Raw genomic sequence first — 115343 nt, 5'->3', positions numbered from 1 at the left:
CTGGTGGGCGTGATCTGGTCGCCCAACAAGACGGTCGATCTGGATGCCGGCGCCAAGTTCGGGCTCAACAAGGCCGAGGTGACGCGGCAGTTCGGCGTCGGGGTGACCTTGCATTATTGATCGTTGATCGCGCAGGGCTGCAGCCCAGCCCGCGTGCCCTTGCTGTGCGCTGCAACATGCAATACGCTGGAAAGCACGATCAAATCTGCTATCTTTGTCCTTGGCGCAAGGCCACGACTAAGGAGACGACATATGGATCTGGTGGAAAAATTCGATGCCAAGGGCAAGACCGGCGCACCTTACCACGTAGAGGTGTATCAGACTCAGCAGGACGAAGCCGATGCCGCAGCACTGGCGTTCAGCCGTAGCTACAAGCTGGCCGATGGTCGCGCGCTGGACCCGCTGACCAATGAGAAATTCAGGATCGTCCAGACCGGAGAGAAGATCTACCGGGTCTGATCCCGGGCCACCATCCCGATAGCAAGCCGATGAAGAGATGATTACCCACCCTGCAGGCAGTGACGCTGCAGGGTGTTTTCATTTGATGTAGGCGCTAGCTGGAGGGCAGGGAACCGGTCAGATGCCGCAATTCATCGAGCAAGCGGATCGCCGGCGCCGGCAATATCCCTTGACGCCTGCGGAATGCGGTCAACGTGCGCGGGGCATTCAGGCCCTCTACCGCAAGGGCATTGATCACTCCCGCTTTGCTTTCGGTATCGAACATCGGACCGGACATCCACCCCACGAATCCACAACGCGCAACCAGGCCCTTGAGCACCGTGACCGAACGCGATTCGACAGCGATCTCGGGCATGGGCAAGCCGGCCTGGGCGAATGTTTCCTTCACGTGCAAATACGGTCCCGTACCCCGGGGCGTCAGGGCCCAGCGCTGCGTCAGGGTATCGGCCAGGCTGATCTTGCCGCGTTCGCGCAACGGATGGTCGCGTCCGGCCACCACGTAGCTCAGGTCGCTCCAGCGGCAGTCGGAGATGGCAGCCACGCCATCGCTTTCGGCGCCGGAGGTACCGAGAGCCAGATCGATCTCATGCGTGAGCAAGCCCTCGACCAGACGGTCCCATACCCCCTCCATGATCTCCACCCGCAGGTTGGGCCACTTGTCCAGCACGCCACGCACCGCCAGTGGCAGCACCAGACTGGCAATGCTGCCCACCGCACCCACCTTGATGACACCCTTTGCCAGGCCGCGGATGGCGTCCAGTTCCTCGCGGGCCTGCCGGGCTTCACGCTGCAACGACATCGCGTGCGGCAATAGCGCCTTGCCCAGCGGTGTCAGGTGCATACCCTTGGTGTGACGCTCGAAGAGCGCTCCGCCGACGGACTCTTCCAGACGTTTGATCGCGCGACTCAAGGCCGGCTGGGTCAGGTCAAGGACGGCTGCAGCGCGCCCCAGGCTCCCAGCAGTGACGATGGCATTGAACATTTCCAGCTGCTGCAGGTTGAAACTCAATGATGTCTCCGGTTGATGGTGCGGATAGGGTGGATAGGGTAAGTTTGGGCGGCAAAAATGGCTCAACGATATGCGGATTACACATTACCAAATGTTATGACTTTTATCCAATTTGGCAATTTTCAAACACGTCACGAGCTTACATACTGCCTCCCATCATCCACCCGGCCCAGCCATGAGGCCTTACACAGGATCTGTATGCAGGAGACACCCTTGCCCGCCATCACCGTGCGTGATGTCGTATTCGACCTCATGCGTAGCCTCGACATGAGCGCCGTCTTCGCCAATCCCGGCTCCACCGAATTGCCGATGTTCCGCGACTTTCCCGCCGACTTCCGCTACGTTTTGGGCTTGCAGGAAGCCGTGGTGGTCGGCATGGCCGACGGCTACGCCCAGGCCAGCGGCAAGGCCGCCATGGTCAACCTGCATTCGGCGGCCGGGGTGGGCAATGCCATGGGCAATATCTTCACCGCCTTTCGTAACCGTACCCCGCTGATCATCACCGCCGGCCAGCAGGCACGCTCCATCCTGCCTTTGGACCCGTTCCTGGCGGCCTCGCAGGCAACCGAGCTGGCCAAGCCCTACGTCAAGTGGAGCATCGAACCGGCGCGCGCGGCCGACGTTCCCCGTGCGCTGGCGCGGGCCTATCACATCGCCATGCAGGAGCCGCGGGGCCCGGTCTTCGTCTCCATTCCCGTGGATGACTGGGAGCAACCGGCCGAGCTGCTTGCCGCTACAGAAGTCACCACCCGCAGCCGGCCCGAAGCGGGTGCCATCGCATCGCTGGCCGCCGCGCTGGCCAGTAGTCGGCGCCCGGCCATGGTGGTCGGTGCGGAACTGGACCGCGCCGGGGCCTGGGATGAGGCCATCCGTCTGGCCGAGTCCTGTCACGCACGGGTGTTCGTCGCACCGATGTCCTCGCGCTGCAGCTTCCCCGAAGACCATCGTCTGTTTGCCGGTTTCCTGCCGGCCATGCGCGAGAAGATCGTGCAGCTGCTGGCGGGCCACGATCTGGTCTTCGTGGCGGGGGCACCGGCTTTCACCTATCACGTCGAAGGCAGCGGCCCGCACCTGCCGCCTGGGGCGACGCTGTACCAGCTCATCGATGATCCGATGACCGCCTCCTGGACCCCGCAGGGCAGCGCCATCGTCGGCAATATCCGTCTGGGCCTGCAAGACCTGTTGGCGCAGATGGCGCAGCACCCGCCCGCGACCCGCCTGCAGCCGGCCCGGCGTGAACCGCGCACGCGCGCCGCTCCGGAGACGCCGATGTCCGCCGCCTTTGCGATGCAGACCCTGGCCGACGTGCGCGCGGCAGAGGACATCGTGGTCGAGGAAGCCCCCGGTTCGCGCCCGACCATGCAAGCCTACTTGCCCTTCACCCGCCCCGGCAGCTTCTACACCATGGCCAGCGGTGGCCTGGGCTATGGGATGCCGGCGGCAGTGGGTGTGGCGCTGGCACGGCCGCACCAGCGCGTGATCGGGCTCATCGGCGATGGCTCGGCGATGTACTCGCCGCAAGCCATCTACAGCGCGGTACAACTGGGCCTACCCATTACCTTCGTGATCATCAACAATGGCCGCTACGCCGCACTGCAGGACTTCGCACCGGCCTTCGGCTTCGGCGCCGACGATGTGGTCCAGGGCACCGAACTGCCTGGACTGGATTTCGTCGCGTTGGCCCAGTCCATGGGATGCCAGGGCGTGCGCGTGAGCGATCCTGCCGAACTGGCCGGCGCGCTGCAAGCGGCCTTGTCTGCCAACGCACCGCGCCTGGTGGAAGTGTTGGTGCGATGAGCTTTCTGCCTTGCTGCGCCCGCGCGGCGCTGAACCCGACATCGTGAACTGAACCCCGAGATTAAAGATAACAGGAGGAGACCATGCAGGAAGTCAACATGCTCATCAACGGCCAGCGCTGTTTCGCCGCAGACGCTGCCTACTTCGAACGGCGCAATCCGCTCGACCACAGCGTGGCCTCGCGCGCGCCAGCGGCCACCGTGGCCGACGCCCGCGCGGCGGTGCAGGCAGCGGCCGACGCCTTTCCCGCCTGGGCAGCCATGGGCCCGGGCGAGCGCCGCAGCTTGCTCACCCGCGCGGCCGATGCATTGCAGGCCCGCGCCGAGGCGTTTGCAGACGCCATGGCCGCCGAAACCGGGGCCTCGCACCACTGGGCTGCCTTCAACGTGCATCTGGCCGCCGACGGCTTGCGTGAAGCCGCGGCCATGACGACCCAGATCGCCGGTGAGATCATCCCCTCGGAGGTCCCCGGCAACCTTGCCATGGGTCTGCGCCAGGCCGCTGGCGTGGTGCTGGGCATCGCTCCCTGGAACGCGCCGGTGATCCTGGGCGTACGCGCGATCGCCTTGCCGCTGGCCTGCGGCAACACCGTCGTCTTCAAGGGCTCCGAAATCTGTCCGGCCACGCATGGCCTCATCATCGAAGCCATCCAGGATGCCGGCCTGCCTCCGGGCGTGGTCAACTTCATTACCAACGCACCGCAAGACGCCGGTCAAATTGTGGACGCCATCATCGCCAACCCGGCGGTGCGACGGGTCAATTTCACCGGTTCGACCCGCGTGGGCCGCATCATCGCCGCACAATGCGCCAGGCACCTCAAGCCCGCCGTGCTGGAACTGGGCGGCAAGGCGCCTTTCATCGTCCTGCACGATGCCGACATCGAGGCAGCCGTACAGGCAGCAGCCTTTGGTGCCTTCGCCAATTCGGGGCAGATCTGCATGTCCACCGAGCGCATCATCGTCGACGAGCGCGTCGCCGATGACTTCGTCGCGCGTCTGGTCGCCAAGGCGCGCAGCCTGCCGCTGGGCGATCCGCGCCAGGGACCGGTGGTATTGGGTTCGGTGGTGGACCTGGCCACCGTACAGCGCTGCAACGCCCTCATTGAGGATGCCTTGGCCAAGGGCGCGACGCTGGTCTGCGGCGGCAAGGCCGAGAGCACGCTGATGCCGGCGACGCTGCTGGACCACGTAACGGCGCAGATGAATATCTACCATGAAGAGTCCTTCGGACCGGTCAAGCCCATCGTGCGGGTCAAGGATGATGAGGCCGCCATCGCCTGTGCCAACGACAACGAATATGGCTTGTCGGCAGCGCTGTTCAGCCGCGATGTCGCCCGCGCCCTGAGCCTGGCGCGCCGTATCGAGTCGGGCATCTGCCACATCAATGGCGCCACCGTCCACGACGAGGCACAGATGCCCTTCGGCGGCGTCAAGTCCAGTGGCTTCGGCCATTTCGGCGGCAAGGCCGGCATCGCCGAATTCACCGACCTGCGCTGGGTCACGGTGCAAACCACGCCACGTCATTACCCGTTCTGAGCCGGACGACATCAGGCTCGCACAGATCCGGCCTGACCGAACACCACAACAATAATCGCAACAGCGGGCCGATCCGCATCGGACCCGCGCGATATCAACGAGGAGACCGCCATGACTATGACATCCTGGCATTTGCCGCACGACCGCGCGCCCGCGCGCATCGCTTCACCCACCCCCGCGATTACCGTTGGCACTGCCCGGGAGCGCGCATGAGCACCCACACCGTAGAACAAGCCAAGACCGTCGATATCGGACGCGTGCTGGATGAGGGCGCATTTACCGGTTTCCAGAAGCTGGTGGTGTGCCTGGCGGCGCTGTCGATCGTCATGGACGGCTTCGATGGGCAACTGATCGGTTTCGCCATCCCCAGCCTGATCAAGGAATGGGGGATCACGCGCAACGCCTTCGCCCCGGCGGTCGCGGCCGGCCTGGTGGGCATGGGCATCGGCAGCGCCTTCGCCGGCCTGTTCGCGGATCGTTTCGGGCGCCGCCTGGCCATCATCGGCAGTGTCTTCGTCTTCGGCCTGGCCACCAGCCTCATCTCACTCTCACCGGACATCACCACCATTGCCATCCTGCGCTTCTTCGCTGGCCTGGGCATCGGCGGGGCCTTGCCGACCTCGACCACCATGACGGCTGAATTCAGCCCGGCCCGCAGACGCACGCTGGCGGTCACGGCCACCATCGTCTGCGTTCCGCTGGGCGGCATGCTGGCGGGCTTGTTCGCCAACCTGGTGTTGCCGCACTACGGCTGGCGCGGGCTGTTCCTGCTGGGCGGTCTGCTGCCGGTCGCGTTTTCGGTGTTGCTGTGGTTCGTCATCCCGGAGTCGCCGCGTTACCTGGCGCGCCAGCCGCATCGCTGGGATGAGCTGCGACACCTGCTTAAGCGCATGTCACGTACAGTGGCAGCCGATATCCGCTTCAGCGATGCGCGTGAACAGACCACGCACCCGCGCGCCGGATTCGGCGCGTTGTTTGCCCCCGGGCAGGCACGCGACACCATGGCGCTGTGGATCGCCTTCTTCATGAACCTGCTGGCTGTCTACAGTGCATTCAGCTGGCTTCCCACGATGCTGGCCGGAGAGGGGCTGAGTCCCTCGGTGGCCGGCAGCGGCCTGACGGCCTACAACGTCGGTGGCGTCCTCGGGGCATTGCTGTGCGCGCTGATCATCGGCCGCTTCGGCTCACGGGTGCCGATGTTGCTGTGCTGCCTGGCCGCCGCGGCGACCGCATTGCTGCTGCGCAGCCTGGACGTGGCCAACCAGACCACGCTGCTGGTGGTGGGAATAGGCTTGCACGGGCTCTTCGTCAATGCCGTCCAATGCACGATGTATGCCCTGTGCGCCTATATCTATCCGACCCAGGTGCGCGCCACCGGCACTGCCGCAGCATTGGCCTTCGGTCGGCTGGGCGCCATCCTGAGCGCCTTTGCCGGGGCCATCGTGATCACCCAGGGCGGTGCCTCTGGTTATCTGGCGATGTTGGCAGGGGCGATGCTGTTCGTCTTTGTCGCGTTGCTGTCGGTACGCAAGCATATTCCCCGCGCTACGGTAGCCCCTGCGCATCTGAAGAAGGAACATTGAGCATGAACATTGCCATCGTCGGTGCTGGCGCCATGGGAGGGCTGTTTGGTGCGCGTCTGGCACTGAGCGGACAGCAGGTCAGTTTCATCGAAGTCACCCCCGCTACGATCGCTGCGATCAGCAGTAACGGCCTGTCCCTGAGCGATGACAAGGGCGTGCATACGGTGAGGGTGCCGGTCGGGACGGCCGACACCTTCTCCGAGCCGTTTGATCTGATCGTCTTTTTTACCAAGGGCTTCCATACCCGCGGCGCTGCCCATGCCCTGGGGCATCTGGTGGGGCCGGAAACCTGGGCGCTATCGGTGCAAAATGGCCTGGGGAATGCGGAAATCATTGCCGAAGTGATTCCGCGCGAACGCATCATCGTCGGCATGACCAACCTGCCCGCCGACCTCAGGTCTGCCGGGGTGGTGCACAGCCATGGTGATGGTCAGGTCAGGATCTGGACGCTGTCGGGGCAGCACTGCCCGGAGGTGAGCCAGATCGCCGAGATATTCAGCCTCGCCGGCCTCCATTGCAGCGCCGACCCGCAGGTGCAACAAGCCATCTGGGAAAAGATCGCCTTCAATGCAGCGTTGAATTCGGTCTGTGCCGTCAGCGGCTGCAATGTGGGTACGGTCGGATCGAGCGATGAAGGCCGCAGCCTGGCATTGCGCATCGCGGCCGAAACGGTGGCCGTGGCCCATGCACTGCAGATTCCGGTCAGTCTGCCTCAGGTAGAGCAGGCGATAGATCATGCGTTCAGGATGCACACAAACCACAAGCCATCGATGCTGCAGGATATCGAAGCCGGACGGCAGACCGAAATCGACTTCATCAATGGCGCCGTGATCGAGCAAGGCATCAAGCAGGGGGTGCCGACTCCGACCGTGACGGCGCTGTATCAGTTGGTCAAAATGATGGAGACCAATGCCAGGTTGAAGAAAAGTGGTGGTCCCATCTGAGAGGTCTTGCTCCAAGGTCGGTAAGAAAGCCGATGACGGCAGAAACCGTCAATGTCGCGGACTACCGCGCCTTGGCAAGGTGGCCAAGAGTTTGAAGCCTCAGATGCAGGTATAGCCACCATCGGCCTGGATGACGGCGCCAGTGATGAGGCTGGCCGCCTCCGAGGCCAGAAACGCCACCACTGCCGCGACTTCGTCCGGGCGCCCCATGCGCTGCTGGGGTGTGAGATCCATCCAGCGCGCGATCAAGGCCTTTTCCTTTTCCAGCTCCTGCAGCAGCGGTGTGGCGATATAGGTTGGCGCCACCGCATTGACCCTGATCCCGCGCGTGGCCCATTCCACCGCCAGCGAGCGCGTCAGGTGGTGGACCGCCGCCTTGGAGGCGTTGTAGTGGCATTGCGGTTGCGGCACGTTGACGATCATCCCCGACATGGAGCCGATGTTGATGATGCTGCCCCTGCCACGTTCCAGCATGCGCCGGCCAAAGGCCCGGCAGGTCTTGAAGACGCCGCCCAGGTTGACCGCCAGTACGCGGTCCCATTCGTCATCTTCCATTTCCTCGGCCGGTGTGTTGCTGACCACGCCGGCATTGCAGACCAGGATGTCCAGCGGTGGAATCCTGGCGGCCAGGGCGTTCAAGGCCTTGCTGTCGGTCACATCCAGCGCGAACGCCTGGCCTGGCCGCGCCAGTCCGGTGGCGATGGCGGCGGCACGATCCCCGTCAAGATCGGTGCAGACCACCGTGGCCCCTTGCTCGGCCAGGGCAGTGGCGCAGGCCGCGCCGATGCCTTGCCCGGCGCCGGTGACCAGGGCTAGCTGGCCGGTGAGGTCCTGGGGTGAGCGTGTCTTCATAGTTGCGTCTCCTTGAAATCACAAAATGATAGTAATGCTACATAAATCGGGCCTACCTTTTGACGCGCGGAATCTTTTTGGACGTTTATCGTTAAAAATATAGAAAAAATTCAACACCTCTAAGTTGTTCTCGGCGCATTTATCTAGTTATACTAGATTTTCTGTCGTTCGAGGAGGTGCATCATGCAGGACGTGTTGGCCCGGCTGTCGGGCAAGCTGTTTATCGCAGGCCAGTTCGTCGAGGGGCAGGGCGCGCGGCTGCAGGTGCGCAATCCCGCCCGCAACACGCCCATCGGCGACATTGCCGTGGCTACTTCGCCCGAGATCGATTCTGCCGTCGCGGCAGCCGAGCTTGCCTGGCGCCCCTGGTCGCGCCAGCCGGCACGGGCCCGCGCCGATGCCTTGCACAGGCTGGGCAGCCTGATCCTCGATGACGCGTCCGCCATGGCCCAGGTGATGACGGTAGAACAAGGCAAGCCACTCAGCGAGGCCCTGGGCGAGATCAAAAAGCTGGCCGAAGCCTGCCATTTCTATGCCGAAGAAGCCCTGCGGGTGCACGGCGAGATCATTCCCAATGACCAGCCCGGTTACCAGAGCCTGGTGATGCGCGAAGCCATTGGCGTGGTGGCAGCCATCACCCCCTGGAACTATCCGGCCGAACTGGTCGGCTGGAAGCTATGCGCCGGCGTGGCCGCAGGCTGCGCGGTGATCGTCAAACCCTCCGAATTCACTCCCTTCACGGCACTGTATATCGCCGAGAAAGCCCTGCAGGCGGGCATTCCGGCCGGTATCGTAACCGTGCTGACCGGCGATGGCGCCAGCGTCGGGTTAGCGCTGGTGCAACACCCGTCTGTCTCCAAGATCGCCTTTACCGGGTCAAGCCAGACCGGCTTGCGCATCCAGCAATCCTGTCCTTCGATCAAGCGCCTGTCGCTGGAGCTGGGTGGCAATTGCCCCATGCTGGTGACCCGCCACGCCGATCTGGCACAAGCGGTACGGGGCGCCGTGCGGCGTTCCTTCCGCAACATGGGGCAGATCTGCATCGCCATCAATCGCATCTATGTCGAGCGCGCCGTCTATGCTGACTTCCTGGAACAGTTCGCCACGGCCACACGCGCGCTGGTCATCGGCGATGGGCTGTTGCATCCGCAGGCGGACGTGGGATCGATGGCGCAGCTTGCGCCCCTGCAGAAGACCCGGGTGCATCTGCAGGATGCGCTGGAGCAGGGCGCCAGGCTGGTGGCCGGCGGCACCGCCCCGGATGGCGAGCAGTTCGCGCAGGGCTTCTTCTTCCAGCCCACCATCGTGGCCGACTGTACCCACGCCATGCTGGTCATGCGCGAAGAGACCTTCGGCCCACTGGTCGGCTTGGCGCCCTTCGATACGCTGGATGAGGCCATCGCGCTGGCCAACGACACGCCCTACGGCCTGGCCGCCTACGCCTATACCCAGAACCTGCAGGAAATCCATCGCTGCGCGGCCGAACTGGACGTCGGCAATGTGGCCATCAACCATGTTGACGCCGGCATCATGAATGCGCCCTACGGTGGGCGCAAGCAGAGCGGGGTCGGCGTGGAGCACGGGCGCGAGGGCTTGCTGGAGTATTTCCAGTTCAAGCACGTGCGTCTGCATCACGGCGTGGGAGTCTGATCATGACGGCCTGCCTGTTGGGCATAGACCTCGGCACCTCCGCCTGCAAGGCCTTGCTGCTCTCGACCGATGCACGCATCCTCGCCAGCGCCAGCGTTGGCTATCCGGTGTCGCAACCGCGCGAGCGCTGGGTCGAGCAGGAGCCGGCCCACTGGATAGCAGCGGCGCGCCAGGCCGTGGCCCAGGTGCTGCAGGCAGCGGGATCGGTCGAGCTGCTGTGCATTGGCCTGTCGGGCCAGATGCATGGCCTGACCGCGCTGGATCAACACTACCGGCCGCTGCGTCCGGCCATCCTCTGGAACGACCAGCGCAACCAGGCCGAGGCTGACCAGATCACGCAGGCGGCCGGTGGCTTGCCGTCCTTGCTGGCCCACACCGGCAACCGCATGCTGGTCGGCTATACCGGCGGCAAGCTGCTATGGATGCAGCAGCACGAGCCGCAATGGTATGAACAGCTGCGGGTCGCCCTCAATCCCAAGGATTATCTGCGTTACGTGCTCACCGGCGAGATCGCCACCGAGGTCTCCGACGCATCCGGCACGGGCCTGTTCGACGTACGGCGCAGGCAGTGGGCGACCGAGCTGATCGCCTTGGCCGGGCTGGACTCCGCCCATTTGCCTGCCTGTTTCGAATCGCAGGTCGTCAGCGGCCATGTGCACGCACAGGCAGCCGCCATGTTTGGCATCGCAGCGGGGATTCCGGTGATCGGGGGCGGCGGCGACAGCGTGATCCAGTCACTGGGTGCCGGCGTGGTGGCACCCGGCACACTGCAGACCACCATCGGTACCGCCGGCATCGTCGCCGCCGCGCTGGATCAACCCCTGTCCTCGCCGGATGGACGGATACAGGTCTTCTGCAACGTCGCTGACCAGCGCTGGCATGCCATGGGCGTGTCACTCAATGCGGGCGGGGCGCTGGCCTGGTTCCGCAATGTGCTGTGTGCCGGCGCGGGCGAGCCACCATCCTTCGAGGCCATCGCCGCGGCCGCCGGGCGTAGCGTTCCCGGGGCACATGGCTTGCTGTTCCTGCCTTACCTCAACGGCGAGCGCTGCCCCCATCCCGATCCGTCGGCCCGTGCCGCCTTCATCGGCCTCCATGCCCGCCATGATCACGCCGACCTGGCGCGCAGCGTGCTGGAGGGCGTGGTGCATTCCCTGTGCGACATGCAGGACCTGATGCGCGCCATGGGCGTGTCCTCTGCGCAAGTCAGTACCTCCGGCGGCGGGGCGCGCTCGGCAGTATGGCGGCAGATCCAGGCCGACATGCTGGGTTGCGACGTCCTCACGCGCCAGGGCGCGGCCGAAGGAGCCGCCCTGGGTGCAGCGCTGCTGGCCGGCGTCAGCATGCAGGTATGGCCGGACATCGACCACGCCGCGAGCCTGCTGCCGGAACTGACGCGCGAGCGCCCCGACGCCACCCGGCACGAGCGCTATGGGCAGGCCCGCGCGATCTATCAGCAACTCTATCCGCTGCTCACCGGCAGCTTCGCCCGCCTGGGCGCATTGGCAGAGCTCGGGGAGGCGCCATGAACCAGCACGCACACGCCAGCTACGAAGCCCTCATCTTCGACCTCGACGGCACGCTCATCGACAGTGCGCCCGACATCGCCGCCGCCGTCAATGCCTACCTGGCCGAACAAGGTCATGCCGCGCTGGAGGTGGCGCAGGTCGAACGCTTCATCGGCAACGGTCCGCGCCGCCTGATCGAGGACATCCTCGTTGAACAGGGTGTCGCGCTTGGCATGGCCGAACTGGATGCCGCCGTGGCGTGCTACATCGCTCACTACCGCCGCAATCCGGCCAGTCATACGCGCTTCTTTCCCCATGTGCGCGAAGACCTGGCCAAGCTGCGGGCGGCCGGCATCCGTCTGGGTATCTGCACCAACAAGCCGCATGCGCTGACGCTGCAGATCCTCGATCTGCTGGAGCTGTCGCCGTTGGTGGAAGTGGCGTTGGGCGCCGATGCGGTGCCGGCCTGCAAGCCCGATCCCGGTCATCTGCTGGCGGTGGCCGAACAGATGGCGCTGGCCGAGGGCGCCTGGGCCTACGTCGGCGATACTACGGTCGACCAGGCCACGGCCGCTGCGGCCGGCGTGCCGTTCTTCGTGGTGCCCTGGGGGGGCGGCAGCGATGTCAGGGTTGGTCAGGCGCAAAGGCTGCATCGTCTGGAGGACCTGCTGTCTTATAGAATCGCCCCCTGGGTAAAACCGACAATAAAAGCCGACAATAAAGGACAGTCATGAGCAATAGCCTGCTACAGCAGATACTGCGCGAGCAAGAGGAAATGAAGACCGCCGAATTGCGCATCGCGCGTTTCGTCAGCCAGGCGCCGGGCGAGGTGATCCACATGACCATGGCCGCGCTGGCCGAGCGTTGTGCCGTCAGCGACCCGACCATCGTGCGCTTCTGCCGCCGCTTCGGCTTCAACGGCTATCAGGACTTCAAGTTGGGACTGGCGCAAAGCCTGGTGCCGACGGCGCCGTTCGTCTACGAGCAGATCACCAAGCACGATGATATCGGCAACATCGTGCGCAAGACCTGCCGCAATTCCCTGTCCGCCATCCAGCGCGCGCTGGACGATCTGGTCCCGCGCCAGATCGAAGAGGCAGCGGCCTTGCTGCAGTCGGCCAACTGGATCGGCATCTATGCCAGCGGCATTTCCGAGATCACCGCGCTGGACGCCGAACACAAGTTCCAGCGCCTGGGCCTGCGTTGCTCGGCGGTGATGGAAGAAAAGAAACAATGGATGCACGCCGAGCGCTCGCGCCCCAACGAAGTGGCGCTGATCTTCTCGCAATCGGGGCATACCAAGCGCATGGTGGAACTGGCCATGGCGGCCCGTACCGGCGGCGCCCGGGTGGTGTCGGTGACCGCAGCCAACAGCCCGCTGGCCGCAGTCACGGATGCCCTCATTGCCGTCTTGCCCTATGACCAGACCGAATTCATGACGCCGCTGGCTTCGCGTCTGAATCACCACCTGGTGGTCAACATGCTGGTGACCGCCATTGCCGTGGCCAGCAACAGCGAATTCCCCGACCAGTTGCCGGCGCTCGATTCCTGGATGACGGACAAGATCTAGCGCCTTGCCCGCCCGCATCCGGGCCCGTTTTTTTCAAGAGGAGACATCCATGCAATTGAACCAGAACGAAGCAAAGAAACTGGCCGGCCGCCGCGCCATCGAGGAATTCGTACGCAATGGCATGCGCCTGGGACTGGGCTCGGGAACCACGTCGCACTTCTTCGTGCGGGAACTGGCCAAGCACATCGCCGATGGCCTCGACGTCACCTGTACCGCCACCTCGCGCTCCACCATCGACGTCGCCCGCGAGGTCGGCATCCCCATCATGGACCCCAATGAAATCGGCCAGCTCGACCTGACCATCGACGGTCCGGATGAAATCGACCGCGACTTCCAGATGATCAAGGGCGGCGGCGCCTGCCTGCTATGGGAAAAGATCATCGCCCATGCCTCCACCCAGATGATCACCATCTGCGACGAGAGCAAGATCGTCGACCGGCTGGGCGCTTTCCCGCTGCCGGTGGAGGTGGTGCAATTCGCCTGGAAGCAGACCGAACGCATGATCGCCAGGCTGTTGCAAGGGCAGGGCGTCGAGGCCCGTATCGTCCGTCGTACCCGGGACGAGCGGCCGGTGGTGACCGATAGCGGCAATTTCATTCTGGACTGCCATTGTCAGAGCATCGCCAATGCCCCGCTGCTGGAGACCGAACTCAACCGCATCCCCGGCGTGGTCGAGAACGGCCTGTTCACGCGTGAAGCCGCCGGCATGGTGGTGGGCTGCTTCGATGGCACTTCCCATGTTCGCTTGCGTGCAGAAATCTAGTAAAACTCCATCCATCTGGCACAAGCATTCTTTTGCCTTGCTTTACGTTTTTTCTTGTTGTGTTTTTCCCCGAGGATGGCCCCTGATGTAAGTAGTAGCATATTCACCGATAGTCGGCATGGCCTCGCTTGCATCGTTTTTATAGCAAAACTATATAAATCATTTGGAGGTAGACATGAAGCACAATCACCCATCCACCCGTCGCCAGATCGTCCTGGGCAGCCTGGCACTGGGCGCCATGGCCACCACGCGCTGGGCGTCGGCGCAGCAGAAACTGCTGATCCCGTTCAGCAACAAGAGCCTGGACTATTACTTCTTCGTGATCGAGGAGGCGGCCGTGAAGCGCGCCGTCGAAGCCAACCAGGGCAGCTTCCAGGCCACCAACGCCAGCTTCGACAACACCCGCCAGCTGGAGCAATGGCAATCGCTGATGCTCTCGCGGCCGGCGGCGCTGGTGTCGGACCCGATCGACAGCCAGGCCATCGTCAGCGCGCTGCGCCGCTACAACCAGCAGAAGATCCCGGTGGCCATCATCGATACCCCGGCCGAGAGCGGCAACGTCGCCGTCACCGTCAGCTTCGACAACCGCCTGGGCGGCGTCATGGCCGCCAGGGAAATCATCAACCGCCTGATCAAGAAGCACGGCAGCCCCAAGGGCAAGGTGCTCAACTGCTACGGCGCGCTGGCCAGCGTGGCCTGGCGCCAGCGCAAGGAGGGCATGGATGCCGAGTTCGCCAAGTATCCCGGCATCACCTACATTGCCCGACCCACCGAAGGCAAGCTGGACCAGATGCTGTCCGTCACGCTGGCCACGCTGTCCGAACATCCCGACCTGGACGCCGTGCACGCGCCCAGCGATTCGCCGGCACGCGGCATCGCCACCGCCCTGCAGCAGAAGAACCGCTGGAAGAAGGTCGATGAAAAGGACCACGTCATCTTCGTCACCATCGATGGCGAGCCGGTGGCGCTGCGCTGGATCCAGGATGGCTACATGGACGCCTGCGTCTCGCAGGACCCGATCGCCTATGGCGAGGTGGCGGTGGAAATGCTGGTCAAGTATTCCATCCCCGGCAAGGAAGTCCCCATCGGGCCGTACGAGAACAAGAAATACTTCTGGGAGAAGGGCCAGATCGTCAAGGGCCAGACCGGTCCCACGCTGATCATTCCGCCCTTCGTGATCGACCGCAGCAATGCCGCCGACCAGCGGCACTGGGGTTACGTGGCCGAGAAGGTCTGGGGCATCGCCTATACCTGATGGCCTGCCGGCCGATGAGCCAATAGCGGCCAATAGCGGATCACCACTCGCCAAGGAGGCGCCATGACGACCCAAGCAGCTCCCCGTGCATCGGTACAGGCCCAAGCGGACCTGGCCCTGCGCGTGGAAAACATCAGCAAGCGCTATGGCGCCTTCCATGCACTGCGTTCCATCAACCTGGGCATCCGCCGTGGCAGCATCCACGGCCTGCTCGGCGAAAACGGTGCCGGCAAGAGCACGCTGGTGGGCATCATTTCCGGCCAGCGCGCTCCCAGCGAAGGCCGCATTTTCCTGAACGGCGAGGAAATCCAGGGCGCCGACGTCAAGCGCATGGAAGCCGCCGGCGTCTTCCTGGTACCACAGGAACCGATGATCATCGAGCACATGTCGGTGATGGAAAACCTGATGCTTGGCCTCTGGCCGGCCTCACGCGGCTTCATCGCCTGGCGCCGCATGCGCGAGAACGCCACGCGCATGCTGGCCGGCACCGGTATCGAGGCCGACCGGCTGGCCGGTAGCCTGGATGCCGTCGCCCGTCGCAAGCTCAATATCCTGCGGGCCATGTTCTCCGGCGGCAGCGTCATCATCCTCGATGAGCCAACAGCCTCGCTGACGGTGCCGGACCGGCTGCAGCTGTTCGATTTCATGCGACAGCTGCGCGCATCTGGCGTGACCTTTCTCTTCATTTCCCACTTCAACGATGAAATCCTCGACATCTGCGATGCCGTCACCGTGCTGCGCGATGGCGAACTGGTGGCCAATTGCGAGGAGGTGGGCAGCCTGAATTCCTCCCGGCTCTCCGAGTTCGTCCTCGGGCGCGAGCTGGACCTGTTCCAGCGCGATCGCACTCTATCCCCCAAGGGCGAAGAGGGCATCCGCCTGAGCGGCGTGCGGGGAGACCGGCTGGACGTGGCGCGGCTGGACATCCGCACCGGCGAAATCGTCGGTTTCACCGGCTTGCCGGGGGAGGGCGCCAAGGAGCTGGCGCGTAGCCTGTTCGGCCTGGCACCGCTGCAGGCCGGGCAGATCGCCTTTGCACGCGAGGCGACGGCCCGCGTGCCGCAGACGCCTGATCAGGCCTTCGCCATGGGCATCGCCTATCTTTCCGACGACCGCCGTCGCGACGGTGTGGTGGGGCATCTGTCGATCCGTGAAAACATCGCGCTGTCCTCACTGCGTCAGCGCATCCGGCGCGGCCTGGTGGATCGTGGACAGGAGCAGCAGGTCTGTTCCTCCTACTTCACCCGCATGGGCATCAAGGCCGGCAGCGCTGACGAGGCCGTCAATACCCTCAGCGGCGGCAACCAGCAAAAGGTCTGCCTGGGGCGTGTGCTGGCGACCATGCCGCGCCTGCTGATCCTGGACGAGCCGACCCGTGGCATCGACGTGGGTGTCAAGCAGGATGTCCTGCGCATCCTCGATCAGCTGAGCCGGGCCGGCGTGAGCGTGATCATCGTCTCCACCGATGTCGATGAACTGGCCCGGGCAGCGGACCGCGTCTGCATCTTCCAGCGTGGGCGTATCGCCCACGTGGTCGAGGGCGACGACATCAGTACTGACAGGCTGCGTCAGCTTTCGCAATGAGCGCCGCCTGGAACAGACCATGACAAAAGGAGACACCCGCATGACAAGCGCAACAGAAATCGGCGCCACGCCCGGCGCCCCGCAGTCCGCCAGCGGACAACCTGGCCCACAAGGCAGGCCACAGGGCAGTTCATCACACCGGCCACGCCAGGTACTGGGCTGGGTACTGCGCAATGTGGTCTGGATCTGGCTGGTGGCCCTGGTGCTGGGCTTCGGCCTGTTCAGCCAGTTCTTCCTCAGCGTGATGAACCTGCAGAACATCCTGGTCCAGGCCACCGTGCTGGGCCTGCTGGCGCTGGCAGTGGCCCTGCCATTGCTGGTGGGCGAGATCGACCTGTCGCTGCCGGCCAACCTGGGCTTTTCCTCGGCCATCGGCGCCTGGCTGTATGCCAGCGTCGGCGGGCCATGGTGGATCACCATGCTGGCCGGCGTGGCGGTGGCCACCCTGATCGGCTGGTTCAACGGCCTGTGCATCACCCGACTGCGCATGGTCTCGCTGATCCAGACGCTGTCCATGATGATCGTGCTGCAGGGCGCCTTGCTGGCGCTGACCCAGGGCAAGACCATCACCAACCTCGACGATGGCTATATCTGGATCGGCTCGGCCACCCTGGGCGGCTGGCCGATCATGCCGGTGATCTTCGTGCTGGCTTTGCTGGCGATGTCGGTGCTGCTGCGCCGGACCGTGCTGGGCCGTTCCATCTACGCCGTGGGCGGCAATGCGCTGGCCTCGCATGCGGCCGGCATCCGGGTGCACCGGATCAAGATCATCTGCTACGCACTGGCCGGTTTCCTGGCGGGTGTTGCCGGTTATCTGCTGGCTTCCTGGCAGATCGCCATCACCTCCAACCAGGGCGCGAGCTATCTGCTGTATGCGATCGCCGCCCCCATCATCGGCGGTGTGAGCGTATTCGGCGGGCGTGGCAGCGTACTGGGCATCCTCGGTGGCGTGCTGTTGCTGACGGTGATCCAGGTCGGCCTGGCCATCACCAACGTGCCCTCGTTCTATGTCGGCATGATTGGCGGGGTGATGATCTTTATCGCCGTTGCCATCGACGCCATCCGCGTGCGCTTCTTCGTCCAGTGAACCCGACGATGGAAGCCTTGATCCGCAGTCTGCAGGACATCGTGGGCCCGCCCCACGTGCTGACCAGCGCCGCCGCCAAGCGTCGCTATTGCCGGGGCTATCGCTATGGCCAGGGTGACGCGGCCGCCGTGGTGCGCCCCGGCAGCCTGCGCCAGATGTGGCAGGTGCTGCAGGCCTGTCACGCGGCCGATACCATCGTCATCTGCCAGGCCGCCAACACCGGCCTGACGGGCGGCTCCAGCCCGGCCGAAGCGGGCTATGACCGGCCCGTGATCGTACTCAACACCTTGCGCCTGCGTCGGCTGGAACTGCTGGCACAGGGACAGCAGGTGCTGACCCAGCCCGGCGTCACGCTGGACCAGCTGGAACGCACCCTGAAACCGCTCGGGCGCGAGCCGCATTCGGTGATCGGATCCAGCTGCATGGGCGCCTCCGTCACCGGCGGCATCTGCAACAACTCCGGTGGCTCGCTGATACGCCGTGGTCCGGCCTACACCCAGTTGGCGCTGTATGCGCAGGTGGATGGCGACGGCCAACTGCGTCTGGTCAATCATCTGGGGCTGGAATTGGGAGAGACACCGGAAGAAATCCTCGACCGCCTGGACAGCGGCCAGTTGCCCAATACCAATGCAGGTGGCGCTAGTGCTGCTGCCGACTGCGACTGCGGTGGTCGCCATGCGTCCGATCATGAGTATGCCCAGCATGTGCGCGATGTCGACGCCGCCACGCCAGCCCGCTACAACGCCGACCCGCGCCGCCTCTATGAAGCCTCAGGCTCGGCCGGTCACGTGGTGGTATTCGCCCTGCGGCTGGACACCTTTGCGGCCGATGCTTCGTCCACCGTGTTCTACATCGGCAGCAACGACGCCGCCGAGCTGGAAGACATCCGGCGCGGACTGTTGCAACAGTCGCCGCATCTGCCGATTGCCGGCGAATACATGCACCGATCCGCCTTCGAGGCCAGCGAGCGCTACGGCAAGGACCTGTTCCTCTTCATCCATCACTTCGGCACGGAACGTCTGATGCAGGCCTTCGCCATGAAGAGCCGGGCCGACGCCTGGCTGGAGCGGCTGGGCCTGCGCCCCGGCTGCAGTGATCGCCTGCTGCAGCGGCTCTCCAGATGGTTGCCGCGACATTTGCCGGTGCGGCTGACGCAATATCGGGATCGTTATCAGCACCATCTGCTGCTGAAGATGAGCGAAGACGGCACAGACTTTGCGCGAGGCTTCCTGCAGGCACGCATGCCATCGGCGACGGGGGATTTCTTAGAATGTGATGCTGCCGAGGGCAGCGCGGCCTTCCTCAACCGCTTCGTGGTGGGCGCCGCCATCGTGCGCTATCGCGCCGTCCATGCGCAGGAAGTGGAAGACATCGTGGCGCTGGATATCGCGCTGCCGCGCAATACCCGCGACTGGTTCGAGCAATTGCCGCACGAGATCGCCGAGAAGATCCGCTTCACCATGTATTGCGGGCACTTCTTTTGCCACGTGATGCACCAGGAATACCTGGTCCGGAAGGGGGAAGACTGCGAGCAGGTCAAATCAGCCATCCTGGCCCTACTCGACGCCAAGGGCGCCAAGTACCCGGCCGAACATAACGTCGGCCATCAATACCGGGCCGAACCCGCACTGGAAGATTTCTATCGCAGGCTCGACCCGACCAACAGCTTCAACCCCGGTATCGGCAAGACCTCGCGGCTGAAGCACTGGCGCTAGACGAGCGGTTGCCGGGTCAGAAAGCGTCGCCCGGCACCCGCACCCAACCTTCCATCAGCACCCGGGCACTGCGGCTCATGATGGCCTTGGTGACGACCCACTGACCGTCTTCCAGCCTGGCCTCGGCGCCCACGCGCAAGGTGCCGGAGGGGTGGCCGAAGCGCACGCTGGTGCGTTCGCCACCACCGGCGGCCAGGTTGACCAGGGTGCCGGGGATGGCTGCGGCCGTGCCGATAGCCACCGCTGCGGTCCCCATCATGGCGTGGTGCAGCTTGCCCATGGACATGGCGCGCACCAGTACGTCGGTATCCTGCACGCCGACCGTCTTGCCGCTGGACGAGACATATTCCTTCGGCTTGGCCAGGAAGGCCACCTTGGGCGTGTGCTGGCGGGTGGCGGCTTCTTCTACCTTGGTGATCAAGCCCATGCGGATGGCGCCATGCGCGCGGATGGTCTCGAAACGGGCCAGCGCGGCCGGGTCGCTGTTGATGGCGTCCTGCAGCTCGGTGCCGGTGTAGCCGATCTCTTCCGCATTGAGGAAGATGGTCGGAATGCCGGCATTGATCATGGTGGCCTGGAAGCTGCCCACGCCGGGCACGTCCAGCGTGTCGACCACGTTCCCGGTGGGGAACATGGCACCGCCGGCGCCTTCTTCCTCGGCCGCCGGGTCCATGAATTCAAGTTGCACTTCGGCGGCCGGGAAGGTCACGCCGTCCAGTTCGAAGTCACCGGTTTCCTGCACCTGGCCGCCCCGGATCGGGACATGCGCCACGATGGTCTTGCCGATATTGGCTTGCCAGATGGTGATGACGGCTACGCCATCCTGCGGCAGCTTGGACGGATCGACCAGACCGGCGGCAATGGCAAACGGCCCGACGGCCGCCGACAGGTTGCCGCAATTGCCGCTCCAGTCCACGAAGTCCTTGTCGATGGAAACCTGGCCGAACAGATAGTCGACGTCATGGCCGGGACGGCTGCTGCGCGAGATGATGACCGTCTTGCTGGTGCTGGAGGTGGCGCCGCCCATGCCGTCGATCTGCTTGCCATAGGGATCGGGGCTGCCGATGACGCGCTGGAGCAGCTTGTCACGGGCGCGACCCGGTACGCGGGCGGCTTCGGGCAGGTCGTCCAGCTTGAAGAAGACGCCCTTGCTGGTGCCGCCACGCAGGTAGGTGGCGGGGATACGGATCTGGGGGACTTGGCTCATGCCTGTTCCTTTGCTTTCTGGCCGGCACTGGCGGAGGCTTCCAGGAAGTCCTGGGCGAAGCGTTGCAGCACGCCGCCGGCTTCATAGATCGAGACTTCTTCGGCGGTATCGAGACGGCAGGTCACCGGCACCTCGACGCGTTCGCCGTTCTTGCGATGGATGACCAGGGTCAGGTCCGCGCGCGGGCGGCGCTGGCCGATGACGTCATAGGTTTCGGTACCGTCGATGGCATAGGTGTTGCGATTCTCTCCAGCCTTGAACTCCAGCGGCAGCACGCCCATGCCGATCAGGTTGGTGCGGTGGATGCGTTCGAAGCCCTCGGCCACAATGGCTTCCACACCGGCCAGGCGCACGCCCTTGGCGGCCCAGTCGCGCGAAGAACCCTGGCCATAGTCGGCGCCGGCGATGATGATCAGCGGCTGCTTGCGTTCCATGTAGGCTTCGATGGTTTCCCACATGCGCATGACTTTGCCTTCCGGCTCCAGGCGCGCCAGCGAACCTTGCTGCACGCTGCCATCGGCTTTCTTCACCATCTCGTTGAATAGCTTGGGATTGGCGAAGGTGGCGCGCTGCGCGGTCAGGTGGTCGCCGCGGTGGGTGGCGTAGGAATTGAAGTCTTCTTCCGGCAGGCCCATCTTGGCGAGGTATTCGCCGGCGGCGCTGTCGAGCAGGATGGCGTTGGAGGGCGAGAGGTGGTCGGTGGTGATGTTGTCACCCAGTACGGCCAGGGGACGCATGCCCGAGAGCGTGCGCTCGCCGGCCAGCGCGCCTTCCCAGTAGGGCGGACGGCGGATGTAGGTGCTCTGCGCGCGCCAGTTGTACAGCGGGCTGACCGATTGGCTGCGATCCACGCGGGCCGAGAACATCGGGGTATAGACATTGCGGAACTGCTGCGGCTTGACGGCGCTGGCGACCACGGCGTCGATCTCCTCGTCGCTGGGCCAGATGTCCTTGAGGCGGATCTCGCGGCCGTCGGCGGCCTTGCCCAGCACGTCCTGCTCGATGTCGAAGCGGATGGTGCCGGCAATCGCATAGGCCACCACCAGCGGCGGCGAGGCCAGGAAGGCCTGTTTGGCATAAGGGTGGATGCGGCCGTCGAAGTTGCGGTTGCCGGACAGCACGGCAGTGCTATAGAGGTCGCGATCGATGATTTCCTGCTGGATCTTGGGGTCGAGCGCGCCGGACATGCCATTGCAGGTGGTGCAGGCGAAGGCCACGATGCCAAAGCCCAGTTTCTCCAGGTCGGCAGTCAGGCCGGCTTCGTCCAGGTACAGTTCGACCGCCTTGGAGCCAGGCGCCAGCGAGCTCTTGACCCAGGGCTTGCGTTCCAGCCCCAGTCGATTGGCGTTACGCGCCAGCAGCGCGGCCGCGATCACGTTGCGCGGGTTGCTGGTGTTGGTGCAGCTGGTGATGGCGGCGATGATGACGGCGCCGTCGGGCATCTTGCCCGGTTCGTTCTCGACCTTGCCGGCGATGCCTTGAGCTGCCAGCTCGGAGACCGGCAGTCGCTTGTGTGGGTTGCTGGGGCCGGCCAGGGTGCGCACCACGGTGGAAAGGTCGAAGCGCAGCACGCGCTCGTACTCGGCCTTGACCAGGGTGTCGGACCACAGGCCGGCTTCCTTGGCATAGGTTTCCACCAGCTTGACCTGCTCGTCTTCACGGCCGGTCAGCTTGAGATAGTCGATGGTCTGCTGGTCGATGGAGAACATGGCGGCGGTGGCGCCATATTCCGGGGCCATGTTGGAGATGGTGGCGCGGTCGCCGAGGGTCAGGCTGGCAGCGCCGTCGCCATAGAATTCCAGATAGGCGCCCACCACCTTCTGCTTGCGCAGGAACTCGGTCAGCGAGAGCACGATGTCGGTGGCGGTAATGCCGGGCTGGCGACGACCCGTCAGCTCCACACCGATGATGTCGGGCAGGCGCATCCAGGAGGCGCGGCCCAGCATGACGTTCTCGGCTTCCAGTCCACCCACGCCGATGGCGATGACGCCCAGCGCATCCACGTGCGGGGTATGGCTGTCGGTGCCGACCAGGGTGTCGGGGAAGGCCACGCCATCCTTGGCATGGATCACCGGCGACATCTTCTCCAGATTGATCTGGTGCATGATCCCGTTGCCAGGCGGGATCACGTCCACATTCTCGAAGGCCAGCTTGGTCCAGTCGATGAAGTGGAAACGGTCTTCATTGCGGCGATCCTCGATGGCACGGTTCTTCTCGAAGGCCTGCGGGTCGTCGCCGCCACATTCCACCGCCAGCGAATGGTCCACGATCAGTTGTACCGGCACCACGGGGTTGACCTTGGCCGGATCGCCACCCATGTCGGCAATCGCATCGCGCAGGCCGGCCAGGTCCACCAGCGCGGTCTGGCCAAGGATGTCATGGCACACCACGCGCGCCGGGAACCAGGGAAAGTCCAGTTCGCGCTTGCGCTCGATGAGCTGACGCAGCGAATCGGAGAGGGTGGCGGGGTCGCAGCGGCGCACCAGGTTCTCGGCCAGCACGCGGGAAGTGTAGGGCAGTCCCTCCCAGGCGCCGGCGCGGATGGCTTCCACCGCAGCGCGGGCGTCGAAGTAATCCAGGCGAGTGCCGGGCAGTGGCTTGCGGTATTGGGTATTCATGGCAGTTGGCTCGTGTCTCGTTGATGGAATTGGAATGATTGTGGGTTGGGCTGTTTCGTGGCGATGACTGCGCTCAGGCCTGATCGCGCCTGCTGTTCGCGCTGCTGCTCGCCCTTTGCGCGATCTGTTGTTCGATGTTGCGACGGGAGGCGCCGATGTGGCGCCGCATGAGCAGGTCGGCCAGTTCGCCGTCGCCGTCGGCCAGGGCATCGAGAATGCGGTGGTGTTCGGCAAAGGCCTGGCGCGGGCGGTTGGGGGTGGCGGAATACTGGATGCGGTACATGCGGGCCAGCTGGTACAGCTCGCCGCAGAGGATGCGGGTCAGGATCTGGTTGCCGCTGGCCTGGATGATCTTGTAATGGAAGTCGTAGTCGCCTTCCTGCTGGTAATAGCCGCGTCCGGCCTGGAAGGCTTCATCCTTCTCGTGGGTTTCCAGCACCCGGCGCAGTTCGTCCAATTCGGCGCGGCTCATGCGTTGGGCGGCCAGGCGGCAGGCCATGCCTTCCAGGGATTCGCGGATCTGGAACAGTTCCACCAGCCCCTCCAGCGTCAGCGAGACCACCCGGGCCCCCACATGCGGTACCCGGACCAGCAGGTTCTGGCCCTCCAGCCGGTGGATGGCTTCGCGTAATGGTCCACGGCTGATGCCATAGGTGCGGGCCAGTTCGGGTTCGGAAATCTTGCTGCCGGGCGCGATTTCGCCCTGCACGATGGCGCTCTGGATCTTGCGGAAAACGTGTTCGGACAGTGTTTCTCCTTCACGTTCGGCACTGGGCAACGCAATCAGCTCGCTCATCTCATTTTTACCGTGTCGACAATCTTTGGGAATTGATGCGTTTAATCATAGCACTTTGATTAAAAAAGGGAAGAAGTGTCGACACCATAACAATTTAAGCACTAGGCAGTTAAAAAATAGCATGAGGAAATTTTCGTTACAGGTGAGAAAATTCACCCGCCGCTTGGGAATACGTGAAAAGTCCTTTCAAATTTTTTCAAATTTTTTCCCTATATGCGGGAATCGTTCACCTAGAGTGAGAATTTAACCTTATATTTCCGTCATGGACTCTCCACAAACCTCTACCATTGTTGACCGCGTACTCCACGTCCTCGCCGGCGTGGCTCGTGCCGGCAAGCCCGTGAGCGCCAAGCAGATTGCTGCGATGGTGCAACAGCCGGTCAGTACCGTCTATCGCCACCTGGCCTCGCTGAAGAAGTGGGGGTTGCTGCAGGAGCATATGAACTCGGGCACCTTCGAGCCTGGTCCGACCGGCGTGCAACTGGCCTGGGGCTTCGACCAGAATTCCAACCTGATCAGCCAGAGCCGGGAAGAGATCATCTCCCTGGTCCAGCGCAGCGGTGAGAGCGTGGGCCTGCTGGTGCCGATCAATGGTCAGATGGTGTGCATCGCCATGGAAGAAAGCGACCAGCCGCTGCGCTGTTCCTTCACCAAGGGCCGGGCGCATCCGCTGCTCAAGGGCGCTTCGGCCAAGAGCCTGCTGGCCTTCATGCCGCGCAAGCTGCAACAGAAACTGGTGGCCGACCAGCTCGTGGACAAGCCGGAAGAGGTCGCCGTGCTGGAAGCCCAGCTCGATGAAATCCGTCGCCGCGGCTACTGCATCAGCGAGAGTGAAGTCGACCTGGGCGTGTGGGGCGTCTCCGTTCCCATCATGACCTCCAATGGTCGCCTGGAAGGCACCATCACCCTGATGGCACCGGCGCTGCGCGTGGGCAACCGCGAGCAGGAACTGGTGCGCATGACGGTGGAAGCGGCACAGCGCATCTGTAATCGTTTTTGAGCCTGTCCGGTCACGCCGTCCTCGGGCCGTGACCGGCGGGATGCCCTAGGATTTTGCAGTCCATCGCGCCGGAATGCTCCGGCGTCCAGTCCATGTTGTCGTTTCTATTGAGGAACTCATGATGAAGATTTCCAAGCTTCTTTGCGCCTTCACCGCCAGCATCGCCATGCTGACTGCCGTCATGCCGGCCGCCCATGCCGCCGACAACGTGATCCGTGTGGGTACCGACGCCACGTTCCCGCCGATGGAATTCGTCAAGGATGGCAAGCGCACCGGCTTCGACATCGAACTCATCGAAGCCCTGGCCAAGACCATGGGCAAGAAGGTCCAGTGGGTCGATATCGATTTCAAGGGCCTCATTCCCGGCCTGATCTCCAACCGTTTCGACATCGCCGCATCGGCCATCTACATGACCGACGAGCGCCGCAAGGTGGTCAACTTCAGCGATCCCTACTACCGTGGCGGCCTGGCCGTGCTGGTGCGTCGTGACGACACCAGCATCAAGGTGCCGGACGACCTGAACAAGGGCAAGCGCGTCTCGGTCCAGGTGGGCACCAAGTCGGTCAGCTACCTGAAGGACAACTACCCGGGCGTGGAGCGCGTGGAAGTGGAAAAGAACCAGGCCATGTTCGACCTGCTGGCCACCGGTCGCGTCAATGCGGTGGTGACCGGCCGTCCCGCGGCGGTGGAATATGCCCGTACCCAGCCGCTGGTACGTGTGCTGGACAAGGGCCTGACCACCGAACTCTATGGTTACGCCATGCGCAAGGGCGATACCGAGCTGGCCGAGCAACTCAACAAGGCCCTGCAGACCCTGCGCGTCAATGGCACCTATACCGCATTGACCGACAAGTGGTTCGGCAAGAGCGAGTAAGCTACGCTTCAAGCACCGGCTTCGGCCGGGCCAGCGGCCGGCGTGAGCCGGTGAGGCCGACGGCCGCTGCCTTACGTGCATACTTTCCTGCATTTTTTCACGCAGTTTCACGCATCTTCCTTCCTTGAGACCGCACAAGGCCCGGCCCGTTGACGATCCGACCGGGAACGGGACCTCTTTTGCCGGAGCATTTCATGAATCTGGATTTTTCAGGCGTCTGGGACAGTTGGCCGGCGCTCCTCCACGGCACCCTGATCACGGTGGAAATCACCGCCGCCTCGCTGGTGCTGGGCTGCGTGCTGGGCCTGCTGGTGGGCCTGGGTCGTCTCAACCCGCAGCGACGCTTCATCTATGGCATCTGTACCGTCTACCTGACCCTGGTCCGGGGCACACCGCTGCTGGTACAGCTGTTCCTCTGGTTCTTCGGGCTGCCGCACCTGGGCCTGCTGCTGCCGGCCTATGTCTGCGGCATTCTCGGGCTGGGCATCTATAGCGGGGCCTATGTCTCCGAGATCGTGCGCGGTTCCATCCAGTCCATCGAGCGCGGCCAGATGGAAGCGGCTCGCTCGCTGGGCCTGCCTTACCGCATGGCCATGCGCCGGGTGATCCTGCCGCAGGCCTTCGTGCGCATGATCCCGCCACTGGGCAATGAATTCATCGCGCTGATCAAGAACTCGGCCCTGGTGTCGCTGCTGACCATCGCCGACCTGATGCACGAGGGCGAGAAGATCATCAGCGTCACCTACCGGTCGCTGGAAACCTATCTGGCCATCGCCGTCATCTATCTGGTTCTCACCAGCGCCACCACCCTGGTGTTGCGCCGGATCGAGAAAGTATTGCGTTCGGAAGGGAGGGTCTGATGTCGCAGCCCATCGTCGAAATCAAGGGATTGCAGAAATCCTTTGGCAGTCATGTCGTCCTCAAGAACATCGACTTTTCGGTTCAACCCAGCCAGGTGGTGGTCATCATCGGTCCCAGTGGCAGTGGCAAGAGTACCTTCCTGCGCTGCCTGAACGGCCTGGAGACCGCCGAAGGCGGCACCGTGGTGGTCAGCGGCCATCCGGTGGTGGAGGGCGGTCGGATGATGCCCGAAACCAAGCTCGACGCCTTGCGCGCCGAAGTGGGCATGGTGTTCCAGTCCTTCAACCTGTTCCCCCACCTGAGCGTGCTGGACAACATCACCCTGGCCCCCACCTGCCTGCGTGGCGTACCGCGCAAGGAGGCACAGGAGCAGGGCCTGCGGCTGTTGAAGAAGGTCGGCCTGGAACACAAGGCCAAGGACTTCCCCGGCACGCTGTCCGGTGGCCAGAAGCAGCGCGTGGCGATCGCCCGTGCGCTGGCCATGGACCCCAAGGTCATGCTGTTCGACGAACCGACCTCGGCGCTCGACCCGGAGCTGGTCGGCGAAGTGCTGCAGGTGATGAAGGACCTGGCGGCCGAAGGCATGACCATGCTCATCGTCACCCATGAAATGGGCTTTGCCCGCGAAGTGGCCGATGTGGTGGTGGTGATGGACCACGGCAGCATCGTCGAATCCGGCCCGCCCTCGGCCATCTTCACTGCGCCGCGCGAAGCCCGCACCCGCAGCTTCCTGCAGACCATGCTGGCACGCGAGGTCGCCCATGGCGCTTGACCTGAGCCAGGCACAGGCCCCGACCCCGGCCCCGGCACGCACGGAAAAACACGCCAGCGCCATCCAGTTCGTCGGCGAACTGGGCCGCATTGACGCCGTCCCCTGGAAGAACGAGGGCGGGCAGACGCGTGAGCTCTGCGTGGAGCCACCGCAGTCGGATTTCGCCGGTTTCCTGTGGCGGGTCAGCGTGGCCGACGTGGGTGCCGATGGCGCGTTCTCGACCTTCAACGGCATCGACCGCACCATCGTCTTGCTCGAAGGTGGCGGCTTTGGCATGTATACCGACGGTGAGCGCGTCCACGACCTGGCAGAATGCTTCGTACCGCATGAGTTCCCAGGTGAACAGGCCATCAGCGTCCAGTTGCATGGCGCGCCGACGCTGGACTTCAACCTGATGGTCCGGCGCGAACGCGCAAGCGGCCAGGTGCTGGTCTTGCGCGAGCAGAATTCCCGTTGCCTGCCGGCTGATACGGCATTGCTGTATGTGGCGCGTGGCGCGGCCTGCCTGTCGGACGAAAGCGGTCTGCAGCAAGCCCTGCGTTGCGGTGAATTCGCCCGCCTGCGTGATGGCCGCGGTGCGCGCCTGCCTGACCTGCTGTGCACGCCCGGCAGTGTGGTGCTGGCAGTCTGCATCCGCCCCAACCCTGAAGGAACGCAGAGCTAGTACCTCAAGTGCCGGCATGGTCATCTTCCACCCGCTGCAAGCGGTATGGCCTTGCCCGGCATCCATTTTCAAGAAACGCCCATAATAAAGGTGAGCACATGGCATCGCCTCGCGAACAAGACCCTCAACCCCTCATCCCCGCTGCCGGCGGCACGATATTCTGCCCGCTGGCCCTGCTGCCGGAAGGCTGGCGCCGCGATGTCATGCTGCGCTGGGACGAGACCGGTGCGCTCATCGAAGCGCGCCCCGACCAGGCCCCCGGGCAAGCTGCTGTCGCCAGCGGCCCGGTGATCGCCGGCATGCCCAATCTGCACTCGCATGCCTTCCAGCGCGCCATGGCCGGGCTGACCGAAGTCATGGGCAGCCCCTCCGACTCCTTCTGGAGCTGGCGCAAGCTGATGTACCGCTTCGCCCAGCGCCTGCAACCGGAACATCTGGAAGCCATCGCCCGCCATCTCTACATCGAGATGCTCAAGGCAGGCTATACCTCGGTCTGCGAATTCCATTACCTGCACCACGCCCCCGGCGGCGCGGCCTATGCCGATCCGGCCGAACTGGGGCTGCGGGTGATGCAGGCCGCTGGCGACGTCGGCATCGGCATGACCTTGCTGCCGGTGCTGTACCAGTATGGTGGCTTCGGCAGCCAGCCGACCTCGGCCGAGCAGGCGCGCTTCATCGGCACGGCACAGAGCCTGCTGGCCCTGCGCGAGCGTCTGCTGCACGCCTTGCCGGAAAATCCCATGCGCCGCTATGGCGTGGCACCGCATTCGCTGCGGGCAGTATCGCCGGCAGGACTGGAGGAACTGGTCAGCGGCTTGCGGCACCAGTCCGGCGGACAGGATGCCCCGGTGCATATTCATATCGCCGAACAGGAACGTGAAGTCCAGGACTGCCTGGCCTGGTGCGGCCAGCGACCGGTGCAGTTGCTGCACTCGCTGCAGGCCATCGACGCACGCTGGTGCCTGGTGCATGCCACCCACATGGATGCTGCCGAATACCAGGCCGTCGCCGCCAGTGGTGCTGTCGTGGGGCTATGCCCGACGACCGAAGCCAATCTGGGCGACGGTATCATCGATGCGGCCCGCCTGCTGGAGTCCGATACGCGCTGGGGTATCGGCTCGGACAGCAATATCGCCATCAACCTGCGCTCCGAACTGCGCCTGCTGGAGTATGGGCAGCGCCTGCACCATCGCCGCCGCAACGTGCTGGCTTCCGAAGCCGAGCCCATCGTCGGCGAGCGCCTGTATGCCCGTGCCGTGGCGGGTGGTGCCGCTGCCAGCGGACGCCCTGTGGCAGGGCTGGCCGTGGGCCAGCGTGCCGATTTCATCGTCCTCGACGGCGAGGACATCAACCTGGCCGACCGCAGCCCGGAGCAATTGCTGTCGGCGCTGGTCTTCTGCGAACATGACGGCCAACCCATACGCGATGTCTACGTCGGCGGCCGCCAGGTGGTCGCGGCCGGTCATCATGCGCTGGAAGACAGCGCCCGTCGCGCCTATCGCAGCGCCGTTGCCGAACTATTGAAGGACTGAGGAAGAAACCATGTCGAACGATATCTACCAGTTGCATCAGGGCAGCACCCCCTTGCTGATTTCCATGCCGCACGTCGGCACGCAATTGCCGCAGGACCTGCAATCGTCCTTCAGCGAGACCGGCCTGCAGGTTGACGATACCGACTGGCACATCGCCGAGCTCTATGACTTCGCCAGTACCCTGGGCGTTTCGGTGCTGCGACCTTTCCACTCGCGCTACACCATCGACCTGAACCGCCCGGCCGATGGGCAGAGCCTGTATCCGGGGCAGAACACCACGGGCCTGTGCCCCTTGACCACCTTCGACAACGTCGCCCTGTATCGTCCCGGCTGCGAGCCGGATGAGGCCGAGATCGCGCGCCGCCTGCAGATCTACTGGCATCCCTATCACGCCGCCCTGCAGGGCGAGCTGGCGCGGCTCAAGGCCATCCATGGTTATGCCTTGCTGTGGGATGCGCATTCGATCCGTTCGCTCATCCCGCACCTGTTTGAGGGCGAACTGCCGGTCTTCAATTTCGGCAACGCCAGTGGTGCGGCCTGCGCGCCGGGCCTGGGCGAGGATCTGCTGGCGCTGGCGCAGCAACTGGCACCGCACTATCCGGCGGTGCTCAATGGCCGCTTCAAGGGCGGCTATATCACGCGCCACTATGGACAGCCGGCGCAGCAGGTCCACGCCATGCAGCTGGAACTGGCCCAGCGCAGCTATATGCAGGAAGAGGCCCCGTACGCCCTGGATGACACCCTGGCCGGCCAGCTCAAGCCGGTGCTGCAGCGACTGGTAGAGCGTTTCCTGGCATTTCGTCCGACATAGACGAGCGCCCTGGATGCCAGCGGACGGCCTGCCATTGCGCAGGCCGTTTTTGCATCCGCAGCTCCCGGGCAGGGCGCCGTTTGATCCAGCGCAAATGCGCGCACGACGGGCCTGGCGAGCCCGTGGCGCTTGATGCATGTCAAGTCGCTTCAGATGGCGCGGCCTTAGTATGCAGTCATACGAGCTCGACGCAATACGCAATACGCAATACGCAATACGCAATACGCAATACGCCGCAATACGCAATACGCAATACGCAATACGCAAGGCGAAATGCACAACGAGTCCGACGTCATTCCTGTCACCCCCTGAGGTCATCATGTTCAAGAACATACTGCTGGCAACCGATGGTTCCCGTCTGTGTAACGAGTCCGTGAAGGCGGCCATCGCACTGGCGAAAAGCTGCGGCAGCAATCTGGTGGGGCTGTCGGTGGCCGGCAATCTGCGAGCACTGTCCATCCCCGAAGTCAGCGTAGGCGTAGATGTGGCCCGTACCGACGAAGCCGGCCGCGCACGTGCCATGGCCAGCGTGGAAATGATCACTGAAATGGCGCGCGAGCAGGGCGTTCCCTGCTCGGTGCAGGTGGCCCAGGGCGGCCGCCCCTACGAGGAAATCATGCGCGTGGCCGAACGCGAACACTGCGACGCCATCTTCATGGCCTCCAAGGCGCGCTCGACGCTGGGTCGGCTGCTCATGGGCAGCCAGACGCAGAAGCTGCTGGCGCGCAGCAAGGTGCCGGTCCTGGTGTTCCGTTGATCCATCAAGGCGCGTCCCTGTAGCGGGGCGCCCCGTATAAGGTTTGTGGTGTGGAGGGTCGGGCCGTTCCTGTGGAGAGGGACGGCCCTTTTTTTTGTTCATTTTGTTTGTTCCTGATGTACCGGTGGGAGCCGTCCCCGCCATCGTCAAGACTTGGAGAATGGTCGCTGCCTTGTTACAGTCTGGCCTGGTTCATGAAACGACAACAAGGAGCAGCCATTGGCCCACACCCCTCACCAATCCCAGGGCGGTAACGCCTTTACCCGATTCTTCGCGCATGAAGCGGCCGGTGGCATCGTGCTCGCCATTGCCGCCGTACTGGCGTTGGTGGTCAGCAACAGCGGCTGGCGTCAGGCTTACGAGGGTTTCACGCGGATTCAGGGGACAGTCGATATCGGCGGGCTGGTGGTCTTGTCCAAGCCCTTGCTGCTGTGGGTCAATGATTTGTGGATGGCGGTGTTCTTCTTCCTGGTCGGGCTGGAGATCAAGCGCGAATTCGTGGAAGGCGAACTGGCCTCGCGCAAGAAGGCCATCCTGCCCGCTGCCGCGGCCCTGGGCGGCATGGTCGTGCCGGCCGCGATCTATGCCCTGATCAATCTCGGCGACCCGGTCGCCTTGCGCGGCTGGGCCATCCCGGCCGCCACCGATATCGCGTTTGCCATCGGCATCGTCATGCTGCTGGGCTCACGGGTACCGACTTCGCTCAAGGTGTTCCTGACGGCCGTGGCCATCATCGACGATCTGGGCGCCATCGTGGTCATCGCCCTGTTCTATACCGACAACCTCTCACTGGGCATGCTGGCCGGCGCCGGCGTGGGCACGCTGGTGCTGGTGCTGCTCAATCGCAGCGGCGTGCGCCGCGCCAACGTCTATCTGCTGGTGGGCCTGGTGATCTGGGTCTGCGTACTCAAGTCTGGCATCCATGCCACGCTGGCCGGGGTGGTGACAGCGCTGGCCATTCCCATGCGCGATGCCGACGAGCAGCCGCTGGCCGGCGCACTGGAACACGGGCTCCACCCTTGGGTGGCGTTCCTGGTGTTGCCGATGTTCGCCTTTGCCAATGCCGGCGTTTCGCTGCAGGGGATGTCGCTGGGCAGCCTGTTCGAGCCGATTCCGCTGGGGATTGCCGCCGGCCTTGTGCTGGGCAAGACCATCGGCGTCTTCGGCGCCGCCTGGCTGATGGTGCGCAGCGGCCTGGCCGATGCACCGGCCGGCGCCAGCACGGGCCAGTTCATCGGCGTGTGCATGCTGTGCGGGATCGGTTTCACCATGAGCCTGTTCATCGGTGGCCTGGCCTTCCAGGGCCTGGGCGCCGATTTCGAAGCCAAGCTCAAGCTCGGCGTGTTGGGCGGCTCCATCCTGGCGGGCCTGTGCGGAACGCTGGTGTTGTGGCGCAAGATATAAGCGGTGTGAACATCAGGTCATCGTGACATGTCGGGGCGGCAAGCAGGGCGGATGCCGCCTAAAAGCATCCCAATCCCGCATAAAATTCGCATCACGTCGTCGTTTGGCGACTATTCCACAACTTTCGGTTTTGCAACGCAAAAGATTGATCAAAAATTAAGTTTTTGCACACCGTTAGTGCATATCCGCCCTGCAATGGGCTTATGTGCTCATCCGTGAGAATGCGCACTATTGCTTGGTTCCATTGATGCAGGGCAGGGCGGGCGCCAAATGCTGCTGCGCGGAATAATGGATTCTTTACATCATCATTTGGCAGTAGGAAGATATTTGCACGGGCCTTTATCGGCGCGGCGTGGAAGGGCGCCGGGCCGTTTTCGGGTGACAGCAAGGCCCGCAGCAAGTGGGGGATGTTGTTGTTTCGACATTTTCATCCCTTGGGACGATAAGCTGCGCGAATAACAGCGCAGCAGTCATATCAGAGGAGACAGACATGAACCTGATGGAAATGTTGATGGCCTATGGTGGCCAGATGCTGGCGTGGTATGCCTTGTATGTGGTGATCGGCAGTTGCGCCTTTGGTGCTTACGTCTGGCGCCGTACCCATTTCGGTCACTGATCCTCGTACAGGATTGCCAGGGCGCGCGCCGGCCTCGATCCGGTGCGGCGCAGTCGGCGGGTTGCGTGCAACATGCAGCACCCGCCTGAAACGCAGACGCGAGTGTAAAACCAGTCGCCGGCCTGAAGCATGTCGTCTTCCATCCCGGGCAGGGGCCTGGACATGGGGACGGTGCTGCGCTGGTCACCGCTCGGCTGCCTGAATTTCGTATCTGCAGTTCCTCCGTACTTTCATCACGGCGGGAGGTGCCATGCCGGCGCTTCCCGCCGTATGCATTGGCCCTCCGACTGCGCTCCAACTGCGCGCAGGGCCACGCTGGGTGAGGTATCCAGCCCTTCCTCGACCTTCCGTTGTCGTCCCCGCAAAATGAAAAAAAAAGCTGCACTGCAGCTTTATTTTCTTATTTTGCGGTGCTATTCTCCAACTCGCGCAAACGTTTGCGCAACGATAACGGCGTCTATCTTCTAGGAAACGCCGGCAACATCAATACTGGAGACCCAGATGAACAAATTCACCCGCCGCCATTTCGCCATTGCTACCCTGGCTTGTGCAGTCCTCCCCGGCGCCGCCCTGGCGCAGACCCCGGCCAAGCCCAAGGTGGCACTGGTCATGAAGTCGCTGGCCAACGAGTTCTTCCTGAACATGGAAAACGGCGCCCGCGAATACCAGAAGGCCAATGCCGGCAAGTTCGACCTGATCGCCAACGGCATCAAGGATGAGCAGGACACCGCCAACCAGATCAAGATCGTCGAGCAGATGATCGTCTCCAAGGTCAACGCCCTGGTCATCGCCCCGGCCGACTCGAAGGCCCTGGTCCCGGTGGTCAAGAAAGCCATCGACGCCGGCATCATCGTGGTCAACATCGATAACAAGCTTGATGACGCGGCGCTGAAGGAAAAGGGCATCACCGTGCCTTTCGTCGGCCCGGACAACCGCAAGGGCGCCAAGCTGGCCGGCGATTTCCTGGGCAAGCAACTGCAGAAGGGTGACAAGGTCGCCATCATCGAAGGCGTCTCCACCACCTTCAACGCGCAGCAGCGCACCCTGGGCTTCCAGGATGCCATGAAAGACGTCGGCGCCAACGTGGTGACCGTGCAGTCCGGCCAATGGGAAATCGACCAGGGTAACAAGGTCGCCGCCTCCATCCTGAACGCCCATCCGGACATCAAGGCCATCCTGGCCGGCAACGACAACATGGCGCTGGGCGCCGTGGCCGCCATCCGCGCCGCCGGCAAGACCGGCAAGGTGCAACTGGTCGGCTACGACAACATCAACGCCATCAAGCCGATGTTGAAGGATGGCCGCGTGCTGGCCACTGTCGACCAGTTCGCCCAGCAGCAGGCCGTGTTCGGCATCGAAACCGCCCTGAAGGCGGTTTCCGAGAAGAAGCCGCAAAGCGCCCTGGGTGGCGTGGTCGAGACCAAGGTCTCGCTGGTCACCAAGTAAGCTGGCGGCAAGCGCGGCGCAGGCCTGCACTGGTGCGCTAGTGCAGCCCCCCGCGCCTCACTTGCAAGGTACCTGCGCCCGTTCTGCGGCGCAGGCCTTTGCTTTCTCATCGTCCTTTCTGCCGCCGCTCCATGCGCGCCAAAGACCCATGCAGCCCAACGACTCCCCCTCCCGAACCGCCGCCTTGCTGACCCTGTCCGGCATCGGCAAGAGCTATGCCGCACCGGTACTGGACGGCATCGACCTGGATCTGCATCCAGGCCAGGTGCTGGCCCTGACCGGCGAAAACGGTGCCGGCAAGAGTACGCTGTCCAAGATCATCTGCGGCCTGGTCGATGCCAGTGCCGGCCAGATGACCCTGGATGGCCAAGCCTATCAACCGGTGTCGCGCACCCAGGCCGAGGCGCTGGGCATCCGCATGGTGATGCAGGAACTGAACCTGATCCCCACGCTGTCGATTGCCGAAAACCTGTTCCTGGAAAAGCTGCCGCGTCGCTTCGGCTGGATCGACCGCAAGAAGCTGGCCGAGGCCGCCCGTACCCAGATGGAAGTGGTCGGCCTGGGCGAACTGGACCCGTGGACGCCGGTCGGCGACCTGGGTCTGGGCCATCAGCAGATGGTCGAGATCGCCCGCAACCTGATCGGCAGCTGCCGTTGCCTGATCCTGGACGAACCCACGGCCATGCTGACCAACCGCGAGGTGGAACTGCTGTTCTGGCGCATCGAGCGCCTGCGCGCCGAAGGCGTGGCCATCATCTACATCTCGCACCGGCTGGAAGAACTGAAACGCATCGCCGACCGTATCGTGGTGCTGCGTGACGGCAAGCTGGTCTGCAATGACGACATCGGCCGTTACTCCACCGAGCAACTGGTGCAACTGATGGCCGGCGAACTGACCAAGGTCGATCTGGACGCCGGCCATCGCCGCATCGGCGCGCCCCTGCTGCGCGTGCGCGGGCTGGGTCGGGCCGGCGTGGTACAGCCGGCCAGCTTTGCCCTGCATGCCGGCGAGGTGCTGGGCGTCGCCGGGCTGATCGGCTCGGGCCGCACCGAACTGCTGCGCCTGATCTTCGGCGCCGATCGCGCCGACCAGGGTGAAGTCTTCATCGGCGACGGCCAGCAACCGGCCCGCATCCGCAGTCCCAAGGACGCGGTCAAGGCCGGCATCGCCATGGTCACCGAAGACCGCAAAGGGCAGGGCCTGCTGCTGCCGCAAGCCATCAGCGTGAATACGTCGCTGGCCCACCTGGGCCGGGTCAGCCGGGGTGGCATGCTGGATCACGCGGCCGAAGCCGACGTCGCCCGCGACTATGTGAAGAAACTGCGCATCCGCAGTGCCGGCGTGGCGCAGGCTGCCGGTGAACTCTCCGGTGGCAACCAGCAGAAGGTGGTGATCGCACGCTGGCTGTACCGCGATTGCCCGATCATGCTCTTCGACGAGCCCACCCGGGGCATCGACATCGGCGCCAAGTCCGATATCTACCGCCTCTTCGCCGAACTGGCGGCACAGGGCAAGGGCCTGCTGGTGGTCTCCAGCGACCTGCGCGAACTGATGCAGATCTGCGACCGCATCGCCGTCATGAGCGCCGGCCGCATCGCCGACACCTTCAGCCGTGACGACTGGTCGCAGGAGCGCATCCTGGCGGCTGCCTTCAGTGGCTATGTCGGACGCCAGGAAGCCGCCGAAGCGGCCCATGTGGCCGGCAACACGGCCTGAGCGGGCCGCCTGCGCCCAGCCAGAACTTCAACTGCCAAGAATTGACGAGACAGATGCAAACTTCCTCTACCTCCACTCCTGCCGCCAGCCGGCAAGCGGCCTACCTGGCCGGTTTCAAGAACTACCTGGGCCTCATCGCCGCGCTGTTGGCGATGTGCGTGATGTTCGCCTTCCTGAGCGAAAACTTCCTCAGTGCGGCCACCTTCATCACGCTCTCCAATGACATCCCGCCGCTGGTGGTGATGTCGGTGGGCATGACCTTCATCCTCATCATCGGCGGTATCGACCTGTCGGTCGGCTCGGTGATGGCGCTGGCGGCCTCCATGCTGTCCATGGCCATGGTGCGCTGGGGCTGGCCGCTGTACGCCGCCGCCCCCCTGGGCGTGGTGGTAGCGGCCCTGTGCGGCACGCTGACCGGGCTGGTGTCGGTGCACTGGCGCATTCCGTCCTTCATCGTTTCGCTGGGCGTGCTGGAAATCGCCCGCGGCCTGGCCTACCAGGTCACCAACTCGCGCACCGAATACATCGGCAGCGCCGTGGACGTGATCAGCTCGCCAGTGCTGTTTGGCATGTCGCCGGCCTTCCTCTCGGCCATCGCCATCGTCATCATTGCGCAACTGGTGCTCACGCGGACCGTGCTGGGGCGTTACTGGATCGGTATCGGCACCAACGAAGAAGCGGTGCGCCTGTCGGGGGTCAATCCCAACCCCAGCAAGATCCTGGCCTTCGCCCTGATGGGCGGGCTGGCCGGCATCGCGGCGCTGTTCCAGGTGTCGCGCCTGGAAGCGGCCGATCCCAACGGCGGCGTGGGCATGGAGCTGCAGGTGATCGCCGCCGTGGTCATCGGCGGCACCAGCCTCATGGGCGGGCGTGGCTCCATCGTCAGCACCTTCATCGGCGTGCTGATCATTTCGGTACTGGAAGCCGGCCTGGCGCAGGTAGGCGTGAGCGAGCCGATGAAGCGCATCATCACCGGCGCGGTCATCGTGGTGGCCGTGATCCTGGACACCTATCGTCGTCGTGGCCAGCGCCACGCTCGCTGACGGCAGCACCCACGCCATGTCTACCATCAAGGATGTCGCCAGGCTGGCCGGGGTGTCCTACACCACGGTCTCGCACGTGCTCAACCAGACCCGCCCGGTCAGTCCGGAGGCCAAGGAGCGCGTGCTGGCCGCGGTCAAGGAACTGGACTACGTGCCCAGTGCGCTGGCGCGTTCGCTGCGCAGCAAGGTCACCGGCAGTATCGGCCTGATCATCCCCAACAACACCAACCCGTACTTTTCGGAGCTGGCGCGGGGCATCGAGGATCACTGCTATGGCGCCGGCTACAGCGTCATCCTGTGCAATTCCGACGATGACCCGGCCAAGCAGCGCGACTATCTGCTGGTCTTGCAGACCAAGCGCTGCGACGGCCTCATCCTCGCCACGCTGAACCAGTCCGACCTGAACCCGGCCGGCAAGCTGGACATCCCCACCGTGCTGCTGGACCGAGCGCCGAGGGAACTGGACATCGATCTGGTCAGCACCGACAACGCCCTCGGCGGCAGCCTGGCAGCCCGTCATCTGCTGGACCTGAAGCGGCGCCACGTGGCCTGCATCGCCGGCCCGCAGGGGCTGGACCTGTCCGACGAGCGAGTGCAGGGTTTCCGCCAGACGCTGGAAGAGGGCGGTGGCAAGCTTGCGCCCAATGACCTGCTGCATGCCGACTTCAGCGGCATCGGCGGCTACCAGGCGGCCATGCGACTGCTGCAGGAGCGTCCCGCCGATGCGCGTCCCGACGCCATCTTCTGCTGCAACGACATGATGGCCATCGGCGTGCTGCGTGCCGCGGGCGAATTGCAGATCGACGTGCCGGGCCAGCTTTCGGTGGTCGGCTTCGATGACATCGAACTGGCCCAGTTCGTTCATCCGCCCCTGACCACGGTGGCCCAGAACACCCGCAGGCTGGGCAACCTGACGGCGCAGTTCCTGCTGGAACGCATCGCCGACCCTGACCTGCCGGCGCGCCGCGAGACGGTGGCGCCACAATTGCAACTGCGGGGCTCGACCGCCCCGTTCGACAACAAGATCAAGAGATAAGAGAAAGCACATGATCGTCATCATCGGCAGCGTCAACATGGACCTGGTTTTACGCGTGCCCCGCATGCCCATGCCGGGAGAAACCCTGGCGGGCGACAAATTCATGACCATCCCCGGCGGCAAAGGCGCCAACCAGGCCGTGGCCTGCGCCCGCCTGGCCGCACCCGGTACCGCCGTGGCCATGGTGGCCTGCGTGGGCGACGATGCCTTCGGCGCCCAGATGCGCCAGTCCATTACCGCCTGCGGCATCGATGACCGCTACCTCGACGAGGTGGCAGGCGAAGCCACCGGCATTGCCTCCATCATGGTCGATGCCAACGCTCAGAACAGCATCGTCATCGCCGCCGGCGCCAATGGCCGCCTGGACGTGGAACGCATCGAACGCGCCCGCCCGTTGATCGAACAGGCCTCCATCGTGCTGCTGCAACTGGAAGTCCCCATCCCCACCGTGATCCACGCCATCGAGCTGGCCCACTCCCTGGGCAAGACCGTGGTGCTGAACCCGGCGCCGGCCCAGGCACTGCCTCGCGAACTGCTGCAGAAGGTCGATTACCTGATCCTCAATGAGATCGAAGCCGCCATGTTGGCCGAAGAGCGTACCGTGGCCAACTCCGACGACATCCCGCAACTGGCCGCGCGCCTGCATGCGCTGGGCGCCCGCAATGTGGTGGTCACCCTGGGTGAGAAGGGCGTCTACGGCGCCTTCGCCGATGGCCGGCTAGACCATCTGCCGGCGCGCAAGGTGCAGGCGGTCGATACCACGGCTGCAGGCGATACCTTCATCGGCGGCTTCATCGGCGCCATCGCCCAGGGGCGCGACCCGTTCGACGCCATCGCCTACGCCCAGGCCGCTGCTGCCCTGAGCGTGACGCGCATCGGTGCCCAGACCTCCATCCCGACACGCGACGAAGTCGTGCTCTGATCATTTGATTTCTCTGCCAGGAATGCCATGAAAAAGACCGCCTTGCTCAACGCCGCCATCTCCCAGCTGATTGCCACCATGGGCCATGGCGACACCCTGGTCATCGGCGACGTCGGCTTGCCGGCACCGGCCGGCGTCCCTGTGATCGACCTTGCGGTCACGCGCGGCGTGCCGGACTTCATGACCGTGCTGCAGACGGTGCTGAGCGAACTGCAGGTCGAATTCCACGTCGTCGCCGACGAAATGCAGACCGTCAGTCCCGCTCTGGCCGCCCAGGTCGAAGCGCTGGGACTGGCCGGCAGGCGCAGCGTCCCGCATGAAGACTTCAAGCGCCAGAGTGCCCGCGCCAAGGCCTTGATCCGCACCGGCGAATGCACCCCCTACGCCAACATCATCCTGGGTTCCGGCGTGGTGTTCTGAGCCCTGGGCCTGCCATCCCTCTGACAAGCGGCCGGCCGCTTCTCCTATAGCCAGCAACGGTCCTACAGCTGATACTGTCGCGTTTGGATGAAACCTAAGCGGTCAGGACAGAACCATGCAAAGTGAAGGAGGGCGGAGATGCGCGTGCACCCGGTAAGGCTGCCTGGAAGGCCAATGCTGGCCAGGCTGGGCCGCCTGCTGACCTGGTGCGTGACCGCGCTGGTGGCGCTGGCCGCCTTGCTGGCCCTGCTGGTGGCGCTGTTCGACTGGAACCTGGCCAAGCCCTGGATCAGTCGCCAGCTCTCCACCATGCTGGCCCGGGAAATACGGGTCGATGGCCCGATCAGCCTGTCCTGGTCGCTGGCCCCGGCCACACCCCAAAGCGACAGATCCTGGCTGCCGCAACTGCACTTTACCGCGCGCGACCTGCAGATCGGGAACCCGGACTGGGCGCAGAGCGCCGATCATCTGGTCCGGGCCAGTCTGCTGGACCTGCATTTTTCCCCGCTCCCGCTGTTGCATTGGCACTGGCATATCACCGACATGCATGTGACCGGCCTGGACCTGGTCATGGAACGGGCCGACGAGCGCCGCAAGAACTGGCGCTTCTCCGACCAGCCACGTTCGCGCTGGAGCTTCGACATCCACCAGATCGTCTTCGACCATGCCCAGATCCGCTATGTGGACCAGCCGCTGGACCTGGACCTGCGCTTCGACGCCCGCCCCCTGAGTGCGGCCGCCATGCGCACCGCCGAGGGCAGCGACAGCCCGCCTGGACTGGTCCTGCAGGCAGCGGTATCGGGCCGCTACGGTGAGGCTGACATACAGGGCCAATTGCGCGGCGGCCCCTTGCCCGACCTGCTCAACGAGGGCAGCGTCTATCCCCTGCAGGCGCAGGGCGACGTGGGCGAAGTCCACACCGTGATCAGCGGCAATCTCGTCAATCCTCATCAACTGCGGCGTGCCGACCTGCAGATCCGCCTGAGTGGCGACAGCCTCGACCGGCTCTATGCCGCCAGCGGCGTTCCCCTGCCGGCCACGCGTGCGTTCAGCACCCAGGGCAGCCTGACCATCCAGCGGGCTGAGGCCGCGGGCGCGGGCAGAACCGATCGTGATAACGCCACCAAGGCCTGGGACTGGCGCTATGAACGCTTCACCGGCAAGGTCGGTGAGAGTGATTTCGCCGGGGACGCCCATTACTACCGCGGTCCGCCCAAGAACCACCTGAGCGTGACCGCGCACGCCGATCTGTTGCGGCTGGAGGATTACGTGCCGGCCGCCGGTGCCAAGCAGAAAGAGGGCAAAAAAGAGGGTAAAAGCGAAGGCAAGCGCCAGGATCGTGTGCTGCCCGAACGCCCGGCGCAGCCGCAGCGCTGGGCCAGGCTGGATGCCGACATCGAACTCAAGGCCAGTCGCGTGCAATTGCATGGTGGGCTGGACTGGCAGGACGCCAGCACCACCCTGCGGCTGAAGGACCAAGTGCTAACCGTCGCGCCCCTGCAATTTGCCATGGCCGGTGGCAAGGGGGACGGCGAAGTCACGCTCGATGGCCGCCAGAACGACATCCGTTCAAGCTTGCAAGTGAACCTGCATGGGGTGCAGGTGCGCCAGCTGTTTCCGAAACTGGCCAGGATCGACGCCAGCTTCGGCAAGCTGGACGGCCAGGCCAGCCTCAACGGCAGCGGCAACTCGGTCGCCGCCATGCTGGCCAGCGCCGACGGGCGGATCAAGGCCGATCTGAGCCAGGGCACCATCAGCCAGTTCATCCTGGAAGCTGCCGGTCTGAACCTGGCCAACGCAGTCTTTGCCAAGATGTACCGCGACCAGCAGGTCAAACTGCTGTGCGGCGCCGCCGACGTGACGATCAAGGAGGGCGTGGCGCAGGTCCTGCACGGCATCCTCAATACCGAGGACGCGGCCATCGACATCACCGGCCAAGTCGATCTGGGACAGGAAAAGCTGGCACTGAACGTCTATCCGCGCACCAAGCAGGTTCGCATCCTGTCGCTGCGCACCCCCTTGTATGTGCGGGGCAGTTTCGCCAAGCCCGACATCGGTGCCAGCAAGGAAGGCCTGGCTGCACGGGCCGGCGCGGCCGCCGCCCTGGCGCTGGTGGCACCGGTGGCAGCGGTGATTCCGCTGATCACCCCCGGCGAGAAGATACCCGACGATTGCGCCCCGCATGCTGCGGCCGACGCACGTTAGCCTGCAACTGCGCTAGGCCTGGAATTCGAACAGCGCCTGGAATGCCGGCAGGGCCACCACCAGCCGTTGCGGCTCCTGGTGCAGCGGCAGCCCCAGGGCTTGGGCCCCAGCGCTGATGCGCGCGAGGTCGCCGCCTGCAAAGCGCAGCGCCGCGAAAGCCGCCGGGCGCTGCGGTGCATAGGCGGCCAGCGCACCGAAGCGCGCCTGCAAGCCAGCGGCATCGGCAAATTCGAGTGCGAAGCCGTCTTCCCATTCCCCCAGGCGGGCATAGGCGGCCCGGGTTGCTTCGGGATCGGCATCGGTCACCAGCATGCTGGTGAGGCCCTGCACGCCATTGGCATGGCCCATCCATTCAGGGCGCCACACCAGTTCCGGCGTGAAGTGATGGCAGGCGTAGACACGGCCTGCGGCGAACTGGCCGGGAATCAGGCGCACGGTGGAAAAACGGGCATCGGTGGCAACCCCGTCCAGCAGCACCGGCCGCGAGAAGTGTTGCACCGGCTGCACCGCCAGGCCCAGTGCCTGCCAGGCGTCGTGGCAGGCCGGCACGTCGGCCACCGCATAGACCAGGCCGTCGAGGCCCAGCGGGCTGTCCAGGATTTCCTGGCGCACCTTGTCGCTGTCGCGGGGCTGGCCGATCAACTCCAGGTAGCCGCCGGGGAACATCACCAGATGGTTGACCGAGCCCAGTGTGTGATAGCCGCGCGGGGTGAGCGTAAAGCCCAGCGCCTGCAGTTGGGCATGGGCCACGTCGATGTCGTAGTGGGTATTGAGGACGAGGTGATCCAGCCGCGCGGGAATATTTTGCGCCAGCGGGAGCGTTTCGGGCAGACCTTGAGTCATAGAAGCCAATCAACAAGAATGAATCTGCCAGGAAGCGGCAGGCTGCCATTTTACGTGCGGCAAGCTGGCCTGTCATGGCAGGGGATTTGTCTCGGAAAGTGGCCGCGACGCCAAGCTTTCCGATAAGCTTGCCACCAAGCTCTACCGTGGCGGCGCAAGTGGGTGGACGCAGGCAGTCAATCGACCCGTACGAAGGCAAGTACGAATACAGTACGAAGACAGTACGATCAGGAAGGGCATTATTTTGGATCAGCAACCGGCAATGGAGGGGAACAGCCCCCTCAGCAGTGCCTATCGTCACGCCTTGCTGGAGGCTATCGATGATGGTTTTTGCATCATCGAGTTCATCGATGGGCCGGATGGCCCCTTGAGCGATTATGTCCACATCGAGGCCAACTCCGGCTATTACCGTCATACCGGCATCGAGGGCATCGTCGGCAAGCGCCTGCGTGAAATCGAGCCCGAGAATGCCCAGGTCTGGCTGGATGTGTATGGACAGGTCCTGCTGACCGGCCAGCCGCTGCGTTTCGAGCAGGAATTCAAGGCTGTCGGTCGTCATATCGAGGTCTCCGCCACGCGCGTGGGCCCGGTGGAAATGCGCCAGGTCTCGGTCCTGTTCCGGGACGTGACGGCGCGTCGCCGGACCGAGGCTGCCTTGCGCGAAAACGTCCAGCGCGTGCAACTGGCCCTGGAAGCCGGCGCCATCATCGGCACCTGGATCTGGGACATCCCCTCGGACCGCCTGAACGTCGACGAGGGCTTTGCCGTGGCTTTCGGCCTGGCGCCGGAGCGCGACCTGTCGCGCCTGTGCATCGCCGATGTCATGGAGGCGGTGCACCCCGACGACCGCGAGCTGCTGTCGGCCCGCATCCGCGAAACCCTGGCCCGGGGCGGCACCTACGCCCACCAGTACCGCACGCGTCGACGCGATGGCCGCTATTACTGGCTGGAAGCCAACGGCCGCGTCGAACTCACCCCGGATGGCGTGCCCAGCACCTTCCCCGGCGTGTTGATGGATATCGAAGGCCGGCGCGCCGTCGAAGCCGAGCGCGACCGCGCCCTGGCCGCCTTGCGCGCGCTCAATGAGACCCTGGAACAGCGTGTCCAGGAACGCACCACCGCCTTGCTGGAGGCCGAGGAAGCCCTGCGCCAGGCGCAGAAGATGGAAGCGGTGGGGCAACTGACCGGTGGCCTGGCGCACGACTTCAACAATATCCTGGCCGGCATCAGCGGCAGCCTGGAGCTGATGAAGGTACGCATGGCCCAGGGCCGCATCAGCGACATCGAACGTCACCTCAACGGCGCCCAGTCCGCCGTCAAGCGTGCTGCCGCGCTGACCCAGCGCCTGTTGGCGTTTTCGCGACGCCAGACGCTGGACCCCAAGCCCGCCGATCTCAATCGCATCGTGGCCGACATGCACGAACTGATCGGCCGCAGCGTCGGCCCGGCCATCACGGTGGAAACCATTGCCGCCGGCGGGCTCTGGCATACCTTCGTGGACGTCGGTCAACTGGAAAACGCCTTGCTCAACCTCTGCATCAATGCCCGCGACGCCATGCCGCATGGGGGCCGCCTCACCATCGAGACCGCCAACCGCTGGCTGGACGACATGGCGGCCATGCAGCGCGGTGTGACGCCGGGCCAGTATGTGTCCCTATGCGTGAGCGATACCGGCACCGGCATGTCGCCGGACGTGGTGGCGCGTGCCTTTGATCCCTTCTTCACCACCAAGCCCACGGGGCAGGGGACGGGGTTGGGCCTGTCCATGGTGTATGGCTTTGCCGGCCAGTCGGGCGGTGCGGTACGCATCTATTCCGAACTGGGCCAGGGCGCCACGATCTGCATCTACCTGCCGCGGCACCACGGCCAGGCGGGCGAAGAAGACCTGCTCATGCCGGACGAAGCCGGTGCCACGGCAGCGCCAGGCAGCAAGACCATCCTGGTGGTGGACGATGAACCGCTGGTGCGCATGGTGACCGTGGAGGTCCTGTCCGACCTGGGCTACAGCGTGCTGGAGGCCGAAGACGGCCCGACGGCCCTGAAGCTGCTGCAAGCCTATCCGGAGCTGGACCTGCTGATCACCGACGTCGGCCTGCCCAATGGCATGAATGGCCGCCAACTGGCCGACGCCATCCGCGCGCCGCGACCGGATTTGCCGGTGCTGTTCGTGACCGGTTATGCCGAGAACGCGGTGCTCAACCACGGCCACCTGGAACGGGGCATGCAGGTATTGACCAAGCCGTTCGCAGCCGATGTGCTGGCGCGGCGGGTGCGGGAGCTGGTGGGGGAGGAAAGGTAGTCCGCGAGCCCCAGTCGAGTTCCTGAAGGCAGTAGTCTGAACGGTGGAGGCACGGCTGCTCCCGTTGGCAGCATTTCAGGCAAGGCAATCTGCATCTGGTCGCATGACGCTGGCGACGCGTGGGCACAGCCGTGACAATCGGGTCCATCGTTTTACCGGAAACCGCCATGTCCCCGACCCCCATCGTCACCCTACACCTGAGTGCTGCGCTGTGTGCCGCGGCAATCGGTCCGCTCGCCCTCTGGACCCGCCTGGGGCGCACGGTACGTCCGCGCTGGCATCGCGTCCTCGGTTATGGCTGGCTGGGCTGCATGGTCAGCACCGCGCTGTCAGCGCTCTTCATCCGTTCGCATGACTTGCCCAATGTCGGCGGATTTTCGCTCCTGCATCTGTTGGTGCCGTTGACCGGGGTGGGGCTCTATCGCGCCATCACCGCAGCCAGGCGCGGAGACATCGTCCAGCATCGGCGCACCATGCAGGGCATCTATGTCGGCGCCTGTCTGGTGGCGGGGCTCTTCACACTGCTGCCCTCACGCTATCTGGGGCGACTGGTCTGGGGGCAATGGCTGGGCTGGCTGTGACCGAGCTGGCCCGTCTAGACAGCCGCGCCAAAGAATGAACCGATGGCCGCTGTGCTGGCCATGGCCAGCGAGCTCCACAGGCTGACTCGCAAGGCACCCTTCCAGAGGTTGGCGCCCCCGGTCCGGGCCGCGACCGCGCCCAGCACCGCCAGCGACAACAGGGCAGCGATCACGATCGCCTCCAGCAGCACGCCTGCAGGGGCCAGCCATACCACGGCCAGCGGCAGGGCTGCGCCCACCGCGAAACTCAGCGCCGAGACCAGCGCAGCCTGTACCGGACGCGCGGTGGTGGTTTCGGAGATGCCCAGCTCATCGCGGGCATGGGCGTCCAGGGCGTCGTGGGCCATCAACTGGGTCGCTACCTGGTGCGCGGTTTCCTGCTTCAGGCCACGACGCATGTAGATCGCCATCAACTCGCGATGTTCGCCCTCGGGGTCGGTCGCCAGTTCTTCCTTTTCCTGGCTCAAGGCCGCCTTTTCGCCATCGGCCTGGGAATGCACGGAGACATATTCGCCGGTGGCCATGGACATGGCTCCAGCCACCAGGCCAGCCACGCCCGTCAGCAATACGTTTTCGTGGCTGGCGTTGGCGGCCACCACGCCCACCAGCAGGCTGGCAGTAGAGACGATGCCGTCATTGGCACCCAGGACGGCGGCACGCAGCCAGGAAATGGCATCGACCTTGTGATGTTCGAGATGGAATCTGGGCATGGCAGTGCAGTAGGCGAGGTGTCGGAATGGCGCAGATTCTAGGGGTGGGGCGGCGAGAATGCCATGACAATTAGCGAAAATGAGGGCAATTCGCATTTGTTTGACGCTTGGTGAAGGAACTGACAGGCGCTGACTTCCTGCAATCCCACGAGGATGACAGACGGGATGATGGGCCGCTCGCGGTAGTGGCCGATGCCGCAGGTTTTAGCGCTCTGCTAGTCTGGGCTGCAGGATCGCCTATTCGTTTCCGCTGACACAGCAAAGGCTGCAGAGCCTGACATAGCACCATCACCAGAAGGAGAACATCATGTCCGATCGCAAGCCCAAGACTGCCATCGCAATCGTTGCCGCCATTGCGGTGGTGGCACTTATCGGTGGCGTTTCCTTGCTGGGGATGTTCCAGGCCGCTGGCCACAGTTGACCGGCAGCGACACGACGCCGCGGCAGGCCGGGTGCAAATCCCGCAGAGGGCATGAACCTCTACGTTTAGCCCTGACTGCCGTGGCGTGACCTGCTCTCCAGCCATCGGAACAGCACCATCCCGGCCAGCATCGCGACCACGAAGACCATCCCTTTCCGTTCTCCCTCACCCAGCAGCACCAGTGCCGGGCCCGGGCAGATGCCGGCGATTCCCCAGCCGACCCCAAATAGCAGACTGCCCAGAATCAGGCGCCGGACAATGCGCGTGGCAGCGGGCAGTTGCATGGGCTGTCCCAGCAGCGATTGCTGCATCTTGCGGGCGCGCGCGAAGGCGATCACACCGACCCCGATCGCTCCACCCATCACGAAGGCCAGCGAAGGATCCCACGCCCCCGCCAGATCAAGGAAGCCGAGTACCTTGGCCGGATCGGCCATGCCGGAGACGATCAGTCCCAGGCCGAACAGGAGGCCGGCTACCCCTGCAGCGAGCGCAGCGAGCATCTCTTTGTTATTCATCTTTGCATCCATGGAGGGTGAACTCAGAATCCGGCCAGGTGGCGCAGCAGGTAGACGCTGACGAAGCCGGCGCCCATGAAGCTGGCAGTGGCAACTGCCGACCGCGGAGAAAAGCGGGACAAGCCACAGACGCCATGTCCGCTGGTGCAGCCGGCACCGTAGCGCGTGCCCACCCCCACCAGCAAGCCGGCCAGCGCGACCTGCGGGTGGCCGGCGTCGATGCGCACCGCGGGCAGAGCAGTGATGGCGCCATAGAGCAGCGGCGCCAGCAACAGTCCCAGCACGAACAGGACGCGCCAGCCGGTGTCGCGCGAGGGGGGCTGCAGCAGCCCGGCCACGATGCCGCTGATACCGGCAATGCGGCCAGTGAAAAGCACCAGCAGGGCGGCAGCGGCCCCGATCAGCATACCGCCCACCAGCGCCCCGCCGGGGGTAAAACTGTTCCACGCAATGTGCATGTTCATTCCTTCGGGCAGTAGAGTTGGTACATCAGCTCGAGCATCGCCAGCAGCCGTTCATCGGCCACACGGTAGTAGACGCGCTTGCCGTCGCGGCGGGTAGCAACCACGCCCTCGTTGCGTAGCACGCCCAATTGTTGCGACAGGGTGGGCTGCCGGATATCAAGCGCTTCCTCCAGTTCGCTGACGCACATCTCCTGCTGCGACAGTTGGCACATCAGCAGCAGGCGGTCTTCGTTGGCAAGGACTTTCAGGGCGGTCACCGCTTCACCGGCGGCCTGGCGCATCTGATCGGCGCGTAGCGGGGTTACGTTGCTCATGCGCTTTCAATATCAAAAAAGATAATATATTAAAATATATAATAATGGCCGCAAGCGGACAACGCAAGGATTTCAGGAAAGGGGCCAGAAAGAGGCGGGACTGCAGGCGGGAGGGTGGGCAGGACTGCTGCAGAGGTCGCACAAGGAGGCAGCGGGCGGACCGGTGTTGGCGCGGTCCTCGCCCGGATGATTCAGGATGCAGCGTGCAGCAGATCGATCATCCGACAACTGGCCTGTCTGGCGGCCGCCATGGCTTCTTCGGCAAACGCGAAAGGCGCGTCTTGTCCGCAAAACTGCAGTTCGCCATTGATGTAGAGATCCCAGGTCCAGCCACCGACACCGGTTCTTCCATTGCCGCCTGTAGCGCCGCCGTCTGGGCTGGCCGGACATTTGAGCTCGATCCGGACCAGCTCGTTGCGATACCTGAAAAGTGCCTTTCTCATCTTCCCCGCCGCGTTCTTATCGTGGAGCAGGTGGCTTTGACAAAGCTCATCCTGAACTGCCCCAGTGTACGCTATTACCCCAATGACAACAGTGCTATTGAGCCACATGCATGAAATGCAATCATTGCCAATACAGCAATAGCAGTCATCTATGGATTTTCACTTGGCGGAGGTACGCTTCCTGCCTCGCGCGGCCCAGGCCCGGGGCCGAGCAGCTTGTCTAGCCATTCGGCGTGATGATGGTGGGGCGTGGTGATGGCATAGAAGCTTTCGACCAGTTCACTGGTCTGCCCGGCCACGACCAGGGTGCCGTTGCGCAGTTCATCCTGCACCACCACTTCCGGCAGGACGGTCAGCCAGCCGCTGTCGCGGGCGATCAGTCGCAGCATGGCCATGTCGTCGACTTCGGCGCGCATGCGGGGGCGCACGTCGTTGGAAATGCACAGGGCGTCGAACTGCATGCGCAGTGCGTGGCGCGGCCCGGGTAGGGCCATATCCACGCCTTCCAGATCTTGCGGGATACGCAGGCTGCGGCTTTCCCAGCGCTGCGCCGGGCCCACCACCGATACTGCCTGGCTGCCCAGGAAACGGCAGTGCAGCGGACGATCCGGGTCGGAGGGCACCGTCTCGTTGGCCAGGACCACGTCCAGCTGGTGTTGCACCAGGCGCTCCAGCAGGCCCTCCAGCAAGCCCGATTCCAGGGTCAGCGACACGCTGGCGTCCGACATGATCGGCCTCAGCCAGTTTTCCTGATAGTTACGCGACAGCGTCGCCACGCTGCCCACCCGCAGCCGGGTGATGCCGGCGGAGCGGCCTTCCAGGCGGCCCAGCATTTCCTGGCTCAGGCCGAAGATATTGTCGGCATAGGTGAAGACCAGTTGACCGGTATCGGTCAGGCTCAGTCGACGGCCCTCGCGGATGAAGAGATCTTCTTCCAGCTGCTTTTCCAGCTGACGAATCTGGGCCGACACCGCCGATTGCGAGGTATGGAGCTCTTCCGCCGCGCGGGTCAAATGGCCGAGCTTGGCGACGCGCCAGAAATAGCGCAGATGATGGAAATTAAGCTGTTCTAGTCGCATCGTTCTTTTTTATCGATTGATTTGTTCATATAAATGTAATTTACAGAACGATCGTTGACAAGCATCATCCGGCCATCGCACTGCATGAGGCTTCCTGTCATGACCACCATTTCCGTACTTTCCTGCGCGGCCTGGGTAGCCCCGGGGCTGATGTTCGCCATGGCCACCCTGGCGGCCGCCACCTCGTTGCCACCCATGCGTCTGTGGCGTTGTTACCAGGCCCTGTCAGGCCTGGCGCTGTTGCTGGCATTGTCGCTGGCCGTAGCGGCCTTGTTCTTCGACCGCCATGCTGCTCCTTGGCCCGGGGTTCTGGGCACGTCCACCCTCGGTCTGGTGCTGGCGCTGCTGGTGCAGGGCCTGGGTACGGTGATCGGCAGCTTTTCGGCTCGCTACCTGCAGGGGGAGGGCGGTCAGCGCCCCTACATCGCGGCCCTGTCGGTGGTGCTGATGGCCGTGCACCTCTTGCAGCTGGCGGACCACTGGCTGGTGCTCATCGCCGCCTGGGCGCTGGTCGGTCTGGCGCTGGAAAAGCTGCTGTGCTTCTACCCGGACCGGCCCTTTGCGCGCCTGGCGGCATACAAGAAACGCATCGCCGACCGCCTGGCCGATGTGCTGCTGGTCGCAGCGGCCGCACTGGCGTGGTCGGCGGTCGGCAGCGGTTCGTTGCCGGCGCTTTGGTCTCACCTGGCTCACCTGCCTCACGCGGAGCAACATGGCATGTCCCCGGGCCTGCAGCTGAGCGCACTCTGCCTGGTGCTGGCGGTGATCCTGCGTACCGCCTTGCTGCCGGTGCATGGCTGGCTGATCCAGGTGATGGAGGCGCCCACGCCGGTCTCGGCCCTGCTGCATGCAGGCGTGGTCAACCTGGGCGGCTTCGTGCTGGTGCGCTTTGCACCGCTGCTGGAGCAGGCCGTGGCCGCGCGCAGCGTGCTGCTGGTGGTCAGTGGCGGGACGGTGCTGCTGGCCGGGCTGGTCATGCTCACACGCATCAGCATCAAGGTGAAGCTGGCGTGGTCCACCGTGGCGCAGATGGGTTTCATGCTGCTCGAATGCGCTGCCGGCCTGTACATGTTCGCGGCCCTGCATCTGATCGGTCATTCACTGTACAAGGCGCATGCCTTCCTGTCCGCGTCGTCGGTGGTGCGGGACACCCGGCTGCAAGCCCTGCATGCGCCGGCCCTGCCATCCACGGCCAGCGTGGTCGCAGCACCACTGCTCAGCGCTGCGTTGGTCCTGGCCCTGCAAAACGTCAGTCCCCATGCGGCCTGGCCGTGGTGGTGGAGCGGGGTGCTGGCCCTGGCCTGGGCACCCTTGTTGTGGCTGCCGCAGCGGCCGGAAGGGTCACGCCTGCGCAGCGTCGGCCTGGGGTTGGGTGGCGCCGCCGGCCTGACGCTGGCCGCCCTCGCGGCGCACTGGTTGCCGCTCCAGATCGTCGATTTCCCCCGCACCGGCTACGGCGTGCTGGCGCTGCTGACCATGCTGGCCCTGTATGTCTGCATGGGCTTGCTGCAGCTTCGCCCGCAAGCCATGGCGGCATGGCGTCGCCGCAGTTACGCCGGCTTCTACCTGGATGAGGCCTACACCCGCCTGGCCTTGACCCTGTGGCCATCCGACTGGGCGCCCAAAGCGCGCCGTGCGGCCGCAAATCAACAGACTAATCAGGGTACAACGCAGACCGCGCCCAGCTTGCTGGGCGATGCCCGGCATTGAGCCAGCCAGATCCGGATCACAAGGAGAACACCCATGAATGCCTTCCATCAGAATGCCCAGACAGCGCTGGCCAGCGCGCCGGTGCAGGCACAGGCCTGGGCCGGGCAACAGGACCGCCTGCTCGAACAAGCCTGCCAGGACGCCTGCGGCGCTATTGCCCCGGCCTGGCCACTGGATCGCGCCATTGCCGTCAATCCCCACTGGACCCGCGTGGGTATGCCGCTGCGCCAGGTTGCTGCCCGCATGCTGCTGCTGGGCGGGATCCAGGTCTTCCCGCCGCAGGAGCAGTTACGCCAGGCCTGGGAGCAGGGCCGCGTCACCCGCGACGACTTGCGCTATGCGCTGCAACAGTCGCAGGAAGCGGCTGACCGTGGCATCGACGAGGCCCATTGCCTGGCGATGCTGGCCTCGCCCACCCAGGTGCAGCGGCTGCCCTTGCTGATCGACGTCCTGGACAATGATCCGCAGCGCCATACCCGGCTGTCCTGGCGGCAGGCCATCACGCACCAGGTCAGCCAGACCTGCGCCGCCTATTTCGACCGTCACCAGGCCGATTGGCAGCCGCAGCGCGGCATGGGCCTCTACGCCTTCTGGCGCGAGACGCTGGAGCATGACCACGGCATCGGCCTGTTGATGGGCCTGCCACACATCGCCGACGGGATCCGCGCCTTGCCGCCCAGCGCCCACGAGGCCGAGCGCTGGGTCATGCAGCACCTGGGTCTGCCCAGCGAAGTCTGGGCCGATTATCTGGAAGCAGTGCTGCTGACAGTCAATGGCTGGGCCTCCTGGTGCGCGTATCTAGGCTGGCAGGCGCGCCTGGAACAGGGTGAGGACCAGCACCTGCGCGAGCTGCTGGCCATCCGCATGGCCTGGGGCGCCTTGCTGCTGGAGTGCAAGGACGATGCCGCGACCGGTCACGCTTTCCACACCGTCCAGCAGGCCTGGGCGCGTTCGCCGGAACGGTTGCAACAGGCGCAGCACGATCTGCTGGTGGACGAACTCTGGCAGGTGGCCCTGGAGGCCGGCTATCAGCGCCGCCTGGCCCAGCAGCTGCAGCGCCAGGGCGAGCCCACCGCGAGCGCTGCCCCCACGATCGAGGTGCAAGCCGCCTTCTGCATCGACGTGCGCAGCGAGCCCTTGCGCCGCGCCCTGGAAAACGTACATCCGGGCACGCAGACCCTGGGCTTTGCCGGTTTCTTCGGCCTGCCGGTGGCCTATACCCCGCTGGCCAGCGAAGCCAGTCGACCGCAATTGCCTGGCCTGCTGGCACCGGCCTACCAGGTGCGCGATACCATCCAGCCAGCCGGCGCCGCCCGGCCCAGCAGTGTGCTGACCGATGCCGTGGGCCGCAGCCGGCGCCAGACCCTGGCCACCCAGGAACAGTGGCAGGGCAATACCCGCTGGCCGGGGTCGGCGTTTTCCTTCCTCGAGGTGGCCGGCGTGACGGCGCTGGGGGGCTTGTGGAAGTGGTTGCGCCCCGGACAGGCCGAACGCGCGCGGGACGACCTGCACGGCTTGCCGCGCCGTTACCGCCAGCTCTGCCGTCCGCAACTGAACGCCATCTCGCTCCCCGACAAGATCACCCTGGCCGCGCGGGTGCTGCACGCCATGGGACTGGATAGGCAGATCGCGCCGCTGGTGCTGCTGGTGGGCCATGGCAGCCAGTCGGCCAACAATGCGCATGCAGCCGCCCTGGATTGCGGCGCCTGCTGCGGCCAGACCGGCGAGGTCAATGCCCGTACGCTGGCACAGCTGCTCAACGAGAGCGAGGTGCGGCGCGGCCTGCTGGAGCGGGGGATCCTCATGCCCGAGGACAGCCGCTTCCTGGCCGTCCTGCACAACACCACCACCGACGAGGTGGAGGCCTTCGATCTGGACCTCTTGCCGACGAACGCCCGCCAGCGCTGGGAAGCCCTGCAGCCGACCCTGGCCGAGGCCAGCGACCGGGTGCGCCGTGAACGCGCCGGCCGGCTCGGCCTGCAGGCCACGCTGACGCCACCGGCCCTGTTGAAGGCATTGCGCCGGCGCGCCAATGACGGCGCCGAGACCCGTCCGGAATGGGGGCTCACCGGCAATGCCGCCTTCCTGATTGCGCCCCGCGCGCGCAGCCGTGGGCTGGATCTGGGCGGTCGCTGCTTCCTGCACGATTACGACGCCAGTCAGGACACCGACGGCAGCGTGCTGGAACTGCTGATGACCGCGCCCATGCTGGTGACCCACTGGATCAACTGGCAGTACCACGCCTCCACCAGCGACCCGGTGCGGCTGGGCAGCGGCAACAAGCTGCTGCACAACGTGGTGGGCGGTACCATCGGCGTATTCGAAGGCAATGGCGGCGATCTGCGCATCGGGTTGTCGCGCCAGTCACTGCATGACGGCCAGCAGTGGGTGCATGAGCCCTTGCGGCTGACGGTGGTGGTGGACGCCCCGCAGGCGGCCATCGACGACATCGTCGCCCGCCATGCCATCGTGCGGCAGTTGCTGGAGCATGGATGGCTGCACCTGTGGCGCTTTGCCGGCAGCGGCCTGGTGCAGTGGAAGCAGGGCGGCTGGCAGGGTCTGGCTCTTTGAAAACCCCGGGACGCCCGGTATTTGAGGTAGCATGGTCGCCGTTTTGCCTACCCTGATCGCCGGAGAACCCATGAAATCCACCCAGCCCGCCCTCGGCCCCTTGCCCGGACCTGGCCTGTCGCACCGGTCGCTCCGGTCGATTGGCGGAGGGTGGCACCACCTCGCCATGCTGTGCCTGGGGCTGGCGCTATCGGGCTGTGCCACCGAAGCCTATCGCGCCACCGAAAGCCAGTGTGCACCGGCGGCCTACGCGCAATACCCGGTGATCAACCAGACCCGCATGGAGATGCGGACCCGCCCCATCCAGGTGCCGACCGGGCAGACCCGCTGCAGCTCGGTCACCAACGGCAACCGTACCGATACTGTCTGCCAGGACATCACCCGTACCGAGTACCAGCAATACCCGGTCTACGTCACGGTCGACATCAACGAATACGGCCGCGACCAGGTCATCGCCGCCTGCACCCGCAGCCAGTGCCTGCGCACGCACGGCAATCCGGACTGCAAATAGACTGAGAGACTGATTGGCTGAGGACGGAGCCGTTCAGACCGCGTCCAGCGGAATCTTCAGGTAGCGCACGCCGTTGTCCTCAGGCGGCGGCAACTGGCCAGCGCGCATGTTCACTTGCACCGAAGGCAGCAGCAATACCGGCATACCCAGGGTGGCATCACGGGCGCTGCGCATGGTGACGAATTCTTCTTCACTTATACCGTCGCGCACATGAATGTTGTTCTGGCGCTCCTCGGCGACGGTGGTCTCGAATTGCAGGGCGCGGCCATTGGGCTGGTAGTCGTGGCACAGATAGATCCGGGTGTGCGCCGGCAGACTCAATACCTCATGGATGGAGCGGAACAGGGTGCGCGCATTCCCGCCAGGGAAGTCGCAGCGGGCGGTGCCGTAGTCGGGCATGAACAGGGTATCGCCGACGAAGGCCGCGACCTCGCCGGCTTCTTCCACGACATAGGTGATACAGGCCGGCGTATGGCCCGGTGTATGCATCACGCGGGCATGAAGCTCACCGATCTGGAACCGTTCGCCATCGGCAAACAGGTGATCGAACTGGCTGCCGTCCCGGGCAAAGTCACCACCCGCATTGAACAACTTGCCGAACACACCCTGCACCTGGCGAATGTGTTCGCCGATGGCGATACGCCCGCCCAGCTTGCGCTTGAGATAGGGAGCCGCCGACAGGTGGTCGGCGTGGGCATGGGTTTCCAGGATCCACTGGACCGAGGCGCCCAGTTCCCCGACGCGCCGGATCAGCAGATCGGCGCTGGCCGTCGCGGTACGTCCGGACTTGGGGTCGTAGTCCAGCACGCTGTCCAGCAGCGCGCATTGTCCGGTGGAGCGATCCAGCACGATATAGCTGACGGTACTGGTGGCGGGGTCGAAATGCCCTTCGATGTGCAGCTTGTTCATGTGGATTCCTTCCATGTCGGTGAGCACTCTCTATCAAGATGCATGCCAGCCAATGTTTTCCAAAGACGCCAGTTTGCCACTGTCGGCATGCTTGCGGCAGCGTGTTGCGTCAAAATGCCGGCCTTAACTGTCTGGCGCATCGATTGCGGGTGAAGGCAAAGGCTTGGCCGGCAGCAAGCGCTCCAGCATGTCGCGATGATAGGGATCATGCGAATCCACGTAGCGCGAGGCCGAGCTGATGTTCTTCCAACCGACATATTCCATCAGTGCGCGCAGCTCCCACCCATTGGCGCTGGCCCAGCTGGCAAAGCCGCGGCGCAACGAGTGCGCGCTGTACAGATGAACATCGGCAATGCCGGCCGCGCCCAGGATGCGGCGGAGCAAAGGAATGATGCTGGCGGCATGGATGGCGTCCTCGCTGATGCGGCCCCAGCGATCGATGCCGCGCAATACCGGACCGCTGCGCACGCCGCTCACCGCCAGCCAGTCAAGATAGGCCGCCACCGGGCAAAGCCGCGACAGCGCCGGCGTCAGATAGGTGCTGCCCTTGAGACTGCGGTCGGTCTTGGTGCGCGGCAGCTGGATGCGCATGCCCTGGCCGGCCACCGCTTCGATGCGCTCCACTTCCAGGCGTGCCAGTTCATCACTCCGAAAGCCCCGCCAGAAACCGATCAGCAACAAGGCCTTGTCGCGGGCAGGCCGTAGCAGATCGGCAGAGCGGCCCTGCTGGCGAGCCAGGTCCTGTTGCTGCTCCAGCCAGCCCACCGCCTGCTCCAACGCATCCAGTTGCAGCGGGCGGGCACGCCTTTCCTGGGCGGGATGCACTTCCTGGATGCCGCGCAGCATCTTGCGGACCACCGGCGCCTTGGTCGGGTCGGGAAAGCCCTGGTCGACGTGCCACTGACCCAGCGCGGAGACCCGCTGCTTGAGCGTGTTGTGCGCCAGCACGCCGGCATAGCGGGCCAGGTAACGCAGAATCCTCTCCGCCGTGGCCGGCAGGAAGCCACCCCATTCCTCCTCGAAGTGCTTTACGGCGGCGCGGTAGCTGCGACGGGTGTTCTCGCGGGTGGCAGCGTGCAGGTAGTCGTCAATGGCAATCATGGCGAGTCGCGCGCATCAGGCGCAAAAGAGGAAGAGCAGGGCTGAAAAGCGGCATTTTAGCCGATGGGAACAGATAATCAGCCAATATCCAACCTCAATATTAAGATTATATTTGGCCACATCTCTTCATTTGTATTACGTAATTACGTATTATGTAATACATCATCAAATAACAGGATGCGATCATGGCCCGGACCGGCTTGTACAAATCGGAAGTGAAGAAAGCCCGCGACAGCTTGCTGGCGCTGGGCCGGCACCCCTCCGTGGATGCAGTACGCGTGGAGTTGGGCAATACCGGGTCCAAGACCACCATCCACAAATATCTGAAGGAATTGGAAGAAGAGGAGGGCATCGGACAGCAGCCTCGCAGCATCAGCGCGGCCCTGCAGGAGATGGTGGAGCGCCTGGCGTCCCAGCTGCAGGCCGAGGCCGATGAGCGCGTGAGCGCCGCCAGGGAAGAGGTGAGGGCAGTCACAGCCCGGATGGAGCAGGCCCTGGCCGAGGCCAACGCGGCCAATGCGGAGTTGTCGACCCGGCTGGACCTGGCCGGAAAAGCCCTGATCGCTGCCCGTGCCGCCCACGAAAGCAGCCGGGAGGAATGCCAGCAACAGGCCGTCGCCCTGCGCGCACTGGAGGTGCGCACCACCGCCTTGCAGGAACGCCTGGAGGAAAACGAACAGCATCGGCTCTCCCTCGAAGACAAGCACCAGCACGCCCGCGCTGCCCTGGACCACTACCGCAGCGCCGCCAAGGAACAGCGCGAGCAGGATCAGCGGCAGCATGAGCAGCAACTCCAGACGGTGCAGGCCGAACTGCGTCAACTGCGCCAGGAGCTCATCGTCAAGCAGACGGAAATCACCCGCGTCAACCAGGAGGGGGTGCGCCTGGTGGCCGACCTCTCGCCTGCGCGGCAAGCCCTGGTGGAGCAACAGGCACTGGCGGATCGGCGCGAGCAGCAGCTGGAATCGCTGCAGCAGGTGGCGGCCGGCAAGCTTGTGCTGGAGGCGCAACTGGCCGACAGGAATGCAGCGCTGGCAAGCCTGCAGGCCAGCCGGGCCCAGACCGAGGAAGCCCTGGCCGGCGCCCGCAAGCAATTACAGGAGACGGAAATAGAACTGGCGGCCGCCCGCGCCAGGCTGGAAACCCACGAAGCGCTGACGCTGGCATGGCGCCAGCAGAGAAATCATGAAGGAGAGGGTGATCAGCAGGCGCCGTCTTCAGGGCCAGAAGATGCCTGCTTGAACCGGTGACCGGCAGCGTCGAGCCGGTTGCATCGTTAGCCGTTTCAAAGACCGCCATGCCGCGGATCAACAGCCCCTAACAGCCCCTAAGCCCCTAAGGCGTGATCTTCCGCTTGCGCCGGGGCTGACGAACGCTTCCGCCCGGTTCATGACGGCCAGCCGGTGCGATATCGGCCAGTTCCAGTTGTACCGCAATGAAATCCACGAAGGCCCGGATCCGGTTGGACATCTGATGACGTTGGGAGTAGACGGCATAGATATCGGCATTGGGTGACTGCCAGCCGGGCAGGACCCGAACCAGCCGCCCATCCTCCAGATAGCCCCGCACATCCCATTCCGCGCGCAGCAGGATCCCATGCCCTTCCAGGGCCCATTTCACCGCGATCTCGCCATCGTTGGTGGTCAGGTTGCCGCGAATCTTCACTGCCTCCGTCTTGGAAGAGGCGCCGCTTCCGGCGGTGAGCCGCCATAGCCCGTAGGCTTCGTCCCCTTGTCGGATTCCCACGCAGTTGTGCTTGGTCAGGTCGTGTGGCGTGACGGGCATGCCGCGTCGCGCCAGGTATTGGGGCGCGGCACACAGCAACCTTGCGTTCGGCGCCAGACGCCTGGCCACGACCCGCGTATCAGGCGGCTCGCCAAAGCGGATGCAGACATCGAAGCTGTCGTCGGTCAACGGCGGGGGCATCACGGATAGCTGCAGCTGCACCGCGACCTGCGGATACTCGGCGACGAATTTCGAGATCACCGGCGCCACATGGCTGCGTCCGAAACCCAGGGTGGCATTGACACGCAGCAAGCCCTCCGGACGCCGCTTGGAACTCCCCAGCAGTTCGGACAGTTCGTCGATTTCATCCAGGATACGACGGGCGTGTTCCAGATAAAGCTCCCCCTCCGGGGTGAGGGTCATGCGGCGGGTAGTCCGGTTGACCAGCGGCACGCCGGCGCGGCTCTCCATCTGGCTCAGGTGCTTGCTCACCGCCGCCGTCGTCAGGCCCAGCTCACGGGCCGCCGCCGACAGGCTGCCGGCCATCGCCAGCACCGAGAAGAAGCGTAAATCCGAAGGAAGAACCACGTCTTGCATACGCGATTGTTAAATTGAAGTTAAGGATGCTTTGAGTTTAGCACCGGTTTTTGTAGAGCGAACGCCAGTAGAGTGCCACTCACCAAAACATTTTATGAAAGGCCGGAGACATGAAGACTTATCGCATCGCAACCATTCCGGGTGACGGCATCGGCAAGGAAGTCGTACCAGCGGGTCGCCAGGTGCTGGAGGCGCTGGCCGCCACCAGCAGCACATTCAAGTTCGACTTCGAGGACTTCGACTGGGGTGGCGACTACTACCGCAAGACCGGCGCCATGATGCCGGCGGACGGGCTGGACGCGCTGCGCGACAAGGATGCCATCCTGTTCGGCTCGGCCGGCGACCCGCACATTGCCGACCACATCACCCTGTGGGGCCTGCGCCTGAAGATCTGCCAGGGCTTCGATCAATATGCCAACGTGCGCCCGACCCGCATCCTGCCGGGTATCGACGCGCCCCTGAAGCGCTGCAAGGCAGAAGACCTGAACTGGGTCATCGTCCGCGAAAACTCCGAAGGCGAATATGCCGGCGTGGGCGGGCGTGTTCACCAGGGCCATCCGATCGAGGCCGCCACCGACGTGTCGATGATGACCCGTGCCGGCGTCGAGCGCATCATGCGTTTCGCCTTCAAGCTGGCGCAGTCGCGCCCCCGCAAGCTGCTGACCGTCATCACCAAGAGCAATGCCCAGCGCCATGCGATGGTGATGTGGGATGAAATCGCCGTGCAGATTGCCAAGGAATTCCCGGATGTGAAGTGGGACAAGGAATTGGTCGATGCCGCCACTGCCCGCATGGTCAACCGTCCTGCCACGCTGGACACCATCGTGGCCACCAACCTGCACGCCGACATCCTGTCCGACCTGGCCGCCGCGCTGGCCGGCAGCCTGGGCATCGCCCCCACCGGCAACATCGATCCGGAGCGCCGCTATCCCTCGATGTTCGAGCCCATCCACGGTTCGGCATTCGACATCATGGGCCGTGGCCTGGCCAACCCGGTGGGCACCTTCTGGTCGGTGGTGATGATGCTGGAACACCTGGGCGAGCACGAAGCGGCGGCACAGGTCATGCAGGCCGTGGAAGCCGTGACCGCCGACCCGTCGCTGCATACCGGTGACCTGGGTGGCAAGGCCACCACGGCGCAGGTCACCGCAGCCGTCTGCGCCTTCGTCAGCAAGGCGGCGCACACCCGGAAGGCGGCGTAAGCCATTCTTCAGCGGTCCGAACGGACCGCCTCTGCCGACAAGCGTGCTCCCTCCCGGCCCCGGTTTCGGGTGCCGGCGGGGTGGCCTCGCGCTAAAAAAACAATCGAAGACAGGCACATCAAGCCTGCCATTGCCGGAGACGCAATGCCCACTGCCCAACCACCGTCCGAGCGGGCCCGGATCGACGCCTTGCTGGAAGGCATGTTCGATGCGGCGATTGCCATCGCCCAGCCGGCCGTACGTATTCCCCAATTCCTGCCCGAGGCGCCGCATGGGCGCCTGATCGTCATCGGTGCCGGCAAAGCCTCCGCCGCCATGGCGCGCGCGTTCGAAGACCACTGGCCGGGCAAGCTCGAAGGCCTGGTGGTGACCCGCTACGGTTACGCAGTGCCGTGCGAGCGCATCGAGATTGTGCAGGCAGCCCATCCGGTACCGGATGAAAACGGTCTGGCCGCCGCCACGCGCCTCATGGACATGGTCAGCAAGCTCAGCGAAGACGATCTGGTGGTCTGCCTCATCTCGGGCGGCGGCTCCGCCTTGTTGCCCATGCCGATGCCCGGACTGACGCTGCTTGACAAGCAACGCATCAACCAGGCGCTGCTGGACTCGGGGGCCTCCATTTCCGAGATGAATTGCGTGCGCCGCCATCTTTCCGCGATCAAGGGCGGCCGGCTTGCGGCGGCCTGCCATCCCGCGCGGGTACTGAACCTGCTCATTTCCGATGTGCCTGCCGACGGCGTGCATGACATTGCCTCCGGTCCCACGGTGGCCGACCCGACGAGCTGTGCCGATGCACTGGCCATCGTCGACCGCTATGAGATCGAGCTGCCGCCGCAGGCACGCGCCATCCTCTCCAACAGCAGCAATGAGACCCCGAAGCCCGGCGACCCGCGTCTGGCCAGGGTGGAAACACACCTGATCGCCACCCCGCGGATGGCGCTGGAAGCCGCTGCCGATTTCGCGGCCCGGCATGCTGTACCGGCCCACATCCTGTCCGATGCCATCGAAGGCGAGGCGCGCGAGGTGGGCAAGGTGATGGCGGCCATCGCACGGCAGGTGGCACGTGGTGACCAGCCCTTCAGCAGTCCCTGCGTCATCCTCTCCGGCGGCGAGACCACCGTGACCGTGCGCGGTACCGGACGGGGCGGGCGCAATGTCGAATTCCTCCTCTCTCTGGGTATCGCCCTGAACGGCGAGAAGCACGTCTATGCGCTGGCCGGCGACACGGACGGTGTCGATGGCAGGGAGGAAATCGCCGGCGCGCTGCTGCGCCCGGACACCCTGGAACGCGCCCGTCGGGAGGGGCGCCCCCCGATGACCTGCCTGGAAAACAACGACGCCCACGGTTTCTTCCAGGTGCTTGGAGATTCGGTCATCACCGGACCGACGATGACCAACGTCAACGACTTCCGCGCCATCTACGTCAGCGCATCGGACAAGCCGTCAGCGATGACGAATGACAAATGAAACATGGAGATTCCTATGCGCCGTCTGCGCAATGCAAAGATCGTTGCCACGCTGGGACCGTCGCCTACACCACCTCTGGCTATTCGGCGCTGCGCCTGGCACAGATCGCCTGAAGCGGGCAGGGCAGATGCCCTAGCAGGGAAGAGGAGCAGAACCAGAACAGAAACTGCCTGCCGGCCGCGCTGTAGCGCCAGGCAGGCACACAACAACGTGTAACAGGAATCACCCTCGAACAACGTAAAGAAGGAGACAAGCATGCAAACCGAAATCGAAAAGCGCACCTTGCGGCGCATCACCTGGCGCATCGTGCCATTCATCATGTTGCTGTACTTCATCGCCTACATCGACCGGGTCAACATTGGTTTCGCGGCGCTGACGATGAAGCAGGACCTGGGCTTCAGCGCCTCGGTCCTGGGCTTTGGCGCCGGCATCTTCTTCTGGGGCTACTTCATGTTCGAAGTCCCCTCCAACATCATCCTGCACAAGGTCGGGGCGCGCCTCTGGATTGCCCGGGTGATGGTGACCTGGGGGATGATCTCCGGTGCCATGGCCTTCGTCGATGGCGCAACGAGTTTCTATGTCATGCGCTTCCTGCTGGGTGCGGCCGAGGCCGGATTCTTCCCCGGCATCATTCTCTACCTGAGCTACTGGTTCCCGGCCCGCCATCGCGCAGGCGTGACGGCTTTCTTCATGGCAGCCGCACCGCTGTCCACGGCGATCGGCTCGCCGATCTCGGCGGCGCTGCTGGAGATGGACGGCGTCATGAATCTCCATGGCTGGCAATGGATGTTCATCCTGGAAGCCATTCCGGCGCTATTGCTCGGTGTTGTGGTCCTGGGCTTCATGACCGACAAGCCGGAAAAGGCAAAGTGGCTCAAGGAAGACGAACGCGCCTGGCTCATCAAGACCATGGCCGACGAGAATGCGCAGAAAGACAAGTCGGGCAAGCACGGCATCCTCCGTGGCCTGGCCGATCCCCGCGTGCTGGGGCTGGCGCTGATCTACTTCGGCACCTCGGCAGGGCTGTACACGCTGGGCATCTGGGCGCCGCAGATCATCAAGGGACTGGGGGTCTCGTCCATGGCGGTGGGCTTCCTCAATGCAATTCCACCCATCGTGTCAGTGGTGGCCATGGTGCTCTGGTCGCGTCATTCCGACCGGACTGGTGAACGTACCTGGCACGTCATCATCGCCTGCGTTGCCGCGGCGGTGGGGCTGGTGATCGCAGCCGGTGCCAATAGCGTGGTAGGGCTGATCGCGGCCTTGACGCTGGTGAATGTGGGCATCAGTTGCGCCAAGCCGCCGCTGTGGAGCATGCCGACCATGTTCCTCTCCGGCACGGCCGCGGCCACCGGCATTGCTACCATCAACTCCATCGGCAACCTTGGCGGCTTCGTGGCGCCCAGCGTGATCGGCTGGATCAAGGACTCGAGCGGCAGCTATGCCGGTGGCCTGTATTTCGTGGCGGGGCTGCTGGTGTTTTCGGCGGTGCTTACGCTGATCATGTCGCGCTTCCAGGCCAGGGAGCGGAATGCGCACGTCTATCAGAAAGTGTAAGAAGATCCAAGTTCGAGAAGAGGCAGGATAGTCGAGTTGCGCCAGCGTCGCCAGTGCCCCCCGGACCCTCTTGATCAATCTAGGAGCGCGGAAATTGGTGCGTTTGCGCGGCGCTCTAGCGCAATGGTTTCAATGTGTCGATCCCGGTGCTGGCGTCCGTTTCGGGAGGGGGAGGGGGAACTTGTCGATCACGGTACGATGGAAGGTCGGGTGCGGAAACCGGGGCCGGTCGTGACTCCAGCCGCGCAATGAGCTCCTTCATCTGTGTGATTTCGCGGATCTGTGCGTCGATGATGCCGTCGGCCAGCTTGCGCACCTGCGGATCCTTGATGTGCGCGCGTTCGCTGGTCATGATGGCGATAGAATGGTGCGGAATCATGGCTTTCATGTAACTGATGTCATCCACCGTTTCCTGGCTGCGAACCAGCCAGAGTGCGCCGGCAAAAGCGATGATGCTACCGACGAAAATGGCGATATTGACGCGCCTGCTTTTGTACATCGAAGCCATGAAAGCGAGCATGATGAACGCCATGCTGGCCCCCATGAGCAGGGCCATCCACATCCGCGTCTGGCTATATTCGATATGGCTGAGCACGTAGGTGTTGAGGTACATCAGCCCATACATCACCGCCGTAGAGCTCGCGATCATTGCCCAAAACCGGCCATATCCCATCTTCATGGAGGCGTCATCTGCCATGGTGTTCTCCTGGTGAATGGGTGACTTGCGTTGATTTGATCCGGACCCTTCGCATCGGTATGCAACACGAAGTACGTCAGGACGGAAGAGCCTGGGGTGCATGAGATATCTCTCCTACGAGATCGCCGCCAGAGGTATCTCATGAGGGACAGGGGTGATTATTGAAAGTTGCAGCGAGGTGGGAGAACGGCCGTGCCTGCGAAGCTTGGTGATGTTGGTGGGTTCGTTGAGATTGAGTCGGCATTCCTGGCCGCTTCGAATGCAATCTCGCGCATATGTTATTTTACATAATACAAATTATGCGAAGTTTTAGACATTCCAGCTCAGGCTGAAATGAAGCCTTCTTCCGGCCGCAACGTCAACACCTGCACGCCTTTCTTGGTCACCGCCACAGTATGTTCAAACTGCGCCGACAGCTTGCCGTCGGCCGTCACCACGGTCCAGCCGTCGTCTTCCGTGCGGCAGGCATGGTGGCCCTGGTTCAGCATTGGCTCGATGGTGAATACCATGCCTTCCTGCAGGACCATCCCCGTCTTCGGTCGTCCCCAATGCAATACCTCCGGCGGCTCGTGCATTTCCCGGCCGATGCCATGGCCGCAGAACTCGCGGACCACCGAAAACCCGTGACGTTGCGCGTGGCGTTGAATGGCGTAGCCAATATCGCCAAGCTGGGCGCCTGGTCGCACGGCATGGATGCCTTTCCACATGGCTTCGTAGGTAATCTGCACCAGATGGCTGGCTTCCGACGTGACCGCTCCGATCAGGTAGGTCTTGCTGGAGTCGGCGATGTAGCCGTTCTTCTCCAGCGTAATGTCGAAGTTGACGATGTCGCCGTCCCTGAGGATCTCCGTTTCCGACGGCACACCATGACAGATCACGTTGTTGCGCGATGAATTGAGGGCGAACGCGTAGCCATACTGGCCTTTGCTGGCCGGCCGCGCGTGCAGCTCCTCGACGATAAAGCGGTCAACCCAGTCGTTGACCTGCATGGTAGACATGCCGGCAAGCTCCAGCTGATCCAGCCCGCTGAATACGCTGGCCAGCAGCCTGCCTGATTCGGCCATCAGAGAGATTTCTTCGGGGCGCTTCTTCATGTCGCCGTCACTCTGACACTGGGCGTGACTACCCCAGCCTCCTGCAATTCGCGGGCGATGATCTCGTTGAAGGAAAGCGTTGGATTGGTCTCGGCCAGAACGCCGATCTTGATCCAGAAAGCCGCCTGCGCATTGATGGAGCGGCAGGATACGGCCGTGGCCTTGCGGATCTGGTCGTGCAAGTCGTCGTCGATGTTCACAATACCCATGATTGACCTGTATATATATGATTCATATACGAAGTATATATTCATATCAAAAAACAGGTCAACCACCCGGTCAGTCCATCCCGGCGCCGGTGTTCAGGCGTCCACGGCTTCTGCGATGTCCCGATACTGCCCGCGAAAATACAGCAATGGCTGTGCGCTTGCCGGCTTTTGCTGGCCCATGGCAAGTACCTCGCCGATGACGATGAGATGATCGCCGGCGACATGTTCAGCATGAATCTGACAATCCAGCCAGTGCAGACTGCCGGTAATGATCGGGTTGCCTAGCGGCGACGCCTGCCAATCCACACCCTGCCACTTGTCTTGGCCACGGCGGGCGAACTGGCTGGAAATATGCGCTTGATCGGCGGCCAGGATATTGACCGCAAAGCGCCCTGCTCGCCTGATCGCCGGATAGCTGCCCGAACTGGCCATGACGCTGAAGGACACCAGCGGCGGGTTCATCGACACGCTGTAGAAGGACTGGCAGGTGAAGCCGATCGGCGTGGCGTCCACCAGCGAGGTGATCACCGTGATGCCGGAGGCGTAATACCCGAGCGCGTCGCGAAAACGCGATGGGTCGATGCTTGTGCTGGTCAATGACATGATGGAACAGGAATGCGGCTTGGGATCGCAACTACCCAAACGGATATGAAAACTCAGCATCAGCCTGGACGGCCACCGCGCACTGCTGGCGGCGCCCGTCCAAGCAGGTATGCCTACGCTTACCTGGCCAGTTCCTGGCGGATGATCTCCGCACCGGCAGCAAGTGCGTTGAGCTTGCCTCGGGCGACGTCACGCGCCAGGGGTGCCATGCCGCAGTTGGTGCAAGGATAGAGCTTGTCGGCATCGACGAACTGCAGCGCCTTGCGCAGGGTGTCGGCGACCTCCTCCGGGGTTTCGATGGTATTGCTGGCCACATCGATGGCGCCGACCATTACCTTCTTGCCACGGATGAGTTCAATCAGATCCATGGGAACGCGCGAATTGTGGCACTCCAGCGAGACGATATCGATGCCGGACTGTTGCAGCTTCGGGAATGCTTCCTCGTATTGTCGCCACTCCGATCCCAGGGTCTTCTTCCAGTCGGTGTTGGCCTTGATGCCGTAGCCGTAGCAGATATGGACGGCGGTTTCGCACTTCAGTCCTTCGATGGCGCGTTCCAGCGTGGCCACGCCCCAGTCGTTGACTTCGTCGAAGAAGACATTGAAGGCAGGCTCATCGAACTGGATGATGTCTACGCCGGCCGCTTCCAGCTCCCGGGCTTCCTGATTGAGGATCTTGGCGAATTCCCAGGCCAGTTTTTCGCGACTCTTGTAGTGGGCGTCATAGAGCGTGTCGATCATGGTCATGGGGCCGGGCAGCGCCCATTTGATGGTTTGCCCGGTCTGCTGGCGCAGGAACCTGGCGTCTTCCACGAAGACCGGTTTCTGGCGTGAGACGGCGCCGACCACGGTGGGCACGCTGGCATCGTAGCGGTCGCGGATGCGCACGGTCTCGCGCTTCTCGAAATCAACCCCGTCCAGATGTTCGATGAAGGTCGTCACGAAATGCTGGCGCGTCTGTTCGCCATCACTGACGATATCGATGCCGGCATGGACCTGTTCCTGCAGGGACAGGCGCAAGGCATCGCGCTTGCCGTCACGCAGTTCTTCACCTTGCAGTTTCCAGGGCGACCAGAGCTTCTCGGGTTCGGCGAGCCAGGAAGGTTTCGGCAGGCTGCCGGCGGTGGAGGTAGGTAAGAGTTTTTTCACGTTGGATGACCTGTTCTGTTGTATGAATCCGTGCGGATAATCAGTGGGCGTAATGGGCGGACCACTGCGCCAGGACCGCCTGGTAAGGCTTGATGAAGTGTTCTTCGGCAAACCTGCCCTGCTCCACCGCCAGCCGGCTGCGTTCTTCGCGGTCGTAGACGATGCGGGTCAGGGAATAATCCTGGTGCTTCAGGCTGGGCCGATAGGACTTGCCGGCAGCCGAATTGGCGTTGTAGATCTCGGGCCGGTAGATCTTCTGGAAGGTCTCCATCGTGCTGATGGTGCTGATCAGTTCCAGATTGGTGTAGTCGCCCAGCAGATCGCCGGAGAAATAGAACGCTAGCGGCGCGGCGCTGTCGGGCGGCATGAAGTAGCGTACCTGCATGCCCATCTTGCCGAAGTATTCATCGGTCAGCGAATACTCGTCCTGCAAATATTCCACACCCAATACCGGATGCCGGTTCTCGGTGCGCCGGTAGGTCCGGCTGCTGGAGACACTGAGGCAGATGACCGGCGGCTTGCCGAAATGCGCGCGGTACACGTCCGACTCGACGAAGGACTTGAACAGCCGTCCATGCAGGTCACCAAAATCCTCGGGGGCGCTGAAGACAGGCTGGTTGCGGTTGCGCTCCAGCAGGACCACGCTGAAATCGTAATCGCGTACATAGGAGGAAAAGTTATTGCCCACGATGCCGGCAGTGCGTTCGCCCGTCTGCTGATCGATGACTGTCGTCTGCAATATCTCGATCAATGGAAGTGCCGGACCGCTGCGCTCGCCGGCAATCTTCATCTCGACCGAGATGATCTCCAACTCGACGTGATAGCGCTCGCCTGTCGGATTATCCCAATGCGCCAGGGCATTGAAGCGGTTGTCGATCATGCGGAAGGTGTTGCGCAGGTTCTCCTGGCGGCTTTCGCCCCGGGCAAGATTGGCGAAGTTGGTGGTGATGCGCGTGTTCTCGGAAGGACGATAGTCCTCGTCGAAGCAGATGCTCTTGATGGCAAACGTAAATTCTTTGGTCATGGTGATTCAGCCTCTGGCCGTCCTGGTGATGACGATGTTCGAAGCGAATCTTAAGCGCAGTCATCCATGAAAAAAAGTGAAATGATCTCATTAATCCATTAGATCGGCTCATAGACCCGCGCAAAGTCTCCACTCCCGCAGACCCGCCGCATGATAGGCATGCGTTTTCCAAGGAAGCACATGCGGAATGCTTCGTTCAGGCCAGCACAGCGCTTTGGTCTAATAGCGCGACGTTGCTGAACCAGCACTTCTTCACCCTCTCACCATATGGCCGCGCAGCTTCAAGAGCCGGCGCGAACCGGCACAGGGCGTACAGAAAGAAGCCCGCCCGACCGCAACACCACACCGACAACAGGGGAAACCATGCTACACACCAGACTCCTGCGCTCCCTGCTGGGCGCAGCCACATTGCTCATCGCCGGCGCTGCTGCAACCGCTCCTGCGACGGCCGCCGCCCCCACACCGGGCGGGACTCTCACCACCATCATCCAGCCCGAACCGGTGATCCTGACCTCGGCCCTGAACACAGCCGCACCGACCGGCTTCTTCAGTGCCAACGTCTTCGATGGCCTGGTCGAATACGACAACGATTTCAAGTTGAAACCGGCCCTGGCCGAGCGCTGGGAGTTTTCCAAGGACGGCAAGACCCTGACCTTCTACCTGCGCCGTGGCGTCAAGTGGCACGACGGCAAGCCCTTCACCTCGGCCGACGTGAAATGGACCCTGGAAAACGTCTGGAAGAAGATCCACCCGCGTAACCAGATCCTCTACGGCAAGGTCACCTCCACCGATACGCCCGACGACTACACCGTGGTGATCCACTTCAGCGAGCCTTCGCTGGCCGTGCTCAGTTCGCTCAACAGCAACGGCGCCCAGGTCCTGCCCAAGCACTTGTATGAGGGGACCGACATCCTCAACAACCCCTACAACAACAAGCCCATCGGCACCGGCCCCTTCGTCTTCAAGGAATGGAGCCGTGGCAACTACATCACCCTGGAACGCAATCCGGAATACTGGGACAAGGGCAAGCCCTACCTGGACAAGATCGTCTTCAAGGTCGTGCCTGATGCCGGTGCCCGCGCTGCCGCGCTGGAAAAGGGTGAAGCCCAGTACGCCCCGTTCTCCCCGGTGCCGCTCAAGGACGCCGAGCGCCTGGCCAAGCTGCCCAGCCTGAAGCTGGAGACACGCGGCTATGAATGGCTCTCGCCCTGGCTGTTCGTGGATATCAATCTCGACCGCCCCTACTTCAAGGACCTGCGCGTGCGCCAGGCGCTGGCCTACGCGATCGACCGCAATGCCTTCAACAAGGTGGTGTGGTACGGCTTCGGCAAGCCGGCCGACAGCCCGGTGGTCTCCACCCTCAAGCAATTCCACACCAGCGACGTGCCGCAATACGGCTTCGACCCCAAGAAGGCCGAAGCCCTGCTGGATGAAGCCGGCCTCAAGCGCGGTGCCGACGGCACCCGCCTGAAGATCAACCTGGATTACCTGCCCTACGGCGACGACTTCAAGCGCAGCGGCGAATTCATCCGCAATTCCCTGAAGCGCGTGGGCATCGAGGTCAACGTGCGGGCGCAGGACACGCCGACCTACACCAAGCGTGTCTATGGCGACCGTGACTACGACCTGTCGGTGGTCTGGTTCGCCGGCTTTGCGGATCCGCTGGTCGGTGTCACCCGCGCCTACTGGAGCGATTCGGTCGGCAAGAACATCCCCTGGAGCAATGGTTCCGGCTACCGCAGCGCCGAGGCCGACAAGCTGATCTCGCAGGCCCAGGGTTCGGCCAGCCAGAGCGAACGCATCGCCCTGTTCAAGAAGCTGCAGCAGCAGGTGCAGACCGATCTGCCTTCGTTGCCGCTGCTGGAAATGCACTTCTTCACGGTGCAATCCTCCAACCTCAAGGATGCCGTGGCCGGCGTCGACCAGGTCTATGGATCGCTGAAGAACGCGTGGTTCGACAGCGGCGCCAAGGTGGCCGCCAATCCTGCCGCGCCGCAACGCTAAGGACCGCGAATGAGCCTGAGCCTGGAGACCACGGCCTCCTCCGAGCCTTCCCAGCCTTCCCAGCACACCCAGCCACCCCTGTCACGCCGGGGCAGGCTATGGCAGGCCACCGTGCGCCGCCTGCTGCAATTGCTGGCCGTGGTGCTGGGCGTGGCGGTCATCAATTTCTTCCTGCTGCGCCTGGCGCCGGGTGATGCCGCCCAGGTGCTGGCCGGGGAAGCCGGTGCGGCCACTCCCGAATACCTGGCAACACTGCGCGCCCAGTTCGGGCTGGACCAGCCGTTGCTGGTGCAGTTCGGCAAATACCTGCTGCATCTGCTGCAGTTCGACCTCGGTTATTCCTTCCGTCACGGCATGCCGGTGGCGCAGCTGATTGCCGAGCGCGTACCGGCCACCTTGCTGCTGATGGGCGCCAGCATCCTGCTGGCGGCAGTGGGCGGCGTGGTGCTCGGCAGCCTGGCGGCCTACCGCGCCGGCAAGCTGGTCGACCTGCTGGTGTCCTTGCTGGCGCTGGTGTTCTTCGCCACGCCGCTGTTCTGGATCGGCCTCATGCTGGTGGTGGTCTTCTCGGTCTGGCTGGACTGGCTGCCGGTGGGCGGCATGATCACGGTCGAAGCCGGCTATACCGGTTTGGCCCACGTACTGGACGTGGCACGCCACCTGGTGTTGCCGGCCCTGACGCTGGGCCTGTTCTACATGGCGGTCTATACGCGTCTCATGCGCGCCACCATGATCGAGGTGCGGCGCCAGGATTTCGTGCGCACCGCCGTGGCCAAGGGGGCGCCCGCGCGTCGGGTGCTGGTGGTGCATGTGCTGCGCAATGCCTTGCTGCCGCTGGTCACCATGCTGGGCGTGCAGGCCAGCGCCATCGTCGGCGGCGCGGTGCTGGTGGAGACCGTGTTCTCCTGGCCCGGCCTGGGCCGGCTGGCCTTCGAGGCGCTGTTCCAGCGCGACTTCAACCTGCTGCTGGGCATCCTGCTGTGCAGTTCGACCGTGGTGGTGCTGGTCAACTGGATCGTCGATGCCCTCTATGTGCGGCTGGATCCACGCATCCGCCTGCAATGAAAAGACCGACATGAGCACCCTCACCCTCCCCCATCCTTATCCCTCGGCTGCGCGCAGCGTTCTAGCCCGCCTGCGGCGCTCGCCCTCGGCGCTGGCCGGCAGCCTGCTGTTGCTGCTGGTGCTGTTCATGGCAGCCTCGGCCGGCTGGCTGTTCCCCGGCGATCCGCTGGACATGGTGGCCGAACCCTTCCTGCGGCCCGGCGTGGACCTCGCCTATCCGCTGGGCAGCGACATGCTGGGGCGTGACCTGCTGGCCGGCATCTTCCATGGCGCGCGGGTGTCGCTGCTGATCGCCGCCGTCTCCACCGCCATCGCGTTGCTGCTGGGCGTGAGCGGCGGCCTGCTGGCCGGCTACTACGGTGGCTGGCTGGATGCGGCATTGATGCGGGTGACCGAGTTCTTCCAGACCATTCCCTCTTTCCTGTTCTCACTGGCCATCGTGGCGGTGATCCAGCCTACCGTGTGGACCATCGCCCTGGCCATCGGCGTCACCGCCTGGCCCAGCCTGGCGCGGCTGGTACGGGCCGAGGCCCTGAAACTGCGGCACGGCGAGATGGTGCGCGCCAGCATCGCCCTGGGTGCCAGCGATGCCCGCATCCTGTTGCGCGACATCCTGACCAATGCCGCCACCCCGATCCTGGTATCGGCCTCGCTGATGGTGGCCAGCGCCATCCTCACCGAATCCAGCCTGGCCTTCCTCGGCCTGGGCGACCCCAATGCCGCCAGTTGGGGCAACATGGTCGGCGCCGGCCGCGAAGTGCTGCGCACCGACTGGTACATCACCACCATCCCGGGCCTGGCCATCGTCTTCACGGTGCTGGCCCTCAATCTCTTGGGCGACGGACTGGCCGATGTGCTCGATCCGCGCGAACGCAAATAGGACTTTTCCATGGCACGTGTCTCTACCCTGCTCTCTCACCAACTGCCGGCCGGCGAAGCCCGCCGCATCTTCGAAAAAGTCGAGAACGAATACGGCGCCTTCGGCAACATGCTGGGCGTGATGGCGCACAAGCCGGCCTCCATCGAACATCTCTACGGCCTGCTGCTGGGTTTCGCCGCCGAGGGCAATCTCTCGCGCCTGCACCTGGAAATCGTGCTGGTGACCGCATCGCGGGCCAACGAATGTACCTACTGCGTCTCGCACCATGCCCCGAAGCTGCAGGCCGAACAGGTCAGCGCCGAGACGGTGGAGCGCATCCTGGAGCCCGACGTCCCCGGCCTGGGCCCGGTGGAACTGCTGGTGCGCGACTATGCCCTGGCCGTCACCCGCCAGCGCGTGGGTGATTCGCTGGTCGCGCGCCTGCGCGAACATTTCGATGAATCCCAGATCGTCGAGCTGACGCTGCGTGCAGCGCTGTGCGCCTTCTTTGCGCGCTTCAACGAAGCGCTGGACGTGCAACTGGAACCGCAATACCAGAGCGCCGTACTGGCTGCCTGAACCAAGGAAACCATGATGTCTTCCCTGCTGGAACTGCGCGATCTGAAGGTTGCCTTCGGCGCGCACCAGGCCGTGCGTGGGCTGGACCTGTCGATTGCCGCCGGCGAAACGGTGGCCCTGGTCGGCGAGTCCGGCTGCGGCAAGTCCACCACGGCCCTGTCGATATTGCGCCTGCTGGATGGCTCGGCCAAGGTCAGCGGTCAGGTACTGTTCGAAGGGCGTGACCTGCTGCGTCTGCCGGAACCCGAACTGGTCGCCCTGCGCGGCCAGGGCATCGCCATGATCTTCCAGGAGCCGATGACCTCGCTCAATCCGGTGCTCTCCATCGGCCAGCAACTGGTGGAGGCGATCCGCCTGCATCAGCCGCTGGACGGTGCGGCTGCGCGGGCGCGCGCACTGGAATTGCTGGCCCAGGTCCGCATCCCCGATCCCGCCAGACGCATCGATGATTACCCGCACCAGCTCTCCGGTGGTCAGCGCCAGCGCGTCATGATCGCCATGGCCATCGCCAACCGTCCGCGCCTGCTGATTGCCGACGAACCGACCACCGCGCTGGATGTGACGGTGCAGGCGCAGATCCTGGAACTGCTGGGCCAGCTGCGGCGCGAGCTGGGCATGGCCGTACTGCTCATCACCCATGACCTGGGCGTGGTGGAGCAATGGGCCGACCGCGTGGCCGTCATGTTCGCCGGCGAGAAGGTGGAAGAAGCCACGACCGCGCAACTCTTTGCCGCGCCCCGTCATGCCTATACGCAGGGCTTGCTGGGGGCGTCCTTGCGACTGGAGCAGGAACTGCACTACCGCCGGCAGCGTCTCCCCGAAATCCGCAATGACATCGATGCAGACGGCCAATGGCGTTTCAGCCTGACCGATACGGCACTGAGGCAAGTCATCCAGCCGCTGGCTGCCGGCGCTGCGCCCCTGCTGTCGGTACAGGACCTGCATGTGGATTACCTGACGCCCAAGGGCAGCGTGCACGCGGTGCGCGGCGTCAGCCTGGACATCGCCGCTGGCGAGACCGTGGGCCTGGTGGGCGAATCGGGGTGTGGCAAGTCCACCCTCTCGCGCAGCATCATCCGCCTGGAAGACAGCCGCAGCGGCCGTATCCTGCTGGACGGCCAGGACATCGCCAGGCTGGACCGCAAGGCCCTGCGCCCCTTGCGCAGGCGGGTACAGATGGTGTTCCAGGACCCGTATGCCTCACTCAATCCGCGCCATAGCGTGCGCGACATCCTGGATACGGCCCTTCAGATCCATGAAATCCGGGACCGCAACGAGCGCCAGCGGCGCGTCAGTCAGATCATCGATCTGGTCGGCCTGCCGCAGGCCGCCCTGGGCCGCTACGCCCACCAGTTCTCGGGCGGCCAGCGCCAGCGTATCGGGATCGCCCGGGCGCTGGTGCTCAAGCCTGCGCTGGTGATCTGCGACGAACCGGTCTCGGCGCTGGACGTCTCGGTGCAGGCACAGATCCTGAACCTGCTGGTCGATCTGAAGCAGGAGTTCGGCCTGGCCTACCTGTTCATCTCGCACGATCTGTCGGTGGTGCGCTACATCGCCGACCGCGTACTGGTGATGCAGGGCGGGCGCATCGTCGAGGAAGGCGATCATCGTTCCATCTGGCAGGCGCCGCAGCATCCCTATACCCGTACCCTGCTGACGGCGGCACCAGGCAATGCCTATGGGCGTAGCGTCGCGGCACAGCCGGAGCGGCTCATCGCCTGAGCCGCACGCCAGCTTGCCGAGGCTGGGGATCCTGCAAAATCCATTCAATCTGCAAGATGCGAGGATTGAATGTGAACAGGCCCTAGCCTCGCTAGCTTGCGGAAGCTAGCTCTCACAGACCTTTCCATCGACTGCGCTGCTGCTCGCGGACGTTGATGCATGATGCCGGGCGCAGCCAGGCTGCCTTCATTGAGCAGCCATCGTTCAGCTGCGCTGACGCATCGGCAGCGCATAAGGACATACGAATTCATTCGTTTTCCGGCGCGATCCTCCCTTCCTATACTGGCCGCAGACAGTTCGTCCTCCACGACGATTCTCCCTCCCGCGCCCAGAAAGGACCCACCATGCCACAGGACCGCCGTAGCGTCCTCAAACAACTTGCCGCCGGCGGTGCCGCGCTGCTGACGCTGCCGCTGCAGAGTGCTTCTGCCGCCAATGCAGGTGCCAAGCCCACCACCATCCGCATCGGCGTGGCCCAGCCAGGCATCGGCAACCCGCCGGTGTTCTCGGGCAGCTCGGCCGCCGTGGCCCATGCCAAGGGATGGGTGGAGGAAGAGTTCAAGGCCGACGACATCAAGGTCGAATGGTTCTTCTTCAAGGGCGCGGGGCCGGCGGTCAATGAGGCGCTGACCAACCAGCAGCTGGACTTTGCCTTCCAGGGCGACCTGCCAGCCATCGTGGCGCGTGCCGCTGGCCTCAAGACCAAGCTGGTGCTGGCCACCGGCGTGCGATCCAACATCTACCTGGCGGTGCCACCGGATTCGCCCATCCAGTCGGTCAAGGACTTGCGCGGCAAGCGCGTGGCCATCTTCAAGGGCACCAATGCGCAGTTGCCGATCAACCGCGTGCTGGAAGCCAATGGCCTGCAGGAGCGCGACCTGCGTTCGATCAACCTGGATCAGGCCACCACCCTGGCAGCGCTCTCCACCAAGGACATCGATGCCGCCTTCGGCAACATCAACCTGCTGCGCCTGCGCGACAAGAATGCGGCGCGCATCGTCTACTCCAGCAAGGGCGGCTCGCCCATCTTCACCACCCAGTCGCACGTGCTGGTGACCGAGCAGTTCGCCCAGCAATACCCCGAAGCCACCGCGCGCGTGGTCAAGACCTTCGTCAAGGCGGCCAAGTGGGCCTCGGACGAGGTCAACCGCGACGAGGTGCTCCATCTCTGGGCCAAGGCCGGCACGCCCTACGAACACTGGCGCGAGGACTACGATGGCCAGCCGCTGCGGGTGCGCATCAACCCCAATTTCGATCCCTTCCTGATCGCCCGCTACAAGGATTCGGTGGAACAGGCCTATCGTTTCAAGCTCAGCCGCGCCCGGGTCGATGTGGATCAATGGATAGACCAGCGTTATCTGCAGGCGGCCCTGAAGGACCTGAGCCTGGAAAACTATTGGCCGGTGTTCCAGGCCAACGGCAAGATCCTGGGAGCCTGAGCGATGTCCACACCCTCCGGCGTCCTGGACGCCTCCGCCAGCTCCCCTGCGGCCCCGACCTTGGCGGCTGGCCGCGCACCGCGCAGTGCCTATGCCGCCTTCTTCGGCCGCTGGGCCGGCAGCTGGCTGGCGCTGCCCTTCCCGCTGGGCTTGCTGCTGCTGTGGGGCATCTCGGCCCACTTCGGCTGGGTGGCGCCGCAGGTACTGCCGTCTCCGCTCGCGGTGCTGCATACCTTCATCGACCTGGCGCAATCGGGCGAGCTGTGGGACAACCTGTGGATCAGCCTGTTGCGCGTGCTGGCCGGCTTTGGCGTGGGGGTGGTCGGGGGCCTGCTGCTGGGCGTGGCCATGGGGCTGTCGCCGCTGTTCAAGGATTACGTCTATCCCTTTTTCAAGGCCTTCAGCCAGGTACCGGTGCTGGGCTGGTTGCCCTTGCTGATGCTGCTGGTGGGCATCGACGAGGCGCTCAAGGTCATCCTCATCGCCAAGGCCGCCCTGGTCCCCATCGCCGTCAACACCTACAAGGGCATCGAGAACGTGCCGGCACGCTATGTGGAAGTGGCGCGCGTGCTGCAGTTCTCGCGTTGGCAATTGCTGTGGCGGGTGGTGTTCCCGGCCGCCTTGCCACCGGTCTGGAATGGCGTGCGCTACGGCTTCACGCACGCCTGGCTGGCGCTGGTGGTGGTGGAGTTGCTGGCTTCCTCCGAAGGCCTGGGCTACATGATCGTGTTCGGCCGGCAGCTGTTCCAGCTGGACGTGGTCATCGCCGCCGTGGCCGTGGTCGGTGTGGTGGGCTATCTGGGCGACCGCGTGCTGGCCCGCATCGAAGTGGTCCTGCTCGGCTGGCGCCGTAGCGGTTTCTGAGGAGGTCCGCATGATGCCCTTTTACCGTCGCTCGCATGAACCACGCGCACGGCGCGACCGCCACCCGGTGCCGCCCGTGCTGCGGGGCTGGGTTCTGCCCATCGTCCTGGTACTGCTGTGGTGGCTGGCCGCGCGCCTGCACTGGTCGGATTCGCCGCTGCTGGTACCTCCCGGCAAGGTGTGGGACACCGCCGTGCAGCAACTGCTCAGTGGCGAACTGGTGAGCGCCCTGGCCGCCAGCCTGCGGCGTGACCTGATCGGCCTGGCCATTGGCGTGAGCGCCGGCCTGGTCTTCGGGATTGCCTTCGGCCTGTCGCGCCTGTTCGAAAAGATGATCGGCCCGACCTTCCATACCCTCAAGCAGATTTCGCTATTCGCCTGGATTCCCCTGCTGTCGGTGTGGTTCGGCCTGGGGGATGCGGCCAAGGTGGCGTTCCTGTCGCTGGCGGCGTTCTTCCCGGTGGTGTTGAACACCTTCGAAGGTATCCGCAGCGTGCCGGGTGAACTCATCGAGGCCGCCCGCGTATTGAAATTCACGCGCCGCCAGTGGCTGACCAAGCTGGTGCTGCCGGCGGCGGCACCGTCCATCCTGGCGGGCATCCACCTGGCCCTGGTCTATGCCTGGCTGGCTACCCTGGGGGCCGAATACCTGCTGGTCTCGGGCCAGGGCATCGGCAACACCATGATCGACGGCCGTGAACTGTTCCTGATGGACCTGGTGATCTTTGGCGTCATCGTGGTGGGTCTGGTGGGCTTTGCCCTGAACTGGCTGGCCGCGCGCATCGAGCATCGCCTGCTGGCCTGGCGCGGGCGCTCGGTGGCGCAATTCTGAAACGACAAGAACAAGGAGTGATGATGGCGCAAGCCGGTACGCTGGAAATCCAGCATCTGAGTAAATCCTATGCCGTCAAGGACGGCGATCTGGCGGTGCTGGAAGATGTGACCCTGCACATCGCCCCCGGTGAATTCGTCAGCATCGTCGGCACCAGCGGTTGCGGCAAATCGACCCTGCTGCGCCTGATCGTGGGCCTGGAAGATCAATACCAGGGCGAGGTCCTGCTGGATGGCCAACGCATCGTCGGCACCAGCCTGCAACGCGGCATCGTGTTCCAGGAACACCGGCTCTTTCCCTGGCTGACGGTGGAAGGCAACATCGAACTGGGCCTGCTCAACGCACCCGGCAGCCCGGCGCAAAAGCGCGAGGCAGTGCGCGAACACATCGCCCTGGTGGGCTTGCAGGGTTTCGAAAAGTCCTATCCGCACCAGCTCTCCGGTGGCATGGCGCAGCGCGTGGCGATTGCCCGCGCCCTGGTCAGCAAGCCGGAAATCCTGCTGCTGGACGAACCCTTCGGCGCCCTCGACGCCATGACGCGTGCCTATCTGCAGCAGGAACTGCACCGAGTCTGGCAGGCCGAGGGCATCACCATGATCCTGGTCACCCATGACGTGGAGGAAGCCGTCTATCTCGGCGACAAGGTGGTGGTGATGGAGCCGCGACCGGGCCGGGTGCGGCGCATCGTGCCGGTGCAATTGGCGCATCCGCGTGAACGGGGCGATGCCGGCTTTGCCGCCGTCAAGCAGCGCGTGCTGGACGAGTTTTCGCACGACGGCGCCAGCCTGGCCGAAGCACCGCTCAAGCCCGAGGCGCCAGTTTCGGCGCAACTGCCGGCGGCGCTGTGGCAGTTCGCGGTATGAGCAAACCGGCAGCACTGCAGCGCCGCCGCAATTTCCTGCGCGCCGGCAGCGCGCTGGCGGGCGCTGCACTGGGCTCGGCCGCCTCAGCCGCTCTGGGCGCCAATGGCACGGTGGCCGGGCAGGCCCAGCCGCTGGAGGTGGCGCCCTGGAGCAAGACGCCGGGCGAGCCGGCGCTCTGGCATCCCTATGGCCAGCCCTCGCCCTTCGAAGACAAGGTGGTGCGCCGCTCGCGCGGCGCGGCGCCCTTCCCCGGTGCCAATTCCTCGATGACGCCGCTGCAGGACCTGTTCGGCATCATCACGCCGACCGGGCTGGTGTTCGAACGCCACCACGCCGGCATCCCCCTGATCGACCCGGCCCAGCACCGGCTGGCAGTGCATGGACTGGTGGCGCGACCGACGCTGTTTACCATGGACGACCTGGTGCGCCTGCCGTCGGTCTCGCGCATCCATTTCCTGGAGTGTTCCGGCAATACCGGCCGCGAATGGAAAGGACCTGGCACGGCCTCACTGCAGTTCAGCCACGGCCTGCTGTCCTGCTGCGAATGGACCGGGGTGCCGCTGGCGGTGCTGCTGGAAGAGGTCGGCATGGATCCGCAGGCGGCCTGGATCCTGGCCGAGGGGGCCGATGCGGCGGGTATGACGCGCAGCATTCCGCTCTCCAAGGCGCTCGATGACGCGTTGCTGGTCTATGCCCAGAACGGTGAACGCCTGCGGCCTGAGCATGGCTATCCGCTGCGCCTGTTCCTGCCCGGCTTCGAGGGCAACATGAGTGTGAAGTGGCTACGCCGGCTCAAGGTCGGACGCGAACCCTTCATGTCCCGCGAAGAGACCGCCAAGTACACCGATTCCCTGCCCGACGGCACGGCGCGGCAATTCACCTTCCTGATGGAGACCAAGTCGGTCATCACCTTCCCGGCGCCGGATCACCGCTTGCGCGAACCCGGCTTCTACCAGATCGCCGGGCTGGCCTGGACCGGGCGTGGGCGCATCAAACGGGTCGATGTCTCCACCGACGGCGGACGCAACTGGACCGAAGCGCGCCTGCAGGAACCGGTGCTGGACCGCGCGCTGACGCGCTTCACCCTGCCCTGGCGCTGGGATGGCGCGCCGACCGTGCTGCAAAGCCGTGCCATCGACGAGGGCGGCTATGTGCAGCCGACCGGGCGGCAGCTGGTGCAGGCACGCGGGCTGGAATCGAATTATCACTTCAATGCAATCCAGAGCTGGAAGGTGGGCGCAGATGGTGTCATCAGCAATGTCCAGGTATAGGCCGGGGCTGACGAGGCCGGCGCTGCTGGCCATGATCCTGGCGCTGGCAGGCCCGGCCATGGCCGCAGAGCGCCTGGGCCTGGGCCAGAGTCTGACGCCAGCGCAGCTGGTGACCTGGGACATCGATGTCGATGCCGCCGGACATGGACTGCCGCCCGGTAGCGGCAGCGTGGCCCAGGGACAACGGGTCTACGCCCAGACCTGCGCCGCCTGCCACGGCGACCGTGGTCAGGGCAACCCGGCCGATGCACTGGTGGGCGGACGTGGCAGCCTGGCCACGGCCAAGCCGCTCAAGACCATCGGCAGCTTCTGGCCGTATGCCACCACGGTATTCGACTTCATCAACCGCGCCATGCCCTACAACGCGCCCAAGAGCCTGACGGCCGATGAGGTCTACGCGGTGACGGCCTATCTGCTGCATCTCAACGGCATCGTCGCCGCCGACGCCGTGCTGGACGCCGTCAGCCTGCCCAAGGTACGCATGCCCAATCGCGATGGCTTCATCGGTGATACCCGGCCTGATACCAGCAATGTCGCCTGTCGGCATTGTCCGGCGCCGCCCCCTTCGCAGTGATTCCTGTCGTCCCCGCAGCACAGAGCCCGCAGTCCCATCCAACAAGGAGATTCGCCATGTCTGACACCCTGCTTGACATCCACCCGGTCGCCGGCCGCATCGGCGCCGAAGTGCGCAACATCCGCCTCTCGGCCGAGCTGGACCCGGCCACCTTTGCCGCCGTGCGCGCCGCGTTGCTGCGTTACAAGGTGCTGTTCTTCCGGGGCCAGCAACATCTGGACGATGCCGGCCAGGAAGCCTTCGGCAAGCTCTGGGGCGAACTGGTGGCGCATCCCACGGTGCCGGTGCGCGAGGGGACCGGCTATCTGCTGGAACTGGATTCGGAACATGGCGGTCGCGCCAACTCCTGGCACACCGACGTCACCTTCGATGTCGCCTATCCGCAGGCCTCCATCCTGCGCGGCGTGGTGATCCCCGCCGCCGGCGGCGACACGGTCTGGGCCAATACCGCGCAAGCCTACCTCGACCTGCCGGCGCCGCTGCGTGCGCTGGCCGACCAGCTGTGGGCGCTGCATACCAATGAATACGACTACGCCTCGCGCTTCAATACCACCGAGGCAGGCCTGAAACGCTATCGCGAAATCTTCACTTCCACCCTCTACGAGACCGAGCACCCGGTGGTGCGGGTGCATCCCGAGACCGGCGAGCGCACGCTGGTGCTGGGCCACTTCGTCAAGAAGCTGCTGGGCTACCCGAGCTCGGACTCCGACCATCTGCTGCGTCTGCTGGAGAGCTACGTCACGCGCCTGGAAAACACCGTGCGCTGGCGCTGGTCGGTGGGCGACGTGGTGATCTGGGATAACCGCGCGACCCAGCATTACGCCATCAACGACTATGGCGACCAGCACCGGGTAGTACGCCGGGTGACCGTGGCCGGGGACGTACCGGTCTCGGTGGATGGCCGCCATAGCGTCTCCCGCAACGTGCGCCGCCAGGCGGCCGACAGCCTGCGGGCCGATGAACACACCACGCAGCCGCAGACGGCGGTGCTGTCATGAGCACGCCGCGTCGACAGATCAAGCTGGGTGCCTTCGTGATGGCCACCGGCCACCATGTGGCGGGCTGGCGCCATCCCGGCGCGCAGCCGGACGCGGGACAGAACATCGCCCATTATCGCCAGATCGCCCAGGCCGCCGAGCGGGCCAAGTTCGATGCGCTGTTCCTGGCCGATGGCGTGGCCATCCGCGCACACGACCGGCAAACCTTGCACCGTACCGCCCGGGCGGCGTCGTTCGAGCCCTTGACCTTGCTCTCGGCGCTGTCGCAGGTGACCGAGCATATCGGCCTGGTGGCCACGGTCTCCACCACCTACAACGAGCCCTATCACGTAGCCCGCAAGTTCGCTTCGCTGGACCATCTCAGCAATGGCCGCGCCGGCTGGAACGTGGTGACTTCGTGGTCCGAGCACGAGGCGCAGAACTTCAACCTGGACAAGCACCCCGAGCACGGCGCCCGCTACCAGCGCGCGGAGGAATTCGTGGACGTGGTGCGCGGCCTGTGGGATAGCTGGGAGGACGACGCCTTCCTCTACGACCGCGAGGCCGGTCTGCTCTTCGATCCGGACAAGCTGCACACCCTGCATCATCACGGGCAGCACTTCTCGGTCAAGGGACCGCTCAACGTGGCGCGCCCGGTGCAGGGCCATCCGGTGATCGTGCAGGCCGGCTCTTCCGAGGCCGGGCAAGACCTGGCGGCGCGCACGGCAGAAGTGATCTTCACTGCCCAGCAGTCGCTGGCCGACGCCCAGGCCTTCTATACCAGCCTGAAATCGCGCATGGCCCGCCACGGGCGCGATCCGGACCAGCTCAAGATCATGCCGGGGGTGTTCCCGGTGGTTGGGCGCAGCCTGAGTGAAGCGCAGGAAAAGCATGAGGAGCTGCAATCGCTGATTCATCCCAGCGTGGGACTGTCGATGCTGCAGCAGCATCTGGGCGGCATCGACCTGTCCGCCTATCCGCTGGATGGCCCGCTGCCGGAAGACCTGCGCGAACCCAATGGTTCCAAGAGCCGCTTCCAGCTGGTGACGGCGCTGGCCCGGCGCGAAGGGCTGACGCTGCGCCAGCTCTACCTGCGGCTGGCCACGGCGCGTGGCCATTGGTCCCTGTATGGCACGCCGGAAAGCATCGTCGATGAACTGGAGGCCTGGTTCACCCAGGGCGGGGCCGATGGCTTCAACATCATGCCGCCGACCCTGCCTGGCGGGCTGGACGATTTCATTGCGCTGGTGTTGCCGGAACTGCGCCGGCGCGGATTGTTCCGGACCGAGTACGAGGGGCGGACCTTGCGCGAGAATCTGGGGCTGGCCAGGCCAGCGCATCAGAAGCCCGCCCTTCAGGAGAACGCGGGCGCCAAGGTCGCTTAGCCCGGGGATCAGGAAGGGCAGCTGCCATAGATGCCCTTCCCATCACGGGCGCGTTTGCGGCAGGCCTACACCACGACGATGTTGTCGATCACCCGCTCCACGCCGGGCGTATGTTGCGCTGCCCGGCAAGCTTCCTGCCGTTCGGCAAGTGAGCCGACCATGCCGGTAAGGGTGACCACCTTGTCGTTCACGCCCACATAGAGGGCCGTGGTCTGGATGTGCGCCCGCCGTTGCAAGGCTGTTTCGATGCTGTTCCTGATGTCGCGCGGGGCAGCGCTGGCTTGCACCGTGATCAGGTTGCTGATGCCGATCAGGCCGAAGAGATTGCGTAGCGACTGTTCGGTCGCTTCGCGCTGGTGGTCGAAACGGACTTGGCCCGACAGGGTGATCCAGCCGTGCTCCACCTTGATCTGGATGCCTTCCTTCGGCAACAGCACATTCCATTCGATGACGTGGCGGGCTGCGGCGGCAATCTCGCTGTCCGTCCTCTGGCTGGCACCGGGCAGGTGTACGTCGATCTCCACGGCCAGCCCCTTGACCCCGCCCACGCGCAAGGCGGCACGTTCGGCTGCGTACTTTTGGGCGTAGCTGTCGAGATGCCCGGTCAGCGTCACGATCCCGCTGACCACCTCCACCCCGATGCGGTTGTCGTCGAAGGCGCTATCCCAGGCCAGTTCGTCCATGACTTCCTGCCGCAATTGATGGTCGCTTTTCATCGCCATGCTCCCTTGAGAAGTTGCCCTTCAGCCGGCCTTGCTCCTGGCGACCTTGTTCGTGGTCTTGTCTGCTGGCTTGGCGCCAGCGGGTGCGCTGCTGGCGCCGGAGCTGGCACTGCTCAGAAAGCCGCCGTATTGGCCGTTCAAGCCCGTCATCCGCTCTTGCGTGGCGTGATTCAGCCTGGCACTGAGTTCGGCCAGCCACTCGACCAGCTGTCCGGCAAAGACGGCGCTTTCCTGCATCTCATTGCGCCAGCGTTCGGCCATCATCGAGGCCGCTTCCACCGGGGTTCTTGCTTCCACGCATTGCTTGGCCAGCAGGATTGCATTACCGGTCTCGCGGCGCAGGAAACTGGTATCCAGATCGTAGAGCTTGCTCATGCTTGCGAGGGTGGTGGCGCCGAGTTCGACGCTGGCTTCGATCTGTTGGCTGGCGTAGCCCAGCCAGAAGTCGGCGTAGTTGTCCATGTTGGGGAGGCGCATGGGATTTCCTTTCCAGAATCTGGCAATGCCTGATCGAGAACGCCAGAGGTCATTGCCTGCCTTTCCAGCGTCGCTTGCCGTGGCCTGGGCTGGATCATCAGGCACCGGCGTCCACAATGTTCAGTAAGTCTGATCCTTATATGAAGATTCTGCGCCAGACATCGGGTGCAAAACTGATGCAAGTCAAGTTCCTGTACTGACCCGACAAGGCCTCGCTGGCTGGCCTTGACTTACATCAGTAGGCCGGGCCAGGCCCTGGCGCACAGTTGCGCCATGCAATCCCGGTCAATGGGCATCGGGTGCAGTTCATGGAGTGAGCCATGCGACAGAGTTCCCCCACCCACTGGGTCCAGCCTGGCAGCCTGGATATGCAGGTACACGCCGCCCTGGCCCGCTCCAGCGGCTCGCTGTCGCTGATCTCCGGGATGCTGGCCGCCATCGACTGGGCCGCGCACCTGGCCGTCTCCCCCGGCAAACGCCTTGAATTACTATGCTTGGCCCTGCAGCAAGGCAACCGCCTGCTGCATTACATGGGCAGTGCCCACGCCCAGGCTTCCGACCTGCCGGTCGCGGACCGGCGCTTTGCCGCGCCGGACTGGCAGCGCTGGCCCTACAACCTGTGGCACCAGGGCTTCCTGCTGAACGAACAATGGTGGAATGCCGCCACGCGGGACGTCTGGGGTGTTGAAAAGCATCATGCCGATCTGGTCAATTTCGCTGCACGCCAGCTACTGGACATGTTCTCGCCCGGCAACTATCTGTTGACCAATCCGGAAGTGCTGCGTGTGAGCGTGGAACAAGGCGGCAACAATCTCCTGACCGGCCTGCAGAACTGCATGAACGACATGGTCGGTCTGCTGTTGGAACAGCCGGCGAACCCCGATCGCAGCTTCCTGCCCGGCAAGGATGTGGCGATCACGCCGGGCAAGGTGGTCCTGCGCAACGACATCATGGAATTGATCCAGTACGCCCCGGCCGGCGAGGCGGTGTATCCGGAGCCGCTGCTGATCATTCCGGCCTGGATCATGAAGTACTACATCCTCGACCTGTCACCGGCGAACTCACTGATCCGCTATCTGGTCGAGCGCGGTCACACGGTGTTCTGCGTCTCCTGGAAGAACCCCGGTCCCGAAGACCGCGACCTGGGCATGGACGACTACCTGAACGCCGGCCTGCATGCCGCCCTCGACACGGTCAACCGCATCGTCCCCGGTCAGAAAGTGCATGGCGCCGGTTACTGCCTGGGTGGCAGCCTGCTGGCCATTGCGGCGGCCGCGATGGCACGCGACGGCGACCCGCGCCTGGCATCGCTGACCTTGCTGGCGGCGCAGACCGACTTCAGCGAGCCGGGTGAATTGGGCCTGTTCATCGACGAAAGCCAGATCAGCCTGCTGGAGGCCCAGATGCAGGAGGCCGGCACGCTCAGCCAGACACAGATGGCAGCCGCCTTCCAGATGCTGCGCTCCTACGACCTGCTCTGGTCACGCGTGATCGGGCAATACCTGATGGGTACGCCGGCCCGCAACAGCGACCTGATGGAATGGAATGCGGACGCCACCCGCATGCCGGCACGCATGCATTCGCAGTACCTGCGCCGGCTGTTCCTGGATGACGATCTGAGCGAAGGCCGCTATCCCGTAGACGGCAAGCCGGTCGCGCTCAGTGACATCAATACCCCGGTATTCCTGGTGGGAACGGTCCGCGACCATGTCGCGCCCTGGCACTCGGTCTTCAAGCTGCACTATCTCTGCCCGGCGGAAATCACCTTCGTATTGGTCAGCGGTGGCCACAATGCCGGCATCGTCAGCCCGCCGGGGCATCCGCGCAGCCAGTTCCAGATGCGCACCCGGCCGGCCGGTGGTGCCTACTGCCCGCCAGATCAATGGGCCGCGGAGACTCCCGTCACCGAAGGCTCCTGGTGGCCCGCCTGGCAAACCTGGCTGGCGCAGCATTCGGGCGAGCCCACCGCTCCGCCCCGTCTGGGCGGCACAAAAGCCGAGCGGATGGACGATGCGCCCGGAACCTACATCATGGAGAAATAGCATGCTGCATCGTTCACCCTCTACCAACGCAGCCGACACCGCTAACACCGCTAACACGGGCAGCCCGCAGGACAAGCACGCCAGCGACGACCTGCTCGGCCTGATCCGCAACCGGGTCTACGCGGAAATCGCCATCGGTGACACTGCCACCATCACCCGCACGCTCACCTCGGCCGACATCCAGCTCTTCGCGGTCATCTCCGGTGACGCCAATCCCCAGCACCTGGATGCCGCCTTCGCCAAGGAAACCCGGTTCCACGGACTGATCGCACATGGCATGTTCGGCGGCGCACTGATCTCGGCGGTACTGGGGACCCGGCTGCCGGGGCCAGGCACGATCTATCTCGGCCAGACCCTGCGGTTCCTGCATCCGGTCCGCATCGGCGATACGCTGCAGACCAGCGTCACCGTGGTCGCACGTGACGAGGCCCGGCACCGGCTGACGCTCAAATGCGCCTGCGTCAATCAGGACAATGTCATCGTGATCGAAGGCGAGGCCGACGTCATCGCGCCCACCGAATCCATCGTGCGACGCCGGACCACCTTGCCGGAAGTCAGCATGAAGATGGGCAATGGCGAGCTGCAACAGTTGCTCGACCATACGCGCCAGCTGGGGCCGGTCAAGGTCGCCATCGTCCACCCCTGCGATGCGGCCAGCCTGTCGGCGGTCATCGACGCCCACGCCGCCGGCATCATCCTGCCGGTACTGGTGGCGCCCCGGGCCAAGCTGCTGGCCCTGGCGGCGCAGCAGAAGCTGGATATCTCCGCGTTCCCTATCGAAGACGTTCCCCACAGCCACGCGGCGGCCGCACGTGCGGTCGAACTGGCCAGCCAGGGACAGGTGGAGATGCTGATGAAAGGCAGCCTGCATACCGACGAATTCATGAGCGCCGTGGTGGCCAGCCCGGCCCTGCGCACCAAGCGCCGCATGAGCCATTGCTACCTGATGCAGACGCCCTCCTACCCGCGCCCCTTCATCATCACCGATGCAGCCGTGAACATCGAACCGACGCTGGAAGAAAAGGCCGACATCATCCGCAACGCCATCGACCTGGCCCAGGCCATCGGCGTCAAGCTGCCCAGGGTGGCCATCCTGGCGGCGGTGGAGACGGTCAATCCGAGGATGCCGGCCACGCTGGACGCCGCCGCGCTATGCAAGATGGCCGATCGCGGGCAGATCACCGGCGGCGTACTGGATGGCCCGCTGGCCTTCGACAATGCGGTCTCGCCGGTATCGGCACGGGTCAAGGGCATCGTCTCGGATGTGGCGGGACAGGCGGATATCCTGGTGGTCCCCGATCTGGAAAGCGGCAATCTGCTGGCCAAGCAACTGGAATATCTGGGTGGCGCCGTCAGCGCCGGCCTGGTGCTCGGCGCGCGCCTGCCGCTGGTGCTGACCAGCCGCGCCGATTCACGCGAAACAAGGCTGGCCTCCTGTGCCGTGGCGCGCCTGGTGGCGCAGCACTACACGACCACGCCACTCTGACCGGCATGCATGGTGACCTGTGCGGCTGCCGTGTGCTCCGGCCGCATATGACTGGCCCAAGCAAGCTAATGCGAAATGCGCAGTTTGGCTTGCCTGCCCGGGGCTCTATGATGTGCTCATCCCGGCCATCCGGCCTGCGGCATCCATTCTCCCGGACACCATCGACCTCATGAGCACACTTCCCTCCGACCTCCTGCAGCGCATTGCCGACGGCGCCGCCCAGCGCGATGCACAGCGTGAACAACCCTTTGCCCTGATCGAAGAAATCAAGGCCACCGGCTTCGGTGCAAGGCGGCTCGACGCCGATTACGGCGGCGGTGGCGCCACTTTCGTGCAGACCCTGGAGACCGCCATCGAACTGGGTGCGGCCGATCCCAATATCGCCCACATCTGGCGCAATCACCATGTGGCCCTGGAACGCGTGCTCAACGCACCACTGCAACATCCGGGCGTGGCCGCACTGCGCGAGCGCGTGCGTGCCGGCGACCTGATCGGCGCCTCCCATACCGAACTGGGACAGGCACAGATCGGCGGCACCGGTGTGCTGTCTACGCGTCTGGTCCGCCAGGGTGAGCACTATGTGCTCAACGGCCAGAAGTTCTATTCGACCGGTTCGCTCTTTGCCGACTGGCTGCATGTGACGGTGTCGGTGGAAGACGGCCGCCGCGCGGTGGTCCTGCTGCCCCGCCAGCGCGAAGGTGTGCAGACCGTGGATGACTGGTACGGCATGGGCCAGCGCCTGACCGGCAGCGGCACCACCAACTTCGAGAATGTCCTGGTGGCCCCGCACGAAGTGCTGCTGCCGGATCAGGTACCGGCGCGCCAGGCGGTGCTGGGCTCGACCATTGCGCAACTGTTCCTCACGGCGGTCATCGCCGGCGTGGTCAGCGCAGTGGCACGCGACGCCAGCGCACTGCTGTCCAAACGCAAGCGCAATTACTATTACGCCCCCACACCGGCGGCGGCCGATGACCCTATCCTGCTGAGCGCCCTGGGCGAACGCGATGCCGATGCCTTCGCCACCCGTGCCATCGTGCTGGCCGCCGCCAGCGAGGCCGACCGCGCCTATGCCGCCCTGAAGAGCAATGCAGCCGATGCCGACGACCGCCTGCAGGATGCCGCCGCTGCCGCCGCACGCGCCAAGGTGGTGGTGGATCGCATCGCCCATCACGCCGCCACGGCCCTGTTCGACATCGCCGGGGCCTCGGCCACCCTCACCTCGGCCAATCTGGATCGTCACTGGCGCAACATCCGCACCATCTCCACCCACAACCCGACCTCGCACAAGGCCTTTGCACTGGGCAACCTGAGCGCGAACCAGGTCCGCCTGCCGACCCAGGGATTCTTCTAAGAGCGCGGGGCGGACGCTACGCCCCGCGTTTCCCCCTTGCCCCGGCTGATCCCGACAAACCGACGTAGCTGGCAATGGCGGTAAATGTTCCAATTTGGTTTGATGTTCTATAAAGTAGACAAAAAACCAAATAAGGAACACATCGCTGTGGCAAACATGTCGGCCAGCAATCCGCCTGAGATACAGGCAAGGCAGCCGGGCCAGGGCGCGGCAGCGGGCGGGCGGCGCAAGGGGTGGCGTCCATGGCGCCTCCTGCTCCTGTTGTGCTGCCTGCTGACACTTTCCGAAGGCCAGACCAGGGTGCTGTCCGTCGGCGTCTACCAGAATCCGCCCAAGATCTTCTTCGACAGTGCCGGCACCGCCTCGGGCCTGCATATCGACCTGCTGCGCCAGATCGCCAGTCGCGAGGACTGGCAACTGCGTTTCGTGCCCTGCGAATGGCAGACCTGCCTGCAATGGGTGGAAAACGGGCAGATCGACATCCTTCCCGATGTGGCCTGGACCGAGCAGCGTGAAAAAGTGCTGCAATACTCCGCCGTGCCGGCGCTCTACAGCTGGTCCATCTTGTATCGCAACCGGGCCGTGGTGATCGATTCGGTGTTCGACCTCAAGGGCAAGAAGATCGGCCTGCTCGACAGCTCGGTGCAATCCGGTTATTTCCGGGCCTTGATGGACAATTCGGGGATCAAGCTCACCCTGGTGCCGTTGAAGAGCGTGGAAGAAGGCTTCCGCATGACTGCCGCCGGCCAGATCGATGGCATCATCGCCAGCCAGCAGGCCGGCGACATGCTGGCCGACCGCTATCACCTGGCCGACACCAGCATCGTGTTCCAGCCGGTCAAGCTGTTCTTCGTGAGCAGCAAGCAACAGCCCCCGGAGACCCTGGCGGCCATTGACCGCGCCCTGTCACAGTGGCAGGCCGATCCGCAATCCATCTACTTCGATATCCTGCGCAAGTGGGGCCGTGGCGCGACCTCGCTGCCGACGTATATGTGGTGGTTGCTGGGCGGTGCCCTGGCCCTGCTGGTCTGCGCCTTGCTCATCGCCGCCTACCTGCGCCGGGAAGTCGCCCGCCGCACCGCCAGGCTCAGGCAAAGCGAAGCCTCCCTGCGTATCGCGGCGGCGGCCTTCCATTCCTCGGAGGCGATCTGGGTCATGGGCGCCGATCGCAGCGTGCTCGATGTCAATGCCGCCTTCACCGAGCTGACCGGGTATCGACAGGGCGACCTCGACCTGGATGCCCAGGGGATGCCGCCCTGCCGGCTGGAGCAGGAGGACCGGGATTTCCGGACCAGCCTGTGGAGCCTGATCCAGAGCCAGGGGAAATGGCAGGGCGAGCTCTGCGTACAGCGTCGCGGTGGCGACGAATTCCATGCCGTGCTCACCCTGACCGCGGTGAATGACCCCGCCGGTGGTGTAAGTCACTATGTCGGGACACTGCTGGACATCAGCAGCCAGAAGCGCCTGCAGGAGGAAACCCGTCAACTGGCCTTCTACGACCCGCTCACCGGTCTGCCCAACCGCCGCCTGCTGCTGGAGAAGATCCAGCCCGCCAGCCATCCTGGCCAGCCGGCCACCAGCAGTCAAAGCGTAGGGGCATTGTTCTTTGTCGACGTCGACAACTTCAAGGACCTCAATGATGCCCTGGGCCACACCGTCGGCGACCAGCTTCTGCAGCAGGTGGCGCTGCGTCTGCAGAACCTGGTCGGCCGCACCGGCATGGTGGCGCGTCTGGGCGGAGACGAATTCGTGGTGCTGCTGGACGCACTGCCAGCACAACAGGCCCAGTTGCTGGCCAGCCAGTTCGCCCAGCGCATCATCGACGCCATGCAGGCGCGCTTCGACTTCCATGGCGTCGGCCATTTCGCGACCTGCTCGGTCGGCGTGGCATTGATGCAGGACCCGCATGCCAGCGTGCAGGACCTGCTGCGCCAGGGTGATCTGGCCATGTACGCGGCCAAGAAGGCGGGACGCAATACCTTCTGCCTGTTCAGCCAGGAAATGGAATCGGCCCTGCACTTCCGTACCGGCCTGGAGAACGACCTGCGCCGCGCCATCGAGAATGGGGAGTTCAGCCTGCACTACCAGCCACAGCGTGACCAGGCCGGTCGCCTGATTGGCGTGGAAGCCCTGGCGCGCTGGCACAGTCCGTTCCGGGGCCCGGTCTCGCCTGGTCTCTTCATTCCCGTGGCGGAGGCCTCGGGCCTGATCCTGCCACTGGGCCATTGGGTATTCGAGCAGGCCTGTCGCCAATCCGTGCGCTGGAACCGCAGCGACAACGGCAATCGGCCACCGGTGGTCATCGCGGTCAATGTGAGCGCGCTCCAGCTGCGTCAGCCGGATTTCGTGCAGGACATCCTGCGCACCATCGAAGAGACCGGCGCACAGGCTACCCACCTCAAGCTGGAGTTGACGGAGTCGGCCATGGTGGAGGACGTGCAAGCCACCATCGACAAGATGCTGGAATTGAAGCGCCATGGGCTGACGCTGGCGCTGGACGATTTCGGTACCGGCTATTCCTCGCTGTCGCTGCTCAAGCGTCTACCGCTGGACCAGCTCAAGATCGACCAGTCCTTCGTCCGTGAATTGCTGGCCACCCCCAGCGATGTCGCCATCGCCAGGAGCATCATCGCCCTGGCCGATGCGCTCGGTCTGGAAGTCATTGCCGAAGGCGTCGAGACCCGCGAGCAGCAGCAATTCCTGGCGGCCCTGGGCTGCACCCGCTACCAGGGCTACCTGTTTGGCAAGCCGGTACCGGCCGAGCAGTTCGACGGCAGCTATTGATCACACGGGATAGGCCATGACGGCCGGCGGCCGCCAGTGGCGACGTTCAGTGGGCGGCGCTGCGATCGGCCAGCATCAGGTATTCGGCATGCAGGTGAGCCGCTTCCAGCACCTTGCGGCATTTGTCCCGGTCGGCCGGGACGCCGGCGAGTTCATGCTGCAGCAGCTGTCCGATGATCTCGCTGGCCTCGGCCGCTTCGGTGCCGGCCGTCTGCATCGCCAGCAGGCAGTTCCTCACGGTGGCGCGCACCAGTTCGGCGACCGGTTCATCCTGTTCGGACATGTCGCACAGCCGGACGATGATGCCCAGATGGCGGCGTGCGATGCTCATGGCGTTGGTACACATGGTCCCCTCCTTATCGTGGATTCACGATAGACCGACGACCACGCGCACGCCATCAGGCGTTTCCTGATTGCAAGCCCGGCAACAGCCGCCGGGATTCAGAGCACCTGCAGCAGGACCCCGCCCAGCGCCAGGATCACCACCACCGCCAATGGCGGCAGACGCCAGGCCATCAGCAGCACCATGCCGGTCACGGCCAGCGCAAAATCGCGGGCATTGAACACTGCACTGGTCCACACCGGGTTGTAGAGCGCCCCCGCCAGCAGACCGACTACGGCGGCATTGGCCCCGCGCATGGCGGCCTGGGCCAGCGGCCGTTGCCGGAAGTCGTCCCAGAACGGCAGCGCGCCCAACAGCAGCAGGAAACCCGGCAGGAAGATCGCCAGCAGGCATAGCACGGCACCTGCCACGCCATTGGGGAAGGCTTGCATCACCGTGCCGAGATAGGCCGCAAAGGTAAAGAGCGGACCCGGCACCGCCTGCGCGGCACCATAGCCGGCCAGGAAGACATCGTTGGAGACCCAGCCGGGACCGACCACTTCGGCCTGCAGCAAGGGCAGCACCACATGTCCACCGCCGAAGACCAGTGAGGCCGACCGATAGAAGGCATCAAACACCGAAACAGCATGCAGCCCGGACCACGTCGCCACCAGCGGCAAGCCGGCCAGCAACAGCAGGAAGGCAGCCAGGCAGGCCAGGCCGACACCGCGCGACACGCCGAATCCCAGTTGTCCCCGGCGAGTCACGGCAAGGTCGCGACAGAACAACAAGCCGGCCACGGTACCAAACAGGATGGCGGCGATCTGGCCCACGGCGCTGCTGGCGCCGACCACGATCATCAACGCACCCAGCGCGATGCTGATGCGCTGGCGGTCAGGCGTGATGGTGCGCGCCATGCCCCAGACGGCCTGCGCCACCACGGCCACGGCCACGATCTTCAGACCGTGCAGCAGACCGGTACCGAGGACACCCGACATGCTCCCGGCGACCAGGCCAAAGACCAGCAGCAACAGCGCCGATGGCAAGGTGAATGCCGCCCAGGCTGCCAGGGCGCCCCACGGGCCGCCTCGCAACAGGCCCAGGGCGAAACCGACCTGGCTGGACGCCGGGCCGGGCAGGAACTGGCATAGCGCGACCAGATCGGCATAGCTGCTTTCACCAATCCAGCGGCGGCGCACCACGAGTTCTTCCCGGAAATATGCGAGGTGCGCCACCGGTCCGCCGAAGGAGGTCAGCCCCAGCTTGAGGAAAACACGCAGTACCTCGCCGGCACTGCCGCGTGCTGCGCGGTCATCCTGGGATATCGGGTCTTCGTCGAGCGTCATTACGCAAGAACTCACTTTCTGGATGTCGATGGCATCTGCCCCCCGCAGGCTGCGGTGTCGGCAGGCTGGCTATCATAATGCAGCCGCTCGAACCTACCAATGGCAACTGCAGGCGGCGGCTAGGCGGTGCCGTGTTTCGCCGCTCGGACTCCCTTCTAAACACAAACACTTCTCATTCGTCTATCAGAGAGCGCGCCATCCGGCACGCGCCAGCCCGGCTGGCGACCCCTCCTTGCGTATTTCGCTCTCGACCATGACCAACCGATATAACAACAAGCTCCCTTGCCCTACCCTGCGCCCGCGCCTGCTGGTGCAGTCCCTGCGACTGGCCCTGCTCGGGTTATCGGCAACCTCCTCCGCCTGGGCGCAGAACGACCCTGCCAGTACGGCCCTGCCACAGGTCACCGTCACCGCCACCGAAGAAGAAAAGGCCACCGGCCCGGTGCACGGCTTCGTCGCCCGGCGCAGCGCCACCGCGACCAAGACCGACACCGCCATCACCGAGACCCCGCAATCGATCTCGGTGGTGACGGCCGACCAGATCGCCACCCAGCAGGCGCGCACCGTGGCCGAGGCCCTGGGTTATACCAGTGGCGTGCAGGTGTCCACGGGGGCGTTCGCCATCGTCGATACCGCCTCGCTGCTGCGCGGCTTCGCGCTCAACAATGGCGGCTCCTTCTATCGCGATGGCATGCTGACCTCGTCCAACGCCAGCTACAGCCGCTATGCGCCCGAGCCCTATGGGCTGGAGCGCATCGAACTGCTGCATGGCCCGGCCTCGGTGATGTTCGGCCAGAATTCACCGGGCGGGCTGATCAACGTGGTCTCCAAGAAGCCGACCACCACCGCGCTGCACGAACTGCAGGTGCAAGTGGGCAGCTTCGACCGCAAGCAGGTGGCTGGCGATTTCGGCGGCGCCCTGGATGCCGCCGGCGTCTGGTCCTATCGCCTGACCGGCCTGGCGCGCGACGCCGGCACCCAGGTCGACGGGACCGTGGACCGCCGCCTGTTCCTGGCGCCGGCCATCACCTGGCGCCCGGACGAGCGTACCGAATGGACCGGCCGCTTCGAATACCAGCGCAGCGAGGGCCTGTCCAACAACCTGTTCCCGGCCAGCGGCACGGTCAGCCCCAATCCGAACGGCCAGATTCCCACCAGTACCGCGCTGGGACGCACCGGCGACAACAATGAGCGCTACGAGAACTGGTCGCTCAGTTCGCTGTTCTCGCACCAGTTCAACGAGGTCTGGAGCTTCCGCCAGAACCTGCGCTACACCGACTACAACGGTACCCGCAACAACCTGCGTTTCGCCGCCTTCTTCCCCGCCACGCAGTCGGCGGTGGCAGCGCTGCAGCGCTGGCGCCTGGGGACCGGCTCCAATACCTTCACCGCCGACCACCAGTTGCAGGCCGACTTCGGCACCGGCCCGCTCAGGCACAAGGTCTTGATGGGCCTGGACCTGCACCATACCGCCGGTACCGTGCGCGGCTACGTCAGCCCCAATACTGCGGCCGGTTATGTGTTCTCCAACATCTACACCACCAGCTACGGCAACCTGCCGGCGGTGGCCGAGAACTACAACCTGCGCACCCAGGATGACCAGATGGGGCTCTACCTGCAGGACCAGATCAGGATAGGCGAGCGCTGGATCCTCTCGGCCGGGCTGCGCCATGACCGCTCCGACCAGAAGGTGAGCAATGCCATCGCCCGTACCGTCACTGACCGCAGCGACCGCGCCAATACCCGCAACCTCGGCCTGGTGCATGAGATGGCGGGGGGCTTCTCGCCCTACCTGAGCTACACCGAGTCCTTCACGCCCACCACCGGCCTGAGCTATGGCGGTGACATGCTCAAGCCGGAACGGGCCAAGCAGTACGAGACCGGCATCAAGTACGTGCCACCGGGGACCAATGCGCTGTTCACCCTCGCGGTGTTCGACCTGCGCCGGCAGAACGTGGCTACCGCCGACCTGGCCCACGCCGGCTACTCGATCCAGACCGGCGAGGCACGCTCGCGCGGGGTGGAATTGGAAGGCAAGATGTCGCTCGCCGATGGGTTGAACCTGACCTCCAGCTACAGCTATACCGATGCCAAGGTCACCAGCAATACCTCCAGCAGCAGCGCCACCAGCACCGTGGGCAAGGCCTTGCCTGGGGCGGCCCGTCACAATGCCGGCGTACTGGTGGACTATGGCTTCCAGCGTGGCGCCATGGCCGGCGCCCATCTCTCGGCCGGGGTACGTTACATCGGTCGCTCCTATGGCAATGCCCTCAACACCTTCGAAACCCCGGCGGTCACCTTGCTGGACTTCGGAGCGAGGATGGACCTGGGTCGCATCAACAGCGAGTGGCGCAATATCGAGCTGGCGCTCAAGCTCAACAACGTGACCGACCGGGTCTACGCGTACTGCTCCGAACTGTGTGAATACGGCGCCCGTCGCACCGGACTGCTCCAGTTGACCACCCGATGGTAATGCGCCCCACCCTGGCCGGCCGGGCCAGCGCCTGGCTGTGCCGCCACGCACCTGGCCGCCACACGCTGGTCCTGTTGCATCGCTGGAACGGCCTGGCGCTGGCCCTGTTCCTGCTGGTGGCCAGCCTGACCGGTAGCCTGCTGGCCTTCGAAGACGAACTCGATCTGTGGCTGGCGCCGGAGTTGCGCCTGGCGCATCCGGCCCCGGGCCAGCCGGCCTCGGCCATGCTGGACCCGTACGCGTTGCGCGAGCGGGTGGCGCTGGCGCTGGGGCCACAGGCCGATGTCAGCCAGTTGATCCTGCATCCGCAAGCGGGTCGTACGGTACGTTTTCTGGTCGGCCCGGCCATCGACCGCGCCACCGGCCAGCCCTTCCGGCTGGGGTATGACGAAGTCCTGGTCAATCCCCATACCGGAGCGATCCAGGGGCTGCGAGACCGCCAGAGGATCAGCCTGGAACGGTCGGCACTGATGCCGCTGGTGTTCAACCTGCATCACTCGCTGGCCTTGCCGCGCGTGGCCGGGGCCTTGGTGATGGGGGTGGTGGCCACGCTGTGGACGCTGGACTGCCTGGTCGGGATGATCCTGACCTGGCCACGGGGTCGGCCTTTCCTGACGAAATGGAAGCCGGCCTGGCTGGTCAAGTGGCGGGCCGGTTTCTATCGCGTCAATCTCGACCTGCATCGCGCCTTCGGCCTGTGGTGTTGGGTGCTGCTGCTGATGCTGGCCTGGTCCAGTGTGATGTTCAACCTGCGCGACCAGATCTACCTGCCGGTGATGTCGCGTCTGCTGCCCTTCGATTACAGTTGGCGCCCCGCGCCGCCCCTGGCCCATGCGTCACCACTGACGGCGGGACCACCGATGTCCTGGCCGCAGGCGCATGCCATGGCACGCCGGGCCATGGCCGGTTTCGCCAGCCAACGCGGACTGCAGATCGACTTCGAGGAAAGACTGAGCTATGACCGCCGGCGCGGGGTGTATGCCTACATGGTCCACAGTAACGCCGACCTGCGCAGCGACGTCGGCAATACCGGCCTGCTGATCGATGCCGCCAGCGGCCAGATCCGTGGCCACTGGCTGCCGACAGGCGACCGCAGCGGCAATACCTTCAGCAACTGGCTCGGCGCGCTGCACATGGGCCATGTGTTCGGACTGCCCTGGCGTATCGCGCTGGCGTTGCTGGGATTGGCGGTGAGCCTGTTGACGGTGACCGGCGTGGTGGTCTGGTGGAAGAAGCGCGGCGCGCGTCAGCCACGCTCCCCGGGGGCGGGAATGAAGCCCAGTGCCAGCCACATGGTGCGGGCTTCGCGATAGGCGGCCAGATGGGCGGGGTCGGCTTGCAGCCATTGCTGCAGGGCCTGTTGTTCAGGCTGGCCGAGCCCGTCCTGTTCGTGCTCGCGCATCACCCAGGAGACGGCGGTCTGCCACGACAGGGAAGAAGCGGAAGGCTGGGACATGGAGGACGGATCGATGGAACGAGGCGCAAACACCGGAAAAAAACACGCCACCCAACAGGGCGGCACGAGTGCGCATCATAGCCTATCGCTCCGTCCCATGGCAGGTCGTGCCGGCTTGCAGCTGCGCGCGGCAACTGTCCATGGCGTCACGGATCAGGAAATTGACCAGCGTGGCCGATATCCCCAGTTCGGCGGCGATCTCGCGCTGGCTCATGCCGCTCAGCCGATACAGTTCGAACACCCGGCGCGTGCGCGGCGGCAGGCTGGCCAACGCCTGGCTGATCAGTGCCAGCGTCTGGCGGCTGATGGCGATGGCTTCCGGTCCCTGCGCTTCTTCGTGTACGGCCTGGCCCTCTTCCTCGACGGCGAAGACATCGCTCTCGAAGGCGCTGCGGCGATGACGATCGATGGCCAGGTTGCGCACGATGCGCAGCAGGTAGGCCGAGGGCTGGCGGATATCGAATCCGGCCGGGACTTCGCTGATCTTGAGGTAGGCATCCTGCACCACGTCCTCGGCGCGATGCGGGCAGCCCAGGATGCGCAGCGCCGCATCCCGCAGGCGCCGCCTTTGGCCGATGAAATGCTCGCGCAGGTCCGATGCCGCAGCGTCGTGGTGAGGTGTTGCCTGCCTGTCGTGCATGGTGGTCGGTCCCCTTTCCTCTGGCTACCAGCGATAGCGGGCGCTCAAGAGCGCCATCCGTTCTTCGGCCCAGAAGCAGGTCAGGGTCGGCTCGGCCAGGCAGGAGGTGCTCTGGCGGTTGGTCAGGTTGCTGATGTTGAGCGCATAGCGCCAATGCCCCTGGTCCAGCCGCAACATGGCGTCCAGCAGCAGCACGGCGGCATTGCGCACGCTGTTGTCGGCATTGGCGTAGTTGCGACCGACATAGCGCACGCCCCCTCCTATCCCCCAGCCGGACCACGCCGCGCCCGGGGTGTAGTCCAGCCACAGGCTGGCCGCATGACGTGGCACCAGCACCGGCGACTTGCCTTGCAGGGCGGGATCGACATGGCGCGTGTTGATGGCCTGGGTGTAGGCGTAGGCGGCCGCAATGTTGAGACCTGGGTGCAGCCTGCCCTTGGCCTCCAGTTCCACCCCGCGCGGGCGGACCTGGCTCTGGGTGAGATAGGCATTGGCGTGTTGCGGGTCGGCGGTGAGCACGTTGTCCTTGCTGACCTGGTAGAGGGCGGCGGTATAGAGCAGGTGCTGCCCCTGTGGCTGGAACTTGAGCCCGACTTCCAGTTGCCGTCCGTAGGCTGGTGCAAAGGGCTGGCCCGCGGCGTCCTGGCCGGCTTGCGGCAGGAAGGCGGTGCTGTAGTTCAGATAAGGCACCAGACCGGGCGAATGGGTCCAGGCCAGGCCCAGGCGATGGCTCCAGGCGTGGGCGCGGCTGTCCAGGCGGGACGGCCCGATGTCGTTGCGAGTGCTATCCGTGACGCGATCATGGCGACTGCCCAGGGTCCATACCCAGGCGCCATCGCGGATCTGGTCCTGGACATAGACGCCGGTCTGGCGCATCTCCTCGTGCAATTGCGCATAGAGGGTGGAGGCCAGCGCTATGGGCATGCCATAGACCGGCTGCGCCAGGTCCAGCGCGGGCGCCGTTCCCCGGTAGCGCTGCTCGTCCTGTCGCATCTGCATCAGGTCCAGCCCCAGCAGCACGGTATGGTCGAGCGGCCCCTGCTGCCAGCGGCCTTGCAGTCGGGTATCGAGCTGGGTACTGGTCAGTTGCGTCTGATAGCGGGCGCTGCTGCGTGAGAGCAGGCTACCGCTCACACTGACCGGGTTGAGGACCGAGTAGTCCGACTGCAGCGCCGCGTGGCGGAAATTCTGTTGCAGGCGCCAGCTCGCATCCAGCCGCTGGTCCAGCATCCAGCCCAGCGACCATTGCTCGCCCCTCTGATGATCCGTACCGGGGTCGCCTACCAGCGTATGGGTCAGGCTGCCGTCGGGACGTACCGCCGTCCAGCGGCCGCTGCCACTGCGGTCGCGCAGGTAGTCGGCCAGCAGGATCAGATGGCTGTCGCCGCTCAGCTGCAGTTTCAGCGAGGGTGCCAGGTACAGACGGTCGTTGGGCACGGCACTGCCATTGCCGTAGCTGAACTGGGTATTGCTGTCCAGCGCCAGGCCCACCAGGCGGCCCTGTACCCGGCCTGCATCGTCCAGGGTAGCGCTCAGGTCGGCCGCCAGCTGCCGCCGCTGGAAACTGCCGATACCGGCCTGTATCTCGTTGGGCGCATCGTCTCCGGCCACCTTGCTGATACGGTTGACCACCCCGCCCGGATCGGCCTGTCCGAAGCTGGCCGAGACGGCGCCGCGCAAGACTTCGACCCGTTCCAGCCCATACGCCTCGGTGCGGAACATGCCGAAGCCGGCCACCGGCTGACGCAGGCCATTGAGGTAGTTGCTGGTGTTCTGGGCATTGATGAAACCGCGCAGGTTGAAGTAGTCGTAGCCGCGCGGATCGACGCCATGCGTTTCGGTGTTGGCGCCGGGCATGTAGCGCAGCACGTCGAGGATGCTGTCGGCGCCGCGTGCTTCCATTTCGGCACGGGTGACGACCGACAGCGATTGGGCGATCTCTAGCAAGGGGGTGGCGGTGCGGGTGGCGCTCTGGCTGGCGGCAACGGCGTAGCCTTCGCTGCCCTCGGCGAACTCGGCCTGTTCGCCACGACCGTCGATGATGACGTCCTTCAGACGTTGCGTCTGCTGGCGCACCGGCATGGGCGCGCCGCCTTCGCCCATGCCGGTGCGCCATTGCAGGCCATAGCTGCCATTGGCCGCACGTACCGCCTGCAGGCCGCTACCGGCCAGCAACTGCGCCAGGCCATCCTCCACCGCCAGCGTAGCGGCCAGCGCCACTACCTGCCGGCCCTGCACCATGTCCGGCGCATACGACAGGGTGATGCCAGCCTGGCGGGCGAAGTGGTTCAGGGCCTGTTCCAGCGGTCCGGCGGCGATCTCATAATGGCGTCGGTCCTGCGCCATGACCCCGGCCGGCCACAAGCCCAGGCCGCCGAGGGCCAGCAGCAGCGCCATCAGCGCCATGCGCGTGATGCCGGCGGTGCGGGAGTTCAGGGACAGGAATGGAGTGGAGGGCATGCGCAAGCGGTTCGATTCGTCGGGCTACACTGGGATGCCGAACGAGTCCGCCAAAACCCGTAAGCGGAAGCGAAAAAAACTGGCCCGGCCCGATCAGCCCGCGCGGCGCACTGCCTGGCCCGCTGCCTGACTCACTAGCCGGCCGCCGCCAGCCTCGCCCAGAACCGCGTGCGTCGCTGCACGACCACCGGCAGTGTCCGGGTCAGCGAGTCCAGGGCCGCGTCGCTGTCCTGCAACTGGAAGACGCCGGACACCCGCAAGTCGGCCACCGCCGGATCGCACAGCAGCCAGCCATGGCGATAGCGGGCCATCTCGGCAAGCAGGTCGCCCAGCCGCATCTGGCGCGCCACCAGGGTCTGTTCCAGCCAGGCCGTGGGGTCCATGGCGGCCGTCACGATGGCCTGGCGCGCCAGTTGCCCCTGCGCATCGATCTCGACCATCTCGCCGGGGAGGATGAGCTCGCGCATGCCGCTGGCCGTCTGCACCGCCACCTGCCCCTCGATCACCGTGAGCCGGGTACTCTGCGCCTGCTGGCGCACATCGAAACGCGTTCCCAGTGCCTGCAGCAGCGCTTGCCCGGTCCTGACCCGCAAGGGTCGATATTGCGCGGCCTGGGCATCCTTGCCGGTATCGACGAAGATTTCGCCGTGGCGCAGCACCAGCAGCCGCTGCTCCTCGTCGAAACGGACCTGGATGTGGGAGTCAGTGTTGAGCGCCAGATGGGTGCCGTCACTCAGGCTGAGCCGACGCTGGGCGCCGGTGGCCGTGGTGTAGCCATCGGCCTGCAACAGGTCCGGCAGGTCCAGCAGGCCCGCCTGGCGCGCCGCCAGCGACGCCACGGCCAGTCCCCCCAGACCGAGTGCGACACCGCCCAGCCAGCGACGGCGTGACTGCCGCTGCTGGCGGCTGCGGGACAGTCGCTTGAGCGGTCCCTGCCATTGACCTGCCGGAACCGGCAGGGCCACCAGGCGCTGGAACTGTTCTTCAGCAGCCATCAGATCACGCCATACCTGCGCATGACAGGGGTCGGCGCGACACCAATGCTCTATCTGCGCCTGCAGGTGGGCATCCACACCATGGCGCCCGGCGTCAGCCCGCAAGCGGACCAGCCAGGCGATGGCCTGGTCGAGGACCAGGGGATCGACTGCGGGCGTGTTGGAGCTGGCTGGCGGCGAGGCAGGCATGGCGCGGGCACAAATGCAGGCGGCTAGCCCTGGAGCGACTGCCGCATCAGATAGCAATGGCGGATCGCGGCGGCCATGTATTTCTCCACGCTGCTCAGCGACACCCCCATGCGGGTGGCGATCTCGGGATAGCTCATCTGCTCCAGGCGCGACAGCAGGAAGGCTTCGCGCGCCCGGGCGCCCAGGCCTTCGAGCATGGCGTCGATGGCCGCCAGCAGTTCGATGAGCAGCATCCGCGCTTCCGGCGAGACCACCTCCGGCTCGGGCAGACTGGCGATGGCCTGCAGGCAGGCACGCTCGACCTCGTCACGGCGCACCTTGTCCACCACCAGCCCGTGTGCGATGCGGCTCAGCCAGGCACGCGGTTCCCGCACCTCATCGAGCGCACGTGGCTTGCCGAGCACGCGCAGGAAGGTGTCCTGGGCCAGGTCGGCGGCGTCGAAACTGCTGCCCACCCTGCCCCGCAACCATTGCTGCAGCCAGCGGTGATGCTCGCGATAAAGCATCTGGAAGCGCTCGGCATCGGCGAGGGGCGGGACGGACATGGCGGTGACAAGAATTGACTTAGATAATAATAATTCTCATTTTAATCTGGTATATGAAGTTTTACAACGCGCGCCAGGCCCGCTGCATGCGCTGCATGCGCTGCCTGCGCCGCCTGCGTCGTGCACTGCACGTACATCATCGATCTCCCTCTCCATTCCGACAGCGCATCATGCGGGTTTTGACAAATCGGCAGCAGTCGGACTGTCACAACATGCCGTTGCGACCGTGCAGAAAAAAATTCTGTGCGGTTTGCTCGCCCCACTTCGGAAGAAAGCTCGGCCATTGCTCCGTATGCTCAGGTTGTCGCACCTGTTTTCATCTGCAGTCATCTCTCCCCCCTCCCATCGCCACCTACTTTCTGGAGCAGGACATGTCTTTGCAGCACTTCAAGGTACTCACGTTTGATGTCGTCGGCACGCTTATCGATTTCGAGGGAGGCATGCTGGCCTACCTGCGCGAGGCGGTTCCCGACAGCAAGATCTCCGACGAAGATTTTCTGACGGCCTACCGCGCCGCGCGCAGTGACGGCAATACCGGTTGGTATCCGGACGACCTGGAGCGCTGCTGGCATGTCATTGCGCCCGGTCTGGGCCTGCCCGACAGCGCCGAACTGGCTCGCGGCCTGCGCGATTCGGTCGCGCGCTGGCCTGCCTTCCCCGATTCGGTACAGGCGCTGCAACGCCTGCGCAAGCATTTCAAGCTGGTCACCATGACCAATGCACAGCACTGGGCGCTCCAGCATTTCTCCCGCACCCTGGGGGAGCCCTTCGATCTGCTATTGAGCTGCGACGATGCCTTGTGCGAGAAGCCTGATCCGCAATATTTCGCCTATGCGCGTGGCCGCTTCGAAGGCCAATGGGGCTATCGCACGGCCGACAACCTGCATGTGGCGCAGAGCCAGTACCACGATATCGGCGTTTCCAAGCGTCTGGGCATCACCACCTGCTGGATCGAGCGTCGTCACGACAAATCAGGCCCGGGCGGCACGATAGCCTCCCAGCACACCGTTCCCGATTACCACTTCCATACCTTGGCCGAACTGGCCGATGCCGTCGACGCCGGCCGTTAAGCCGCGCCCTCTGGCCCAGCCAGAGGGCAGCAGTTCATCCGGGAACAGGCCAGCCGCTACGCGCGGCCGACCGATGTCCTCACGCTTCAACCACCAGGGAGTTGCACCATGGACGACAACAGCAAGAACAACAACGACCTTCTCCTCAGCGCCAGCGACACTGCCGGCCTGATGGAATGCATGAAACGCGGCGCCAGCCGACGCGACATCCTCAAGATGCTGCTGGCAGGCGGCATGCAGGCGACATTGGCGGGCGGCCTGGCCAGTAGCGCCATCACTGCCTATGCCCAGACGCCACGGCGTGGCGGCCGGCTGCGGGTTGGCGGCGATACCGCCTCGGTCAGCGATACGCTGGACCCGGCCAAGCAGTCCAACAAGACCGATTATTCGCGCGGCACCATGCTCTACAACGGCCTGACCGTACTGGATGCCACGCTCACGCCACAACCGGCGCTGGCCGAATCCTTCAGCAGCAAGGATGCCAAGGTATGGGTATTCAAGCTGCGTCGTGGCGTCACCTTCCACGACGGCAAGCCGCTGGCACCTGCCGACGTCGTGTTCTCGCTGATGCGTCACAAGGACCCGGCCACCGCCTCCAAGGCCAAGACTCTGGCCGACCAGATCGACAGCGTCAAGGAGACCGGCCCCAATGAAGTGACCGTTACCCTGGTGGCGCCCAATGCCGATCTGCCGGTGATCGTGGGGACCTTCCACTTCCATATCGTCAAGGCCGGCACCACGGATTTCAGCGCCGGCATCGGCACCGGCCCTTACAAGCTCAAGGAATTCAGCCCGGGCATCCGTTCGCTGGTGGTCCGCAACGACAATTACTGGATTCCCGGCAAGCCCTATCTGGACGAGATCGAGTACGTCGGTATCGGCGATGAGAGTGCGCGCGTCAATGCACTGCTCTCGGGCGGGATGGATCTGGTGGCGAACCTCAATCCGCGCTCCATCGAACGGGTCAAGGGCAGTCCCGGCTTTGCGGTACTGGAAACGCAGTCGGGTGCCTACACCGATCTGATCCTGCGCAAGGATGTGGGTCCCGGCAGCAATCCGGATTTCGTGCTGGCCATGAAGTATCTGATGGACCGCGAACTGATGCGCAAGAACATCGCCCGTGGTCACGCCGTGCTGGGTAACGACCAGCCCATCGACCCCACCAACCGGTTTTTCCTCGCTGGTCTTCCACAACGCCAGATGGACCTGGACAAGGCCAAGTACCATCTGCAGAAATCCGGCGTGAGCGGCAAGGTGCCGGTCGCCTGTTCGGTGGCAGCAATGTATTCGGTCGATATCGCCACGGTGATGCAGCAAACCGCGCAGCGCATCGGGCTGGAACTGGAACTCAAGCGCCTGCCGCCGGAGGGTTACTGGTCCAACCAGTGGCTCAACAACCCGGTCGGATTCGGCAACGTCAACCCGCGTCCGAGTGCCGATGTCTTGCTGACGCAATTCTTCCAGTCCCAGGCGGCGTGGAACGAATCACGGTTCAAGAGCGAGCAGTTCGACCAGTTGCTGACCGCGGCCCGGGCGGAGATTGATCTCGGCAAGCGCAAGCAGATGTATGGCGACATGCAGACCATCATCCATGAACAAGCCGGCATCGGCATCCCGATGTTCCTGGCCAGCCTGGACGGCTACAGCAGCAAGCTCAAAGGCCTCTCGCCCATCCCGCTGGGGGGCATGATGGGATATTCCTTTGCCGAGCATGTCTGGCTGGACGCCTGAGCAAGACTTGCGGTGATCCGGGGCGCGTCGCCTGCAAGGGGCGCGCCCTGTGACCTTCAGGCCGCCGCTTCTTCGCGCATCTGGCCGATCACGAAACCCAGCAGCTGCGGCTCCGCCAATGGGCGGCTGTAGAAGTAGCCCTGGATTTCATCGCAACCCAGGCGCTTGAGCCATTCGCGCTGCTGCACCGTTTCCACGCCCTCGGCAATGACCTTGATGTCCAGCGTATGGCCCAGGCCGATCACCGCCTGCACGATGGCAGCGTCCTGTGAATTGGGGCGTAGCTGGCTGACGAAGGAGCGGTCGACCTTGAGCTTGTCGATGGGGAAGCGTTTCAGGTAGGCCAGGCTGGAATAGCCGGTGCCGAAATCGTCGATCGACAGCTTCAGTCCCAGTGCGCGCAGTTCGTGCAAGAGTTGCACGGCGGCCTCGGTATGCTCCATGACGGCGCCTTCGGTGATTTCCAGTTCCAGGCAGGCGGGATTGATGCCGGTGCGCGCCAGCAGCGCCTGCATGCGCGCCAGGAAATCGGGGTGGCCGAAGTGGCGCGCCGAGATGTTCACGGCGACCACCATGTCGCGTCCGCTCAGGTTGCGCAGCGCGTGGATCTGGGCACAGGCACGTTCCAGCACCCATTCCCCGATGGCGATCACCAGGCCGGATTCCTCGGCCACGGGGATGAAATCGCCCGGCGGCACCAGCTGGCCCTGGCGACGCCAGCGCACCAGCGCCTCGAATCCGACCAGGCTGCCGTCCTGCAGCGATTGCTGGGGTTGCAGGTGCAGTTCCAGTTCGTTGCGTTCCAGGGCGTGTACCAGTTGGGCCTCCAGTTCAACCCGGGCCACCGCTTCGGCGTTGAGCGCTTCCGAATAGGCCACCAGCATGTTGCCACCCTGTGCGCGGGCCGATTGCAGCGCGGCGTCGGCATTGCGCAGCAGTTGCACGGCGTCGCCGCCATGACGCGGATACTCGGCCGCCCCCAGGCTCAGGTTGGAATAGACTTCGTGGGCGCGGCAGCTGAAAGGCCGCTGCATGCCGGCCTGCAGGGCCACCAGCGCCCGCGAGAAATCCTCGGAGTCAGCATGGTGGCGATACAGGATCACGAAATTGGCGCCATCCAGGCGGAAGACCTCGCCGTGATAGGCCCCGGCAATGCTGCGCAGACGGGATGCGATATCGGTGATCATGGCGTCGGCGAATTCATGGCCGTAGGCGCCGATGACGCGTTCGAAGCGATCGACGCTGCCCAGCACCAGGGTATGGCCGCGGCCACGCAGGTGCAGTACGCGGTGTTCCAGCGAGCGGCGATGCGCCAGACCGGTCAGCGGATCGTGCGCGGCCTGGTGTGCCAGCGCGTCTTCGGAGCGGAAGCGGGCGCGGATGTGATACATCATGAACAGCGCCGTGGCCAATGCCAGCAGATTGAACCAGTGCACCAGACGGGCGATGCGGTTCAGGTTCAGGTCCACCATGCCGCCCTCGCGCAGCAGTTCGGTCACGTCATGCATGCCCATGCCATTGAGGGTCCAGTGCACCAGGGGATCGGCGGCATGGCGGATGTTTTCCACGGTGTTCTGCATGACCATGGACAGGCTGGCGCCGCAGGCCACGACCAGGGTGAGCAAGAGGTAGATGGGCCAGCGTGAATGACGGGCCAGGCGTTGCCGCAGGCTGATCTCCTGGGCTGCCGGTGCGATTGCGGTCACCAGACTGCGCAGGCTGTCTTTCCAGCGGCGTGGCATGGCTTGGGTCTGCTGCATCAGATTTTCCATCTTCCCCCCCGGGTCATTGCTTGAGTAGAGTTTCCACCGTCTGCAGCATCTCGTCGCCATCGAAGGGCTTGCCGAGGAAGGCCGAGCGGCCGGCCGCCACCACCCGCGCCGCTACCGCCACGGTGGGATACGACGTGATCACCACCACCGGCATGGCCAGTTGGCGGCCGCGCAGCCATTCCAGCAATTCCACGCCGCTCATGCCGGGCATCTGGACATCGGTGACGATGCAATCCATGGCCTCATAGGCTTGTTCGGCGACAAAGTCGTCGGCGCTGGCGTGACATTGCACCGTCCATCCCATGGAGCGCATCAGCGCCGAGAGGGCCTCGCGCATGGAGGCGTCATCGTCGATTACGGCAATCTTGCTTGGCTGGTTCACTGCATTCCCTTGGCGATGCCGGCTCGGAGCGCCGGCCTGTCTTCTGCATCCGTATGGATGAGACGAATTCTTGATTGCAGGTTATCAAGCCCGGGCCGGGGCGGGAATCATACATTGGTATGAGCGAGGGTAAGACGGGCGCCGACACGCCATTCGGCCTGGCCGGCCGGTGCCCTGCCGTGGCATTGCGCCAGGCTTCAGGCGCGCGGCTTGAGCCCTTGCTGCTCCAGGGCCTGACCCATGCGCACCAGGTCGGCGAAGGAACGTGCCTGCATCTTCTTCATGGCATGGCCGCGATGGATCTTCACCGTCACCTCGCTGGTGCCAAGCTCTCCGGCGATCTGCTTGTTCAGGAGCCCGCTGACGGCCAGCCACATGACTTCGGCCTCGCGCGGCGTCAGGCTGGCATAGCGTGCCTGCAGGCCGGTGCGCGCCAGGCGCTGCTCCAGCTGCAGCCGGTCCTTCTCGTGGGCGGTGGCCACGGCGTCCAGCAAGTCCTGCTCGCGGAAAGGTTTGGTCAGGAAATCGATGGCACCGGCCTTCATGGCCCGCACGCTCATGGGGATGTCGCCATGGCCGGTCATCAGGATCACCGGCATGTCCACGCCGCTGCGCACCAGTTCGGCCTGCACATCCAGCCCGCTCACGCCCTGCAGCCGGACATCCAGCAGCAGGCAGGAGGGACTGCTCTGGATCGGACGCTGCTGGAATTCGATGGCACTGGCATAACCGAACACCTGCAGGCCCACCGAGCGCAGCAGGCTGTCCAGCGCCTCGCGCAGGGCCGGGTCGTCGTCGACGATATATACCACCGGCACCGCAGGTGCGGCCTCGGCGGCGGCCATGCGTGCCACCGGGCTCATTGTTCATCCCCCTGGATCGGCGGCAACTGGACGGTCATCAAGGCTCCTTGTGGCTTGCGATGGGCGGCGACGATGCTGCCGCCGAGCGATTCGAGGATGGAGCGGCAGATCGCCAGACCCATCCCCATGCCCTCCTTCTTGGTGGTGAAGAAGGCGGCGAACAGTTGCTTGAGCTGCTCTTCGCTGAAGCCGGGGCCGTTGTCGGCCACTTCGATAAAGAGCATGCCTTCCGGCGTGAGGCCGCAACGCACTTCGATCACCGGCGCGATGGTCCGCGCCTCGTGCATGGCCTGGGCCGCGTTCATGACCAGATTGATCAGCACCTGCTGCAATTGCACCTTGTCGGCCAGCACGGCCGGCAATCCCGGCGGCAGGTCCAGTCGCAGCTTCACATGCAGGCGCTGCAATTCGCGCCCCAGCAGGTCGCAGCTTTCCGCGCTGATCTGGCTCACATCCAGCGGCACGAAGGTCGGTGCCGAGGGGCGCGCCATGCTGCGGATGCGCTGGATCACTTCGCTGGCCCGCTTGGCGTTCTGCTGCATGGCATCGACCGCGCGTCGCACTTCCTCCAGTACCGGTTCCTCGCGGTTGAGCCAGCGCAGGCCGGCCTGGCCGTGGGTGACGATGGCCGCCAGCGGCTGATTGACTTCGTGGGCGATGGTGGCGGTGAGTTCACCCAGGGTGCTCACCCGACTGGCGTGGGCCAGCTGGCTGCGGGCCTGGTTCAGGGCTTCTTCCCGTTGCAGCAGGGCAATGGTTGCGTCCTGCCCCTTGACGGCCAGAAATCCGGTAATGGCGATGGCGGCCAGACTGACCAGGCAACGGGTCAGGGCCGCCTCGTCCTTGAAGAAACCATGGGAGATCAGATAAGCGAGCAGAGTCAGGCCCATGCAGAACAGCATCACGGCGATCACGCCGCGCCGTGGCCAGATCCAGACCGACATCAGCACCACGCCGACGTAGAGCACGGCAATGGCCACGTCCAGCTCGGTGAGTGCATCCACGGCAAAGATCGCTACCGTCAGTGCCGCGGCCGCGGCCGGTACTGCCGGCGAACGATTGAATCGGTACATACTGCTCCCCCCTGCTGGCTTGCCTGTTTTTATGTGGACCGGTTGTGGTCCCTGAATGATGGTCAGGACCGCGGATGGCGATCCTTCCTTCCGGACGCGAGTATATAACCTGCGAGGCGGACAAAGCACATGTATTACACCAAAGTATAGGGTGCCCATCGGATGAAAACCGGCCGCTGGCGCAGGCCTGGAGCGGGGCCGCTCTCATGGCATGGGGAAGCGTGGGTGAAACCGGCAAGCGTCCATACCTTCGTATGATTGGCGTCCTGACAGCCCGGTCCTAGGATGCGTCCATCCGATTGCTTTGCTACGGGAAAACCCATGAAGCTCTACGAAACCCTCGCCGACACCATCCGGCGCCAGATCCAGGAAGGCGTGATGCTGCCGGGCGAGAAGATTCCTTCCGTCCGTCGCGCCAGCCAGCAATACCACCTGAGCATTTCCACGGTGATCCGGGCCTTCCTGCTGCTGGAGAGTCAGGGACTGATCGAGAGCCGCCCGCAGTCGGGCTATTTCGTGCGCCTGCGCCAGGCAGCGGCCTGCCCGCCCGGCCCCGTGCCGGTACCGGCGCGCCCTCCTTGCCTGCCAGTGCCACCTGCGGATGCCACGCCGGCGGCGCTGGTGCTGCACAATCTGCGCTCCATCAACTGCAATGCCCGCATCCCGCTGGGTTCGCCCTACCCCGACCCGGCGTTGTTCCCGTCGGCGCGCATCACGCAGCTGGCACAGGGCTTCTACAAGCGCCGCGAACAGCGCGAACTGATCGGCACCTTGCCACCCGGCAATCTCGACCTGATCCGCCAGATCGCGCGTCGCCATCTGGAGACCGGACTGCCGGTCCAGGCCGGCGAAATCATCATCACCCAGGGCGCCACCGAAGCCCTGCAGCTGTGCCTGCAGGCTATCGCCCGGCCGGGTGCGGCCATCGCCGTGGAGTCTCCGACCTACTACGCCCTGCTGCACGCCATCGAACGTGCGGGCATGCGCGCCCTGCCCATCCCGACCGATCCCGGCCAGGGCATCGACCTGCCTTCGCTGGACCGTGCCCTGGCCAGTGGCGAGGTGGCCGGTGCGGTGGTGATGAGCAACTTCCAGAATCCTCTGGGCTTCCTGATGCCCGATTCGCGCAAGCAGGCGCTGGTGCGCCTGATGGCGTCCTACCAGTTGCCGCTGGTGGAAAACGACGTCTATGGCGAACTGCACTACAGCGACCAGCGCCCGCGTCCGGCCAAGAGCTACGACGAGCAGGGACTGGTGTTGTATTGCAGTTCCTTCTCCAAGAGCCTCACCCCGGAGCAGCACATCGGCTGGACCATGCCGGGTCGCTATCGGCAAGCCGTGGAGCAACTCAAGTTCCTCAACACCGTGAGCATGCCCACCCATCCCCAGCGGGCGGTGGCGGAATACCTGCAGAACGAGGGCTATGATTTCCATCTGCGGCGGCTGCGCAAATTGCTGATGCAGCGCGAACGCATCATGCGTTCGGCGGTATTGCGGTTCTTCCCCACCGGCACCCACTGCTCGCAGCCGCAGGGGGGCTATCTGCTGTGGGTCAGCCTGCCGCGCTCGGTGCGGGCCATTGAACTGCACGCGCGCGCCCAGGAGGCTGGCATCAGCGTAGCGCCGGGTGACATGTTCAGCAGCGATCCGGCCTTCCATCACTGCATCCGCCTGAACTACAGCTTCCCCTGGGAACGCGACGTCGAAGCAGCTGTGCGCACCCTGGGTGAACTCTGTCACGACATGGTCGCCAGCACAGGCAGTGCCGAGCGGGAGATGCAAGCGGGACTGAGCACTATGACCTTTCAGCCGCCCGCCACCGGACTGATCAGCGCCAGATGAATGCTGCGCGGCGCGCCGGTACCCGGTTCGCTGTCCTCCGAATGGCCCGGTGCGGCCAGCGTCACGCCCATCCGCAACTCCTCCAGCGGCATGGGCTTGCCGAACAGATAGCCCTGGAAACCGGCACACCCCAGACGACGCAGGGCCGCCCACTGCTCGCTGGTCTCCACCCCTTCCGCGACCACATCCAGCCCCAGGCCTCGCGCCAGGTTGACGATGGTCTGCACGATGGACCAGGCATGCGGCGTCTGCAGCATGTCCTGCACGAAGGATCGATCGATCTTCAACTGGTCCAGCGGCAGTTTCTTGAGATAGCTCAGCGACGAATAGCCCGTACCGAAATCATCCAGCGAGAAGCCAAGACCAGTCTCCTTGAGCATGGCCATGCGGGTGATGAGCGTATCGACGTCGGTGAGCAGCATGCTTTCGGTCAGCTCCAGCTTGAGCCGGCGCGGATTGGCACCGGTGCGCTCCAGGATGTCCAGCACACATTGCGCGAAGTCAGGCTGGCGGAACTGGCGCGCGCTGACATTGACGGCGATGGTCAGGTGCGCCGTCTGTGCATCGCCAGCCCAGGCGGCCAGCTGCTCGCAGGCAGTGGTCAGCGCCCATTGTCCGAACTCCACGATCAGGCCGGCCTTTTCCGCCTGGCCGATGAAGGCCGCCGGATACACCATCCCGCGTTGCGGATGCTGCCAGCGCATCAGTGCCTCTACGCCTGCGAGGCTGCCGTCGGCGCGCACGATGGGCTGGTAATGCAGGCGCAGTTCGCGCCGTACCAGGGCGTGACGCAGATCGTTTTCAAGCATCGCCATCTGGTCCAGCACTTCCTGCATGGAGGGACAGAAGAAGCGATAGGTATTGCGCCCGGCGGCCTTGGCCTCGTACATCGCCATGTCGGCCTGGCGCAGCAGGTCATTGACGGTATGCCGGCCGGCCCCGAACAGCACCACCCCCAGGCTGGGCGTACTGCGCACCTCGCTGCCCTGCAGTTCGTAGCCGGCATTGAGCGCGGTGAGTATCTTGCGGCAGACGCATTCGGCATTGTTCTCCGCTTCCTCGATCTGGCTGCCCAGGTTTTCCAGCAGGATGACGAATTCATCCCCGCCCAGGCGGGCCACGGTATCGATTTCGCGCGTGACCTGCTGCAGGCGCATGGCCACCAGTTCCAGCAGACGATCACCGGTATCGTGACCCATGGTGTCGTTGAGGCCCTTGAAGTTGTCCAGGTCGACGAAGATCACCGCGCCATACTGCCCGGCGCGGGCATAGCGCGCTACCGCCTGTGACAGGCGATCCAGCAGCAGGCGCCGGTTGGGCAGGTCGGTCAGGCCATCGTAATAGGCCAGGCGCGCAATCTCCTCCTCGGCCGCCTTGCGTGCGCTGATGTCCATGCGCGTACCCACCATGCGTAGCGGACGGCCGTGCGTATCGCGCTCGACCAGCTTGCCGCGACACTGTATCCAGACCCAGTGACCTTCCTTGTGGCGCATCTGGTATTCGGCCTCGAAGCAATGACGACTATCGGCCAGATGCAGGCGCAACGCGTGATCCAGAGCCGCCATGTGTTCCGGGTTGACCAGCGTGCGCCATTCGCCCGGGGCGTCGAACTGGCGCTCGGGCGGATAACCGAGCATGGCATTGGCCCGCCCGTCGACGCTGCGCGTATCGGCCTGGATATGCCAGTCCCACAGGCCCAGATTGGCGCCGGACAAGGCCAGCTCCATGCGTTCGTTCATCTCCGCATGCTGCCGCTCGCGCTGGTGGGTGAGGACCTGCACCGCACGCCGCCGTCCCTGCAGCAACGCCAGCACCAGCGCCGCCGCCAGGGCGAACAGCAGCCACATGAGCAGGAATGAATGTGCCGGCTCATGCCAGCCGGCATTGATATGGTCGACGCTACGCGAGAGGCTGATGACCAGGGTCTTGTCCAGCCCCAGCTCGCGGCTGGTGATGGTCCGCTGCACCATCATGCGCGCCTGACCCTGGGCGTCCTTGCCGGTCTGTACGCTGGTGATCTCGCCACTGCGCAGATGCTGGCGCAGGAAATCGTCCGGCCCCGCGCGGCCCTGCCCGGCCTGACGCATCTGGGCCGCATTGGCCGGCACGAACAGCAGGCGCCGCCCGTCTTCGCCGGTGATGGCAATGCTCATGTCGTCGGCGTAGAGCGCCGAGCGCATCACGGCGTCAAAGTATTCCGGATTGAGGATGGCGCTGACCGCGCCCTCGACGCGGCCATCGGCCGTGGTGATGGGCAGCGACAGCTTGATGTTGAACACGCCCGGCGTATTTTCGAAGGGCTGCGAGACATACATCACCTGCCCCGACGACATGCGCGGGATCTGCGAGAGGAAATCGCGGTCGTCCAGGCGGCGATCGGCGATATCGTCGGCCGAGCGCACGATATGGCCGCTGCCATTGAGTACCACGATGGCGCGCACGCCCGGCATGGCGCGCTTGAGCGATTGCAGCAGCAGGCTCTGGCAGTCCGCATGACAGCTGGCACCGTCGGCCAGGGCATCGCGGGCACTCTCCAGGGCATTGCGCACGCCCTGGAACTGATGGGCCAGATTTTCTTCGATGATGCGGGCCTGGGTCTGCATGCGCGTGGTCTCGTCGGCATGGATCAGACGCCGCTCGGACCACACGAAGTTGGCGATCAGTAAGGCCGAAAAACCCAGTGCGGCCGCATAGGCACACCATTCGATCATGGTGCGACTGTAGCCATCGCCTCCCTGCCTGTTGGTTCTCATGATGCGCTTCCTTCCTCACGCCATTGCGGGCGCCATTGGGTCGATTGGAACGCAGTCTAGGGTCGGCACCACGGGCGCGGTACATACACAGCCCGTCGGCCAGGGGGAACACAGTTCGCAGTCGCGGAAAAACCACCATAACAGCCGCAAAAGCAGTACAGATGCGGCCCCGCGCGCTACAGCACAGCACGCCATGGTGTGGCGCGCAGGCCGCAGGCTTTCTATCCTGCGTCCATCCCGGCTGTTCCCGGCCCGCGCCAGATGAAGGGAAACCGACTACGGAGGAAGAATGGATATCGAAGTGATGGGGCAATACGAGATCGTGCTGGAGGCGTTTTCCAACCTGTCCAATACCGGTTGGATGCCTTTCGTCACCATCTACCGCGGCCGTTCCAGTTCGCGCCGCAGTATCTGCGTGGTCCAACGGCAGCGGGTGGAAACCAATCTGCCGGCCCACAGCCGCGAACAGGCCATTGAAGCCGCACGGGCGTTCGCAGCGCAGCGCATTGGCAACGGCCGGCTCTGATCAGCGGTTTGAGGCGCAGGCGCACCGCCACCTGCGTCCGCTATTCCGTCATGCAAGCCATACCATCGGCAGGATAGGCCCCGCCAGCATTTCCTTTCCCCCACACTTTTGCCGTAGACTCTAACGCCGCCGGTACAACGTCCCGGCTCCACCCAGGCAAGGCGATGAGAATACTGCTGGTAGAAGACGACATCATGATCGGCGAGGAAGTCCGCGCGGCGCTGCGCGAGGCTTCGTATGCGGTCGACTGGGTACGTGACGGGGCCGCTGCCCTCTCCGCACTCTCCGCACTGTCGTCTGCCTCGTCCCTGTCGGCCACCCACCAACCGGTCTACGCGGCCGCCCTGCTCGATCTCGGACTGCCTGGTCGCGATGGTCTCTCCGTCTTGCGCCAGTTGCGCAGTGGCTGCGACATTCCCGTGCTCATCATCACCGCCCGCGATGGCGTGCAGGATCGCATCGATGGCCTGGATGCAGGGGCTGACGACTATGTCCTCAAGCCCTTCGCCCTGGGCGAACTGCTGGCCCGCCTGCGCGCCGTGATGCGGCGCAAATCGGGTGCCGCCACCGACCTGCTGGACAATGGCGCCGTGCAGCTGGACCTGGGCACCAAGACCGCCCGCTGGCAGCAATCGCCACCGGTGAGCCTGTCGGCCCGCGAGTTCGCCTTGCTGCAGGCGCTGATGCAACGCCCCGGCGCCATTCTCTCGCGCAGCGATCTGGAAGAACGCATCTACGGCTGGGGTGAGGAAGTGGAGAGCAATGCCGTCGAATTCCTGATCCATGCATTGCGCAAGAAACTGGACAAGGACGCCATCCGAAACGTCAGGGGCATGGGATGGATGGTCGCGCGTCCAGTATGAGCCGCTCCCTGCAGGCGCGCCTGTCGCTGGCACTGACCGCGACCATCCTGCTGGTGGCGGTGGGCGCGGGTTGCTTCGGCTTCATTAGTGCCTATCGCGATTCGATCCGCATGCAGGATGACATGTTGCGCCAGGTGGGCGCCCTGATCGCCCGCATGGGCGGCACATTGCCCGAGGCCGGTGCCGTAGGCCGCTATCCCGGTGGCGATCACGAATCTCGCATCGCCGTGCAATGGCTAGCCTCACCGGGAGAGACGACGGCCCAGGCCGAGCACGGGCAGCGCCCCTTGCCGCTGCCGGCGGACCTGCATGACGGTTTGCAGACCGTCTTCATGCATCACGAGAACTTCCGGGTCTACGTGCAAGCGCTGGAATCGGGACGGCGCATCGCCCTGTCGCAGGAAACCGATGTCCGTGACCATATCGCCTACCGCAATGCCTGGCGTGCGCTGATCCCGGTGCTGATCCTGGTGCCCGTCCTGCTGCTGGCCCTGCAACGCATCATCGGCAAGCTGTTCGCCCCGCTGCAGAGCCTGCGCCGGGACATCGACCAGCGCCGCGATGATCAGCTGGAACCCATCGCCACCACCGCCCTGCCCACCGAAATCCTTCCCTTCGTGGAGGCCATCAACCGCCTGCTGGCACGGGTACAAGGCGCCATGCGCAGCCAGCGGCGTTTCGTGGCCGATGCCGCCCATGAGTTGCGTACCCCGCTGGCAGCCTTGTCATTGCAGGCCGAGCGGCTGCAGCAGAGCGAGATGTCCGACACCGCCCGTGAACGTTTGCGGCGCCTGGGCAGCGGCATCGAACGCAGCAAGGCGCTGGTGGCGCAGATGCTGGCGCTGGCCCGTGCCCAGGGCGGCGAGGCCGCAGGGTCTGCTGATGCCTCGCAGCGCCGCCATTTCGTCTTGCGCGAGGCAGTACGACCAGTGCTGGAAGA

Annotated in this window: 101 protein-coding genes (2 of these 101 running past the window's edge); 67 read left to right on the top strand and 34 right to left on the bottom strand. The window is 64.6% G+C overall.

The features are described from left to right. Both HBH1_RS09580 and HBH1_RS09575 read left to right on the top strand, forming a co-directional pair. Positions 1 to 120 carry the 3' portion of a transporter gene (locus HBH1_RS09580; protein WP_199181556.1) on the top strand. 621 nt of this gene lie to the left of the window's left edge, so 120 of the gene's 741 nt are visible here — the last part of the coding sequence; the start codon falls outside the window, past its left edge; its stop codon occupies positions 118 to 120. Between the two features lie 132 nt (positions 121 to 252). Next, the gene (locus HBH1_RS09575) at positions 253 to 459 is read left to right on the top strand and encodes a hypothetical protein (RefSeq protein WP_006465222.1); all 207 of its coding nucleotides are present in this window, start codon (positions 253 to 255) and stop codon (positions 457 to 459) included. Between the two features lie 94 nt (positions 460 to 553). Here the strand turns inward: HBH1_RS09575 and HBH1_RS09570 are convergent, their stop codons facing one another. Next, positions 554 to 1468 (bottom strand): LysR family transcriptional regulator, encoded by a 915-nt coding sequence (locus tag HBH1_RS09570; RefSeq protein ID WP_102662553.1) that lies wholly within the window; start codon positions 1466 to 1468, stop codon positions 554 to 556. A 198-nt stretch (positions 1469 to 1666) separates the two neighbouring features. Between HBH1_RS09570 and mdlC the strand changes: the two genes are divergently transcribed. The 4 genes from mdlC (at position 1667) to HBH1_RS09550 (ending at position 7327) form a co-directional block, all read left to right on the top strand. Then, positions 1667 to 3265 carry a benzoylformate decarboxylase gene (gene mdlC / locus HBH1_RS09565; protein WP_102662552.1) on the top strand — a complete coding sequence of 533 codons (1599 nt, stop codon included), beginning with the start codon at positions 1667 to 1669 and terminating at the stop codon, positions 3263 to 3265. Between the two features lie 83 nt (positions 3266 to 3348). Continuing rightward, positions 3349 to 4800, top strand: a complete 1452-nt coding sequence (locus HBH1_RS09560) for an aldehyde dehydrogenase (RefSeq protein ID WP_102662551.1) — start codon at positions 3349 to 3351, stop codon at positions 4798 to 4800. Between the two features lie 209 nt (positions 4801 to 5009). Further along, entirely contained in the window at positions 5010 to 6383 is a 1374-nt protein-coding gene (locus HBH1_RS09555) for an MFS transporter (protein WP_102662550.1), read from the top strand. Positions 6384 to 6385: 2 nt separating this feature from the next. After that, positions 6386 to 7327, top strand: coding sequence for a ketopantoate reductase family protein (locus HBH1_RS09550; protein ID WP_102662549.1), 942 nt, complete (start codon positions 6386 to 6388; stop codon positions 7325 to 7327). A gap of 99 nt (positions 7328 to 7426) precedes the next feature. Here the strand turns inward: HBH1_RS09550 and HBH1_RS09545 are convergent, their stop codons facing one another. Further along, complete coding sequence (locus HBH1_RS09545) at positions 7427 to 8179, bottom strand: SDR family NAD(P)-dependent oxidoreductase (protein WP_102662548.1); 753 nt, start codon at positions 8177 to 8179, stop codon at positions 7427 to 7429. A gap of 183 nt (positions 8180 to 8362) precedes the next feature. On the opposite strand from HBH1_RS09545, the gene HBH1_RS09540 reads away from it, so the two are divergent. The 9 genes from HBH1_RS09540 (at position 8363) to dld (ending at position 19311) form a co-directional block, all read left to right on the top strand. Continuing rightward, entirely contained in the window at positions 8363 to 9829 is a 1467-nt protein-coding gene (locus HBH1_RS09540) for an aldehyde dehydrogenase family protein (protein ID WP_102662547.1), read from the top strand. Positions 9830 to 9831: 2 nt separating this feature from the next. Continuing rightward, positions 9832 to 11358, top strand: coding sequence for a xylulokinase (gene xylB / locus HBH1_RS09535; protein WP_102662546.1), 1527 nt, complete (start codon positions 9832 to 9834; stop codon positions 11356 to 11358). After that, entirely contained in the window at positions 11355 to 12071 is a 717-nt protein-coding gene (gene gph, locus HBH1_RS09530) for a phosphoglycolate phosphatase (RefSeq protein WP_102662545.1), read from the top strand. Before xylB ends, gph begins: the two co-directional genes overlap by 4 nt. Further along, entirely contained in the window at positions 12068 to 12907 is an 840-nt protein-coding gene (locus HBH1_RS09525; RefSeq protein WP_077237208.1) for a MurR/RpiR family transcriptional regulator, read from the top strand. The genes gph and HBH1_RS09525 overlap by 4 nt, the downstream gene beginning before the upstream one ends. A gap of 49 nt (positions 12908 to 12956) precedes the next feature. Continuing rightward, a complete protein-coding gene (rpiA, locus tag HBH1_RS09520) occupies positions 12957 to 13670 on the top strand; it encodes a ribose-5-phosphate isomerase RpiA (protein ID WP_102662544.1) in 714 nt (237 codons plus the stop codon). Positions 13671 to 13845: 175 nt separating this feature from the next. Next, positions 13846 to 14925 (top strand): sugar ABC transporter substrate-binding protein, encoded by a 1080-nt coding sequence (locus tag HBH1_RS09515; RefSeq protein WP_102662543.1) that lies wholly within the window; start codon positions 13846 to 13848, stop codon positions 14923 to 14925. Between the two features lie 63 nt (positions 14926 to 14988). Continuing rightward, complete coding sequence (locus HBH1_RS09510; RefSeq protein WP_102662542.1) at positions 14989 to 16509, top strand: sugar ABC transporter ATP-binding protein; 1521 nt, start codon at positions 14989 to 14991, stop codon at positions 16507 to 16509. A 40-nt stretch (positions 16510 to 16549) separates the two neighbouring features. After that, positions 16550 to 17596 carry an ABC transporter permease gene (locus HBH1_RS09505; RefSeq protein WP_006464860.1) on the top strand — a complete coding sequence of 349 codons (1047 nt, stop codon included), beginning with the start codon at positions 16550 to 16552 and terminating at the stop codon, positions 17594 to 17596. Between the two features lie 8 nt (positions 17597 to 17604). After that, positions 17605 to 19311 (top strand): D-lactate dehydrogenase, encoded by a 1707-nt coding sequence (gene dld / locus HBH1_RS09500; protein WP_199181555.1) that lies wholly within the window; start codon positions 17605 to 17607, stop codon positions 19309 to 19311. 16 nt (positions 19312 to 19327) lie between these two features. On the opposite strand, the gene prpF is transcribed toward dld, so the two are convergent. The 3 genes from prpF to HBH1_RS09485 all read right to left on the bottom strand — a co-directional run bounded on the left by prpF (position 19328) and on the right by HBH1_RS09485 (position 23932). Continuing rightward, positions 19328 to 20518, bottom strand: coding sequence for a 2-methylaconitate cis-trans isomerase PrpF (gene prpF / locus HBH1_RS09495; RefSeq protein WP_102662541.1), 1191 nt, complete (start codon positions 20516 to 20518; stop codon positions 19328 to 19330). Continuing rightward, positions 20515 to 23136: a Fe/S-dependent 2-methylisocitrate dehydratase AcnD gene (acnD, locus tag HBH1_RS09490; RefSeq protein ID WP_102662540.1), complete on the bottom strand. Its 2622-nt coding sequence runs from the start codon at positions 23134 to 23136 to the stop codon at positions 20515 to 20517. Before acnD ends, prpF begins: the two co-directional genes overlap by 4 nt. Before the next feature lie 73 nt (positions 23137 to 23209). After that, positions 23210 to 23932, bottom strand: coding sequence for a GntR family transcriptional regulator (locus HBH1_RS09485; protein ID WP_102662539.1), 723 nt, complete (start codon positions 23930 to 23932; stop codon positions 23210 to 23212). A 262-nt stretch (positions 23933 to 24194) separates the two neighbouring features. Here HBH1_RS09485 and HBH1_RS09480 point away from each other — a divergent pair, with 262 nt between their 5' ends. The 17 genes from HBH1_RS09480 (at position 24195) to HBH1_RS09405 (ending at position 42012) form a co-directional block, all read left to right on the top strand. Further along, positions 24195 to 24932 carry an IclR family transcriptional regulator gene (locus HBH1_RS09480; protein ID WP_102662538.1) on the top strand — a complete coding sequence of 246 codons (738 nt, stop codon included), beginning with the start codon at positions 24195 to 24197 and terminating at the stop codon, positions 24930 to 24932. A gap of 121 nt (positions 24933 to 25053) precedes the next feature. Next, positions 25054 to 25806 (top strand): glutamine ABC transporter substrate-binding protein, encoded by a 753-nt coding sequence (locus HBH1_RS09475; protein WP_102662537.1) that lies wholly within the window; start codon positions 25054 to 25056, stop codon positions 25804 to 25806. A gap of 194 nt (positions 25807 to 26000) precedes the next feature. Further along, complete coding sequence (locus HBH1_RS09470) at positions 26001 to 26666, top strand: amino acid ABC transporter permease (protein WP_102662536.1); 666 nt, start codon at positions 26001 to 26003, stop codon at positions 26664 to 26666. After that, complete coding sequence (locus HBH1_RS09465) at positions 26666 to 27439, top strand: amino acid ABC transporter ATP-binding protein (RefSeq protein WP_102662535.1); 774 nt, start codon at positions 26666 to 26668, stop codon at positions 27437 to 27439. The genes HBH1_RS09470 and HBH1_RS09465 overlap by 1 nt, the downstream gene beginning before the upstream one ends. Beyond that, the gene (locus HBH1_RS09460) at positions 27429 to 28103 is read left to right on the top strand and encodes a HutD/Ves family protein (RefSeq protein ID WP_199181554.1); all 675 of its coding nucleotides are present in this window, start codon (positions 27429 to 27431) and stop codon (positions 28101 to 28103) included. The genes HBH1_RS09465 and HBH1_RS09460 overlap by 11 nt, the downstream gene beginning before the upstream one ends. A gap of 98 nt (positions 28104 to 28201) precedes the next feature. Then, complete coding sequence (locus HBH1_RS09455) at positions 28202 to 29635, top strand: formimidoylglutamate deiminase (protein WP_102662534.1); 1434 nt, start codon at positions 28202 to 28204, stop codon at positions 29633 to 29635. Positions 29636 to 29645: 10 nt separating this feature from the next. Further along, positions 29646 to 30446 carry an N-formylglutamate deformylase gene (gene hutG, locus HBH1_RS09450; protein ID WP_006464847.1) on the top strand — a complete coding sequence of 267 codons (801 nt, stop codon included), beginning with the start codon at positions 29646 to 29648 and terminating at the stop codon, positions 30444 to 30446. 319 nt (positions 30447 to 30765) lie between these two features. Continuing rightward, positions 30766 to 31203 (top strand): universal stress protein, encoded by a 438-nt coding sequence (locus HBH1_RS09445; protein WP_006464846.1) that lies wholly within the window; start codon positions 30766 to 30768, stop codon positions 31201 to 31203. A 219-nt stretch (positions 31204 to 31422) separates the two neighbouring features. Further along, positions 31423 to 32607 carry a Na+/H+ antiporter NhaA gene (nhaA, locus tag HBH1_RS09440; RefSeq protein ID WP_102662533.1) on the top strand — a complete coding sequence of 395 codons (1185 nt, stop codon included), beginning with the start codon at positions 31423 to 31425 and terminating at the stop codon, positions 32605 to 32607. 490 nt (positions 32608 to 33097) lie between these two features. Beyond that, positions 33098 to 33223, top strand: a complete 126-nt coding sequence (locus HBH1_RS25565) for a hypothetical protein (protein WP_255411877.1) — start codon at positions 33098 to 33100, stop codon at positions 33221 to 33223. 501 nt (positions 33224 to 33724) lie between these two features. After that, positions 33725 to 34669, top strand: a complete 945-nt coding sequence (locus HBH1_RS09435) for a sugar ABC transporter substrate-binding protein (protein WP_102662532.1) — start codon at positions 33725 to 33727, stop codon at positions 34667 to 34669. Between the two features lie 148 nt (positions 34670 to 34817). Beyond that, positions 34818 to 36386: a sugar ABC transporter ATP-binding protein gene (locus HBH1_RS09430; protein WP_102662531.1), complete on the top strand. Its 1569-nt coding sequence runs from the start codon at positions 34818 to 34820 to the stop codon at positions 36384 to 36386. Between the two features lie 53 nt (positions 36387 to 36439). Further along, on the top strand, positions 36440 to 37429 hold the full coding sequence (locus HBH1_RS09425) for an ABC transporter permease (RefSeq protein WP_006464841.1): 990 nt from the start codon (positions 36440 to 36442) through the stop codon (positions 37427 to 37429). A 16-nt stretch (positions 37430 to 37445) separates the two neighbouring features. Further along, the gene (locus HBH1_RS09420; RefSeq protein WP_102662607.1) at positions 37446 to 38465 is read left to right on the top strand and encodes a LacI family DNA-binding transcriptional regulator; all 1020 of its coding nucleotides are present in this window, start codon (positions 37446 to 37448) and stop codon (positions 38463 to 38465) included. A gap of 10 nt (positions 38466 to 38475) precedes the next feature. Beyond that, positions 38476 to 39387, top strand: coding sequence for a ribokinase (gene rbsK, locus HBH1_RS09415; protein WP_102662530.1), 912 nt, complete (start codon positions 38476 to 38478; stop codon positions 39385 to 39387). Positions 39388 to 39414: 27 nt separating this feature from the next. Beyond that, on the top strand, positions 39415 to 39807 hold the full coding sequence (gene rbsD, locus HBH1_RS09410; protein WP_102662529.1) for a D-ribose pyranase: 393 nt from the start codon (positions 39415 to 39417) through the stop codon (positions 39805 to 39807). Positions 39808 to 39981: 174 nt separating this feature from the next. Beyond that, positions 39982 to 42012 carry an AsmA family protein gene (locus HBH1_RS09405; protein ID WP_166757908.1) on the top strand — a complete coding sequence of 677 codons (2031 nt, stop codon included), beginning with the start codon at positions 39982 to 39984 and terminating at the stop codon, positions 42010 to 42012. A gap of 12 nt (positions 42013 to 42024) precedes the next feature. Here HBH1_RS09405 and HBH1_RS09400 read toward each other — a convergent pair whose 3' ends face one another. Then, positions 42025 to 42855, bottom strand: coding sequence for a VOC family protein (locus HBH1_RS09400; protein ID WP_102662527.1), 831 nt, complete (start codon positions 42853 to 42855; stop codon positions 42025 to 42027). Between the two features lie 262 nt (positions 42856 to 43117). Here HBH1_RS09400 and HBH1_RS09395 point away from each other — a divergent pair, with 262 nt between their 5' ends. Together HBH1_RS09395 and HBH1_RS09390 are read left to right on the top strand one after the other, a co-directional pair. Further along, positions 43118 to 45154, top strand: coding sequence for a hybrid sensor histidine kinase/response regulator (locus HBH1_RS09395; RefSeq protein WP_102662526.1), 2037 nt, complete (start codon positions 43118 to 43120; stop codon positions 45152 to 45154). 167 nt (positions 45155 to 45321) lie between these two features. Next, positions 45322 to 45735 carry a DUF2306 domain-containing protein gene (locus HBH1_RS09390; RefSeq protein ID WP_102662525.1) on the top strand — a complete coding sequence of 138 codons (414 nt, stop codon included), beginning with the start codon at positions 45322 to 45324 and terminating at the stop codon, positions 45733 to 45735. Positions 45736 to 45749: 14 nt separating this feature from the next. On the opposite strand, the gene HBH1_RS09385 is transcribed toward HBH1_RS09390, so the two are convergent. The 4 genes from HBH1_RS09385 to HBH1_RS09370 all read right to left on the bottom strand — a co-directional run bounded on the left by HBH1_RS09385 (position 45750) and on the right by HBH1_RS09370 (position 48159). After that, positions 45750 to 46445, bottom strand: coding sequence for a VIT1/CCC1 transporter family protein (locus HBH1_RS09385; RefSeq protein ID WP_102662524.1), 696 nt, complete (start codon positions 46443 to 46445; stop codon positions 45750 to 45752). A gap of 486 nt (positions 46446 to 46931) precedes the next feature. Then, positions 46932 to 47381 carry a YeeE/YedE family protein gene (locus HBH1_RS09380; protein ID WP_233207575.1) on the bottom strand — a complete coding sequence of 150 codons (450 nt, stop codon included), beginning with the start codon at positions 47379 to 47381 and terminating at the stop codon, positions 46932 to 46934. Between the two features lie 23 nt (positions 47382 to 47404). Continuing rightward, positions 47405 to 47839, bottom strand: coding sequence for a YeeE/YedE family protein (locus HBH1_RS09375; RefSeq protein ID WP_102662522.1), 435 nt, complete (start codon positions 47837 to 47839; stop codon positions 47405 to 47407). A 2-nt stretch (positions 47840 to 47841) separates the two neighbouring features. Then, positions 47842 to 48159 carry an ArsR/SmtB family transcription factor gene (locus tag HBH1_RS09370; protein WP_102662521.1) on the bottom strand — a complete coding sequence of 106 codons (318 nt, stop codon included), beginning with the start codon at positions 48157 to 48159 and terminating at the stop codon, positions 47842 to 47844. A 203-nt stretch (positions 48160 to 48362) separates the two neighbouring features. On the opposite strand from HBH1_RS09370, the gene HBH1_RS25085 reads away from it, so the two are divergent. Next, on the top strand, positions 48363 to 48716 hold the full coding sequence (locus HBH1_RS25085; RefSeq protein WP_158243287.1) for a hypothetical protein: 354 nt from the start codon (positions 48363 to 48365) through the stop codon (positions 48714 to 48716). 35 nt (positions 48717 to 48751) lie between these two features. Here the strand turns inward: HBH1_RS25085 and HBH1_RS09360 are convergent, their stop codons facing one another. Then, positions 48752 to 49681 carry a LysR family transcriptional regulator gene (locus tag HBH1_RS09360; RefSeq protein WP_102662520.1) on the bottom strand — a complete coding sequence of 310 codons (930 nt, stop codon included), beginning with the start codon at positions 49679 to 49681 and terminating at the stop codon, positions 48752 to 48754. 99 nt (positions 49682 to 49780) lie between these two features. Between HBH1_RS09360 and HBH1_RS09355 the strand changes: the two genes are divergently transcribed. The 3 genes from HBH1_RS09355 (at position 49781) to HBH1_RS09345 (ending at position 54473) form a co-directional block, all read left to right on the top strand. Beyond that, complete coding sequence (locus HBH1_RS09355) at positions 49781 to 51391, top strand: NADH-quinone oxidoreductase subunit L (protein ID WP_102662519.1); 1611 nt, start codon at positions 49781 to 49783, stop codon at positions 51389 to 51391. A gap of 33 nt (positions 51392 to 51424) precedes the next feature. After that, entirely contained in the window at positions 51425 to 53962 is a 2538-nt protein-coding gene (locus HBH1_RS09350) for a YbcC family protein (protein ID WP_102662518.1), read from the top strand. 70 nt (positions 53963 to 54032) lie between these two features. Further along, a complete protein-coding gene (locus HBH1_RS09345) occupies positions 54033 to 54473 on the top strand; it encodes a hypothetical protein (protein WP_233207574.1) in 441 nt (146 codons plus the stop codon). Positions 54474 to 54506: 33 nt separating this feature from the next. Here the strand turns inward: HBH1_RS09345 and HBH1_RS09340 are convergent, their stop codons facing one another. Further along, positions 54507 to 55382: an MBL fold metallo-hydrolase gene (locus HBH1_RS09340; protein ID WP_174616810.1), complete on the bottom strand. Its 876-nt coding sequence runs from the start codon at positions 55380 to 55382 to the stop codon at positions 54507 to 54509. Between the two features lie 123 nt (positions 55383 to 55505). Then, on the bottom strand, positions 55506 to 56483 hold the full coding sequence (locus HBH1_RS09335; protein WP_102662516.1) for a site-specific integrase: 978 nt from the start codon (positions 56481 to 56483) through the stop codon (positions 55506 to 55508). Between the two features lie 185 nt (positions 56484 to 56668). On the opposite strand from HBH1_RS09335, the gene HBH1_RS09330 reads away from it, so the two are divergent. After that, complete coding sequence (locus HBH1_RS09330; protein ID WP_102662515.1) at positions 56669 to 57733, top strand: DNA-binding protein; 1065 nt, start codon at positions 56669 to 56671, stop codon at positions 57731 to 57733. Positions 57734 to 57818: 85 nt separating this feature from the next. Here HBH1_RS09330 and HBH1_RS09325 read toward each other — a convergent pair whose 3' ends face one another. Then, complete coding sequence (locus HBH1_RS09325) at positions 57819 to 58805, bottom strand: LysR family transcriptional regulator (protein ID WP_102662514.1); 987 nt, start codon at positions 58803 to 58805, stop codon at positions 57819 to 57821. Between the two features lie 110 nt (positions 58806 to 58915). Here HBH1_RS09325 and HBH1_RS09320 point away from each other — a divergent pair, with 110 nt between their 5' ends. From HBH1_RS09320 to HBH1_RS09310, 3 genes are all read left to right on the top strand, one after another. Beyond that, positions 58916 to 60007, top strand: coding sequence for a tartrate dehydrogenase (locus HBH1_RS09320; protein ID WP_102662513.1), 1092 nt, complete (start codon positions 58916 to 58918; stop codon positions 60005 to 60007). A 144-nt stretch (positions 60008 to 60151) separates the two neighbouring features. Then, complete coding sequence (locus HBH1_RS09315; protein ID WP_102662512.1) at positions 60152 to 61474, top strand: glycerate kinase type-2 family protein; 1323 nt, start codon at positions 60152 to 60154, stop codon at positions 61472 to 61474. A 255-nt stretch (positions 61475 to 61729) separates the two neighbouring features. After that, positions 61730 to 63031, top strand: a complete 1302-nt coding sequence (locus HBH1_RS09310) for an MFS transporter (RefSeq protein ID WP_102662511.1) — start codon at positions 61730 to 61732, stop codon at positions 63029 to 63031. Positions 63032 to 63146: 115 nt separating this feature from the next. On the opposite strand, the gene HBH1_RS09305 is transcribed toward HBH1_RS09310, so the two are convergent. The 6 genes from HBH1_RS09305 to HBH1_RS09280 all read right to left on the bottom strand — a co-directional run bounded on the left by HBH1_RS09305 (position 63147) and on the right by HBH1_RS09280 (position 67806). Continuing rightward, on the bottom strand, positions 63147 to 63728 hold the full coding sequence (locus HBH1_RS09305) for a DUF305 domain-containing protein (RefSeq protein ID WP_102662510.1): 582 nt from the start codon (positions 63726 to 63728) through the stop codon (positions 63147 to 63149). A 323-nt stretch (positions 63729 to 64051) separates the two neighbouring features. Further along, a complete protein-coding gene (gene map, locus HBH1_RS09300) occupies positions 64052 to 64822 on the bottom strand; it encodes a type I methionyl aminopeptidase (protein ID WP_102662509.1) in 771 nt (256 codons plus the stop codon). Next, positions 64819 to 65031, bottom strand: coding sequence for a ParD-like family protein (locus HBH1_RS09295; protein WP_039874457.1), 213 nt, complete (start codon positions 65029 to 65031; stop codon positions 64819 to 64821). The genes map and HBH1_RS09295 overlap by 4 nt, the downstream gene beginning before the upstream one ends. Before the next feature lie 93 nt (positions 65032 to 65124). Next, complete coding sequence (locus tag HBH1_RS09290) at positions 65125 to 65634, bottom strand: flavin reductase family protein (RefSeq protein WP_102662605.1); 510 nt, start codon at positions 65632 to 65634, stop codon at positions 65125 to 65127. A 119-nt stretch (positions 65635 to 65753) separates the two neighbouring features. Then, entirely contained in the window at positions 65754 to 66782 is a 1029-nt protein-coding gene (locus HBH1_RS09285) for a methionine synthase (protein WP_006462159.1), read from the bottom strand. A 40-nt stretch (positions 66783 to 66822) separates the two neighbouring features. After that, positions 66823 to 67806: a DUF1852 domain-containing protein gene (locus HBH1_RS09280; protein ID WP_102662508.1), complete on the bottom strand. Its 984-nt coding sequence runs from the start codon at positions 67804 to 67806 to the stop codon at positions 66823 to 66825. A 363-nt stretch (positions 67807 to 68169) separates the two neighbouring features. On the opposite strand from HBH1_RS09280, the gene HBH1_RS09275 reads away from it, so the two are divergent. The 13 genes from HBH1_RS09275 to HBH1_RS09215 all read left to right on the top strand — a co-directional run bounded on the left by HBH1_RS09275 (position 68170) and on the right by HBH1_RS09215 (position 82240). Beyond that, a complete protein-coding gene (locus HBH1_RS09275) occupies positions 68170 to 69810 on the top strand; it encodes an ABC transporter substrate-binding protein (RefSeq protein ID WP_102662507.1) in 1641 nt (546 codons plus the stop codon). A 9-nt stretch (positions 69811 to 69819) separates the two neighbouring features. Beyond that, positions 69820 to 70875 carry an ABC transporter permease gene (locus HBH1_RS09270; protein WP_233207573.1) on the top strand — a complete coding sequence of 352 codons (1056 nt, stop codon included), beginning with the start codon at positions 69820 to 69822 and terminating at the stop codon, positions 70873 to 70875. A gap of 10 nt (positions 70876 to 70885) precedes the next feature. Further along, positions 70886 to 71755 (top strand): ABC transporter permease, encoded by an 870-nt coding sequence (locus tag HBH1_RS09265; RefSeq protein ID WP_166757913.1) that lies wholly within the window; start codon positions 70886 to 70888, stop codon positions 71753 to 71755. 9 nt (positions 71756 to 71764) lie between these two features. Continuing rightward, positions 71765 to 72313 (top strand): carboxymuconolactone decarboxylase family protein, encoded by a 549-nt coding sequence (locus tag HBH1_RS09260; protein ID WP_077235395.1) that lies wholly within the window; start codon positions 71765 to 71767, stop codon positions 72311 to 72313. Between the two features lie 15 nt (positions 72314 to 72328). Continuing rightward, positions 72329 to 74035, top strand: a complete 1707-nt coding sequence (locus tag HBH1_RS09255) for an ABC transporter ATP-binding protein (RefSeq protein WP_102662505.1) — start codon at positions 72329 to 72331, stop codon at positions 74033 to 74035. 344 nt (positions 74036 to 74379) lie between these two features. Beyond that, positions 74380 to 75474 carry an ABC transporter substrate-binding protein gene (locus tag HBH1_RS09250; protein WP_102662504.1) on the top strand — a complete coding sequence of 365 codons (1095 nt, stop codon included), beginning with the start codon at positions 74380 to 74382 and terminating at the stop codon, positions 75472 to 75474. Between the two features lie 3 nt (positions 75475 to 75477). Beyond that, positions 75478 to 76338, top strand: a complete 861-nt coding sequence (locus HBH1_RS09245) for an ABC transporter permease (protein ID WP_102662503.1) — start codon at positions 75478 to 75480, stop codon at positions 76336 to 76338. Positions 76339 to 76348: 10 nt separating this feature from the next. After that, positions 76349 to 77170, top strand: a complete 822-nt coding sequence (locus HBH1_RS09240) for an ABC transporter permease (RefSeq protein ID WP_199181553.1) — start codon at positions 76349 to 76351, stop codon at positions 77168 to 77170. A gap of 23 nt (positions 77171 to 77193) precedes the next feature. Then, positions 77194 to 78033, top strand: a complete 840-nt coding sequence (locus HBH1_RS09235; protein WP_102662502.1) for an ABC transporter ATP-binding protein — start codon at positions 77194 to 77196, stop codon at positions 78031 to 78033. Continuing rightward, on the top strand, positions 78030 to 79304 hold the full coding sequence (gene soxC / locus HBH1_RS09230) for a sulfite dehydrogenase (protein WP_102662501.1): 1275 nt from the start codon (positions 78030 to 78032) through the stop codon (positions 79302 to 79304). Before HBH1_RS09235 ends, soxC begins: the two co-directional genes overlap by 4 nt. A gap of 58 nt (positions 79305 to 79362) precedes the next feature. Then, positions 79363 to 79878, top strand: a complete 516-nt coding sequence (locus tag HBH1_RS09225) for a c-type cytochrome (protein ID WP_233207579.1) — start codon at positions 79363 to 79365, stop codon at positions 79876 to 79878. A 56-nt stretch (positions 79879 to 79934) separates the two neighbouring features. Then, complete coding sequence (locus HBH1_RS09220) at positions 79935 to 80876, top strand: TauD/TfdA dioxygenase family protein (RefSeq protein WP_102662499.1); 942 nt, start codon at positions 79935 to 79937, stop codon at positions 80874 to 80876. Next, positions 80873 to 82240, top strand: coding sequence for an LLM class flavin-dependent oxidoreductase (locus HBH1_RS09215; protein ID WP_102662498.1), 1368 nt, complete (start codon positions 80873 to 80875; stop codon positions 82238 to 82240). Before HBH1_RS09220 ends, HBH1_RS09215 begins: the two co-directional genes overlap by 4 nt. Before the next feature lie 65 nt (positions 82241 to 82305). On the opposite strand, the gene HBH1_RS09210 is transcribed toward HBH1_RS09215, so the two are convergent. Together HBH1_RS09210 and HBH1_RS09205 are read right to left on the bottom strand one after the other, a co-directional pair. Beyond that, positions 82306 to 82956: a BON domain-containing protein gene (locus tag HBH1_RS09210; RefSeq protein ID WP_102662602.1), complete on the bottom strand. Its 651-nt coding sequence runs from the start codon at positions 82954 to 82956 to the stop codon at positions 82306 to 82308. A gap of 27 nt (positions 82957 to 82983) precedes the next feature. Then, positions 82984 to 83439, bottom strand: a complete 456-nt coding sequence (locus HBH1_RS09205; protein WP_199181552.1) for a phasin family protein — start codon at positions 83437 to 83439, stop codon at positions 82984 to 82986. A gap of 320 nt (positions 83440 to 83759) precedes the next feature. On the opposite strand from HBH1_RS09205, the gene HBH1_RS09200 reads away from it, so the two are divergent. From HBH1_RS09200 to HBH1_RS09185, 4 genes are all read left to right on the top strand, one after another. Then, positions 83760 to 85481: an alpha/beta fold hydrolase gene (locus tag HBH1_RS09200; protein ID WP_102662497.1), complete on the top strand. Its 1722-nt coding sequence runs from the start codon at positions 83760 to 83762 to the stop codon at positions 85479 to 85481. A gap of 1 nt (position 85482) precedes the next feature. Continuing rightward, positions 85483 to 86967, top strand: a complete 1485-nt coding sequence (locus HBH1_RS09195) for a bifunctional enoyl-CoA hydratase/phosphate acetyltransferase (RefSeq protein WP_233207572.1) — start codon at positions 85483 to 85485, stop codon at positions 86965 to 86967. 169 nt (positions 86968 to 87136) lie between these two features. Beyond that, complete coding sequence (locus tag HBH1_RS09190; RefSeq protein ID WP_102662496.1) at positions 87137 to 88318, top strand: acyl-CoA dehydrogenase family protein; 1182 nt, start codon at positions 87137 to 87139, stop codon at positions 88316 to 88318. A 156-nt stretch (positions 88319 to 88474) separates the two neighbouring features. Next, a complete protein-coding gene (locus tag HBH1_RS09185) occupies positions 88475 to 91102 on the top strand; it encodes an EAL domain-containing protein (protein WP_102662495.1) in 2628 nt (875 codons plus the stop codon). A gap of 46 nt (positions 91103 to 91148) precedes the next feature. On the opposite strand, the gene HBH1_RS09180 is transcribed toward HBH1_RS09185, so the two are convergent. Beyond that, positions 91149 to 91448 carry a hypothetical protein gene (locus HBH1_RS09180; protein WP_102662494.1) on the bottom strand — a complete coding sequence of 100 codons (300 nt, stop codon included), beginning with the start codon at positions 91446 to 91448 and terminating at the stop codon, positions 91149 to 91151. 95 nt (positions 91449 to 91543) lie between these two features. Beyond that, complete coding sequence (gene chrA / locus HBH1_RS09175; protein ID WP_102662493.1) at positions 91544 to 92770, bottom strand: chromate efflux transporter; 1227 nt, start codon at positions 92768 to 92770, stop codon at positions 91544 to 91546. Positions 92771 to 93023: 253 nt separating this feature from the next. On the opposite strand from chrA, the gene HBH1_RS09170 reads away from it, so the two are divergent. Both HBH1_RS09170 and HBH1_RS09165 read left to right on the top strand, forming a co-directional pair. Continuing rightward, positions 93024 to 95243 (top strand): TonB-dependent siderophore receptor, encoded by a 2220-nt coding sequence (locus HBH1_RS09170; protein WP_102662492.1) that lies wholly within the window; start codon positions 93024 to 93026, stop codon positions 95241 to 95243. Then, on the top strand, positions 95243 to 96556 hold the full coding sequence (locus tag HBH1_RS09165; protein WP_102662491.1) for a PepSY-associated TM helix domain-containing protein: 1314 nt from the start codon (positions 95243 to 95245) through the stop codon (positions 96554 to 96556). Before HBH1_RS09170 ends, HBH1_RS09165 begins: the two co-directional genes overlap by 1 nt. On the opposite strand, the gene HBH1_RS09160 is transcribed toward HBH1_RS09165, so the two are convergent. The 5 genes from HBH1_RS09160 to HBH1_RS09140 all read right to left on the bottom strand — a co-directional run bounded on the left by HBH1_RS09160 (position 96490) and on the right by HBH1_RS09140 (position 101528). Next, the gene (locus HBH1_RS09160) at positions 96490 to 96699 is read right to left on the bottom strand and encodes a DUF4880 domain-containing protein (protein WP_102662490.1); all 210 of its coding nucleotides are present in this window, start codon (positions 96697 to 96699) and stop codon (positions 96490 to 96492) included. The genes HBH1_RS09165 and HBH1_RS09160 overlap by 67 nt on opposite strands. Positions 96700 to 96781: 82 nt before the next feature. Further along, a complete protein-coding gene (locus HBH1_RS09155; protein ID WP_102662489.1) occupies positions 96782 to 97339 on the bottom strand; it encodes an RNA polymerase factor sigma-70 in 558 nt (185 codons plus the stop codon). A gap of 24 nt (positions 97340 to 97363) precedes the next feature. Further along, positions 97364 to 99799: a TonB-dependent siderophore receptor gene (locus HBH1_RS09150; protein WP_102662488.1), complete on the bottom strand. Its 2436-nt coding sequence runs from the start codon at positions 99797 to 99799 to the stop codon at positions 97364 to 97366. A gap of 134 nt (positions 99800 to 99933) precedes the next feature. After that, positions 99934 to 100983 (bottom strand): FecR family protein, encoded by a 1050-nt coding sequence (locus HBH1_RS09145; protein WP_102662487.1) that lies wholly within the window; start codon positions 100981 to 100983, stop codon positions 99934 to 99936. Between the two features lie 23 nt (positions 100984 to 101006). Further along, positions 101007 to 101528, bottom strand: a complete 522-nt coding sequence (locus tag HBH1_RS09140; protein WP_006462213.1) for a sigma-70 family RNA polymerase sigma factor — start codon at positions 101526 to 101528, stop codon at positions 101007 to 101009. A gap of 371 nt (positions 101529 to 101899) precedes the next feature. On the opposite strand from HBH1_RS09140, the gene HBH1_RS09135 reads away from it, so the two are divergent. Further along, positions 101900 to 102598, top strand: coding sequence for an HAD-IA family hydrolase (locus HBH1_RS09135; protein ID WP_102662486.1), 699 nt, complete (start codon positions 101900 to 101902; stop codon positions 102596 to 102598). Between the two features lie 171 nt (positions 102599 to 102769). Beyond that, positions 102770 to 104329 (top strand): ABC transporter substrate-binding protein, encoded by a 1560-nt coding sequence (locus tag HBH1_RS09130; protein WP_369878607.1) that lies wholly within the window; start codon positions 102770 to 102772, stop codon positions 104327 to 104329. Between the two features lie 56 nt (positions 104330 to 104385). On the opposite strand, the gene HBH1_RS09125 is transcribed toward HBH1_RS09130, so the two are convergent. The 4 genes from HBH1_RS09125 to HBH1_RS09110 form a co-directional block, all read right to left on the bottom strand. Further along, on the bottom strand, positions 104386 to 106089 hold the full coding sequence (locus tag HBH1_RS09125; RefSeq protein WP_233207571.1) for a putative bifunctional diguanylate cyclase/phosphodiesterase: 1704 nt from the start codon (positions 106087 to 106089) through the stop codon (positions 104386 to 104388). Between the two features lie 25 nt (positions 106090 to 106114). Next, the gene (locus tag HBH1_RS09120) at positions 106115 to 106483 is read right to left on the bottom strand and encodes a response regulator transcription factor (protein ID WP_006462217.1); all 369 of its coding nucleotides are present in this window, start codon (positions 106481 to 106483) and stop codon (positions 106115 to 106117) included. A 197-nt stretch (positions 106484 to 106680) separates the two neighbouring features. Beyond that, positions 106681 to 107346 (bottom strand): response regulator transcription factor, encoded by a 666-nt coding sequence (locus tag HBH1_RS09115; RefSeq protein ID WP_102662483.1) that lies wholly within the window; start codon positions 107344 to 107346, stop codon positions 106681 to 106683. Then, complete coding sequence (locus HBH1_RS09110; protein ID WP_158243286.1) at positions 107343 to 108419, bottom strand: sensor histidine kinase; 1077 nt, start codon at positions 108417 to 108419, stop codon at positions 107343 to 107345. The genes HBH1_RS09115 and HBH1_RS09110 overlap by 4 nt, the downstream gene beginning before the upstream one ends. Positions 108420 to 108740: 321 nt before the next feature. Here HBH1_RS09110 and HBH1_RS09105 point away from each other — a divergent pair, with 321 nt between their 5' ends. After that, a complete protein-coding gene (locus tag HBH1_RS09105; protein WP_102662481.1) occupies positions 108741 to 110261 on the top strand; it encodes an aminotransferase-like domain-containing protein in 1521 nt (506 codons plus the stop codon). Here the strand turns inward: HBH1_RS09105 and HBH1_RS09100 are convergent. Continuing rightward, complete coding sequence (locus HBH1_RS09100; protein WP_102662480.1) at positions 110225 to 113014, bottom strand: bifunctional diguanylate cyclase/phosphodiesterase; 2790 nt, start codon at positions 113012 to 113014, stop codon at positions 110225 to 110227. The genes HBH1_RS09105 and HBH1_RS09100 overlap by 37 nt on opposite strands. 289 nt (positions 113015 to 113303) lie before the next feature. On the opposite strand from HBH1_RS09100, the gene HBH1_RS09095 reads away from it, so the two are divergent. The 3 genes from HBH1_RS09095 to HBH1_RS09085 all read left to right on the top strand — a co-directional run. Continuing rightward, complete coding sequence (locus HBH1_RS09095; RefSeq protein WP_006462222.1) at positions 113304 to 113540, top strand: hypothetical protein; 237 nt, start codon at positions 113304 to 113306, stop codon at positions 113538 to 113540. A gap of 164 nt (positions 113541 to 113704) precedes the next feature. Continuing rightward, positions 113705 to 114403 (top strand): response regulator, encoded by a 699-nt coding sequence (locus tag HBH1_RS09090; RefSeq protein ID WP_102662479.1) that lies wholly within the window; start codon positions 113705 to 113707, stop codon positions 114401 to 114403. Continuing rightward, positions 114400 to 115343, top strand: partial view of a sensor histidine kinase gene (locus tag HBH1_RS09085; protein WP_102662478.1) — the 5' portion only. It continues 448 nt past the right edge of the window; the window shows 944 of its 1392 coding nt (coding positions 1-944); it begins with the start codon at positions 114400 to 114402; its stop codon lies beyond the right edge, outside the window. Before HBH1_RS09090 ends, HBH1_RS09085 begins: the two co-directional genes overlap by 4 nt.

It is taken from the genome of Herbaspirillum sp. BH-1, from assembly GCF_002870055.1.
Lineage (GTDB): Bacteria > Pseudomonadota > Gammaproteobacteria > Burkholderiales > Burkholderiaceae_D > Herbaspirillum > Herbaspirillum frisingense.
This window is presented reverse-complemented; position numbering and strand designations above follow the sequence as displayed.

Coding starts and splice junctions, on each gene's coding strand:
- HBH1_RS09575 (WP_006465222.1), top strand. CDS start 253: ATGGATCTGGTGGAAAAATTCGATGCCAAGGGCAAGACCGGCGCACCT.
- mdlC (WP_102662552.1), top strand. CDS start 1,667: ATGCAGGAGACACCCTTGCCCGCCATCACCGTGCGTGATGTCGTATTC.
- HBH1_RS09560 (WP_102662551.1), top strand. CDS start 3,349: ATGCAGGAAGTCAACATGCTCATCAACGGCCAGCGCTGTTTCGCCGCA.
- HBH1_RS09555 (WP_102662550.1), top strand. CDS start 5,010: ATGAGCACCCACACCGTAGAACAAGCCAAGACCGTCGATATCGGACGC.
- HBH1_RS09550 (WP_102662549.1), top strand. CDS start 6,386: ATGAACATTGCCATCGTCGGTGCTGGCGCCATGGGAGGGCTGTTTGGT.
- HBH1_RS09545 (WP_102662548.1), bottom strand. CDS start 8,179: ATGAAGACACGCTCACCCCAGGACCTCACCGGCCAGCTAGCCCTGGTC.
- HBH1_RS09540 (WP_102662547.1), top strand. CDS start 8,363: ATGCAGGACGTGTTGGCCCGGCTGTCGGGCAAGCTGTTTATCGCAGGC.
- xylB (WP_102662546.1), top strand. CDS start 9,832: ATGACGGCCTGCCTGTTGGGCATAGACCTCGGCACCTCCGCCTGCAAG.
- gph (WP_102662545.1), top strand. CDS start 11,355: ATGAACCAGCACGCACACGCCAGCTACGAAGCCCTCATCTTCGACCTC.
- HBH1_RS09525 (WP_077237208.1), top strand. CDS start 12,068: ATGAGCAATAGCCTGCTACAGCAGATACTGCGCGAGCAAGAGGAAATG.
- rpiA (WP_102662544.1), top strand. CDS start 12,957: ATGCAATTGAACCAGAACGAAGCAAAGAAACTGGCCGGCCGCCGCGCC.
- HBH1_RS09515 (WP_102662543.1), top strand. CDS start 13,846: ATGAAGCACAATCACCCATCCACCCGTCGCCAGATCGTCCTGGGCAGC.
- HBH1_RS09510 (WP_102662542.1), top strand. CDS start 14,989: ATGACGACCCAAGCAGCTCCCCGTGCATCGGTACAGGCCCAAGCGGAC.
- HBH1_RS09505 (WP_006464860.1), top strand. CDS start 16,550: ATGACAAGCGCAACAGAAATCGGCGCCACGCCCGGCGCCCCGCAGTCC.
- dld (WP_199181555.1), top strand. CDS start 17,605: ATGGAAGCCTTGATCCGCAGTCTGCAGGACATCGTGGGCCCGCCCCAC.
- prpF (WP_102662541.1), bottom strand. CDS start 20,518: ATGAGCCAAGTCCCCCAGATCCGTATCCCCGCCACCTACCTGCGTGGC.
- acnD (WP_102662540.1), bottom strand. CDS start 23,136: ATGAATACCCAATACCGCAAGCCACTGCCCGGCACTCGCCTGGATTAC.
- HBH1_RS09485 (WP_102662539.1), bottom strand. CDS start 23,932: ATGAGCGAGCTGATTGCGTTGCCCAGTGCCGAACGTGAAGGAGAAACA.
- HBH1_RS09480 (WP_102662538.1), top strand. CDS start 24,195: ATGGACTCTCCACAAACCTCTACCATTGTTGACCGCGTACTCCACGTC.
- HBH1_RS09475 (WP_102662537.1), top strand. CDS start 25,054: ATGAAGATTTCCAAGCTTCTTTGCGCCTTCACCGCCAGCATCGCCATG.
- HBH1_RS09470 (WP_102662536.1), top strand. CDS start 26,001: ATGAATCTGGATTTTTCAGGCGTCTGGGACAGTTGGCCGGCGCTCCTC.
- HBH1_RS09465 (WP_102662535.1), top strand. CDS start 26,666: ATGTCGCAGCCCATCGTCGAAATCAAGGGATTGCAGAAATCCTTTGGC.
- HBH1_RS09460 (WP_199181554.1), top strand. CDS start 27,429: ATGGCGCTTGACCTGAGCCAGGCACAGGCCCCGACCCCGGCCCCGGCA.
- HBH1_RS09455 (WP_102662534.1), top strand. CDS start 28,202: ATGGCATCGCCTCGCGAACAAGACCCTCAACCCCTCATCCCCGCTGCC.
- hutG (WP_006464847.1), top strand. CDS start 29,646: ATGTCGAACGATATCTACCAGTTGCATCAGGGCAGCACCCCCTTGCTG.
- HBH1_RS09445 (WP_006464846.1), top strand. CDS start 30,766: ATGTTCAAGAACATACTGCTGGCAACCGATGGTTCCCGTCTGTGTAAC.
- HBH1_RS25565 (WP_255411877.1), top strand. CDS start 33,098: ATGAACCTGATGGAAATGTTGATGGCCTATGGTGGCCAGATGCTGGCG.
- HBH1_RS09435 (WP_102662532.1), top strand. CDS start 33,725: ATGAACAAATTCACCCGCCGCCATTTCGCCATTGCTACCCTGGCTTGT.
- HBH1_RS09430 (WP_102662531.1), top strand. CDS start 34,818: ATGCAGCCCAACGACTCCCCCTCCCGAACCGCCGCCTTGCTGACCCTG.
- HBH1_RS09425 (WP_006464841.1), top strand. CDS start 36,440: ATGCAAACTTCCTCTACCTCCACTCCTGCCGCCAGCCGGCAAGCGGCC.
- HBH1_RS09420 (WP_102662607.1), top strand. CDS start 37,446: ATGTCTACCATCAAGGATGTCGCCAGGCTGGCCGGGGTGTCCTACACC.
- rbsK (WP_102662530.1), top strand. CDS start 38,476: ATGATCGTCATCATCGGCAGCGTCAACATGGACCTGGTTTTACGCGTG.
- rbsD (WP_102662529.1), top strand. CDS start 39,415: ATGAAAAAGACCGCCTTGCTCAACGCCGCCATCTCCCAGCTGATTGCC.
- HBH1_RS09405 (WP_166757908.1), top strand. CDS start 39,982: ATGCTGGCCAGGCTGGGCCGCCTGCTGACCTGGTGCGTGACCGCGCTG.
- HBH1_RS09400 (WP_102662527.1), bottom strand. CDS start 42,855: ATGACTCAAGGTCTGCCCGAAACGCTCCCGCTGGCGCAAAATATTCCC.
- HBH1_RS09395 (WP_102662526.1), top strand. CDS start 43,118: ATGGAGGGGAACAGCCCCCTCAGCAGTGCCTATCGTCACGCCTTGCTG.
- HBH1_RS09390 (WP_102662525.1), top strand. CDS start 45,322: ATGTCCCCGACCCCCATCGTCACCCTACACCTGAGTGCTGCGCTGTGT.
- HBH1_RS09385 (WP_102662524.1), bottom strand. CDS start 46,445: ATGCCCAGATTCCATCTCGAACATCACAAGGTCGATGCCATTTCCTGG.
- HBH1_RS09380 (WP_233207575.1), bottom strand. CDS start 47,381: ATGAATAACAAAGAGATGCTCGCTGCGCTCGCTGCAGGGGTAGCCGGC.
- HBH1_RS09375 (WP_102662522.1), bottom strand. CDS start 47,839: ATGCACATTGCGTGGAACAGTTTTACCCCCGGCGGGGCGCTGGTGGGC.
- HBH1_RS09370 (WP_102662521.1), bottom strand. CDS start 48,159: ATGAGCAACGTAACCCCGCTACGCGCCGATCAGATGCGCCAGGCCGCC.
- HBH1_RS09360 (WP_102662520.1), bottom strand. CDS start 49,681: ATGCGACTAGAACAGCTTAATTTCCATCATCTGCGCTATTTCTGGCGC.
- HBH1_RS09355 (WP_102662519.1), top strand. CDS start 49,781: ATGACCACCATTTCCGTACTTTCCTGCGCGGCCTGGGTAGCCCCGGGG.
- HBH1_RS09350 (WP_102662518.1), top strand. CDS start 51,425: ATGAATGCCTTCCATCAGAATGCCCAGACAGCGCTGGCCAGCGCGCCG.
- HBH1_RS09345 (WP_233207574.1), top strand. CDS start 54,033: ATGAAATCCACCCAGCCCGCCCTCGGCCCCTTGCCCGGACCTGGCCTG.
- HBH1_RS09340 (WP_174616810.1), bottom strand. CDS start 55,382: ATGAACAAGCTGCACATCGAAGGGCATTTCGACCCCGCCACCAGTACC.
- HBH1_RS09335 (WP_102662516.1), bottom strand. CDS start 56,483: ATGATTGCCATTGACGACTACCTGCACGCTGCCACCCGCGAGAACACC.
- HBH1_RS09330 (WP_102662515.1), top strand. CDS start 56,669: ATGGCCCGGACCGGCTTGTACAAATCGGAAGTGAAGAAAGCCCGCGAC.
- HBH1_RS09325 (WP_102662514.1), bottom strand. CDS start 58,805: ATGCAAGACGTGGTTCTTCCTTCGGATTTACGCTTCTTCTCGGTGCTG.
- HBH1_RS09320 (WP_102662513.1), top strand. CDS start 58,916: ATGAAGACTTATCGCATCGCAACCATTCCGGGTGACGGCATCGGCAAG.
- HBH1_RS09315 (WP_102662512.1), top strand. CDS start 60,152: ATGCCCACTGCCCAACCACCGTCCGAGCGGGCCCGGATCGACGCCTTG.
- HBH1_RS09310 (WP_102662511.1), top strand. CDS start 61,730: ATGCAAACCGAAATCGAAAAGCGCACCTTGCGGCGCATCACCTGGCGC.
- HBH1_RS09305 (WP_102662510.1), bottom strand. CDS start 63,728: ATGGCAGATGACGCCTCCATGAAGATGGGATATGGCCGGTTTTGGGCA.
- map (WP_102662509.1), bottom strand. CDS start 64,822: ATGAAGAAGCGCCCCGAAGAAATCTCTCTGATGGCCGAATCAGGCAGG.
- HBH1_RS09295 (WP_039874457.1), bottom strand. CDS start 65,031: ATGGGTATTGTGAACATCGACGACGACTTGCACGACCAGATCCGCAAG.
- HBH1_RS09290 (WP_102662605.1), bottom strand. CDS start 65,634: ATGTCATTGACCAGCACAAGCATCGACCCATCGCGTTTTCGCGACGCG.
- HBH1_RS09280 (WP_102662508.1), bottom strand. CDS start 67,806: ATGACCAAAGAATTTACGTTTGCCATCAAGAGCATCTGCTTCGACGAG.
- HBH1_RS09275 (WP_102662507.1), top strand. CDS start 68,170: ATGCTACACACCAGACTCCTGCGCTCCCTGCTGGGCGCAGCCACATTG.
- HBH1_RS09270 (WP_233207573.1), top strand. CDS start 69,820: ATGAGCCTGAGCCTGGAGACCACGGCCTCCTCCGAGCCTTCCCAGCCT.
- HBH1_RS09265 (WP_166757913.1), top strand. CDS start 70,886: ATGAGCACCCTCACCCTCCCCCATCCTTATCCCTCGGCTGCGCGCAGC.
- HBH1_RS09260 (WP_077235395.1), top strand. CDS start 71,765: ATGGCACGTGTCTCTACCCTGCTCTCTCACCAACTGCCGGCCGGCGAA.
- HBH1_RS09255 (WP_102662505.1), top strand. CDS start 72,329: ATGTCTTCCCTGCTGGAACTGCGCGATCTGAAGGTTGCCTTCGGCGCG.
- HBH1_RS09250 (WP_102662504.1), top strand. CDS start 74,380: ATGCCACAGGACCGCCGTAGCGTCCTCAAACAACTTGCCGCCGGCGGT.
- HBH1_RS09245 (WP_102662503.1), top strand. CDS start 75,478: ATGTCCACACCCTCCGGCGTCCTGGACGCCTCCGCCAGCTCCCCTGCG.
- HBH1_RS09240 (WP_199181553.1), top strand. CDS start 76,349: ATGATGCCCTTTTACCGTCGCTCGCATGAACCACGCGCACGGCGCGAC.
- HBH1_RS09235 (WP_102662502.1), top strand. CDS start 77,194: ATGGCGCAAGCCGGTACGCTGGAAATCCAGCATCTGAGTAAATCCTAT.
- soxC (WP_102662501.1), top strand. CDS start 78,030: ATGAGCAAACCGGCAGCACTGCAGCGCCGCCGCAATTTCCTGCGCGCC.
- HBH1_RS09225 (WP_233207579.1), top strand. CDS start 79,363: ATGGCCGCAGAGCGCCTGGGCCTGGGCCAGAGTCTGACGCCAGCGCAG.
- HBH1_RS09220 (WP_102662499.1), top strand. CDS start 79,935: ATGTCTGACACCCTGCTTGACATCCACCCGGTCGCCGGCCGCATCGGC.
- HBH1_RS09215 (WP_102662498.1), top strand. CDS start 80,873: ATGAGCACGCCGCGTCGACAGATCAAGCTGGGTGCCTTCGTGATGGCC.
- HBH1_RS09210 (WP_102662602.1), bottom strand. CDS start 82,956: ATGAAAAGCGACCATCAATTGCGGCAGGAAGTCATGGACGAACTGGCC.
- HBH1_RS09205 (WP_199181552.1), bottom strand. CDS start 83,439: ATGCGCCTCCCCAACATGGACAACTACGCCGACTTCTGGCTGGGCTAC.
- HBH1_RS09200 (WP_102662497.1), top strand. CDS start 83,760: ATGCGACAGAGTTCCCCCACCCACTGGGTCCAGCCTGGCAGCCTGGAT.
- HBH1_RS09195 (WP_233207572.1), top strand. CDS start 85,483: ATGCTGCATCGTTCACCCTCTACCAACGCAGCCGACACCGCTAACACC.
- HBH1_RS09190 (WP_102662496.1), top strand. CDS start 87,137: ATGAGCACACTTCCCTCCGACCTCCTGCAGCGCATTGCCGACGGCGCC.
- HBH1_RS09185 (WP_102662495.1), top strand. CDS start 88,475: ATGTCGGCCAGCAATCCGCCTGAGATACAGGCAAGGCAGCCGGGCCAG.
- HBH1_RS09180 (WP_102662494.1), bottom strand. CDS start 91,448: ATGTGTACCAACGCCATGAGCATCGCACGCCGCCATCTGGGCATCATC.
- chrA (WP_102662493.1), bottom strand. CDS start 92,770: ATGACGCTCGACGAAGACCCGATATCCCAGGATGACCGCGCAGCACGC.
- HBH1_RS09170 (WP_102662492.1), top strand. CDS start 93,024: ATGACCAACCGATATAACAACAAGCTCCCTTGCCCTACCCTGCGCCCG.
- HBH1_RS09165 (WP_102662491.1), top strand. CDS start 95,243: ATGCGCCCCACCCTGGCCGGCCGGGCCAGCGCCTGGCTGTGCCGCCAC.
- HBH1_RS09160 (WP_102662490.1), bottom strand. CDS start 96,699: ATGTCCCAGCCTTCCGCTTCTTCCCTGTCGTGGCAGACCGCCGTCTCC.
- HBH1_RS09155 (WP_102662489.1), bottom strand. CDS start 97,339: ATGCACGACAGGCAGGCAACACCTCACCACGACGCTGCGGCATCGGAC.
- HBH1_RS09150 (WP_102662488.1), bottom strand. CDS start 99,799: ATGCCCTCCACTCCATTCCTGTCCCTGAACTCCCGCACCGCCGGCATC.
- HBH1_RS09145 (WP_102662487.1), bottom strand. CDS start 100,983: ATGCCTGCCTCGCCGCCAGCCAGCTCCAACACGCCCGCAGTCGATCCC.
- HBH1_RS09140 (WP_006462213.1), bottom strand. CDS start 101,528: ATGTCCGTCCCGCCCCTCGCCGATGCCGAGCGCTTCCAGATGCTTTAT.
- HBH1_RS09135 (WP_102662486.1), top strand. CDS start 101,900: ATGTCTTTGCAGCACTTCAAGGTACTCACGTTTGATGTCGTCGGCACG.
- HBH1_RS09130 (WP_369878607.1), top strand. CDS start 102,770: ATGGAATGCATGAAACGCGGCGCCAGCCGACGCGACATCCTCAAGATG.
- HBH1_RS09125 (WP_233207571.1), bottom strand. CDS start 106,089: ATGCAGCAGACCCAAGCCATGCCACGCCGCTGGAAAGACAGCCTGCGC.
- HBH1_RS09115 (WP_102662483.1), bottom strand. CDS start 107,346: ATGAGCCCGGTGGCACGCATGGCCGCCGCCGAGGCCGCACCTGCGGTG.
- HBH1_RS09110 (WP_158243286.1), bottom strand. CDS start 108,419: ATGTACCGATTCAATCGTTCGCCGGCAGTACCGGCCGCGGCCGCGGCA.
- HBH1_RS09105 (WP_102662481.1), top strand. CDS start 108,741: ATGAAGCTCTACGAAACCCTCGCCGACACCATCCGGCGCCAGATCCAG.
- HBH1_RS09100 (WP_102662480.1), bottom strand. CDS start 113,014: ATGAGAACCAACAGGCAGGGAGGCGATGGCTACAGTCGCACCATGATC.
- HBH1_RS09095 (WP_006462222.1), top strand. CDS start 113,304: ATGGATATCGAAGTGATGGGGCAATACGAGATCGTGCTGGAGGCGTTT.
- HBH1_RS09090 (WP_102662479.1), top strand. CDS start 113,705: ATGAGAATACTGCTGGTAGAAGACGACATCATGATCGGCGAGGAAGTC.